The 94,802-nt window shown below is 66.4% G+C and carries 81 protein-coding genes; 32 read left to right on the top strand and 49 right to left on the bottom strand.

Annotated elements, in window-relative coordinates; all coding sequences use genetic code 11:
* Positions 1 to 431 precede the first annotated feature (431 nt).
* Positions 432 to 914 (top strand): REP-associated tyrosine transposase, encoded by a 483-nt coding sequence (locus AC0SZ7_RS28035; protein ID WP_475507426.1) that lies wholly within the window; start codon positions 432 to 434, stop codon positions 912 to 914.
* On the opposite strand, the gene AC0SZ7_RS28040 is transcribed toward AC0SZ7_RS28035, so the two are convergent.
* From AC0SZ7_RS28040 to AC0SZ7_RS28055, 4 genes are all read right to left on the bottom strand, one after another.
* On the bottom strand, positions 892 to 1,164 hold the full coding sequence (locus AC0SZ7_RS28040; protein WP_416424441.1) for a hypothetical protein: 273 nt from the start codon (positions 1,162 to 1,164) through the stop codon (positions 892 to 894). The genes AC0SZ7_RS28035 and AC0SZ7_RS28040 overlap by 23 nt on opposite strands.
* 214 nt (positions 1,165 to 1,378) lie before the next feature.
* Positions 1,379 to 2,257: a DUF1932 domain-containing protein gene (locus AC0SZ7_RS28045; protein WP_475507427.1), complete on the bottom strand. Its 879-nt coding sequence runs from the start codon at positions 2,255 to 2,257 to the stop codon at positions 1,379 to 1,381.
* The gene (locus tag AC0SZ7_RS28050; protein WP_475507428.1) at positions 2,254 to 3,555 is read right to left on the bottom strand and encodes a cation:dicarboxylate symporter family transporter; all 1,302 of its coding nucleotides are present in this window, start codon (positions 3,553 to 3,555) and stop codon (positions 2,254 to 2,256) included. Before AC0SZ7_RS28050 ends, AC0SZ7_RS28045 begins: the two co-directional genes overlap by 4 nt.
* Positions 3,556 to 3,687: 132 nt before the next feature.
* Positions 3,688 to 5,172 carry an NCS1 family nucleobase:cation symporter-1 gene (locus AC0SZ7_RS28055; RefSeq protein WP_475507429.1) on the bottom strand — a complete coding sequence of 495 codons (1,485 nt, stop codon included), beginning with the start codon at positions 5,170 to 5,172 and terminating at the stop codon, positions 3,688 to 3,690.
* Between the two features lie 296 nt (positions 5,173 to 5,468).
* Between AC0SZ7_RS28055 and dkgB the strand changes: the two genes are divergently transcribed.
* The 7 genes from dkgB (at position 5,469) to AC0SZ7_RS28090 (ending at position 13,443) form a co-directional block, all read left to right on the top strand.
* Positions 5,469 to 6,272: a 2,5-didehydrogluconate reductase DkgB gene (gene dkgB / locus AC0SZ7_RS28060; RefSeq protein ID WP_475507430.1), complete on the top strand. Its 804-nt coding sequence runs from the start codon at positions 5,469 to 5,471 to the stop codon at positions 6,270 to 6,272.
* Between the two features lie 117 nt (positions 6,273 to 6,389).
* Positions 6,390 to 7,829, top strand: coding sequence for a MocR-like pyridoxine biosynthesis transcription factor PdxR (gene pdxR, locus AC0SZ7_RS28065; protein WP_475507431.1), 1,440 nt, complete (start codon positions 6,390 to 6,392; stop codon positions 7,827 to 7,829).
* Between the two features lie 80 nt (positions 7,830 to 7,909).
* A complete protein-coding gene (locus AC0SZ7_RS28070; protein WP_475507432.1) occupies positions 7,910 to 8,350 on the top strand; it encodes a carboxymuconolactone decarboxylase family protein in 441 nt (146 codons plus the stop codon).
* A gap of 103 nt (positions 8,351 to 8,453) precedes the next feature.
* Complete coding sequence (locus AC0SZ7_RS28075; protein ID WP_475507433.1) at positions 8,454 to 9,635, top strand: acetyl-CoA C-acyltransferase family protein; 1,182 nt, start codon at positions 8,454 to 8,456, stop codon at positions 9,633 to 9,635.
* A 15-nt stretch (positions 9,636 to 9,650) separates the two neighbouring features.
* On the top strand, positions 9,651 to 10,502 hold the full coding sequence (locus tag AC0SZ7_RS28080) for a 3-hydroxybutyryl-CoA dehydrogenase (protein ID WP_475507434.1): 852 nt from the start codon (positions 9,651 to 9,653) through the stop codon (positions 10,500 to 10,502).
* A 66-nt stretch (positions 10,503 to 10,568) separates the two neighbouring features.
* Positions 10,569 to 11,645 (top strand): GGDEF domain-containing protein, encoded by a 1,077-nt coding sequence (locus AC0SZ7_RS28085; protein ID WP_475507435.1) that lies wholly within the window; start codon positions 10,569 to 10,571, stop codon positions 11,643 to 11,645.
* 241 nt (positions 11,646 to 11,886) lie between these two features.
* Positions 11,887 to 13,443, top strand: a complete 1,557-nt coding sequence (locus AC0SZ7_RS28090; RefSeq protein ID WP_475507436.1) for a sensor domain-containing diguanylate cyclase — start codon at positions 11,887 to 11,889, stop codon at positions 13,441 to 13,443.
* 3 nt (positions 13,444 to 13,446) lie between these two features.
* Here the strand turns inward: AC0SZ7_RS28090 and AC0SZ7_RS28095 are convergent, their stop codons facing one another.
* The 8 genes from AC0SZ7_RS28095 to AC0SZ7_RS28130 all read right to left on the bottom strand — a co-directional run bounded on the left by AC0SZ7_RS28095 (position 13,447) and on the right by AC0SZ7_RS28130 (position 22,892).
* Positions 13,447 to 14,154, bottom strand: coding sequence for a metallophosphoesterase (locus AC0SZ7_RS28095; protein WP_475507437.1), 708 nt, complete (start codon positions 14,152 to 14,154; stop codon positions 13,447 to 13,449).
* Positions 14,155 to 14,236: 82 nt separating this feature from the next.
* A complete protein-coding gene (locus tag AC0SZ7_RS28100; RefSeq protein WP_008370939.1) occupies positions 14,237 to 14,452 on the bottom strand; it encodes a TOBE domain-containing protein in 216 nt (71 codons plus the stop codon).
* 121 nt (positions 14,453 to 14,573) lie between these two features.
* Entirely contained in the window at positions 14,574 to 16,376 is a 1,803-nt protein-coding gene (locus AC0SZ7_RS28105; protein ID WP_475507438.1) for an ABC transporter ATP-binding protein, read from the bottom strand.
* Positions 16,377 to 16,539: 163 nt separating this feature from the next.
* A complete protein-coding gene (locus AC0SZ7_RS28110; RefSeq protein WP_475507439.1) occupies positions 16,540 to 17,712 on the bottom strand; it encodes an acyl-CoA dehydrogenase family protein in 1,173 nt (390 codons plus the stop codon).
* Positions 17,713 to 17,729: 17 nt separating this feature from the next.
* A complete protein-coding gene (locus AC0SZ7_RS28115) occupies positions 17,730 to 19,403 on the bottom strand; it encodes a dipeptide ABC transporter ATP-binding protein (RefSeq protein WP_475507440.1) in 1,674 nt (557 codons plus the stop codon).
* Complete coding sequence (locus AC0SZ7_RS28120) at positions 19,400 to 20,257, bottom strand: ABC transporter permease (protein WP_475507441.1); 858 nt, start codon at positions 20,255 to 20,257, stop codon at positions 19,400 to 19,402. The genes AC0SZ7_RS28115 and AC0SZ7_RS28120 overlap by 4 nt, the downstream gene beginning before the upstream one ends.
* Positions 20,254 to 21,237 carry an ABC transporter permease gene (locus AC0SZ7_RS28125; protein WP_475507442.1) on the bottom strand — a complete coding sequence of 328 codons (984 nt, stop codon included), beginning with the start codon at positions 21,235 to 21,237 and terminating at the stop codon, positions 20,254 to 20,256. The genes AC0SZ7_RS28120 and AC0SZ7_RS28125 overlap by 4 nt, the downstream gene beginning before the upstream one ends.
* Positions 21,234 to 22,892, bottom strand: coding sequence for an ABC transporter substrate-binding protein (locus AC0SZ7_RS28130; RefSeq protein WP_475507443.1), 1,659 nt, complete (start codon positions 22,890 to 22,892; stop codon positions 21,234 to 21,236). Before AC0SZ7_RS28130 ends, AC0SZ7_RS28125 begins: the two co-directional genes overlap by 4 nt.
* Positions 22,893 to 23,265: 373 nt before the next feature.
* Here AC0SZ7_RS28130 and AC0SZ7_RS28135 point away from each other — a divergent pair, with 373 nt between their 5' ends.
* On the top strand, positions 23,266 to 26,508 hold the full coding sequence (locus AC0SZ7_RS28135) for a hypothetical protein (protein WP_475507444.1): 3,243 nt from the start codon (positions 23,266 to 23,268) through the stop codon (positions 26,506 to 26,508).
* A gap of 338 nt (positions 26,509 to 26,846) precedes the next feature.
* Here AC0SZ7_RS28135 and AC0SZ7_RS28140 read toward each other — a convergent pair whose 3' ends face one another.
* From AC0SZ7_RS28140 to AC0SZ7_RS28160, 5 genes are all read right to left on the bottom strand, one after another.
* On the bottom strand, positions 26,847 to 27,626 hold the full coding sequence (locus AC0SZ7_RS28140) for an ABC transporter ATP-binding protein (RefSeq protein ID WP_475507445.1): 780 nt from the start codon (positions 27,624 to 27,626) through the stop codon (positions 26,847 to 26,849).
* Complete coding sequence (locus AC0SZ7_RS28145; protein ID WP_475507446.1) at positions 27,620 to 28,618, bottom strand: ABC transporter permease; 999 nt, start codon at positions 28,616 to 28,618, stop codon at positions 27,620 to 27,622. The genes AC0SZ7_RS28140 and AC0SZ7_RS28145 overlap by 7 nt, the downstream gene beginning before the upstream one ends.
* A complete protein-coding gene (locus tag AC0SZ7_RS28150) occupies positions 28,605 to 29,666 on the bottom strand; it encodes an ABC transporter substrate-binding protein (RefSeq protein ID WP_475507447.1) in 1,062 nt (353 codons plus the stop codon). Before AC0SZ7_RS28150 ends, AC0SZ7_RS28145 begins: the two co-directional genes overlap by 14 nt.
* Positions 29,667 to 29,843: 177 nt before the next feature.
* Positions 29,844 to 32,222 (bottom strand): TonB-dependent receptor plug domain-containing protein, encoded by a 2,379-nt coding sequence (locus AC0SZ7_RS28155; RefSeq protein WP_475507448.1) that lies wholly within the window; start codon positions 32,220 to 32,222, stop codon positions 29,844 to 29,846.
* Between the two features lie 274 nt (positions 32,223 to 32,496).
* Positions 32,497 to 33,711 (bottom strand): alpha/beta hydrolase family protein, encoded by a 1,215-nt coding sequence (locus tag AC0SZ7_RS28160; RefSeq protein WP_475507449.1) that lies wholly within the window; start codon positions 33,709 to 33,711, stop codon positions 32,497 to 32,499.
* Positions 33,712 to 33,912: 201 nt separating this feature from the next.
* Between AC0SZ7_RS28160 and AC0SZ7_RS28165 the strand changes: the two genes are divergently transcribed.
* From AC0SZ7_RS28165 to AC0SZ7_RS28180, 4 genes are read left to right on the top strand one after another with little or no spacing between them, the layout of a single operon-like run.
* The gene (locus AC0SZ7_RS28165; RefSeq protein WP_475507450.1) at positions 33,913 to 34,569 is read left to right on the top strand and encodes an HPP family protein; all 657 of its coding nucleotides are present in this window, start codon (positions 33,913 to 33,915) and stop codon (positions 34,567 to 34,569) included.
* Positions 34,566 to 34,970, top strand: coding sequence for a MarR family winged helix-turn-helix transcriptional regulator (locus AC0SZ7_RS28170; protein ID WP_475507451.1), 405 nt, complete (start codon positions 34,566 to 34,568; stop codon positions 34,968 to 34,970). Before AC0SZ7_RS28165 ends, AC0SZ7_RS28170 begins: the two co-directional genes overlap by 4 nt.
* Positions 34,971 to 34,974: 4 nt before the next feature.
* The gene (locus AC0SZ7_RS28175; protein WP_475507452.1) at positions 34,975 to 36,516 is read left to right on the top strand and encodes a chloride channel protein; all 1,542 of its coding nucleotides are present in this window, start codon (positions 34,975 to 34,977) and stop codon (positions 36,514 to 36,516) included.
* Between the two features lie 34 nt (positions 36,517 to 36,550).
* Positions 36,551 to 36,874 carry a DUF6388 family protein gene (locus AC0SZ7_RS28180; RefSeq protein ID WP_475507453.1) on the top strand — a complete coding sequence of 108 codons (324 nt, stop codon included), beginning with the start codon at positions 36,551 to 36,553 and terminating at the stop codon, positions 36,872 to 36,874.
* Positions 36,875 to 36,960: 86 nt separating this feature from the next.
* Here the strand turns inward: AC0SZ7_RS28180 and AC0SZ7_RS28185 are convergent, their stop codons facing one another.
* On the bottom strand, positions 36,961 to 38,391 hold the full coding sequence (locus AC0SZ7_RS28185) for an NAD-dependent succinate-semialdehyde dehydrogenase (RefSeq protein WP_475507454.1): 1,431 nt from the start codon (positions 38,389 to 38,391) through the stop codon (positions 36,961 to 36,963).
* Positions 38,392 to 38,468: 77 nt separating this feature from the next.
* A complete protein-coding gene (locus AC0SZ7_RS28190; protein WP_475507455.1) occupies positions 38,469 to 39,395 on the bottom strand; it encodes a Gfo/Idh/MocA family protein in 927 nt (308 codons plus the stop codon).
* A 210-nt stretch (positions 39,396 to 39,605) separates the two neighbouring features.
* Between AC0SZ7_RS28190 and AC0SZ7_RS28195 the strand changes: the two genes are divergently transcribed.
* Positions 39,606 to 41,057, top strand: coding sequence for a SulP family inorganic anion transporter (locus AC0SZ7_RS28195; RefSeq protein ID WP_475507456.1), 1,452 nt, complete (start codon positions 39,606 to 39,608; stop codon positions 41,055 to 41,057).
* Between the two features lie 190 nt (positions 41,058 to 41,247).
* Positions 41,248 to 42,312, top strand: coding sequence for an SDR family oxidoreductase (locus tag AC0SZ7_RS28200; RefSeq protein ID WP_475507457.1), 1,065 nt, complete (start codon positions 41,248 to 41,250; stop codon positions 42,310 to 42,312).
* Between the two features lie 76 nt (positions 42,313 to 42,388).
* On the opposite strand, the gene AC0SZ7_RS28205 is transcribed toward AC0SZ7_RS28200, so the two are convergent.
* The gene (locus AC0SZ7_RS28205) at positions 42,389 to 42,931 is read right to left on the bottom strand and encodes a DUF4174 domain-containing protein (RefSeq protein WP_475507458.1); all 543 of its coding nucleotides are present in this window, start codon (positions 42,929 to 42,931) and stop codon (positions 42,389 to 42,391) included.
* Positions 42,932 to 43,253: 322 nt separating this feature from the next.
* Between AC0SZ7_RS28205 and AC0SZ7_RS28210 the strand changes: the two genes are divergently transcribed.
* The 3 genes from AC0SZ7_RS28210 to AC0SZ7_RS28220 all read left to right on the top strand — a co-directional run bounded on the left by AC0SZ7_RS28210 (position 43,254) and on the right by AC0SZ7_RS28220 (position 46,393).
* Positions 43,254 to 44,417 (top strand): alpha/beta hydrolase, encoded by a 1,164-nt coding sequence (locus AC0SZ7_RS28210; RefSeq protein ID WP_475507459.1) that lies wholly within the window; start codon positions 43,254 to 43,256, stop codon positions 44,415 to 44,417.
* Positions 44,418 to 44,514: 97 nt separating this feature from the next.
* Positions 44,515 to 45,768: an MFS transporter gene (locus tag AC0SZ7_RS28215; protein WP_475507460.1), complete on the top strand. Its 1,254-nt coding sequence runs from the start codon at positions 44,515 to 44,517 to the stop codon at positions 45,766 to 45,768.
* Positions 45,769 to 45,940: 172 nt separating this feature from the next.
* Positions 45,941 to 46,393, top strand: coding sequence for a DUF2214 family protein (locus AC0SZ7_RS28220; protein WP_475507461.1), 453 nt, complete (start codon positions 45,941 to 45,943; stop codon positions 46,391 to 46,393).
* Between the two features lie 2 nt (positions 46,394 to 46,395).
* On the opposite strand, the gene aroA is transcribed toward AC0SZ7_RS28220, so the two are convergent.
* Entirely contained in the window at positions 46,396 to 47,655 is a 1,260-nt protein-coding gene (gene aroA, locus AC0SZ7_RS28225) for a 3-phosphoshikimate 1-carboxyvinyltransferase (protein ID WP_475507462.1), read from the bottom strand.
* 156 nt (positions 47,656 to 47,811) lie between these two features.
* Here aroA and AC0SZ7_RS28230 point away from each other — a divergent pair, with 156 nt between their 5' ends.
* Together AC0SZ7_RS28230 and AC0SZ7_RS28235 are read left to right on the top strand one after the other, a co-directional pair.
* Entirely contained in the window at positions 47,812 to 48,795 is a 984-nt protein-coding gene (locus tag AC0SZ7_RS28230; protein ID WP_475507463.1) for an aldo/keto reductase, read from the top strand.
* 124 nt (positions 48,796 to 48,919) lie between these two features.
* A complete protein-coding gene (locus AC0SZ7_RS28235; protein WP_475507464.1) occupies positions 48,920 to 50,077 on the top strand; it encodes a lactonase family protein in 1,158 nt (385 codons plus the stop codon).
* On the opposite strand, the gene AC0SZ7_RS28240 is transcribed toward AC0SZ7_RS28235, so the two are convergent.
* Positions 50,072 to 50,548: a nuclear transport factor 2 family protein gene (locus tag AC0SZ7_RS28240; RefSeq protein WP_475507465.1), complete on the bottom strand. Its 477-nt coding sequence runs from the start codon at positions 50,546 to 50,548 to the stop codon at positions 50,072 to 50,074. The genes AC0SZ7_RS28235 and AC0SZ7_RS28240 overlap by 6 nt on opposite strands.
* Positions 50,549 to 50,785: 237 nt before the next feature.
* On the opposite strand from AC0SZ7_RS28240, the gene AC0SZ7_RS28245 reads away from it, so the two are divergent.
* Together AC0SZ7_RS28245 and AC0SZ7_RS28250 are read left to right on the top strand one after the other, a co-directional pair.
* Positions 50,786 to 51,940 (top strand): cysteine desulfurase family protein, encoded by a 1,155-nt coding sequence (locus AC0SZ7_RS28245; protein WP_475507466.1) that lies wholly within the window; start codon positions 50,786 to 50,788, stop codon positions 51,938 to 51,940.
* 102 nt (positions 51,941 to 52,042) lie between these two features.
* Complete coding sequence (locus AC0SZ7_RS28250) at positions 52,043 to 52,291, top strand: helix-turn-helix domain-containing protein (RefSeq protein WP_475507514.1); 249 nt, start codon at positions 52,043 to 52,045, stop codon at positions 52,289 to 52,291.
* A 124-nt stretch (positions 52,292 to 52,415) separates the two neighbouring features.
* On the opposite strand, the gene AC0SZ7_RS28255 is transcribed toward AC0SZ7_RS28250, so the two are convergent.
* Positions 52,416 to 53,765, bottom strand: coding sequence for an MFS transporter (locus AC0SZ7_RS28255; protein WP_475507467.1), 1,350 nt, complete (start codon positions 53,763 to 53,765; stop codon positions 52,416 to 52,418).
* Positions 53,766 to 54,077: 312 nt separating this feature from the next.
* On the opposite strand from AC0SZ7_RS28255, the gene AC0SZ7_RS28260 reads away from it, so the two are divergent.
* Positions 54,078 to 55,781 carry an amidase gene (locus AC0SZ7_RS28260; protein ID WP_475507468.1) on the top strand — a complete coding sequence of 568 codons (1,704 nt, stop codon included), beginning with the start codon at positions 54,078 to 54,080 and terminating at the stop codon, positions 55,779 to 55,781.
* Between the two features lie 78 nt (positions 55,782 to 55,859).
* Here AC0SZ7_RS28260 and AC0SZ7_RS28265 read toward each other — a convergent pair whose 3' ends face one another.
* The gene (locus AC0SZ7_RS28265) at positions 55,860 to 56,915 is read right to left on the bottom strand and encodes a diguanylate cyclase (RefSeq protein WP_475507469.1); all 1,056 of its coding nucleotides are present in this window, start codon (positions 56,913 to 56,915) and stop codon (positions 55,860 to 55,862) included.
* 101 nt (positions 56,916 to 57,016) lie between these two features.
* Here AC0SZ7_RS28265 and AC0SZ7_RS28270 point away from each other — a divergent pair, with 101 nt between their 5' ends.
* Positions 57,017 to 57,931 carry an NAD(P)-dependent oxidoreductase gene (locus AC0SZ7_RS28270; RefSeq protein ID WP_475507470.1) on the top strand — a complete coding sequence of 305 codons (915 nt, stop codon included), beginning with the start codon at positions 57,017 to 57,019 and terminating at the stop codon, positions 57,929 to 57,931.
* Between the two features lie 518 nt (positions 57,932 to 58,449).
* On the opposite strand, the gene AC0SZ7_RS28275 is transcribed toward AC0SZ7_RS28270, so the two are convergent.
* The 15 genes from AC0SZ7_RS28275 to AC0SZ7_RS28345 form a co-directional block, all read right to left on the bottom strand.
* Positions 58,450 to 59,184, bottom strand: coding sequence for a glutathione S-transferase family protein (locus AC0SZ7_RS28275; protein WP_475507471.1), 735 nt, complete (start codon positions 59,182 to 59,184; stop codon positions 58,450 to 58,452).
* A gap of 9 nt (positions 59,185 to 59,193) precedes the next feature.
* A complete protein-coding gene (locus tag AC0SZ7_RS28280; RefSeq protein WP_475507472.1) occupies positions 59,194 to 59,976 on the bottom strand; it encodes a cyclase family protein in 783 nt (260 codons plus the stop codon).
* Entirely contained in the window at positions 59,966 to 60,955 is a 990-nt protein-coding gene (locus tag AC0SZ7_RS28285) for an NAD-dependent epimerase/dehydratase family protein (protein WP_475507515.1), read from the bottom strand. The genes AC0SZ7_RS28280 and AC0SZ7_RS28285 overlap by 11 nt, the downstream gene beginning before the upstream one ends.
* A 10-nt stretch (positions 60,956 to 60,965) precedes the next feature.
* Entirely contained in the window at positions 60,966 to 61,949 is a 984-nt protein-coding gene (locus tag AC0SZ7_RS28290) for a fumarylacetoacetate hydrolase family protein (protein ID WP_475507473.1), read from the bottom strand.
* A complete protein-coding gene (locus AC0SZ7_RS28295) occupies positions 61,946 to 62,509 on the bottom strand; it encodes a cupin domain-containing protein (protein ID WP_475507474.1) in 564 nt (187 codons plus the stop codon). The genes AC0SZ7_RS28290 and AC0SZ7_RS28295 overlap by 4 nt, the downstream gene beginning before the upstream one ends.
* Positions 62,510 to 62,524: 15 nt before the next feature.
* The gene (locus AC0SZ7_RS28300; protein WP_475507475.1) at positions 62,525 to 63,295 is read right to left on the bottom strand and encodes an SDR family NAD(P)-dependent oxidoreductase; all 771 of its coding nucleotides are present in this window, start codon (positions 63,293 to 63,295) and stop codon (positions 62,525 to 62,527) included.
* The gene (locus tag AC0SZ7_RS28305) at positions 63,292 to 64,476 is read right to left on the bottom strand and encodes an MFS transporter (protein WP_475507476.1); all 1,185 of its coding nucleotides are present in this window, start codon (positions 64,474 to 64,476) and stop codon (positions 63,292 to 63,294) included. The genes AC0SZ7_RS28300 and AC0SZ7_RS28305 overlap by 4 nt, the downstream gene beginning before the upstream one ends.
* Positions 64,466 to 66,931: an efflux RND transporter permease subunit gene (locus AC0SZ7_RS28310; RefSeq protein ID WP_475507477.1), complete on the bottom strand. Its 2,466-nt coding sequence runs from the start codon at positions 66,929 to 66,931 to the stop codon at positions 64,466 to 64,468. The genes AC0SZ7_RS28305 and AC0SZ7_RS28310 overlap by 11 nt, the downstream gene beginning before the upstream one ends.
* A 4-nt stretch (positions 66,932 to 66,935) precedes the next feature.
* Entirely contained in the window at positions 66,936 to 67,979 is a 1,044-nt protein-coding gene (locus tag AC0SZ7_RS28315) for a WD40/YVTN/BNR-like repeat-containing protein (protein ID WP_475507478.1), read from the bottom strand.
* Between the two features lies 1 nt (position 67,980).
* A complete protein-coding gene (locus tag AC0SZ7_RS28320; RefSeq protein ID WP_475507516.1) occupies positions 67,981 to 69,330 on the bottom strand; it encodes a DUF1329 domain-containing protein in 1,350 nt (449 codons plus the stop codon).
* A 24-nt stretch (positions 69,331 to 69,354) separates the two neighbouring features.
* On the bottom strand, positions 69,355 to 71,028 hold the full coding sequence (locus AC0SZ7_RS28325) for a DUF1302 domain-containing protein (protein WP_475507479.1): 1,674 nt from the start codon (positions 71,026 to 71,028) through the stop codon (positions 69,355 to 69,357).
* A gap of 78 nt (positions 71,029 to 71,106) precedes the next feature.
* Complete coding sequence (locus tag AC0SZ7_RS28330; protein ID WP_475507480.1) at positions 71,107 to 72,237, bottom strand: FAD-dependent oxidoreductase; 1,131 nt, start codon at positions 72,235 to 72,237, stop codon at positions 71,107 to 71,109.
* 34 nt (positions 72,238 to 72,271) lie between these two features.
* Positions 72,272 to 73,279: a fumarylacetoacetate hydrolase family protein gene (locus AC0SZ7_RS28335; RefSeq protein ID WP_475507481.1), complete on the bottom strand. Its 1,008-nt coding sequence runs from the start codon at positions 73,277 to 73,279 to the stop codon at positions 72,272 to 72,274.
* Between the two features lie 108 nt (positions 73,280 to 73,387).
* The gene (locus tag AC0SZ7_RS28340) at positions 73,388 to 73,720 is read right to left on the bottom strand and encodes a Rieske (2Fe-2S) protein (RefSeq protein WP_475507482.1); all 333 of its coding nucleotides are present in this window, start codon (positions 73,718 to 73,720) and stop codon (positions 73,388 to 73,390) included.
* Between the two features lie 3 nt (positions 73,721 to 73,723).
* Positions 73,724 to 74,662: a VOC family protein gene (locus AC0SZ7_RS28345; RefSeq protein WP_475507483.1), complete on the bottom strand. Its 939-nt coding sequence runs from the start codon at positions 74,660 to 74,662 to the stop codon at positions 73,724 to 73,726.
* 224 nt (positions 74,663 to 74,886) lie between these two features.
* Here AC0SZ7_RS28345 and AC0SZ7_RS28350 point away from each other — a divergent pair, with 224 nt between their 5' ends.
* From AC0SZ7_RS28350 to AC0SZ7_RS28360, 3 genes are all read left to right on the top strand, one after another.
* A complete protein-coding gene (locus AC0SZ7_RS28350; protein ID WP_473002340.1) occupies positions 74,887 to 75,810 on the top strand; it encodes a LysR substrate-binding domain-containing protein in 924 nt (307 codons plus the stop codon).
* Between the two features lie 160 nt (positions 75,811 to 75,970).
* On the top strand, positions 75,971 to 77,320 hold the full coding sequence (locus AC0SZ7_RS28355; RefSeq protein ID WP_475507484.1) for a metal-dependent hydrolase family protein: 1,350 nt from the start codon (positions 75,971 to 75,973) through the stop codon (positions 77,318 to 77,320).
* Positions 77,317 to 77,760 carry a GlcG/HbpS family heme-binding protein gene (locus AC0SZ7_RS28360; RefSeq protein ID WP_475507485.1) on the top strand — a complete coding sequence of 148 codons (444 nt, stop codon included), beginning with the start codon at positions 77,317 to 77,319 and terminating at the stop codon, positions 77,758 to 77,760. The genes AC0SZ7_RS28355 and AC0SZ7_RS28360 overlap by 4 nt, the downstream gene beginning before the upstream one ends.
* Here AC0SZ7_RS28360 and AC0SZ7_RS28365 read toward each other — a convergent pair.
* Both AC0SZ7_RS28365 and AC0SZ7_RS28370 read right to left on the bottom strand, forming a co-directional pair.
* A complete protein-coding gene (locus AC0SZ7_RS28365) occupies positions 77,751 to 78,677 on the bottom strand; it encodes a LysR family transcriptional regulator (RefSeq protein WP_475507486.1) in 927 nt (308 codons plus the stop codon). The two genes, AC0SZ7_RS28360 and AC0SZ7_RS28365, sit on opposite strands and share 10 nt — an antisense overlap.
* 204 nt (positions 78,678 to 78,881) lie before the next feature.
* Positions 78,882 to 79,253 (bottom strand): BRO-N domain-containing protein, encoded by a 372-nt coding sequence (locus AC0SZ7_RS28370; protein WP_475507487.1) that lies wholly within the window; start codon positions 79,251 to 79,253, stop codon positions 78,882 to 78,884.
* A 548-nt stretch (positions 79,254 to 79,801) separates the two neighbouring features.
* Here AC0SZ7_RS28370 and AC0SZ7_RS28375 point away from each other — a divergent pair.
* Positions 79,802 to 80,851 carry an FUSC family protein gene (locus AC0SZ7_RS28375; protein WP_475507488.1) on the top strand — a complete coding sequence of 350 codons (1,050 nt, stop codon included), beginning with the start codon at positions 79,802 to 79,804 and terminating at the stop codon, positions 80,849 to 80,851.
* Here the strand turns inward: AC0SZ7_RS28375 and AC0SZ7_RS28380 are convergent, their stop codons facing one another.
* A complete protein-coding gene (locus AC0SZ7_RS28380; protein ID WP_475507489.1) occupies positions 80,852 to 82,012 on the bottom strand; it encodes an MFS transporter in 1,161 nt (386 codons plus the stop codon).
* 112 nt (positions 82,013 to 82,124) lie between these two features.
* Here AC0SZ7_RS28380 and AC0SZ7_RS28385 point away from each other — a divergent pair, with 112 nt between their 5' ends.
* The 3 genes from AC0SZ7_RS28385 (at position 82,125) to AC0SZ7_RS28395 (ending at position 85,716) form a co-directional block, all read left to right on the top strand.
* Positions 82,125 to 82,721, top strand: a complete 597-nt coding sequence (locus AC0SZ7_RS28385) for a TetR/AcrR family transcriptional regulator (RefSeq protein WP_475507490.1) — start codon at positions 82,125 to 82,127, stop codon at positions 82,719 to 82,721.
* 502 nt (positions 82,722 to 83,223) lie between these two features.
* A complete protein-coding gene (locus AC0SZ7_RS28390) occupies positions 83,224 to 85,179 on the top strand; it encodes a DNA topoisomerase III (RefSeq protein ID WP_475507491.1) in 1,956 nt (651 codons plus the stop codon).
* A gap of 57 nt (positions 85,180 to 85,236) precedes the next feature.
* Positions 85,237 to 85,716 carry a DUF2938 family protein gene (locus AC0SZ7_RS28395; RefSeq protein ID WP_475507492.1) on the top strand — a complete coding sequence of 160 codons (480 nt, stop codon included), beginning with the start codon at positions 85,237 to 85,239 and terminating at the stop codon, positions 85,714 to 85,716.
* Between the two features lie 209 nt (positions 85,717 to 85,925).
* Here the strand turns inward: AC0SZ7_RS28395 and AC0SZ7_RS28400 are convergent, their stop codons facing one another.
* From AC0SZ7_RS28400 to AC0SZ7_RS28430, 7 genes are all read right to left on the bottom strand, one after another.
* Positions 85,926 to 86,237, bottom strand: coding sequence for an AzlD domain-containing protein (locus AC0SZ7_RS28400; RefSeq protein WP_475507493.1), 312 nt, complete (start codon positions 86,235 to 86,237; stop codon positions 85,926 to 85,928).
* On the bottom strand, positions 86,234 to 86,932 hold the full coding sequence (locus AC0SZ7_RS28405) for an AzlC family ABC transporter permease (protein ID WP_475507494.1): 699 nt from the start codon (positions 86,930 to 86,932) through the stop codon (positions 86,234 to 86,236). The genes AC0SZ7_RS28400 and AC0SZ7_RS28405 overlap by 4 nt, the downstream gene beginning before the upstream one ends.
* 104 nt (positions 86,933 to 87,036) lie before the next feature.
* Positions 87,037 to 88,389, bottom strand: coding sequence for a carbohydrate porin (locus AC0SZ7_RS28410; protein ID WP_475507495.1), 1,353 nt, complete (start codon positions 88,387 to 88,389; stop codon positions 87,037 to 87,039).
* Between the two features lie 512 nt (positions 88,390 to 88,901).
* Entirely contained in the window at positions 88,902 to 90,242 is a 1,341-nt protein-coding gene (locus tag AC0SZ7_RS28415) for an OprD family porin (RefSeq protein ID WP_475507496.1), read from the bottom strand.
* An 83-nt stretch (positions 90,243 to 90,325) separates the two neighbouring features.
* Entirely contained in the window at positions 90,326 to 91,309 is a 984-nt protein-coding gene (locus tag AC0SZ7_RS28420) for an ABC transporter substrate-binding protein (RefSeq protein WP_475507517.1), read from the bottom strand.
* A 74-nt stretch (positions 91,310 to 91,383) separates the two neighbouring features.
* Entirely contained in the window at positions 91,384 to 92,688 is a 1,305-nt protein-coding gene (locus AC0SZ7_RS28425; protein WP_475507497.1) for a Rieske 2Fe-2S domain-containing protein, read from the bottom strand.
* 40 nt (positions 92,689 to 92,728) lie between these two features.
* Positions 92,729 to 93,847: an FAD-dependent monooxygenase gene (locus AC0SZ7_RS28430; protein WP_475507498.1), complete on the bottom strand. Its 1,119-nt coding sequence runs from the start codon at positions 93,845 to 93,847 to the stop codon at positions 92,729 to 92,731.
* A gap of 214 nt (positions 93,848 to 94,061) precedes the next feature.
* Here AC0SZ7_RS28430 and AC0SZ7_RS28435 point away from each other — a divergent pair, with 214 nt between their 5' ends.
* Complete coding sequence (locus AC0SZ7_RS28435) at positions 94,062 to 94,706, top strand: TetR/AcrR family transcriptional regulator (RefSeq protein WP_475507499.1); 645 nt, start codon at positions 94,062 to 94,064, stop codon at positions 94,704 to 94,706.
* Positions 94,707 to 94,802: the final 96 nt, after the last annotated feature.

Raw genomic sequence — 94,802 nt, forward strand, 5'->3', positions numbered from 1 at the left:
GCCAACCGGGGTAGGAGCCGACCTTGGTCGCGATGCATACACCGCAAATGAACCTGCCATGCGACCGGCGTCGCGGCCATCGCGGCCAAGGCCGGCTCCTACCGCCGACCGGGGTAGGAGCCGACCTTGGTCGCGATGCATACACCGCAAATGCCCCTGCCATGCGACCGGCGTCGCGGCCATCGCGGCCAAGGCCGGCTCCTACCGCCGACCGGGGTAGGAGCCGACCTTGGTCGCGATGCATACACCGCGAATGCCCCTGCCATGCGACCGGCGTCGCGGCCATCGCGGCCAAGGCCGGCTCCTACCGCCGACCGTGGTAGGAGCCGGCACCGCGATTCGCACAGCCGGCAATAATCAGAAGCTATTCAGAGCCCCGCAGCGCGCCCGCATGCACTAGGTTTGGGTTTTGCCAAGGAGGCACTCCCCCCATGCACAAATCATCCAACCTGCGGAACGGTCGCTTCTCTGAATTGAATCGCGTGTACCTGTTGACCACGGTCACTCTCGATCGCAAGACGCTTTTCACGCACCGGCACCTTGCACGCCCGGTGATCGATGCAATCAAAACAGCCGAGCGGGAGCAAGCCGCGCGCACCATCTGCTGGGTGCTGATGCCTGACCATCTACATTGGCTGGCAGAGCTGCGCCAAGGCACCCTGGCCGGGCTGATGGGGCGCCTCAAGTCTCGATCAACGCTTGGTATCAATCGCGCTGGCGGCACCTCGGGCCCCGTCTGGCAACGGGGCTATCACGACCACGCCCTGCGCCAGGAAGAGGATCTCATGCGCATGGCACGTTATGTGGTCGCCAATCCGATTCGCGCCGGGATCGTGGCGTGTCCCGCCGGCTACCCGATCTGGGACGCGTGCTGGCGCACCGAAAGCGCGCTTACAACACCTGCTGATCAGTAATCATCGACTGCACGATGAAGTCTTTCTGCGCAGGGGTCAGGGTGTCCCAGATGTGGGTTTTGCCGTACAGGCCCAAGCCACCAATGATGTACAGCACCAAGGCGCAGATGATGGCGATGGAGGTAGCGGTCCAACGACCTTCGTCATGTTCTTCGTGGGCGCCCTGCAGTTCGGCGCGCGGGCTGACGGAGGTACCGCTGAACAGGCGGCGGAACGTTTGCAACAGGAAAAGCAGGACCAGGCGCAGCATGGTTTTTCAGTCTCTCTAAAAGGTACAGGGGGGCGCAGTCCGTGCGCGGCTGTGAATCAAAAAGCGGAAACGAAAAAGCCCGTCGCATGGACGGGCTTTTTTATAAGAAGGAAGGAGGCGTGCTCCTGCGGCTCTGGTGGCCGAATGAAGGGAATTTTACATGTACTGTTTGGTTAATTCCACACCTGTTAGCAAGCAAACGATGGACGGTCAGTCATCGTACAACCAACGCATCCACCAACCGCGTCCAATCAAACGGCACCGTATCGGCATACGTCATGCCCTGCTCCGCCATGCGCTCCACCAACCCGCGCTGGGTAGCGACAATGGCCAAACTCATATTCGGCGCCACGCCCACATCCGCCGCGGTCTTGGCCACTTCCTCCATCTCTTCGGCACGGCGCCGGCCATGTTCGGCCACGCGGCTGATCAGGTAATGCGGGAGCTCGGCGTCCCAGCCCATGCTGGGGAAGCTCTTGTGCAGCGACGCCAGCACCGCGTCCTCGGCGCCATATTGCCGGGCGGTGGACAGGCACTCGGTGGTCAGCGCCTCCAGCCCCTTGATCATCACGCTGCGGCACATCTTGATGGCCGAGGCCACGCCGACCTCCTCGGCGACCACGCGCACGTTGAAGCCCAGGGGTGCCAGCCACCCTGCGACTTCCTCGGCGCGCTCGCCGCCCAGCAGCAACGGCGTCTGCAGGCGCTGGGGCGGTACCGGCGCCATCACGGCGGCGTCAATGTAGCTGCCGCCGGCGGCCGTGATGGCGGCACAGGCGCTGCGCTTGGTGTTGGGCGCCACCGAGTTGATGTCCATGAACACCTGCCCCGGCACCATCAGCCCAGCCACCTGCTCGGCCACGCCCAGGGCGGAGCCGGCAGTGACGGCGCTGATGATCAGCTCGGCGCCGGCAATCGCTTCGGCAACCGTATTAAACAGGGCTACGCCACTGGCCGTGGCTTTGGCGCGCAGGGCCTCGCCCAAGCGGTCGAAAGCGCGCACCGCGAGGCCCTGCGACGCCAGGTCGTGGCCAAGGATACCGCCGGCTTCGCCGAAACCGATCAGGGCAATGCGAAGGCTGTGGTCTGTCATTTTGAGCTCTCTGGCAAAGTGGCAACAGGCGCCGTGGCGGCGCGTTCGGGGGCAGCGAGGTAGGCGTCGAAGCGCTGGCGGTCGAAGAGTTTTTCCCAGCGGCAGATAACGAACACCGCCACGCTGTTACCGATGACGTTGGTGGTGGAGGTGGCGATGGCCAGCACCCGGTCGATGCCGAACAGCAAGCCCACCGCGCCCATGGGCAGCACCCGCACGGTCTGCAGGGTGGCGGCCAGCTTGATCACCGCCCCGCCGGCCGAGCCGGCGCCGCCCTTGGAGGTCAGCAGCATCACCGCCAACAGGCTCAACTGCTGGCCCCAGGACAACGAGGTGTCGGTGGCCTGGGCCAGGAAGCCCAGGCCGCAGGCCATGTACAGGCAGGCGCCGTCGATGTTGAAACTGTAGCCGGCCGGCAGCACGAAGCCCACCACCGCTTCATCGCAACCGGCCTGCTTGAGCTTGTCCACCAGGCGCGGGAACGCCGCTTCGCTGGAGGCGGTGCCCATGGCGATGATCGCCTCTTCCTTGATCACCCGCAGAATCTTCAGCAGCGAGAACCCCGCCAGCGCCGCGACGCTGCCCAGGATCAGGAAGATGAAAATCAGCACGCTCGCGTAGTAGGTAAAGACGTAGCGCAGCAGGTACAGCAGGGTCGAATGCCCGTAGCTGCCCACCGCTGCCGCCATGGCCCCAAACGCACCCAGGGGCGACAGGCGCATGATGTAGCCCAGCAGCTTGAAGATCACCACCTGCCCTTCATTGAGCAGGCGCAGGCCCACCCAGTCGGGCTTCGCGCATTGCGCCAGGGCCACGCCGACCAGCACCGAGACGAACAGCACCGGCAGAATCTCGCCATCAACGAAGGCCGCCCCGAGGGTGCGCGGGATGATCGACAGCATGAAGTGGCTGAGGCTGAAACTGTCGGCGGCCAGGGCTGCGGTCTGCCCTGCCGCCTCGCCGGTCAGGGTGTCGGCCATGTGCAGGTGCAGCCCGTCACCGGGCCGCACCAGCGACACCACCACGAAGCCGGTGAGCATGGCCAGGGTGCTGACCACCTCGAAATACACCAGGGTCTTGATGCCGATACGGCCCAGGCGGCGGAAGTCGCCGATGTGGGCGATGCCGTGGACCACGGTGAAGAAGATGATCGGCCCCAGCAGCATCTTCAACAAAGCGATGAACGCCGTGCCCAGGGGCTTCATCTGCACCGCCACATCCGGTGCCAGCAGCCCCAGGGCGATGGCCAGGGCCATGGCGATAAGCACCTGGACGTATAGCTTGCCAAGCCATTTCATGGGTGTACCTCGTTGTTGTTTTTATGTCTCCCGAGGGTTGCATGGATGGATTTTGCTGGGGAAATGCGTTCGTTTGTGGGGGGCATGCGTTTTGTTTATACAACTTGGCGCCTGCCCGCCTCCGTCGGGAGTTTACGGGGTCGCCACTACCACGGCAGAAGGTTCACGAACTTTGCACAAGCCGTAATACAACAAGCCGCCCAACGCCGAACCGGTGAACCAGCCATAGTCGTAAAACCAGCTGAACGCCGAGCTTCCCAGCGACAGCAGTGTCAACACCGCAGGCACCCCGAACGCCACGAACCCGCGCCAGTGCCACGCCGGATAGACGCCATCCTTGTACAGCCCGGCCAGGTCCAGTTGCTGTTTGCGGATCAGGAAATAGTCCACCACCATGATCCCGGCGATGGGCCCCAGCAGGCTGGAATAGCCCAGAAGCCAGTTCGAAAACACTTTCTCGAGGCTGATATCCGAGACAATCCAGCCAAGTTTCTTCAGCAACTCATGCCCCATCAGCAATAGCCCCACCACGCCGGTCAGCAACACCGCGCGGGTACGGCCAATGAGCTTGGGCGCCAGGTTCTGGAAGTCATTGGTGGGCGAGACGATGTTGGCCGCCGTGTTGGTAGACAACGTGGCAACGACGATCAGCGCCATGGCCACCGCCACCCAGGCTGGACTCTTGATGTGGCCGATGAGGGTGACCGGGTCGGACACCATCTCGCCCACCAGCGACACCGAGGCGGCGGTCATGACCACGCCCAGGGAGGCGAACAGGAACATGGTCAGCGGCAACCCGAGGATCTGGCCGACAACTTGGGCCTTCTGGCTCTTGGCGTAGCGGCTGAAGTCGGGAATATTCAGTGACAGCGTTGCCCAGAAACCGACCATGGCGGTGAGCCCGGCGCAGAAATAGCTGACAACGCTGGCGCCCTCCGGCCGCTTGGGCGGCTGTGCCAATAGCTCGGTGAGGGATATGTTCGGCAAGGCCCACACCAGCAGGCCCACGCCCACCAACACCAATAGCGGCGCCGACAGGGTCTCCAACCACTTGATGGACTCGGCGCCGCGGATGACCACCCACAGGTTGAGGCACCAGAACAGCAGGAAGCCGATCACCTCGCCGGTCCCGCCCAGGGCCTTCCAGCCTTCGAACACCGAGCCCAGGAACAGGTGAATGGCCAGGCCGCCGAACAGCGTCTGGATGCCGAACCAGCCACAGGCCACCAGGGCACGGATCAGGCACGGCACGTTGGAGCCCATGACCCCGAACGAGGCGCGCAGCAACACCGGGAAGGGAATGCCATATTTAGTGCCGGCGAAGGCATTGAGGGTCAGGGGCACCAGCACGATGACGTTGGCCAACAGTATGGCCAGCAGCGCCTCCCCTACCGTCAGGCCGAAATAGGCGGTAAGCACCCCGCCAAGGGTGTAGGTCGGCACACAGATGGACATGCCAACCCACAACGCGGTGATGTGCCATTGGTTCCAGGTACGCTCATGAACCTTGGTGGGTGCGATATCGGCGTTGTACCGGGGGCTGTCCAGCACGTCGGTACCCGCGTGCAGCTCAAACAGGCCGTCACGCTCGGTGACGGTGGATTGGGTGGGGTGCATGGCCGCGTCCTTGAAAGGTTGTTATGACTCAGGGGCTATCAATTACCGTGCCGTGCACAGGCACCCTGTCCCACACCTGCTGCAAGCTCCTGATGCCACTCGCATTATTTTCAGATGCTGGACATGGCACGGTTGCTGTCCGATCGGTCAGGACTCGTATTGGTGCGCCGTCACGGGCGTGCGCACTTATTCGTGACCGCTACGCAAATATCAAATGCCGCAGCCGCTCTGTTTCCCTGCCGGGATGGATTCGATACTGGGCGCCTATCCTCTATCACTGTCACAGGAAACGCCCCATGAGCATCCCCGCCTTCGGCCTCGGCACCTTCCGCCTCAAAGACCAGGTTGTCATCGACGTGGTGCGCACCGCGCTGGAACTGGGCTACCGCACGATCGATACAGCACAGATCTACGGCAACGAGGCTGAAATCGGCCAGGCTATTACCGAGAGCACTGTGCCGCGCGACGAGCTGTTCATCACCACCAAGATCTGGGTCGACAACTTCGCTGCCGAGAAGCTGATTCCCAGCCTGCGCGAGAGCCTGGCCAAGCTGCGCACCGACCATGTCGACCTGACCCTGATCCACTGGCCATCACCCAAAAACGCTGTGGCCGTGAGCGAATTCATGACCGCCCTCGCCGAAGCCAAGGCGCTGGGCCTGACCCGCCAGATCGGCGTGTCGAACTTCACCATCGAGCTGATGCAGCAAGCCATCGCCGTGGTCGGCGCTGGCGAAATCGCCACCAACCAGATCGAGTTGCACCCCTACCTGCAGAACCGCAAGGTGGCCGAGTTCGCCCGCAACCAGGGCATCCAGGTCACCTCGTACATGACCCTGGCCTACGGCAAGGTCATTGATGACCCGGTGATCGCCGCCATCGCCGCGCGCCACCAGGCCACCACCGCCCAGGTCACCCTGGCGTGGGCCATGCAGCTGGGCTACGCGGTGATCCCGTCGTCCACCCGCCGCAACAACCTGGCCAGCAACCTGGCGGCCGTAAACCTGCGCCTGAGCGACGCCGACATGGCCGCAATCGCCGCCCTGGACCGCGGCGAACGCCTCACCAGCCCGGCCAGCGTGGCCCCCCACTGGGACTGACGCCCCCCCCCGTAGCAGCGGCCGAAGGCCGCGTCCTGGAGCAACGCAGGACCGCCGCCGGACGCAGCCTGCGGCAGCTGCTACGATGGCGTTGTCATTCGCTGCCTGCATGCACCCATGGAACTGCACATCACCTTCCCCACCCGCAAGGATCTGGGCGAGCAACTCTACCGCCAACTGTACGACGCCATCGACAGCGGCCGCCTGGCCGCCGGCACCCAGCTGCCGCCCACGCGCCTGCTGGCGACGCAACTGGGCGTGTCACGCAAGACCGTGGCCGATGCCTATTCACGCCTGACTTACGACAACCTGCTCAGCGGCCGCGTGGGCAGCGGCACCTTCGTCAATGCCCGGCCCATCACCCAGCCCGACGTGCAACCGGCCTCGCCGCTGGCGAGCGCCGCCGTGCTGGCGCTGTGGCGCGACATGCCCATGCCGCTCAGCCATGCCGCGGCCCAGGGCCGCGCCCGCTATGAATTCATCGGCGGCGCGTCGCTGAAAACCCACTTCCCTTTCGACCAGTGGCGGCGCTGCACCCTTTACGCCCTGCGCCAGTTCAACCGCTCGCGCGCCTTGCACGGTGACCCTCAAGGGCTGCCCGAGCTGCGCGAAGCCGTGGCGCGGCACATCGGCTTTGCCCGCGGCGTGCGCGCCAGTGTCGACAGCGTGCTGATCACCAACGGCGCGCAGCAGGCGCTGGACCTGATTGCCCGGGTGCTGATCGAGCCCGGTTGCAAGGTGGCCATGGAAGACCCCGGCTACCCCTTCGCCCGCCAGCTGTTCGCCGCCCAGCGCGCCGACGTGGTGGACGTGCCGGTGGACGACCAAGGGCTGCGCGTGGAGCTGATCCCGGAGGGCACCCGGTTGATCTACGTCACCCCCTCGCACCAGTTTCCGCTGGGCATGCCCATGAGCCTGGCCCGCCGCCAGGCGCTGTTGGCCCGCGCCGCGCAGCTGGGGGCGATCATCATCGAGGACGACTACGACAGCGAGTTCCGCTACGAGGGGCCGCCCACCGACTCCCTGCAGAGCCTGGACCCTTACGGCCTGGTGGCCTACATCGGCACTTTCTCCAAGACCCTGCTGCCCGAACTGCGCCTGGGCTACGCGGTGCTGCCGGCGGCCATTCTGCAAGCGGTGAAAGTGGCCAAGCAGTTGACCGACTGGCACACGCCCACCCTCAGCCAATGGGCCTTGGCCAAGTTCATCACCGAGGGCGAACTGCTCAAGCACGTACGCCGCTGCTTCGAGGTGTACAGCGCCCGCCGCGAACGCATTCTGCAGCGCCTGGCCGGTGACCTGGCGCCCTGGCTGGCCGCCGTGCCCGCCACCGCCGGCTACCACCTGACCGCCCTGAGCCAGTCGGACGCCGACCTGGGGGTGCTGATCAACGTGGCGCGCAAGGCCGAGGTGGGCCTGTACCCGATCACGCCGTTCTACAGCCGGCAAACGCCGGTGCCGGGGCTGTTGCTGGGCTTCGGCGCCATCGACCTGCTGGACATCGACCCGGCCCTGGACCGGGTGCGTGACATCTTCCAGCAATTGGCCCCCCGGTAAAGCGCCGCATTGGCTATTCGGTGCAATTGGCCTGAGCGTTAAGGTAGCTCCCACACAACATCTACCCCGGAGACACCGAAATGAACAAGCGCATCGAATGGGCCAAAGTCGCACCCGACGCCTACAAGGCCATGGTTGGCCTGGAGATGGCCCTGGCAAAATCCGGCCTGGAAAACTCGCTGCTGGAGCTGGTGCGCCTGCGCGCTTCGCAGCTCAACGGCTGCGCCTACTGCGTGAACATGCACGCCAACGATGCGCGCAAGGCGGGCGAAACCGAGGCCCGCCTGCAGACCCTGACCGTGTGGGAAGAAACGCCGTTCTTCACCCCGCGTGAGCGTGCGGCATTGGCCTGGGTGGAAAGCCTGACGCTGCTGTCCATCCATCACGCGCCACAACATCAATATGAAGCGTTGCTTGAGCACTTCAGCGAAGCGGAAGTGGCTAACCTGACCCTGGCGATTGCCACGATCAATGCCTGGAACCGTTTCGGCGTGGGCTTCGCCATGGTGCCGCAGGCCTGACTCGCGGTTCGCCCTGGGACCGCTGAGTTCCCGCAAGAGACAAATCCCCCCTGAGCGCTCTAGACTGGGCAAAAAACAATACGCCCAGTCAGGAGCCCTCCCCATGTCCACCCCGGAAATCTTCGTGGTCAGCGCCGCGCGCTCGGCCATCGGCAGTTTTGGCGGTTCGCTCAAGGATGTACCGCCCACCCAACTGGCCACCGACCTGGCCCGCGCCGCCCTTGAGCGGGCCAAACTGGCCCCCGAGCACATCGGCCATGTGGTGTTCGGCACGGTGATCCCCACCGAGCCGCGCGACGCCTACGTGTCGCGGGTGGCGGCGGTCAACGCCGGCATTCCTCAAGAGACACCTGCATTCAACGTCAACCGCCTGTGCGGCTCCGGCCTGCAGGCCATCGTTTCGGCGGCGCAGAGCCTGTTGCTGGGCGACGCCGGCGCGGTGTTGGCCGGCGGTGTCGAGTCGATGAGCCGTGGCCCGTATTTCCTGCAACAGACCCGCTGGGGCGCGCGCATGGGCGATATCCAGGCGCTGGACTACATGCTGGGCGTGCTGCACGACCCGTTCGCCAGCATTCACATGGGCATCACCGCGGAGAACATTGCCGAAAAGTACGGCATAACCCGGCAGATGCAGGATGAACTGGCGCTGGTCAGCCAGCAGCGCGCCGCGCGGGCCATTGCCGAGGGGCGGTTTGCCTCGCAGATCGTGCCTATCGAGATTGCCACGCGCAAAGGCCCGGTGACCTTCGCCGAGGACGAAAACGTGCGCGCCGTGGACGCCGAGCAGTTGGCGAAGATGAAGCCGGCGTTCAAGAAGGACGGCACGGTAACCCCGGGCAACGCCTCCAGCCTCAACGACGGCGCCGCCGCGCTGGTGCTGGCTACCGCCGAGACCGTGCGCGCCCATAACCTTGTGCCGCTGGCGCGGCTGGTGGGTTACGGCCACGCCGGCGTGGAGCCGGCGCTGATGGGCCTGGGGCCGATTCCCGCCACCCGCCAGGTGCTGCTCAAGGCCGGCCTGCGCGTGCAGGACCTGGACGTGATCGAGTCCAACGAAGCCTTCGCCGCCCAGGCCTGCGCCGTGGCCCGCGAGCTGGATTTCGACCCGGCCAAGGTCAACCCCAATGGCTCGGGCATCTCCCTGGGCCACCCGGTGGGCGCCACCGGCGCGATCATCGCCACCAAGGCCATCCACGAATTGCACCGCACCCAGGGCCGCTATGGCCTGGCGACCATGTGCATCGGTGGCGGCCAGGGTATCGCCGTATTGTTCGAACGCGTTTAATTGAAGGAACATGACATGACCGTGCAACACATCGCCGTCATCGGCGCCGGCACCATGGGCAATGGCATCGCGCAGGTGTGCGCGCTGTCCGGCTACAGCGTCACCCTGCTGGACATCAGCGACGCCGCCCTGGAAAAAGGCCTGGCCACCCTGGGCAAGAACCTGCAACGCCAGGTCAGCAAGGAAACCCTGACGCAGGACCAGGCCGACCAGGCCCTGGCGCGCATCACCACCAGCACCGACTACGCGCGCCTGGCTGCTGCCCAGCTGGTGATCGAGGCCGCCACCGAGAACCTCGGGCTCAAGCTGAAGATACTGCAGCAGATTGCCGCGCAGGTCAGTGACCAGTGCATCATCGCCACCAACACCTCGTCGTTGTCGGTGACCCAACTGGCCGCCAGCGTCAACGCCCCTGAGCGCTTCATCGGCCTGCACTTCTTCAACCCGGTGCCGATGATGGCGCTGGTGGAGGTGATTCGCGGCCTGCAGACCAGCGATGCCGCCAACGCCGTGGCCCTGGAACTGAGCGGGCGCCTGGGCAAGACCGCCATCAGCGCCGGCAACCGCCCAGGCTTCGTGGTCAACCGCATTCTGGTGCCGATGATCAACGAGGCCATCCTGGTGCTCAGCGAAGGCCTGGCCAGCGCCGAGGACATCGACACCGGCATGCGCCTGGGCTGCAACCAGCCCATCGGCCCGTTGGCGCTGGCCGACCTGATCGGCCTGGACACCCTGCTGGCGATCATGGATTCGTTCCTGGAGGGCTTTGGCGACAGCAAATACCGCGCCGCCCCCCTGCTGCGCGAAATGGTCGCCGCCGGCTACCTGGGGCGCAAGGCCGGGCGCGGCTTCCACCTGTACACGTAACAGACTGGACAAGCACACGCGCGGCTGCTTTGCTCTAACCGGCAACCTGAAGGACCCAGGCCGCGCATGTTCAAGACCATCGAGACGCAGCTACTCAAGACGCCGATGCCCCCCGAGCGGGTGGACGAGTTCTTCCAGCACGACTTCGAGCGCATGCGGCGCTTCTGCGTGCTGGTACTCGGCGCCAGCCTGTTCATATGGCTGATGTTCGACCTGATCGTCAGCTTCCAGGCCGGCCAGGGCCTTACCTGGCGTTCGCTGGTGTTCATGCTGCCCCTGGCGGCGCTGGTGCTGGCGGTGGCGTACGTGCGCCGGGTGCGCCATTTCGAATGGCTGAACCTGGCCTTCGTGCTAGTGATCGCCACGGCCACGCGCCTGGTGATCAACGGCCTGCCCAACGACCTTGAGGTAGGCTGGCTGGTGGTGGCTGCGGCCACCATCCTGTTCACCGCCACGGTCATGCCGCAGCGGCGCAGGGGCTTCTACGCCACGCTGGCCATCACCTGGGTCGTCCTCAACCCGTTCGCAAGCGACCTTCAGCCGTTCGACCTGAAGGGCAGCCTGGTGGTGTGCTACGCGCTGTTCCTCAGCGCCTTGACCACTTACGCCTACTTTTCGCTGCGGCTGATAAAACTGCACAACTTCTATATGTCGCGCCAATTGCTGGACCAGGCCTACTTCGACACCCTCACCGAAATTCCCAACCGCCGTTCATTCCTGACCCTGGCCGGCAAGCGCCTGCCTGCTGCCGCCCGTGACGGCGACCACTACCTGGCGATGATCGACATAGACAACTTCAAGAAGGTCAACGACACCCATGGCCACGACATCGGCGACGTGGTGCTCAAGCGCATCGCCGCCGACATCAAGGCCTGCATGGGCGAGTTCGTCTACGCGCGGCTGGGCGGCGAGGAGTTCGCCCTGTACATCTGGGGCCTGGGCCGCGACGAAGTGGCCCGCCGCGTGGACGCCCTGTGCGCCACGGTGCGCACAGCGCCAGTACGCTACCCGGTGACCATCAGCATCGGCGTGGCGCACATCGACCCGCGCGACAGCATGACCATGGCGCTGGTCAAGGCCGACCAGGCACTGTATGCCGCCAAGCACAACGGCAAGGACCGCTACACCTTCAACGACCGATAACCCTGTAGCAGCAACTGTCTTGAAACCGCGTTGCCTGCATCGCGACTAAAGTCGGCTCCTACGCTGTCCGTGGTAGGAGCCGGCCTTGGCCGCGATGCAGACGACGCGATCGACGAAGGTACACGCGCCCCCGTAGCAGCGGCCGCAGGCCGCGTCCCGGGCCACCGCCGAACGTCCGCGGACGCGGCTCGGCGACCCGCTGCTACACTGTGAAAACGCACATATCCATACATGGCCGCCGATGCTGGAAAATCTGCAACAGCGCATCATTCTCAAGGCTCGGCCCTCGGCGCAACGCCTCGCAATCGGCTTCATGGCGCTGGTGCTGCTGTCGTTGGTGGGCCTGGACACCTGGCAAAGCTGGACCGCCCGCACCCAGGCGCTGCGGGTGGCGCAGACCCACACCGCCAACCTTGCCCGCTCGCTTGCCCAGCACGCCGAAAGCACCGTGCAGGAAGCCGACACGGTGCTGGCAGACCTTGCCGAACGGGTACAAAGCGACGGCACCGGCCCCGGACAGCTGACGCGCCTGCACCGCCTGATGCAGGCCCGCACCCATGAACTGACGCAGCTGCACGGCCTGTTCATCTACGACAAGGACGGCCGCTGGCTGGTGACCTCCAACGACGTCGACCCGGCCGGCGTCAACAACGCCGACCGCGAATATTTCCAGTTCCACCGCTTCAACCGCGGCAACGCCGTGCACATCGGCCCGGTAATACGCAGCCGCACCAACAACCAGCTGATCATCCCTGTGTCGCGGCGCATCGAAGGGCCGGACGGCGCGTTTGCCGGGGTGGCCCTGGCAACCCTGGACCTGGAGTTCTTCAACCGTTTCTACCAATCCTTCGACCTCGACCGCCAGGGCGTCATCGTGCTGGCCCTGGGCAACGGCACGGTGCTGGCCCGGCGGCCGTTCGACGAGCACGTGATCGGCACCAGCCTGGCCAAGGGCCGGGTGTTCAGCGAACTGCTGCCCAACCAGCCCTCGGGCAGCAGCATGATGCCGTCGCTGATCGACGGCGTGTCACGGCTGTTCAGCTACAAGTCACTGGACAGGTACCCGCTGGTGGTGGAAGCCGCGCAGTCCAAGGACGCCATCTATGCCACCTGGCACGCCAACCTGCTGCGCTCGGCGGCGTTTATCCTGGTGGTGGGCGTGGCGCTGTCGATATTCGGCATCGCGCTGATTCGCCAGCTGCGCTACGGCCTGCGCACCGAGGCGCAACTGCGCAACGCCCACGCCGCGCTGGAGATCCTGGCCATGCAGGACGCCCTCACCGGGCTTGCCAACCGCCGCCAGCTGGATGCCGCCCTGCCCCACGAAATCGGCCGCGCCCGGCGCAACAGCAAGCCGCTGGGGTTGATCATGCTCGACGTCGACCATTTCAAGCGCTTCAACGACCTGTACGGCCACCCCGCCGGCGACCAGTGCCTGCGCGCCGTGGGCCGCGCGGTGCTGGACTGCGTGGGCCGCAGCAGTGACCTGGTGGTGCGCTATGGCGGTGAAGAGCTGCTGGTGGTGTTGCCCGAAAGCGACTGGACCGGCACCTGGCAGGTGGCGCACAAGATTCTCGACAGCGTGCGCGCGCTGATGATTCACCACGCCGGCAACGACGGCGGCCTGGTGACCTTGAGTGCGGGCGTGCACGTGTGGGTGCCGGAAGGCGAAGACACCCAGCCGCACCTGTTGATCCAGGCCGCCGACCAGGCCCTGTACCAGGCCAAGAGCCACGGCCGCAACCGCCTCTACCCACCCCAGCCGCAGCGCCAGGTGCAGCCCGAACCGCTGGTGTAAGCGTCAGCGGGTAACGGCCGCCGGCACGCTCAGCGGCTCCAGGCTGCCCAGTTCCATCAGGGTGAAATAGCCCTCGCTCCAGCCCGCCGTGTCGATGTGCCAGACGTTGCCCAGGCGCCGTGGCCTACGCAGCGGCGTGTGGCCGACAATCACCGCGCGCACGTCACGAATGCCGCTGCCGTCGCCACGCTTGATGCGGGCCCGCGACCACTGGCAGCCTTCGTCGGTGTAGGTATCGCCAGGCCAGCGGTGCTGCAGGAAGTCGCGCAACTGGCGCCAGGTGGGAAACGGGCAGTCGGCGTGCACCAGGCCTACCAGGCCACGGCTGGTCTCCACTTCCAGCGCCACCGGCAGCTGGCTGAAACGCTGGGCGTACAACTGCTGTTTTTCTGCGCTGGCGTCCAGGAACCAGGCGCCGCCGCTGGCGCGGTACATGCGCTCGTCGACGCTGATGTTGGCGTGGTGCTGGATGGCCAGGGCTTCGTGGTTGCCCTGCACGGCAAAGAACCAGGGGCGGTCCAGCCACTCCAGGCACTCTTCGCTTTGCGGGCCGCGGTCCACCAGGTCGCCCACGCTGAACAGGCGGTCGGTGGCCGGGTCGAAGCCCAGGCGGTCAAGGGTGGCTTGCAGGCGGCCGAAGTGGCCATGGATGTCGCCCACGGCAAAATCGCGACCACTGGGGTTGCGTGCGTAATGGGCGAATTTGTTCATGGCCTGCCTCCTTGAGCCTCGCTGCACCACGATATTCGTCCCGTGGCGCCGCGCGGTCAATGAATAGCTTGCCGGGGATGGCTCAGAGCTTGGCGATGGACACTTCGGTGGACTTCACGAACGCGATCACTTCGCTGCCCACTTTCAGCTCCAGCTCATGGATGGAGCGCGTGGTGATCACCGAGGTGACGATGCCGGAAGCCGTCTGCACATCGATTTCCGATACCACCGGGCCTTCGATGATCTCCTTGATCACGCCTTTGAACTGGTTGCGTACGTTGATGGCTTTGATGGTCATGGCACGATTCCCTTGTGTTGGAAGTTGCGGCCCAGTGCCGCGATGGGTTTACTGTGCCCCAGCCCAGTTAAAATCAAAAGGAATTGATTGTGCTTTTGATATTCCCAAAGTGCATATATATTCACGAGGTCAATTCTTCCGCCGCCTGGGCCTGGCGGCTCCACAACCGGTAATAGTGCCCGCGCTTGCGCAGCAGTTCCTCATGGCTGCCATCCTCCACCAACCGCCCATGGTCCATCACCAGGATGCGGTCCAGGTGCGCCACCGTCGACAGCCGGTGGGCCACCACCAGCACGGTCTTGTCGTCCATGATCTCGTCGAGCTTGTCCTGAATGAAGCGCTCGGTGATGGAGTCGAGGCTGGAGGTGGCCTCGTCCATCACCAGGATCGGCGCGTTCTTGAGGATCACCCGGGCGATGGCGATGCGTTGCCGCTGCCCACCGGACAACTTCACCCCACGTTCGCCCACCAGCGACTCGTAGCCGTGCTCCATCTCGCCGATGAAACCCTGGGCACCGGCGCGGTGAATGGCCGCGTCCAGTTCTTCATGGCTGGCATCCAGCCGGCCGTAATGGATATTTTCACGGATGGTGCGGTGGAACAGCCCCGGCTCCTGGGGTATGAGGCCGATCTGCCCGTGCAGCGAGTGCTGGGTAACCTGGCGCACGTCCTGGCCATCGATCAGCACCGCCCCGCCCTGCACGTCGTACAGGCGCAGTAGCAGGCTCAGCAGGGTCGACTTGCCCGAGCCCGACGAGCCCACCAGGCCCACGCGCTGGCCGGGCGGGATGGTCACGTTGAACTCATGGAAAATCGCCTGCCCGGGGCGGTAGCCGAAGGTCACGTTGCGAAACTCGATGTGCCCGCGCTGCACCTCCAGGCGCTCGGCGGCGGCCTGGTCGGTAACCTCGTGGGGGCGGACCAGGGTGCGCACGCCGTTGGCGATGTTGCCGGCCGCCTCGAAGAAGTCCAGCAGGCGCCGGGCCAGGTTGCCCACATCGTTGACAATCAGCAGCGACAGGCTGGTGGCCATGACGAAACCGGCCAGGTCCAGGCGCTGCTCGCGCCACAGGTACAGGGCCAGCAGCACCATGCCCAGTTTCAGCGCCACGCCCAGCCCCGACAGTAGCCAGCGGATCTTCTCCATGTAGATGAACGCCCGGTAGGCGGCCTTCATTTCGCGGTTGAGAAAGCCGTTGAGGTAGTCGTATTCATAGGCGTGGCGGGCGAACAGGCGGATGTTGGTGAGGTTGCTGACCGCGTCCACCACCTTGCCGTTGCTGAGGCTGCGCGCCGAGGAAAACTGCTGCGCCAGCGGCTGGCTGCGGCGTGCCAACCAGTAGCTGATGCCGGTGAACAACAGCGCCCACACCAGCATGAACTGGCCCAGCGCCGGGGCGGCCAGGTACAGCAACACTACCGAGACGCTGAGGGTGACCAGCACCGGAATCAGGTCGAACAGGACGATGGCGATGGTCATGTTCACCCCCATCGACACCTCCGAAACCTTGTGCGCCAGGGCGCCGGCGAACTCGCTGCTGACGAAGCGGTGGGAGTGCTGCTGCAGGTAGGCAAACAGCGTCTGGGTAACGGCGCGGCGCTGGATGGGCACCACGTGGATGTGGCAGCCGTTGCCGATGCGCAGCATCAGCATTTCCAGCACCAGCAGGCCGGCGAACAGCAGCAACGGCGTGTGCAGAACGTCGAAGGCCTGGTGAATATCGGCCAGGTGGCTGATCAGCCCGGTCAGGCGCCCCAGGCCCCAGGGGACCAGGATCGTGCACACGGCTGCGCCAATCTGCAGCAGCAGGATGGCCAGGTACCAAGCCTTGAAACGGCGCAGGAACAGCAGGACGAAGCCCAACGGGGTGCCCGGAAGGTGGTCGACCTTCCATTTTTCGGGCGTTGCAGTGCTCTGGGACATGGGATAGCGCTTCCTTGGCAAATCATCCGCAGGATACGGGGGCGAGCATGACAATCATGAAATGTGCCAGAGTTGGTACAGTGGGAGCTGGCTTGCCAGCGAGCTTTTCAGGGGCCCCAAAAACTCGCTGGCAAGCCAGCTCCCACAGGGGTTGGGCTAGCCCTTAGAACAACCCGGAGGTCGGCGGTGGCGTGCCTTTCAGCGCCCAGGCGCCGACCGCCGCGGCTTTCCAGTCGCGCGGGTTGTGGTTGGCCACGGTGCGGGCGTTGCGCCAGTGCCGGTCGAGGTTGTGCTGGCGGCTAGTGGTGGAGGCGCCGCCCACGTCGAACAGGCGCTCGGCGGCCTTCAGCGCGCTGTCGGCGGTGATGAACTGCGCCTGCGCCACTTCCACCGCGGCCTGCTCCACCAGCGCCGGCGCCTGGCCGGCGGCCCAGGCGCGGTCGATGGTGTCGGCGGCGCGCAGCACCACGGCTTCGGCGGCGTAGGCGCGGGCGGCGATCTCGCCCACGCTCAGTTCTACATAAGGGTCGTCCACCGAGCGCGTGGCGCTGCTGTGCTTGATCGGCCGCGCATGGGCCTGGGCAAAGCGCACCGCGTCGTTGAAGGCATTCCGGGCGATGCCGGCCTGCACAGTGGCGAGGAACAGCTGCAGGAACGGCGTGACGATGGTGCGCGTGCCCTCTTCCACGGTGCGCGTGCGCAACTCGTCCGGGTACACGATCACGTCGTCCAGGCGCGTGGTGCCGCTGGCGGTGAGGCGCTGGCCCATGGCGTCGAAGTCGTCCAGCAGCACCAGGCCCTGGCGGTCACGGGGCAGCACGAAGGAGCGCGGCAGGTCGTCCTCGTCCAGCGCCACCACGCTGATCCAGTCGGCGTACAGCGAGCCGGTGCTGTAGTACTTGCTGCCATTGACCCGGTAGTGGTCGCCCTGGCGCACGATGCGCGCGCTGATGGCGCCGTTGGCGCCGCCCACTTCCCAGCCGGCGTTGCCCAGCACGGCGCCGTCCAGGTAGCGGGCGAACCAGCGCTGGCGCTCGGCTTCGGCATCGTCGGCGGTGCTGGCCAGCAGGCCTTCGATGAAAGCCAGGCCCGGGCGCAGGGCCTGGGCGGTGTTGGAGTCGACGCTGGCCACGGCCAGCAACACTTCGATGGTGTCGCGCACACTGCCACCGGGGCCGCCGGCCGCCTGCGGAATGCGCAAGGTGTAGAGGCCGGCCTCGGCCAATTGGCGCACGGCCTCGTAGGGCAACTGGCGGTCGCGTTCGCGGGCTGCGGCGCCGGCCTCGATGGCCGGCAGCAAGGCGTTGATACGGTCTTTCAGGGCCTGAACGGTCATGGGTACTCCTGGGCGGTTCAAATGGCAATCTTCCATAGCCGCGACTCGTCGAAGAGCCACAGCGGGTTTTCGTCTTCCTGGGGCGGTGCCACCCATGCAACGCCGGCGCCGGCGCCGGGCAGGCGCGGCACCGCGGCCAGCAGGCGGCGGGTGTAGTCGTGGCGCGGCTGGTCGAACACCTGCGCCACCGGGCCGCTTTCCACCACCTGGCCGTGGCGCATCACCAGCACCTGGTCGCTGACCTGGCGAATCACCCCCAGGTCGTGGGAGATGAACAGATAGGCCACGCCCAGCTCGGCCTGCAGGTCGGCCAACAGGTCCAGCACCTGGGCCTGCACCGACACGTCCAGCGCCGACACCGGCTCGTCGCAGACAATCACCTTGGGGTTGCTGGCAATGGCGCGGGCAATGGCCACGCGCTGGCGCTGGCCACCGGACAATTGCAGCGGCCGGCGGCTGGCCAGGGCGCCGGGCAGGCGCACCTGGTCGAGCAATTTGGCCACGCGCGCGCCCTGCTCCGCCTTGGCCACGCCGGCCACGTCGAGGGCGTCGGCGAGGATCTGGCCGACGCTCCAGCGCGGGTCGAAGGAACTGAGCGGGTCCTGGTAGATCACGCTGATGTCGCGGCGGCGCAGGCGGCGCTGGGCCTCGCTGACCGTATCACCAACGGCGTTCCAGGGCTGGCCGGCGAAGGTCACGGTGCCGGCGTCCGGGGTCAGCAGGCCCAGGGCGATGCGTGCGGCGGTGGTCTTGCCCGAGCCCGACTCGCCGACAATGCCCAGGGTCTGGCCGGCGCGCAGCTCGAAACTGACGTCGTTCACCACCTGGCGTACCTGGCGGTCCGGGCCCACGTAGCGCTTGCCCAGGCCGCTGGCGCGCAACAGCACTTCACCCTGGTTCGGCCGCGCCGCGCGCCCATGCTCGCCGGGCACTGCGTCCAACAGCGCCTGGGTGTAGGGGTGGCTGGGCTGGCGCAGCACCTGGTCGGTGGGCCCCTGCTCCACCACTTCGCCGTGGCGCAGCACCAGCACCTCGTCGGCCAGCTGCGCGACCACGGCCAGGTCATGGCTGATGATCAGCAGCGAGTCGCCCCGCGCCTTGATCGCCTGCAGCACTTCCAGAATCTGCGCCTGCACCGTGGCGTCCAGGGCCGTGGTCGGTTCGTCGGCAATCACCAGGTGCGGGTCCAGGGCCAGGGCGCTGGCGATCAGCGCGCGCTGGCGCAGCCCGCCAGACAGTTGGTCGGGGCGCTGCCGCGCACGCAGCGCCGGCTCCGGCACGCCCACCCGTTCCAGCAGCGCTTGCACGCGCTGCGGGCGGCTGGCGGCGGTGCCCCACTGGTGAGTGGTCAGCACTTCGAGAATTTCCTTGCCCACCGGCCGCAACGGGTCCAGGGACACCAGCGCGTCCTGCAGCACGAAGCCGATGGCCTGGCCACGCAGCTGGCGCCATTGCCGTTCGGACAGCTTCAGCAGGTCGTGGTCGCCGTAACGCAGGGTGCGCGCGCTGATCTGCGCGCCGGCGCCGGCCAGGCCGATCAGGCTGCGCGCGGTGACGCTCTTGCCCGAGCCGGACTCACCCACCAGCGCCAGGGTCTTGCCCGGGGCCAGGGTGAAGCTCACGTCACGGACCACGCTGTGGTCGCCAAAGCGAATCGACAGCCCTTCGACAATCAGGGTTTTGCGGCTCATGACAGGCGGCCCTCCAGGCGTTGTTGCAGGTAACGGCCCAGCACCGTGGTGGACAGCGTGGTGAGCACAATGAACAGGCCCGGGACGAAGGTCAGCCACGGCGCGTTGACCACGAAGTCGCGGCCCATGGACAGCATGGTTCCCCACTCCGGTGCCGGTGGCTTGGCGCCCAGGCCCAGGAAGCTCAGCGCCGAGGCCCAGACGATGGCCTGGCCGACGCCCATGGTCATGGTCACCACCAGCGGCCGCAGGGCATTGGGCAGCAGTTGCCGGAGGATGATGCGCGCCGGGCGGTGGCCCAGGGCGCGGGCGGCTTCGATGTAGCCGGCGTTGCGCACGCTCAACACCTGGCCGCGCACCATGCGGGCGTAACCCGGCGCGCCGCCGATGCCGGTGGCGATGATCAGCGGGCCAATGCCGCTGCCGAACACCGCCACGAACAGCAATGCCAGCACCAGCGACGGGAAGGCGAACAGCACTTCCAGCAGCCAGCCGATGGCCCGGTCGGTCCAGCCGCCCAGCAGGCCGCCCAGCAGCCCCAGGCTGATGGCGATGGACATGGCCAACGCGGTGGCCGCCACGCCGATGAACAGCGACTGGCGCGCGCCGTGGACGACACGGGCATAGATATCGCGGCCCGACTGGTCGGTGCCGAACCAGTGTGCCCAGCTGGGCGGGTGGAAGGCGTCGCGCGGCACGATGGCCAGCGGGTCAGTGTGGCTGAACAGGTCTGGCACCAGCGCTGCGGCCAGCAGCCAGGCAATGAACAGGCCCGCCAGCAGCGTGCCCCAGCGGACGCTCAGGCGCTGGCGCGGCAATGCCAGCACCGGTGCTTCAAGGACTAATTGGCTCATGGGCGTTGCTCCGCCAGGCGTGGGTCGATCCATTCGTACAGCAGGTCGATGAGAATGTTGGCCAGCACATAGCCGGCGGCTACCACCAGGCTGATGCCGATGGTCAGGGGCAGGTCCTGGGCCTGCACCGCCTGGTACAGCTGGCGGCCGAGGCCCTTGCGGGAAAAGATCACTTCCACCACCACCGCGCCGCTGATCAGCGCGCCGATGGCCCAGCCCGACAGCGACACCCCCGGCAGCACGGCGTGGCGCAGCGCATGCTTGAAGCGCACCGCCAGGTCGCTGAGGCCACGGGTGCGGGCGGTGAGCACGAAAGGCTGCTCCAGGGTGTGTTCCAGCGATTCGCGCGTGACCTGGCCGATGAACCCGGCCAGCGGAAACGCCAACGCGAAAGCCGGCAGCACCAGCGTGGCGAAGCCATCACTGCCCGCTGGCGGGAACCACTTCAGGCCGAAAGCGAACACCGCCAGCAGCACAATGCCCAGCCAGAACTGCGGCAGCGCCGCCGCCAGGGTCTCGGCCAGCGAGCCCAGCCGGCTCAGCCACGAGCGGCGCCCGGCCGTCACCAGGGTCCAGGCCAGCACCAGCAGCCACGCCAGCACCAGGGCCAGCACCAGCAGTTCCAGGGTTGGCCCGCTCTGCTCGGCCAGCACCTGGGTCACCGGCTGGTGCTGGGAGTAGGACACGCCCAGGTCACCGTGCAGCAGCTTCCACAGGTACACGCCGTATTGCACCGCCAGCGGCTTGTCGAGGCCGAACTCACGGGTGGCCTCGGCGATGGTTTCCGCCGTGGGGTTGCCACTGGGCCCGCCGAGAATGGCCAGCACCGGGTCACCAGGCATCAGCCGCAGGGCGAAGAACGTCAGGGTGGCCACGGCCCACAGCACCAGCACCGCGCCGCCCAGGCGCCAGGCGGCGCGCTGGCCCAGGTGAACCAGGCGCTGGCGCCGGGGGTTGTCGAGCGTCACGATGGCATTCATGGTTTCACTCCTTTGTTCTGGCCTTTGTCCACCCAGGCGTCATACAGGTAGGTCACCGCCAGGGACGGCTCGATGCGCACCCCCTGGGTGGTCTTGTAGATGCCCAGGCGCGTGCTTTGCGGGTAGGTGGTCAGTTCCAGGTAGGCCTTGCTGGCCTGGGCCTGGGCCTGGTAGTACAAGGCCTGGCGCTGGGCCGGGTCCTGGGTGGCCAGGGCACTTTCGACCAGCTGGTCGAAATGGGGGTCGTTGTAGCCGGCGGTGTTCTGGTGGTACCCGCCTACCCCGGCCGGCGCCAGGAACTGCGAGCTGAAGATGATGCGCAGCACGTCGGCGGTGTTGGTGTTCCAGTAGCCCAGGCGCACGTCGTAGTCCCACTTGGACTGGCGGTCGGTGGCCTGGGTGTCGCTCATCTGGTCGATGATCAGCTCGAAACCGGCAGCACGGGTGGTGGCCTGCACCTGCTCCCACAGGGTCTGCTCGGAGGGCGCGGTGCGGTTGCCCATCACCACGTGCACCTGCAGGCGCTTGCCGTCCCTGGTGCGGTAGCCGTCGGCGTCGCGCTGGGTGTAGCCGGCGGCGTCCAGCAACTGCGCGGCGCGCGCCGGGTCGTAGTCCTGGGCGTGCTCGAAGTCGGCGCTGTAGAAGCGCGTGGCCACGCTCAGCGGCCCGCCGGCGCGGGGGAACTCGCCGAAGTACACGCTTTTCAGCGCGCCGTCGATGTCGGCGCTGCGCACGAAGGCTTCACGCACGCGCACGTCGTTGAACGGCGCGCGGGTAATGTTCAACGTGCCGTTGGTGGGGTTGCCGGGGCGCTGGGCAATCAGGATGTTCAGGTCAGGGTTGTGCCGCGCAGCCTCGTGGGACTCGGGCGGCAGCGCCTCGATGACGTCCACCTCGCCGGCCTGCAGCGAGGCGAAGCGCACCGACGGCTCCTGAATGAATTTCCACACAATGCGGTCCAGGTACGCCGGGCCGTTGTGCCTGGCCGTAGGCGGCGCCCAGTGGTAGTCGGGGTTGCGCACCAGCTCCACCTGGCTCTGGCGGTCCCAGCGCACCACCTTGAACGGCCCCGAGCCTACCGGCGACTCGCAGTTCTCGTCACGCGAGCGCAGCAGCGCGGTGGGCGACTCGATGCCCAGGAAGCCTTGCGCCAACACCTCCAGGAACGCCGCATACGGCGTGGCCAGGTGCACCACTGCCGTGTACGGGTCGACCACGTCGGTGCTGCGGTACTGGCGAATATAGCCACCGGCGGTGCTGGACTGGGTCTTGGGGTTGGCCATGTGGTCGAGGTTGGCCTTCACCGCCGCAGCCGTGAACGGCGTGCCATCGGTGAAGTGCACGTCCTTGCGCAGGTGGAAGGTGTAGGTGGTGCCGTCGGCCGACACCTCCCAGCTTTCCGCCAGCCAGGGGCCGATCTTGCCGTTCTCGTCCATGGACACCAGCGAATCCAGGTACTGCTGGCCGATAAACACCTGCGGCATGTCGCCCGCCACGTGGGGGTCCAGGCAGGTGGGCTCGCGGTCGGTGGCGTACACCAGCGTGCCGCCATTGACCGGCGTGCTGCTGCGCTGCGCCACCTGGGCGCTGCGGTCGCAGGCAGCCAGTGCCACACAGAGTGTGGCCAGGGTGAAAGTCTTGAAGGTTGAATGCACGGACGTCCCTCGGCGAATGATCCTTGAGGGGTGATTGCACAACCCGTGCCGGGTGTGGGAGGCCCGGTTTAAAGGGGTTGGCGTGGGATGGGAAGTCGCGAATGAGGCAAAGTGAACAAGGGGTGTTGCTGGGGCAACAGCTGAGGATCGCGCGCCGCCCCCCCGTAGCAGCGGCGGGGGCGGCCATCCGCCGCAGGCCGCGTCCCGGGCGCCCCGCTTCCAGGTGCACCGCAGCGGGGCCGGACGCAGCCTTCGGCAGCTGCTACGGGGTTTCCAGCCCCACCTGTCAGATCTGACAGGTGCGCCCGCAAACACCCCGGTGCTACGTTGCGCTGAACCGCCGGCACCCCGCCGGCGCCCCGAGGAACCCGCCATGACTTCAATCGTCCGGCTACTGCGGCAGCTGCATGCCCGGCTGGCCCTGCACCCCCCGCACACGGGTAATCCTGCCCTGGAAGCGCCTAACTTGCCCGCGCGCCGCAGCGGCTTGAACTATCAGGACATGGCCAACGACCAGCAGCCCATCGCCGTGCAGTTCCCCAATTACGTGGACAGCGCAGTGGGCGATGGCATGACCTTGTATTGGGACAACGTCGAGGTGGCTTCCGACGTCTTCAACCCCGATCACCAGGCCTTGGGCGTGGTGACCTTCCTGTTGCTGCCGCGCGACATTCCCCTGGGCAGAGCCTGGCTGGACACCAATGCCGAATACCCGCTGCACTACCATGTGCTGCGCACCAGCGGCAATGACGTGTTCTCCGCCGAGACCTCGGTGCTGGTCAAGACCACGGTGCCCGGCGGCCTAGACCCCAACCCAACCACCCCCGAGAATGAAAACCTGGCGCTGCCCCAGGGCATTCCCGAGAACCTCGACATCAACGCCCCGTGGCAGACGGTAGAGGTCGTCATTCCCCTGTGGCTGAACGCCTACCGGGGCGATGTGCTGACGCTGTACTGGGCCGGCGAGCGCATCGTCCACGTGCTGACAGCTGAGCAGGAAACCGCCCCCAGCATCACCATCAGCGTGCCCCGCGCCTTGATCGTCGCCCACCTGGGCCAGGGCATCATCGTCACCTATGACGTGCGCGACGTGGTCAACAACTGGTCGCGCTTCAGCTTCCCCGTGCGGGTCAACGTGGAAGACGGCTCGTTGCTGCTGTATCCACCCGACATCAACGAGGCGCCGAACGGCATCCTGAACCTGGATAGCCTGGGCACGCACGACGTGACCGTTTATATCCCGGCTAACCGCGATACGATCGACAATGGCATGACTGTGGAACTGGTCTGGACCGGCACCACAGCCCAGGGCGCAACGCTCCAGCACAAGCAGACCCACACGCTGGCAGGCACCGATGCAAACCAGGGCTTCACCCTGGTGGTGCCCAACCGCGAAGCGGCGCCCTTGTCAGGTGGGCGCGTGCGGGTGGTGTACCAGACGCAAGTCAACGGCCAGCCGCGGCGCTCAAGCGCCGCCGAAGCCGTGGTGGTGGGCACCGCCCTGAGCCTGGGCTTGCCCGACGTGCAGCACGTCAGCGGCACCACCCTGCAACTGGCATTAGTGGGCAGCGGTCCGGTCCAGGTCACCGTGCCGGTCTACGACGTGATGGCCGTGGGCGACGGCATCGACCTGGTCTGGCGCGGCACCACCAGCAGCGGCACGGCGGTGGAATACACCGCCCACGTCAACGTCGACAGCGTCCAGAACGGCCAGCCGGTGCTGTTCGCCGTGCCCAATGAAAACGCCGTGGTGTTGGCGGGCAGCAACGACCTGCGGGTGTCCTACCGGGTGACAACGGTGGACCAGGTGCCGCACGACTCGCCAGTGCTTACCCTGAGCGTGACGGTCGTGGGCGGCACCTTGATCGCGCCCTGGCTCAAGGACTTCCCCAACGCCGTCATCGACCTCAGCCTGGTGGGCGCCAGCACCCAGGTCATGGTGGGCGGCTACACCGGCAAGGCGGTGGGCGATCTGATCACCGTCTACTGGCTGGGCGATACCTACTCCACCTCACCGTACTACCCGGTACACGCCGGCAACCTCAACCAAGACATCGCTTTCACCATCGCCAGAACGCCCCATATCGAAGGCAACAGCCGGGTTGAACTGAGCTACCACGTGGCGCGGGCCGGCGGCGGCAGCGCCGGCTCCCTGACCCTGCCGGTCACTATCCAGGCCGGCGGCAGCCAGCCATTGCCACTGCCAGTGGTGGTGGAAGCCAACCCTTACAACGTGCTGGACCCGGCGAACGCCCGCAACGGCGCCACCATTCGCATCACCGACCCCAACTTCCTGCTCGGCGACGCAATTGCCGCTTTCTGGGTAGGCAGCGCCGGGCTGGGCACGCCCGAGTTGGCCTGGGTGCCTTATGTCAGCGGTTTCACCCTGGACGTGCCGGTACCGGCCAGCGCCGTGGCCGCCAACCTGGGGCGTGCGGTGGACGTGCTGTATTCACGCATTCGCGGCGGCGTTGCCAGCCCGACGTCGGACAGCCTGACCCTGCAAGTACGCGACTTCGCGGCGGGTACCTTGCCCCAGCCGAAGATCCTCACCGTGACGGGCAGCAACCTGGACCTCAACACCTTGCTGGGCGACGCCACCGTGCATATCGAACCGTGGCCGTTGATTGCCCAGGGGCAGGCGCTGTGGCTGCGCTTGCACAGCACCGATGACCAGAATGAGCCGTGGAGCACAGAGTTGATCATCGCCGGAACGGTGACGGCAGCTGAAGTGACAGCCGGTGTTAGCCGGGTAATACCGCGGGCGGTGTTGTTGAAGTTGCAGAATGGTGCGGCGGTTAACCTGGAATTTAAAGTTGGTTTCGGTGGCGGCCTGGATGAAGGCGCTGCTACGGTATTTCCTCTTGGGAGTTATGTGATGATTAATGTCGTGTTGAATTTGGTTGCGCCGGTTGTTGAACATCAGGCCAACGGCTACCTTGATCCTGACTTGGTACCTTCCACTGGTGAACCAGTAAAGGTTGACTATACCGGCAAGGCCGATGGCCAGCAAGTCAGCGTGCTGGTCCAGGCGGCGGGTTTGCCACCATATAAAACTCCCCCACAGACGGTGGCGGGACAAGGGGTTTTGAATTTTATACTACCCAAATCGGTGTTGGATGCTTATCTCGGCAAGCCTACTTCTATTGAATATACCGTGACGTTGGTGGCTGGGGCGCTGGAGCAGACCTCAGAGGCAACACTGTTTAAGTATGGGGAGGAAGGGCCGCCGGAGGGGACTATTGAGTATGCTGATTTTGGTGGAACTGATCTGGGCGGTTGGATTAAATCGCAGGATACTAACATTACTTACCATCCATGGACAACTCCTTCACATATAGAGCTAACAGGAACCAGCAGGCTAAATCTAACAAAAAACTTTACTTTGGGCGTCGGTCGCTACCGGCTAGAGCTAAGAATAGACGCGCTCTTGGTGTTGATAACGGTTGGGGGCGTTAGATTTAATGGAGGTAACAATCCCGGTTTCAACGTGCATTTTGCAGAATTCGACCTTTTCCCGACCCCTACTCAGGATGTAACAATAACAATTGGGTCAGATAACACTGGTGCTAGTCCGGCGAAATTTGACTATGTCTCGTTGACGCAAATAAGATGATGTGATTATCAGAGTGTTAGTGCACTTATTAGATAGGGTAGCCTGACTACAGCCATCTCTAAGGGTGGGCCCCTACTTGCCACAACCCTGCCAGGCTCCCCGGCAGGATTGTGGCATTTGCTTGACACACTCCTTCACACCCCATTCCTTGCCACTTCCTAGGTGCGCTCGGAGATCAGGTTTGACTACCTGCACTAAGAAATCCGCAGCACCATACCGCTTGTTTCAGACCTCAACGCCTGAGATAAGTGTTATGGCAGCTGCGTGTGGGAGGCCCCTGGTGGCGGGTGTACGCATAACCCCCGTAGCAGCTGCCGCAGGCTGCGTCCAGGCGCGCCTCACGCGTCGCCCAGCCCCAGAGACTGCAAAATCTGCGTACGCAGGTTCACCAGGTACGGATCATCCCGCCGCCGCGGATAACCGCGCTCCACGACAATCTCGGCCTTCACCCGCGCCGGCCGCTCGCTGAAGACGATGATGCGGTTGGCCAGCAGCAGCGCTTCTTCCACGTCATGGGTCACCAGCAGCGCGGTGTAGCCCTGGCGCTGCCACAGTTCGATCAGCTCCTTCTGCATGGCGATGCGCGTCAGCGAATCGAGCTTGCCCAGCGGCTCGTCGAGAATCAGCAGGCGCGGTTCGTTGACCAGCGCCCGCGCCAGCGCCACCCGCTGCGCCATGCCGCCGGACAGTTGCCGTGGCCAGGCGCGGGCAAACTCGGTCAGGTGCACCTTGGCCAGGGCGGCGTCCACCCTGCCCCGCTGGCTTTTGAGCACGCCCTGGGCTTCCAGCCCCACGGCGACGTTGTCCCACACCCGCCGCCACGGGTACAGGGTGGGGTCCTGGAACACCACCACGCGGCTCGGGTCGGGGGCGCTGATGGGCTGGCCGTCGCCGTTGAGGGTGCCACGGTCGGCGGGCTCAAGGCCGGCCACCAGGCGCAGCAAGGTGGATTTGCCGCAGCCAGACGGCCCCAGCAAGGCCACGAATTCGCCGGGGGCTACATCGAGGCTGACGTTTTCCAGCACCGGCAACGGTTCGCCATCCAGGTGGAAGGCGTGGCTGAGGCCTTCGATGTGCAATGCAAGGCCCGCGCTATGGGGTTTGTGCAGGGCTACCATTTGACCGCTCCTTTCTGCCACGCCAACAAGTGGTCACGCACATGGAACAGCGCCGAGATCAGCCCGGAACAGGCCAGCGCCATCACCAGCAACGCCGCGTACATATTGGCGTACGCCGCCCAGCCCTGGGCCCATTGCAGGTACCAGCCGATGCCGGACTTGACCCCCATCATCTCCGCCACCACCAGGGTCGAGAACGACGCGCCCAGGCCCATGAACAGGCCCACGAACACATGGGGCAAGGCCGCGGGAATGGCGACCCTGAAAATCAGGAAACCGGGTTTTGCGCCCAGAGTGCGGGCCACGTCGTAGTAGGCCTTGTCGACACTAGCCACCCCCGACCAGGTCAGCACCGTGACCGGGAACCAGGTGGCCAGGGCAATCAGGAACACGCTGGCGCTCCAACTGCTGGGGAACAGGAAGAAGCACAGCGGCAGCAGCGCCGTGGACGGCACCGGGCCGAGGATGCGCAGCACCGGGTGCAGCCAGTAGCCGATGGCCCGGGACCAGCCGATGGACACCCCGGCAATGAAGCCGAACACCGCCCCCAACGCCACGCCGCTGCCCAGCAGCAGCGCGGAATGCCAGAGGCTGTCGAACAGCCGTGGCCAGTCGCTGAGGTAGACGTTGAGCAAGGCTTGCGGCGGCGCGAAGAACGGCACCGGCAGCAGCGCCAGTTTCGCCGTCGCAAGCTCCCACACGCTCAGCAGCAGCGCCAGCGCAATCAGCCAGGGCGCCAGGTGGCGCAAGCGTCGGGCCAGGGGCAACGAACGCGGCGCCAGCACCGCCAGCGCGCCAACGATTACCGCCAAGGCCAGCTCAACGTTGGCCAGCCCCTCGGTCAACGGCCAGTGGCGGGTGGCGTCCGGGTAGAAGCGCGTCAACAGCGCCGCCAGCAGCCAGGCGGCCACCGCCACGGCCGGGCGCCAGCCCACGCGGGCACGTGGAGTGTTGGCGCGGGTGGCGGCATGGGTCAGTTCAACTGAAGACATTGGCCGTGATCTCCTTGGCAAAGTCGACGGCGTTGGTGCTGGCATCAAACACCTCCACGGTCTTAAGGTCGTCCACATAGGTGACGATCTCGGTGGCCAGCGCCGCGCCCACGGCGTGGTGGCCGTGGGTGTGGGAATGGAGGATGGCCTGCACTTCGGCTTCGCTGGTGTTGACGGCAAATTTCTGGAAGCCCTTGGCCACGGCTTCCGGGTGCTGCACCGCGTAGTCGTGGGCTTCGAGGATGGATTGGGTCAAGGCGGCGGCCACGCGCTTGTTGTCGCGCACCAGCTTGCCGGTCACGCCCACCACGCAGCACGACAGGTTGGCGTATTCGTCCACCAGGTTGGTGGACAGCTCGCGCGCCTGCCCATCCTTGAGCAGCCGGTACATGAACGGGTCGGCGCCGCTGATGGCCTGCACCTCGCCCTTGGCCAGGGCGGTGCTGAGCAGGTCGGCGGGGTACAGCTTCCATTCCACATCGCGCACCGGGTCGACGCCGTGCTTTTTCAGCAGGATGGAGAAGAAGTTGCGGTCTGGCGCGGCCATGTCGGTCACGCCGATGGCCTTGCCCTTGAGGTCGGTGAGGCTGTTGATGGGGCCGTTGGTAGCGCTCAGCAGGCGCAGGCAACCGCCGTGGGTGCCGGCGGTGAGCTTGACGTCGAAGCCCTGCTCCAGCGCTTTCAGCCAGCGCAGGGCCATGCCGATGCCGGCGTCGGCCTTGCCGGTGGCGATGGCTTCGAGCAGCACTTCGGTGGAGTTGCCGAAGTTGACGAACTCCACGTCCAGGTTGTGTTTGTTGAAAAAACCTTCGCCGTGGGCGATGACCACCGGCGCCAGGCACACGGCATTGAGGTTGATGGCCAGCTTGAGCTTGTAGGGCGCGTCCAGCTTGATGAAGTCGCCAGTACCGGGCGGCTCGGCGCCCATCTGCATGGGGTCGTGGTCTTCAGCCCAGGCGCTGCGCGGCAAGGACAGCAGCAGTGGGCTGGCCAGGGCGGCGGCGCCCAGGCCGAGCAGGTGGCGGCGCGACAAGGTGTTGAATGGCATGGGAGGTTCCCTGGGCAAGCGTGGGGGTGTTCGGGTCCGCGCGCACGGTCGCCGAGGGATTTTTTAGAACCTTAACACTAGGCTTTTAATAATTTAAATTCATTTAATGCATAAGTTAATATGCAAAATTGTAGGGCGAGGACGCCGCCTTCGGCAGCTGCTACGGGCCGCTTCCGCTTACCAGCTGTAGCCCACCTTCGCGTAGTAGAACGCGCCGCTGTAGCCATACGGCGAGAAGGTGCTATAGGCCAGGTTGCCGCCGCTGGAGGAATAGGCGTTGAGCTTGGCCGGGTACTGGTCGGTGACGTTGTCGCCGCCCAGGGTGAACAACCAGTTCCTGTAGCGGTAGTCCACGGCCAGGTCCAGCACCCAGGCGGCCTGGAAGTGCTGGTCGTTGACGGCGTCGGCCTGGTAGCTGGTGTACTCGCCGTAGCGCACCAGGGTGCTGTGCAGCGCCCAGTTGCCGTAGTTGAAATCGTTGCCCAGGGTCAGCTTGTGCTCAGGCGTGGTGTCGCCCAGCAGGCCGTCCTTCTCGCGGCGGTCCACGCGTTGCAGGTTCACGCCCAGGGCGTCGAGCACCGCCGGGTTGGCCTTCACGTCGGTGACCTTGGTGTGGTTGTAGTTGTAGCCCAGGGTGCTGTTCCAGCGCACGCCGTTGTCGAACTGGTAGCGGTAGTTGGCCACAAGGTCGATGCCGTCGGTGCTGGTGTCGACGGCGTTGGTGAAGTAGCGGGCGCTGGTGTAGTTGATGTCGCCCACGCCGTTGGCCTGCAGATAGGCAATGGCGGCGTTGTTGAGCACCAGGTTGGAGGACAGGGTGATGCGGTCGTCGATGTCGATGCGGTACACGTCGGCAGTCAGGGTCAGGTTGTCGGTGGGTTGCAGCACCAGGCCCAGGCTGTAGTTGCGCGACTTTTCCGGCTTCAGGTCTTCGGCGCCGAGCAAGCGCGCTACCTGGCTGTTGGCCGGGAACGTGCCCGCCTCCTGCACGGTATTGCCGATCAGCTGCGACGAGGTGTAGGTGAAGTTCTGCTGCGCCAGGGACGGCGCGCGCAAGCCGGTGGAGATGCTGCCGCGCAGCGCCACCTGTGGGGTGAAGGCATAGCGCGCCGACAGCGAGCCGGTGGTGTTGGCGCCAAAGTCGCTGTAGTCCTCGCGGCGCACCGCGGCAGAACCGCTGAGCTTGTCGGTGAAGTCGGTTTCCAGGTCCAGGTACTCGGCCACGTCGTGACGGCTGTAGCTGCCGGCGTCGGCGGCGCGGAAACCACCCAGGCCCGAGCTGCCGCTGCCGAAATAGGAGTCGGGGTCGCCGGCCTTGATCTGGTAGTCCTGGCGCAGGTACTCGGTGCCCACCGACAGCGACACCGGGTTGGCCAGCCAGCCCAGGCGGAACTCGCGGGACAGGTCCAGGCTCAGCTGCTTCTGGTCGTTTTCCAAGGTGCCGTTGTAGAAGTGCGTGGGCGTGGCCAGGCCCAGGGAAGTATTGATGGTGCGGGTGTTGATCTCGTAGGTGTTCTGGCCGTAGTTGGCCGACAGGTCGTAATGCCAGTCGCCCAGCCACTGGCCGCGCACGCCCACCACCAGCGAGCGGTCCTCAAGCGTGCCTTCTATCAGCGGCAGGTAGCCGTTGGGGTACAGCGCCGCGATGTTGTTGGAGGCATTGCTGGCCCGGTAGAACGCCGCGGTCTCGCCGCTGCGGTGGCTGTAGCCGCCGAAGCTGTAGAGCTGGGCGTTGTCGTTGAGGTCGAATTCGCTGTTGAAGAAGACCTTGCCGTCCTTGGTGGCCGGCTCGCCCTGGCGGAACACGTGCTGGCCGTAGGTGGTGGAGCCGATGCTGGCGGTGCGGTAGTCGTCGCCAGCGCGGTCGGTGTAGTCGTTGTTGGCGCCCTCGCCGGAGATGTTGAAGAAACCGCGGTCGCCCAGGGCGAAGCCGGCGTTGCCGTCCAGCTCGCGCTGTATGCCGTCGCCCTTCTTGTAGCCGCCATACTTGGCCGACAGCGAGCCGCCGTGGTTGGCGTCCTTGAGGATGATGTTGATCACCCCGGCGATGGCGTCCGAACCATAGCGCGCGGAAGCGCCGTCGCGCAGCACCTCGATATGGTCGATGGCCGACAGCGGGATGGCGTTGAGGTCGGCCGGCGACGAACCGCGGCCCACTGCCCCGCCCAGGTTGACGAAGGCGCCGGTGTGGCGGCGCTTGCCGTTCACCAGCACCAGCACCTGGTCGGGCGACAGCCCGCGCATCTGCGCCGGCCGCGCCAGTTCGGCACCGTCCACCAGGCTTGGGCGCGGGAAGTTGATGGACGGAATCAGCCGCGCCAGCACCGTGCCCAGCTCGTCCGAGCCGCTGTTGCGCAGGCTTTCCCCAGAGATCACATCAATGGGTGACAGCGACTGGCTGGCGGTGCGCTCCTGGGCGCGGGTGCCGGTGACGATCACCGTGTCCAGCTTGGCGCCGTCTTCGTTGCTGGTGTCGGCGTAGGCGCTGCAGCCTACGGTGAAGAGGCCGGCCGACAGCAACGCTGCCGCCAGCGGGTGACGTTGAAAACCTTGCATGTACCGCTCTCCTTGAATCCCCCACTCAAGGCATCAGTGCCTTGAGCTTGAACGAGCGATCCGTGTGGTGAACGGTGGCGGTCATCCTTGTGTCGTGTTTGTAGAGTCCGGTAGCCCGATGCCATATATCCTATTGCCATTTAAATAAATATTTAAAGACCGAATAGATATATGCAAGGTTCTAAGCCCTGTAGCAGCGGCCGTTAGGCCGCGTCATGAGCGCTGTGGTAAGCCTGATGCACCGCGCATGCAAGACGCCGCCTGGCGGCAGCTGCTACGGGGCTATGGCCGCAGCGGGCCAGTGGTGGAACTCCATGCCCACGGCGCTGCGCGGCGGGAACCCGGGCCACTTGCCGTCGACGACGTTCAGGTAGGCGCTGCGGTCCATGCCCTTGAGCTGCTGGTCGAGGTAGGCGGTGACGAAATGCTGGTTGATGTTGTTCAGCCGCGTGCTGTCCCAGGCCGGCTCGCTGTAGGCGCTGAAGTCCTCAGGGTTGGCGCTGGCAGCCGGCGGTGGCGGGTTAGGCGCGACGTTGTGGCGGGCGTTCTGGTACACCAGCAGGTAGCGGTCGGCGTTTACCGCGCTCTCGGCCAGGCGGCGCACGCCGTCGCCGTAGCCGGCGATATCATCCTGGTCACCCGCCACGAACAGGGTCGGCACGCGCAGGCCCTGCATGTCGAACAGGCCCTGGCGGCCACCCCAGGGCGCAAAGGTTACCAGCGCCTTGATGCGCGGATCGTGCAGGCCGCCCTGCAAGGGCTTCAATGCGCCGCCCGGCACGAAGTTGACGGCGGCGTCGGTCAGCCTGGCGCCGCCCACCAGTAACGCGCCGTAGCCGCCCATGGAATAGCCGACCAGCGCGGTGTGGTCCACGTCCACCCTGCCCGCCAGGTAATGGCCGCTGCCAGGCTTGGCCCAGGCCGCCACCTGGTCCAGCACGAACAGGTCGTCCAAAGGCCGGTTGCGCAAGGTGCTGGCGAACCCGGCCTTGTCGGCGCGGGTGGAGTCGGTGTGGTCGATGGCCACCACCACGTAGCCACGGGACGCCAGGTGCTCGGTGAGGTAGCTCATTTGCAGGCGCGAGCCGGGGTAGCCGTGGGACACGATCACCAGCGGGTAGCGGCCCTGGCTGCTGACCTGCGCATCACGTAGCGCGCGGCCGGCGAACTGGAACGGTGTGTTGGGGCGCTTGGGGTCATTGGCGCCGGCGCCCAGCACGTCGGTGTAGACCGTGCCCGGTTGTTGGCCTTGGGTGAGCGTGGCCGGGTACCAGATTTCCACGCGCAGGGGCCGGTCGTAGCGCTGGTTGGGGTTACTGGCGAGGACGTTCAGCTGGTCGTGATGCACCAGGTTTTCGCTGCGCACGCCGACGTTGAATTCGCCGGCGGCCGCCAGGTCGGGGGCGTCCGGGCGGGCGTCGCCATAGGTGGCGAAAGCGCTGGCAGGCAGCACCAGGGCGCAGAGACAGAGCAGTTGCTGGAGACTCATTGGAGCGACTCATGAAAGATGGTAGCGCTAACATCACAGATTGATCTTCCACCGTCCAATGACCAAATGTCATAGCGATATAAGCCAAAAAGGCCTCGTGGCCAAATACATCACGTCGTGATATAAATGCCCACGTTTTTGGCCAAGGTACCCGTCCCCGTGAATCTCCCGTCCCTTTTGCAACGCTGGCGTCCCGCGCCGTTGCACTTAAGCCCCCGTGAAGTGTTGCGTGCCGCCTTCGGTGCCCTGCTGGGCATCGGCCTGACCGCAGCGCTGTGCACCTGGGCCCTGGGCCTGAGCGCCGACGTACCGCTGTTGATCGCGCCCATGGGCGCCTCGGCGGTGCTGCTGTTCGCCGCCCCCGCCAGCCCGCTGGCACAGCCCTGGTCACTGCTGGGCGGCAACCTGGTGGCGTCGCTGGTGGGCGTGACCTGCGCGGCGTGGATCGGCAACGAAATCGTCGCCGCCGCGGTGGCGGTGGGCGTGGCCATCGGCCTGATGCTGGCGCTGCGCTGCCTGCACCCGCCATCAGGCGCGGTGGCGCTGACGGCGGTGCTGGGCGGGCCGAGCATTCATGCCGCCGGCTACCAGTTCGTGCTCGACCCGGTGTTGCTCAACTCGGCGGTGCTGCTGGGCGTGGCGCTGGTGTTCCACAGTTTCAGCCGCCACCGCTACCCCCACGGCCACGTACCGGCGCCAGCCACCGCGCGCGCCGTGTCGCCGGCCAGCCAGCAATTGCATCAGGCACTGCAAGCCGTGCTGGACGAACGCGATGAGTTCATCGACGTCGACGCCGACGACCTGGAAGCCATCGTCACCGCCACCCTCGCCCGCCTGCATTCGGAGCCACGCCCATGAGCGATGCCCTGGCCAAGACTGATTTCGAAGCCCTGTCGGAGTTCCGCTACCAGTTGCGGCGCTTCCTGCGCTTTTCCGAGGAAGCCGTGCAGGCCCACGGGGTCACGCCGCAACAGTACCTGCTGATGCTGCACACCATGGGCTTCGACGGCCGTGATTGGGCCACCGTCGGCGAGCTGGCCGAGCGCCTGCAAATGGTGCCCCACGGCGCGGTGGCCCTGGTCAAGCGCTGCGTGGCCCAGGCGCTGGTGCAGCGCCAGCGCAACGACGAGGACCGCCGCGAGGTGCGCGTCAGCCTCACCGTCAAGGGCAGCGAAGTGCTGGCGAAACTGGCCTTCCTGCACCGTGAAGAACTTAAAAGCGCCAGCAAGCGTTTCCGCGTGCCGTTCGAGCAGGAGTAAGGCCATGCAGCACAAACGTGATTTTTCCGTGGACCGCCGGCTGTTCCGCCAAGTGCTGCTGGCCGCCGTGATCGGCGCCTTGGCAGTAGGCGCGGCGGCGGGGCTGCTGGGGCTGATCCACCTGTGCACCAACCTGTTTTTCTTCCAGCGTTTTTCCTTCGCCAACACTTCCCCGGCGCAGCACCAACTGGGCTTGTGGGTGATCGGCCTGCCGGTGCTGGGCGGCCTGATCGTCGGCCTGATGGCCCGCTACGGCTCCAGCAAGATCCGTGGCCACGGCATTCCTGAAGCCATCGAGGCGATTCTGTTCGGCCAGAGCCGCCTGTCCCTGCGGGTGGCGCTGCTCAAGCCGCTGTCGTCGGCCATTGTGATCGGCAGCGGTGGCCCGTTTGGCGCCGAGGGCCCGATCATCATGACCGGCGGCTCGCTGGGTTCGCTGATCGCCCAGCGCTTTCACCTCAGCGCTGCCGAGCGCAAGACGCTACTGGTGGCCGGCGCCACGGCGGGCATGACCGCAGTCTTCGGCACGCCGGTGGCGGCGGTGTTGCTGGCGGTGGAACTGCTGCTGTTCGAACTGCGCCCGCGCAGCCTGGTGCCGGTGGCCATCGCCTGTGCCGTGGCCGGGTTCCTGCGCCCGACGCTGATCGCCAGCGAGCCGCTGTTTGCCGTGCAGACCGCGCCGGTCGGCCCCGAGGCGCTGTTCGGCTGCCTGGTGGCAGGCATCGCCAGTGGCCTGCTGTGCACGTTGCTGTCGTGGTCGCTGTACCGGGTGGAAGACCTGTTCGGCAAGCTGCCGCTGCACTGGATGTGGTGGCCGGCACTGGGCGGCCTGGCCATCGGCATTGGCGGCTACTTCGAGCCGCGCGCGCTGGGCATCGGTTTCGATGTGATCGGCGACCTGCTGCACAACCACCTGCTGCTCAGCGCTGCCCTGGCGTTGCTGCTGGTGAAGGCGGTGATCTGGGTGATCGCCCTGGGCTCCGGCACCTCGGGCGGCGTCCTGGCACCATTGCTGATGCTCGGCGCAGGCCTTGGCGCGGCGCTGGGCCATGTGCTGCCCGGCGACCACGGCGCGCTGTGGCCGCTGGTGTGCATGGCCGCCACGTTGGCCGGGGTGCTGGGCGCGCCGCTGACTGCGGTGGTGTTCGCCCTGGGCCTGAGCCACGACCTCAATGCGCTGCTGCCGTTGCTGCTGACCGTGACCGTGGCGTACACGGTGACCATCCTGGTTGCCAAGCGCTCGATCATGACCGAGAAGATCGCCCGGCGCGGCCTGCACATCTACCGCGAGTATTCGGTGGACCCGCTGGAGCGCCACGACGTCAGTGAAGTGATGAGCCCCGCCAAAGGGCCACTGGCGGCCGGCCAGGCATTCGCCCTGCCGCGCGAAACCTGCCGCGCCGTGGCCGGCCGGATGGTGGCGCTGGGCCTGGAAAGCTTGCCGGTGGTGCGCGATGGGCAAAGCCGCGAAGTGATTGGCGTCGTCACCTGCAGCGACCTGCTCAAGGGCACGCTGGCGGTGCACCAGGAAGAAACCCTGGCGTAGACTAGGGGCACCGCCACTGCCCAGCAGGTACATGATGATCGACCCCGAACAGCGTCACCCCGCCGCCCTTGAGCGTTTTCTCGCTGCCCGCGACGACCTCCGCCAGCAGCTGGACCACCTCAACCCGCTGGAAGCCCAGGCCGCCGGCATGACGGCCGCGCAATACCGCGCCGAGCGCCTGCACGAGGCGTTCGAGCAGGAAGCCGAGGCCCAGGGTTTGTTCGCCTGGGAGCTGACCTTGCAATTGACGGCGGCCACGCCGGAAGAATTCCAGGCGCAGCGCCTGGAGGTGCACAAGGAAGTGGCCGAGATGGCCGGCATGAGCTGGGACGAGTACCGCGAGCTGTACGGCCTGTAAACCCCGTAGCAGCTGCCGAAGGCTGCGTCCGAGGCCTTACGCGAGGCCCGGGACGCAGCCTGCGGCAGCTGCTACGGGGGTGGGGGTCAACCCAGGTGGGTGACCAGCTTGGTCACCAGGTACGCCTCGATCGCCTCGGTGCCGCCTTCCGAACCGTGCCCGGAATCCTTTATGCCGCCGAACGGAATCTCCGGCAGGCCGATGCCCAGGTGGTTGATCGACAGCATGCCCGCTTCCACCCCGTCACTCAGGGCCTGGGCAGTTTTCGAGGTGCTGGTGAAGGCATAGGCCGCCAAGCCGAACGGCAGGCGGTTGGCTTCGGCAATGGCCTCCTCCACCGTGTCGAACGGCACGATCAGCGCCACCGGGCCGAACGGCTCCTCGTTCATCAGGCGCATGTCGGTGTTCAGGCCGCTGATCACCGTGGGCGCGAAGAAGTAGCCCGGGCCATCGATGGCCTTGCCACCCAGGTGCACGGTAGCACCCTGGCTGCGCGCGTCATCCACCAGTGCCTGCAAGGCCGGGGCGCGACGGTCGTTGGCCAGCGGGCCCATCAGGGTGCCCTCTTCCAGGCCGTTGCCGACCTTGATCTTGCCGGCCAGCTCGACGAAGCGGGTCAGGAAGGTCTCGAACACCTCACGCTGCACCAGGAAACGCGTCGGCGACACACACACCTGCCCGGCGTTGCGGAACTTGGACGCCACCAGCAGTTGCACGGCCTTTTCCACGTCGGCGTCGGCGAAGACAATGGCCGGCGCGTGGCCGCCCAGTTCCATGGTGGCCGGTTTCATGTGCAGGCCGGCCATGGCCGCCAGCTGCTTGCCCACCGGGGTGGAGCCGGTGAAGGTGACCTTGCGGATCACCGGGTGCGGAATCAGGTAGCCGGAAATATCCGCCGGCACGCCATACACCAGGCCAATCACCCCGGCCGGCACGCCGGCGTCGGCGAAGGCGCGGATCAGCTCGGCGGGCGATGCCGGGGTTTCTTCCGGGGCCTTGACGATGATCGAGCAGCCGGCGGCCAGGGCCGACGACAGCTTGCGCACCACCTGGTTGATGGGGAAGTTCCACGGCGTGAAGGCGGCCACTGGGCCCACCGGCTCGCTGATCACCCGCTGCTCGATGCCTTGGGCGCGCGAGGGCACGATGCGGCCGTAGCTGCGGCGGCCTTCTTCGGCCAGCCAGTCGATGATATCGGCGGCGGCCAGGGTTTCGGCGCGGGCCTCGGCCACGGGCTTGCCCTGTTCCAGGGTCATCAGCGTGGCGATGTGATCGGCGCGTTCGCGCAGCAGCTCGCCGGCCTTGCGCATGATTTTGTAGCGGTCGAAGGCGCTGACCTTGCGCCAGGTCTCGAAACCACGCTGGGCGGCGGCCAGGGCCTGGTCCAGGTCGGCGATGTCGGCATGGGCCACGCTGCCGATGGTGTCACCGGTGGCGGGGTTGACCACGGGGATGCTGCGCCCGTCCGCCGCGTTCTGCCATTGACCGTTGATGTAAAGCTGCACTTGCGGGTACATACGGGACTCCCTCGATGTGAACGGATGGTTCTACCCTAACAGGTATGAATGCTGTGGCAACCCGAACGCCTGGGCGTTCAATCGTGAAACTCGGCAACCAGCGTGCGGCTGCCGGCCATGAAGGCGTCGGCCACCAGGCGCAGCGGTTGCAGGTCGGCGTCGCTGGCCTGGCGCTGGATCAACTGGGCGAAATGCGCGTACAGCGACGGGTATTCGGCTTCTGGCGGCAGCGCCTGGGGCTGGTCATCGATGAACAGCGCGGCGCCGCCCTGCTCCATGCGCAGCACGCCTGCGTCGGTCTCGACGACGATGCGCCAGATGTCCGGCTCAGGATGGTCCCAGTCAAAATCGGCGGTCACCGGCAGGCCACGGGCGTCGGCCATTTGCAACCGCGCGGCAATCGGCGCCTGGTGGTTGGCTGGCACGTCCAGCTGCGCGGCGGTGACGAACAGCGGCTCGGACAGCAGCGCAGTAACCATGGACAGGGCATTGATGCCCGGGTCGAACACGCCCTGGCCGCCGGCCTGCCAGATCCACGCCTGGCCGGGATGCCATTTGCGCACGTCTTCTTTCCAGGTAATGGCCACGCTGCGCAGCACCCGGCCCTCCAGCCACTGGCGCGCCGGCTGCACCGCCGGGGCAAAACGCGAATGCCAGGCGAACAGGCAGCTGACGCCCTGGGCACGGGCCAGCTCGACCAGCGCCATGGCCTCGCCTAGGCTGGCGCACGGCGGTTTTTCCACCAGCACGTGCTTGCCGGCCAGCAACGCCTGGCGCACCTGGGCGTAGCGGCCCTGGGGCGGCGTGCAGAAGGCCACGGCGGCCACGGCCGGGCCGTCGGCCAGCAGCGCGTCGAGGCTGCTGAAATTGGCGACGCCGGGGCACGGCTGGCCCAGCGTGGCCACCGCCTGCAGGCGGTAGGCCGGGTTGCCGAGGATCGCCGGCACGTGCTGGTCCTGGGCGATCTTGCCGTAGCCGACGAGGCCCAGCGAAAGGTGCTCCATGGTGCGACTCCTGTTGCAATCGTGATTGTTGTTATGGATAGGCAGCAAGGTGGACGGCTGAGTCTAAACCATCCAGGCGGAGGTACGACAACTGCCGACGGTCAAAATAAGTGGTCGGTACGGTCCATTTCTCTTTAAAATGGCCGCCATTCTCTTTCATGCACATGCCCGCCCTTCAGGCGAGGCTTTGCTGTTCACGCAAGGAAACCCATGTCCCTGTCTTCCATTCGCGGCAATGTCCTGGCCGGGCTGACGTCATCGTTCGCCCTGGTGCCGGAGTGCATCGCCTTCGCCCTGGTGGCGCAACTCAACCCGTTGATGGGGCTGTATGGCGCCTTCATCATCTGCACCCTGACCGCGCTGTTCGGCGGCCGCCCGGCGATGATCTCCGGCGCCGCCGGCTCCATGGCCGTGGTCATCGTGGCGTTGGTGGTGCAGCACGGCGTGCAGTACCTGCTGGCCACCGTGGTGCTGGGCGGGTTGATCATGGTGCTGTTCGGCCTGCTGCGCCTGGGCAAGCTGATCCGCATGGTGCCGCACCCGGTGATGCTGGGCTTCGTCAACGGCCTGGCGATCATCATCGCGCTGTCGCAACTGGAGCACTTCAAGGTCGGCAGCAGCTGGCTGGAAGGTACGCCGCTGGCGATCATGCTGGGGCTGGTGGCGCTGACCATGGCCATCGTCTACCTGCTGCCACGCCTGACCCGCGCGGTGCCGCCGGCGCTGGTGGCAATCGTCGGCGTCAGCGTGCTGGTATATGCGCTGGGGCTGCCCACCCGCACCCTCAGTGACATGGCGCACATCGCCGGCGGCCTGCCCAGCCTGCACTGGCCCAGCGTGCCGCTGAACCTTGAGACCCTGAAAATCATCGCGCCCTATGCGGTGCTGATGGCCATGGTCGGCCTGCTGGAAACCCTGCTGACCTTCAACCTCACCGACGAGCTGACCGAGACCAAGGGCCAGCCCAACCGCGAGTGCGTGGCGCTGGGCGTGGCCAACGTGGCGTCCGGGCTGTTCGGCGGCATGGGCGGTTGCGCCATGATCGGCCAGACCGTGATCAACCTCAGCTCCGGCGGCCGTGGGCGGCTGTCGGGGGTGGTGAGCGGCATCATGGTGCTGCTGTTCATCCTGTTCCTGTCGCCGCTGATCGAGCGCATTCCGCTGGCAGCCCTGGCCGGTGTGATGTTCGTGGTGGCCCAGCAGACCTTCGCCTGGGGCTCGCTGCGGGTGCTGGGCAAGGTGCCGCGCCAGGACGCGGTGGTGATCGTGGCGGTGACCGTGATCACCGTGTTTACCGACCTTGCCACTGCCGTGCTGTGCGGCATTCTCATTGCCGCGCTGGCGTTCGCCTGGCAGCACGCCCGGGACATCCGCGCCGACGCCGACACCAGCCAGCCCGGGCGCAAGCGCTACACCCCGCACGGCACGTTGTTCTTCGCCTCGACCACGCACTTCCAGGCGCTGTTCGACCCGCGCAACGACCCGGATGACGTCGTTGTCGACTGCCGCCATCTGCACCTCGCCGACCACTCGGCGATTGCTGCGCTGGAAGCGCTGGCGGCGCGGTATGAGAAGGCTGGCAAGGGGTTTGTGCTGGAGCAGTTGTCGGCGCGTAACCAGCAGTTGTTGCAGCGCGCGGGGGCTGCAGTCGCGGTGAGTTGAAGGCCCGGACGCGACGTTGTTGTGGGAGCTGGCTTGCCAGCGAGCTGTTGAGGCCCTAAAAACTCGCTGGCAAGCCAGCTCCCACAGAGACAGTTGCTGCTACAGGGCTGCGTCCCAGGGCCGCACGGGTTGGATCGCACGCCATCTGCCGTTAAGGTGTAACAACATTTGTTGTTGCACAGAGGCAGACATGACAGAAATTGCATTGGTAGTGGGTGCCAGTGGCATCGTCGGCCGCGCGGTGACCCGCGTGCTGGCCGAGAACACCAACTGGAAGGTGGCGGGCCTGTCGCGCCACCCGGACCTGGCGCCGGGCATCATCCCCATTGCCGCCGACCTGCAAGACCCCGCCGCCCTGGCCAGTGCCCTCGCCGGCCTGTCGCCCACCCACCTGTTCATCACCACCTGGTCGCGCCAGGCCAGCGAAGCGGAGAACATCCGCGTCAACGCCGGCATGGTGCGCAACCTGCTCGACGCCTTGCGCAGCGCCCGCAGCCTGCGCCATGTGGCGCTGGTCACCGGCCTCAAGCATTACCTGGGCCCGTTCGAGGCCTACGGCCAGGGCAGCCTGCCGCAGACGCCGTTCCGCGAAAGCCAGGAGCGCCTGGACGTGGAAAACTTCTACTACGCCCAGGAAGACGAGGTGTTCGCCGCCGCCAAGCGCGACCATTTCACCTGGAGCGTGCACCGCCCGCACACCATCACCGGCGTAGCCGTGGGCAACGCCATGAACATGGCCACCACCCTCGCCGTCTACGCCAGCGTGTGCAAGGCCAGCGGCCGGCCGTTCGTGTTCCCCGGCTCGCGGGTGCAATGGGACAGCCTCACCGACATGACCGACGCGCGCATCCTCGCCCGCCAGCTGCTGTGGGCCGCCACCACGCCAGCAGCCGCCAACGAGGCGTTCAACGTCACCAATGGCGACGTGTTCCGCTGGAGCTGGATGTGGGGGCGCATTGCCGAATGGTTCGGCCTGGACGCCGCGCCGTTTCCCGAACAGCCCATGCCGCTGGCCGAGCAGATGGCCAATGACCAGGCCACCTGGAGCGCCCTGGCGGCGGAACATGGCTTGCAGGAAAGCGATATCCAGCGGCTGATCTCGCCGTGGCATACCGATGCCGACCTGGGGCGGCCGGTGGAAGTGGTGACGGACATGTCGAAGAGCCGCCGCCTGGGTTTTGTCGATTTCCAGGCCAGTGACCAGGCGTTCTTCGATGTGTTCGCGCAGTTGCGGGCGGAGCGCTTGATTCCCTGAACGAGTTGTGGGAGCTGGCTTGCCAGCGAGCCTTTGATTGTCAAAAACTCGCTGGCAAGTCAGCTCCCACATGCCATCAATCGTCCAGCGACTGCGGCTCCGCTGCCTTCGCCGGCTTGCCCGCCTTGGTGCCCTTGGCGGCCTTGCCCGGCTCTGCCGCTGGCGCAGCCGGGGCTGGCGCTGCCGCCTCCTTCTCGGCCATGGGCATGGCGTCCACGGTGTCGAACACTTCCTTGAGCTCTACCGGGCCGCTCTTCTCAAGTTTCTTGGTGCCGTCCTTGCCCACCAGGATGGTCTTGGGCAGCTCGCCGGCGCCCAGGCTCAGGCCGCGGATCAGCGCCATGGTGGCCTGCGGGTCGAGGTTCTTGCCGTCGCGCTGGCCGATCATGTTGACCACGGTGTACAGCACCAGGCTGCGCTGGGCGAACGCCTGCTTGTTGGCCGAGTCTTTCAGCGCGTCCTGGAAATGCACCAGGGTGGGGTCCACCGAGCTGCGCGCGATGATGATCAAGGGCCGGGTCTTGCCTTGCTCCTGTGCCAACGGCGAATCGCTGTCGGCGGCCAGCACGGGGCCGGCAAGCGCTACAAGGGCAGCAAGGGCCAGAGACCGAATGAGCATGTACACCTCCATTTCATATTGACGCCCTAATGACTACAGGACTGGGCGAAAGGTCCGGCTTATGGCGTTGAATTTGTAAGTTTTTTCAACAGGCTCGGCTGTAGCTTAGGCGAGCCTACCCGGCGCGCAAGCCGAACCGCCCCACAACGCGGCCCACGTAGCAGCTGCCGCAGGCTGCGTCCGGCTGCCCCCCGCCCCAATGTATCCACCACCCCGCGTATATGTAGCAAAAATTTACCCAGCTTTTACCCGCCCCGCCCCCTATCTGGCCTGCGGGTTCTGCATAATCGCCGCTTTCGTTTCCTGTTCAAGCAGAGTCGTTATGTCAATGCTGCCTTTTACCCTTTCCCGTTTCCTCCGCCCCCTGGCCGCCGCCGTTGCGCTCGCCGCGCTGGGCGCCTGCTCCAGCCCGCCGCCAGCCGATGACGACGGCATGGTGTCGCTGCAGGAATACCTGAAGACCGCCTACAACCCCGGCCAATCCAACAAGCTCGACGGCTGGGCCACGCGCTGGGCCTGGGGCACGCACCAGGTCGACCTGTCGCTGCTGGTGCCTGCCGGCCAGAAGAACGTGCCGCTGGTGGTCTACCTGCCCGGCCTTGGCGAAGACGACAGCGCCGGCCAACTGTGGCGCCAAAGCTGGGCCAACGCCGGCTACGCAGTGCTGACCGTGCAGCCGACCCGTTACGACTCATCGGTCTATAAAACCCCGGACGCCCAGGCCGGCGCCTTCCGCGGCATCGCCGCCAACAGTTACGCCGACCCGGCCCTGCAGGCACGGGTCGCCGAGGTGGTGACCGTGCTCGCCGAAGTGCGCCGCCGCGGCCTGGCCGGTGAAGCCGGCTTCAGCGCCGTGGACGTGCAGCGCACGGTGGTCGCCGGTTACGACCTCGGCGCCCAGACCGCCGCCGCCCTGGCCGGCGAGCGCGACGCAGGCCAGCCGCGCCTGAGCCAATGGCGGCCGCTGGGTGCCATCGTCCTCAGCCCCTACGTGGCCGCTGGTGCCGACCCGGCACGCTTCGGGCAAATCGACACGCCGGTGCTCAGCGTCACCGGCCCGCTGGACGAAGACCCCTTCAGCTGGGTGGCCAGCGCCCAGCAGCGCTTTGCCTTCTTCGACGGCCTGGGTACCCAGGGCGGCTACCAGTTGCGCCTGCAGGACGCCAGCCACAAGGACCTGTCCGGCACCGTGCCGCACGCAGGCGGTGGCAGCAAACCGGGCGACGGCAAGGGTGAGCGCCGCCATGGCGGCGGCCCCGAGGGGGGTGGCCCCGGAGGGCCTGGCGGCGAAGGCCGTGGCAGCGCCAAGCAGGTGGACCTGGGCGTGGACCGGCGCCAGGCCGCCAGCGTGGCGGCCATCACTACCGCCTGGCTCGACGCCACGGTCAAGCACACGCCCACCGCCCAGCAATGGCTCGACCAGCAGGCCGGCCAATGGCTGGGCCCGGTGGGCCGCCTGGAACACAAGGCCGGCAGCGCGCACTGAACCACGCCGCTTGACAGCCTGACGCCGGGCCACTGAAGATCGAAGATAGGAAGCTAACGGCTTTCTGTCTTCGCTCCAGTCTTCGGGAACCGGTTTTGTGAAAGGCACCTTCCGCTCGCTCCGCATCTACAACTACCGCGTCTGGGCCAGCGGCGCGTTGATCTCCAACATCGGCACCTGGATGCAACGCACCGCGCAGGACTGGCTGGTGCTGGTGCAACTGACCCACGAAAGCGCCACCGCCGTGGGCATCGTCATGGCCCTGCAGTTCGGCCCCTACCTGCTGCTGATGCCCTTCACGGGCCTTGCCGCCGACCATTTCGACCGCCGCAGACTGGTGATGACCACCCAGGCGCTGTCCGGCGCCCTGGCGTTGGCGCTGGGGGTGCTGACTCTGACCGGGGTGGTGCAACTGTGGCACGTGTACGTGTTCGCTTTCCTGTTCGGCTGCGTCAGCGCCTTCGACTCCACCGCCCGCCAGACTTTCGTCGCCGAGCTTGTGGGCGACAAGGAACTGTCCAACGCCGTGGCGCTCAATTCCACCTCGTTCAACGCCGCGCGCATGATCGGCCCGGCGGTGGCCGGGGTGCTGATCGCCGCCATCGGCAGCGGCTGGGTGTTCCTGCTCAACGCCGCCTCGTTCGGCGCCGTGCTGGTGTCACTGCGCTGGCTACGGGTGGCCGACCTGCGCCCGCTGGAACGCACCAGGAGCAGCCGCGCCGGCCTGGCCGAAGGCTTCGCCTACGTGTGGCGGCGGCCCGACCTGCTGGCGATTTTGTGGATGTACTTCCTGATCGGCACCTTCGGCCTGAACTTCCCGATCTTCATTTCCACCATGTCGGTCACGGTGTTCCACCAGGGCGCCAGCGAATACGGCGTGCTCACCTCATGCATGGCCGTGGGTTCGGTGCTGGGCGCGCTGCTCTCGGCCAGCCGCGCCACGCCGCGCATGGGCGCGCTGCTGGCCGGCGCCCTGCTGTTCGGCCTGGGCACGGGGCTGGCGGCGCTGATGCCCGGCTACTGGTGGTTCGGCCTGACCCTGACCGCGGTGGGGGTTTCCGCGCAAACCTTCACCACCACCGCCAACAGCGCCGTGCAGCTGTCCACCGAGCCCGCCATGCGCGGCCGGGTGATGGCCATTTTGCTGGCCATCGCCGTGGGCGGCACGCCGCTGGGCGCCCCGGTGGTGGGCTGGGTGGCGGACGTCTGCGGCCCGCGCTGGGCGCTGGGCATCGGCGCGATCTCGGGCCTGCTGGCGGCTGCGGTGGCCATGCGTTACCTGATCAAACACAAAGGCCTGCGCGTGCGTTGGGAAAATGGCCGGCTTCGGCATAGGCTGGAAATGCCCTGAGCGTCGGGGGCTACGCGGTGCGCCCGGACGCAGCCTGCGGCAGCTGCTACGGGTAGGTGGTGGATTTTCTGTAGCAGCGGCCGCCAGGCCGCGTCATGGGCTACGCGGTGCGCCCGGACGCCGCCTGCGGCAGCTGCTACGGTGAAGGTGTCTTCGTTGCCGAGCTGCCGTCATGAGCCAAGCCATCGCTGCCTACCTGCATTACCTGTCGATATTCGCGCTGTTCGCGCTGCTGTCGCTGGAGCACGTGCTGCTCAAGCCCGAGCCGACGCTGGCCCAGGCGCGTAGCCTGATACGCGTGGACATGCTGTTCGGGATTGTCGCAGGGCTGGTGCTGCTGACGGGGCTGGCGCGCATGCTGTGGTTCGCCAAGGGGCCCACGTACTACCTGCACAACGGCTTCTTTCACGCCAAGGTGGCGCTGTTCGTGCTGATCGGCCTGTTGTCGATCCTGCCCACCATGCGCTTCCTGGGTTGGCGCGCGGCGGTCAAGGCCGGCAGGGCGCCGGCCATGAGCGCGGCCAGTGTGCGGCAGATGACGATGGTCATCCGCCTGGAACTGGCGTTGCTGGTGCTGGTGCCGTTGCTGGCCACGCTGATGGCGCGTGGCTTCGGCACCTTCTGAACTCAGCCGTGGGTGTAGGTCACGCCCAGCGAGGCCAGGGCGTCCCAGTAGCGCGGGTAGGTCTTGCCCACGCACAGCGGGTCTTGAATGCGGATACCGCCCACCTTCAAGCCGGCCAGGGCAAAGCACATGGCAATGCGGTGGTCGGAATGGGTGTCGATCAGCGCATTGCAGGTGGTACCGGCCAGGGCTGGGTCGGCGTGCACCAGCAAGTCGTCGCCCTCCACCGTCGACAGGCCCGGGCGAATGGCGTTCAGGCCATCGTCCAGCGCCGCCACGCGGTCGCATTCCTTGACGCGCAGGTTGGCCAGTTCCACGAAGCGCACCGGCGTCGCGTTGAACGCGGCCAGCACGGCCAGGGTGGGAATGGCGTCCTGCATCTGCGAGCCGTTGATCACCGCGGGCATGTGCGGGAACTGGGCGATGTAGTCCTGGGCCTTGGCATCGGGCTGGGTGAACGCATCGTCGGCCACGCCCAGGTCGATACGCCCGCCGGTGAGGGCCTGGGCCGCCCACAGGTAAGTGGCGGCCGAAGCATCCGGTTCGATGAAATAGTCACCGGCCACGTAGCCGGTGGGCTGCACGCGCCAGGTGACGTCGTCCAGTTGCTCCACCTGGGCACCGAAGGCGCGCATGCAGGCGAGTGTCAGGTCCACGTAGCCGCGGGCGCCGATGTCCTTGCCGGTCAGCGCCACGTCGATGGGCGCGGTGCCACAGGCCGCCACCATCAGCAGTGCCGAGACGTACTGGCTGGACAAGCCGCCATCAATTTCAAAACGCTGGGCCTGCAGGCGGCCGGTGCCCTTGACCTGCACCGGCGGGCAGCCGGTGGCGCTGTGCACGTCGACGCCGCCGGCGCGCAACGAGGCCAGCAGCGGGCCGATGGGGCGCTTCTGCATGTAGTGGTCGCCGTCCAGGGTGACGTCGCCGTTGACGGTGGCCACGGCGGCGGTCAGGAAGCGCACGGCAGTGCCGGCGTTGCCCAGGAACAGCGGCTCGGCCGGTACCTGCAGCTGGCCGCTGCTGGTGACCACGAAGGTGGTGTCGTCCGGTTCGTCGATGACCACGCCCATCTGCCGCAGGGCATTGGACATGTGCCGTGTATCGTCGCTCTTCAGCGCGCCATCCAGGCGGCTGGTGCCCTTGGCCAGGGCGGCCAGCAGCAGCGCACGGTTGGTGATCGATTTCGACCCGGGTGGCGAAACCTGTCCGTTCAGGGCAAAGCCAGGCGGGATCACCGTGATTGTTTGTTGCGCAGCCATTTGTTCAACACTCCCCACTCGAAAACCTTGCCGACGGTACAACCCCAGCAATAAAGATTCCCATCATGCCATTTATGCGCGGGCAGTTGCACCCCGGCGCGCCCCGGGACTAGGCTGAATGCGCAAAATGGACCATTTCGACCACAGGAGCGCTGCATGAAGACCGTCAACCTAGGCAGCACGGGCCTCAAGGTTTCCCCCCTGGCCCTGGGCTGCATGACCTACGGGGTGCCCAACCGCGGCAAACACCCCTGGACTCTGGACGAACAAAGCAGCCGCCCGCTGATCAAGCAGGCGCTGGAACTGGGCATCAACTTCTTCGACACGGCCAACAGCTACTCCGACGGCACCAGCGAGGAGATCGTCGGCCGGGCGCTGCGCGACTACGCCCAGCGTGACGAGATCGTCATCGCCACCAAGGTGTACTTCCCCATGCGCGCGGCGCCCAACGTCGGCGGCCTGTCACGCAAAGCCATCTTCACCGAGATCGACAACAGCCTGCGCCGCCTGGGCACCGACTACGTCGACCTGTACCAGATACACCGCTGGGACTACGCCACGCCCATCGAGGAAACCCTGGAAGCGCTGCACGACGTGGTCAAGGCCGGCAAGGCCCTGCACATTGGCGCCTCGTCCATGCACGCCTGGCAGTTTGCCAAGGCCCTGGCCACCTCGGAGCGCCATGGCTGGACGAAGTTTGTGTCGATGCAGGACCACCTGAACCTGATCAACCGCGAGGAAGAGCGCGAAATGCTGCCGCTGTGCCGCGACGCCGGCATTGCCGTGCTGCCCTGGAGCCCCCTGGCCCGTGGCCGCCTGACCCGTGACTGGAACCAGGGCACCGCGCGCACCGAGACCGACGACTACGGCAAAAGCCTGTACCAGCCCCACACTGAAGCCTGCGACCGGCAGATTGTCGAGGCCGTGGCACGGGTGGCCGCTGCCCGTGGCGTGCCGCGCGCGCAGGTGGCGCTGGCGTGGGTGATGCAGGCGCCAGGCGTGACCGCGCCACTGGTGGGCGCCTCGAAGCCCGAGCATTTGAATGATGCGGTAGCGGCGTTGGCGCTGAAGCTTGAGCCTGAGGAAATCGAGCAACTGCAGGCGCCGTATATTCCCCATGCGGTGGTCGGGTTTACCTGAAACTCGCGGCCGCTGCTGGAAACCTGTAGCAGCGGCCGCAGGCCGCGTCCAGGGAAAATGAATATTGACACGCGTCGTATGACGTCTGATAACCTCAAGGCACAATAACAAGGAGTCGTGCCCAATGCCCTCCCCGTTCCCACGCCTGGCCCGCCGGGCCATTCCCTTCCTGTTCGCCACTCTGTCCTGTCAGGTAACCATGGCCTCTACCTTCGTCTACGTCTCCAACGCCGCCGATGGCACTGTCTCCACCTACCAGCTGGACACCGCCAACGGCAAGCTCACGCCCGGCCCGGTAGCCAAGGCCGGGGCCAACGTCATGCCCATGGCCGTGAGCCCCGACCGCAGCCGCCTGTACGCCGCCGTGCGCTCCAAACCGTACCGGTTGCAAACCTTCAGCATCGCCCCTGGCGACGGCCACCTGACCCAGGTCAGCGAAAGCCCCGCCCCGGACAGCTACGCCTACATCTCCCTCGACCAGACCGGCCACTACCTGTTCGGCGCCTCCTACGACAACGACATCATGACCGTCACCCGCGTCGACCAGGCCAAGGTCGCCGACGCCCCGTTGCACACCCTCAGCACTGCGCAGAACGCCCACTCGGTGCGCATCGACAAGGCCAACCGCACGCTGCTGGTGGCCAACCTGGGCGGCGAGCGCGTGCTGCAGTACCACTTCGACAGCGCCACCGGTGCGGTCACGCCCTTCACCCCCGCCCACCTGGCCGCGCCCGAAGGCCTGGGGCCGCGCCACCTGGTGTTCGCGCCAGACAACCGTTTCGTCTATGTGCTGGATGAGCTGCATGACAAGGTCATCAGCTACGCGCTGGACGCCACCAGCGGCCAGTTGACCCAGGTGGCGGTCAGCAGCAGCCTGCCGGCCGACTACGGCCTGAAACCCGGCGCCCCGCGTGGCCCGTCGCGCGTCACCACGCCGGCCATGCAAGCCCACGCCGACAACAGCGAGGACATCTGGGCCGCCGACATCCACATCACTCCGGACGGCAACTACCTGTACACCAGCGAGCGCACCAGCAGCGTGCTGTCGGCGTTCAAGGTGGACAAGGCCCACGGCACGCTGAGCTTGATCGGCACCTTCGCCACCGAGAAACAACCGCGTGGCTTCGCCATTACCGCCGACAGCCGCCACCTGATCTGCACCGGCGAAAAATCCACCCAGCTGTCGGTGTTCGACATCGACCCGGCCACCGGCGGCCTCAGCCTCAACGGCCGCTACCCCAGCGGCAACGGCGCCAACTGGGTGGAAATCGTCAGTTTATAAGCCCAGCTCGCTCAGGCCCGGATGCTCGTCCGGGCGGCGGCCCTGGGGCCAGTGGAACTTGCGTTCGCTGGCCTCGATGGGCAGGTCGTTGATGCAGGCGAAACGCAGGGCCATCAGGCCGTTCTCATCGAACTGCCAATTCTCGTTGCCGTAGGAACGGAACCAGTTGCCCGAGTCGTCGTGCCATTCATAGGCGAAGCGCACGGCAATGTGGTTGTCGGTGAACGCCCACAGCTCCTTGATCAGCCGGTACTCCAACTCTTTCTGCCACTTGCGGGTCAGGAACGCCTGCACCTGCTCGCGGCCGTTGACGAACTCGGCGCGGTTGCGCCACTGGGTGTCAGCGGTGTACGCCAGGCTGACCTTGAGCGGGTCGCGGCTGTTCCAGCCGTCTTCGGCCAGGCGTACTTTCAGCGCAGCGGTCTCGCGGGTGAACGGCGGCAAGGGTGGACGTGGGGCGTCGACAGGCATGGCAGGTACCTCGCGTTAGGGGGGTAGATACTGTGGGAGCTGGCTTGCCAGCGACCTTTTAAAACGTCAACAACTCGCTGGCAAGCCAGCTCCCACACGATTATTCCAAATCCAGAGATTAACTGCGAAAAATATTCTACGGCAAAGGGATATTGGTGCGCATAAATCAATAATTTTCCCCGCCCTAGCGCGTAAGCTTTCTCCATCACTGACCCGCAGGAAGAAAGGGACGCCCCAATGCCCAGCACCCCATTGTATTTCGATTACGCCGCTACCACCCCCGTCGACGACCGCGTGATCGCCGCCATGGTCGAGTGCCTGGGCCAGGCCGGCAACTTCGGCAACCCGGCGTCCAGCTCCCACGCCTTCGGCCAGCGCGCCAAGCTGGCGGTGGAATCGGCGCGGCGCCAGGTGGGCGAACTGATCGGCGCCCCGGCCGACAGCCTGGTGTGGACCAGCGGCGCCACCGAATCCAACAACCTGGCGCTGAAAGGCGTGGCCGCCGCAGCCAGCGCCGAGCGCCGGCACATCATCACCAGCGTGTTGGAACACAAGGCCATCCTCGACACGGCCAATGAACTGGAACAACAGGGCTTCGCGATCACCCGCCTGCAACCGGATGCCCACGGCCTGATCCAGCCAGAGGCCGTGCGCGCAGCCCTGCGCGCCGACACCCTGCTGGTGTCGTTGATGCTGGTGAACAACGAACTGGGCACCCTCACCGACGTCGCCGCCATCGGCCAGATCGTCCGTGACCACGGCGCGCTGATGCACGTGGACGCCGCCCAGGGCACCGGCAAAGTGGCCATTGACCTCGGCCAGTGGCCGGTGGACCTGCTGTCCATCTCGGCGCACAAGAGCTACGGCCCCAAGGGCATCGGCGCCCTGTACGTGGGCGAACGCGCCCGCCCTGCCCTGCGCGCGCAAATTCACGGTGGCGGCCACGAACAGGGCTTGCGCTCGGGCACCCTGGCCACCCACCAGATCGTCGGCATGGGCAGCGCCTATGCGTTGGCCAGCGCCCACCTGGAAGAAGAACACCAGCGCATCCAGGCCCTGTCGGCGCGCCTGCGCGACGGCCTGCTGCAACTGCCGGGCGTCAGCCTGAACGGCTGTCCACGCCAGCGCATTCCGCACACCCTGAACCTGTGCATCGACGTGCCCGGTTTCAACAGCGCCCTCCTGGCCAACGACCTGGCACTGTCCTCCACCTCCGCCTGCAACTCCGCCAGCGCCGGCCCTTCGCACGTGCTGGTGGCCCTGGGCCTGAGCAACGAACAGGCCCTGCGCAGCGTGCGCCTGAGCCTGGGCCGCTACACCAGCGCAGCCGACGTGGAGCGCGCCATCGAGGTAATTGGCCAGGCCGTGAGCGCTCCGCCGCCGTTGTGGTGACTGCGGGGGTGACGTTCTGATTTTTTCTTTTAGAAGCGCAGTACGGCTCGCTCACACTTGGAGCATTATTTTCACGCTCTCTGCGAAAGGCTCTTGAATATGCTGCGCAATATCGGCCAAACACTCAAACAACTGCGCAAAGCGAGTGGCCTCACTCAGGAAGCGCTTGGCCGAAAATACGGCATGAGCCGTTCGACAATTTCTGGTCTTGAAAACAACACGCTCAGTGAAATTGGTTTGCGCAAAGTTGGAGCATTGCTTGCAGGCTTCGGCTATGAATTGCTCGCAACACCAAAACGAGGTCGTCGCCCTACGCTGGATGACCTTAAGAGCTGCGGGTTTCATGATTGAACAATGGTCTGGGTCGCACCTGCAAGCCGAGCAAAAGCATTGCGTTACTCCCCCAATTGCATCAAATACAATGCATATTTGCGTAACGCTGCAAAACGCATTGCATTTGATGCAAGTTAACTCATCAAAGCTTCAACAACCGCTCCGCCGCCACAGGCTTCAACCGTGGCGTCAGCACATGAATCACCACGATCGCCACCAGGTACGCGCTGCCCGCCACGATGAAGATCGGCTGGTAGGACTTGAACACGTCAAGGATGTAGCCATTGTAGGTGGTCATCAGCATGCCGCCCATGGCGCCGGCGGTGCCGCCGATGCCGATGACCGAGGCCACGGCCTGTTTCGGGAACAGGTCGGATGGCAGGGTCATCAGGTTAGCCGACCACGCTTGGTGCGCGGCCGCCGCCAGGCCGATGATGGCCACCACCAGCCACAGGTTGGAGACAAACTGCGCGGTGACGATGGGAATGACCGCCAGGGCGCAGATCAGCATGGTGGTCTTGCGCGCGGCGTTGGCGCCGCGGCCGTTCTTCAGCTGCCGCGACGAGCCCCAGCCACCCAGCACCGAGCCCACGTCAGCCAGCAGGTACACCGCGATCAGCGGCGGGCCGAAGGACTTCAGGTCCAGGCCGTAGGTCTTGCCCAGGAAGTCCGGCAGCCAGAACAGGTACAGCCACCAGATGGGGTCGGTCAGAAACTTGCCGGCGGCGTAGGCCCAGGTCTCGCGGAAGGTCAGCAGCTTGAACCAGGAGAACTTGGCGGGTGTGGCGTCCACCGGCAGCGAAGGGTCGGTGTCGGATTGAATGTATTCAAGCTCCGAGGCGCTGACGCGCTTGTGCTCTTGCGGGCTGCGGTACATCAGCAGCCAGGCGATCAGCCACAGGGCGGTGACGATGCCGATGGAGATGAACGCCGCGCGCCAGCCCCAGGCGAGTGTGATGGCCGGCACCAGCAATGGCGTGACGATGGGGCCGAAGGCGGTGCCGGCGTTGAAGATGCCGGTGGCCTGGGCCCGCTCCTTCTGCGGGAACCATTCCGACACGGCCTTGAGGCTGGCGGGGAAGCTGCCTGACTCACCGAAGCCCAGGGCAAAGCGCGCCATGGCGAACTGCGTCACGCCATTCACCAGGCCGTGGCAGACACTGGCGATGGTCCACAGGGTGAAGGCAAGGGCGTAGCCGATGCGCACGCCAACCTTGTCGATCACCCGGCCAAACGTCAGGAAGCCGATGGCGTAGGCGCACTGGAACCAGAACACGATAGAGGCGTAGTCGCTCTCCGACCATTTCAGCTCGGCGGCCAGGGTGGGCTTGAGGATGCCGATCATTTGCCGGTCGATGTAGTTGATGCCGATGGCCACGAACAACAAGGCGCAGATGGTCCAGCGGTAACGGCTGGTGAGGGTACGGGGGACGGCGGCGGCTTGCGGGGGAACGGCGCGGCCCCGGGGGGCGGGCCCGATATCGATAGTCATGCTGCGGCTTCCTTTTTGTTTTTATTGAACCCATTCGACAGCGACACGATGGATTTGTAGGACATCGTATGACGTGATTTGGGAGGTGTCAAATACCCTCCCGAAGGTGCCGTGCGAGCGAAATTCGCTGTGAAGAATGTTTTTCGGACTGTTCAATATAATGCTCACAGGGTAAATTCATCGCGGTCCCCTGAGGCGACGCAACGAGAACCCTATGAACACCTCCACGACGAGAAGTGATACCCCTGGCGCGCCAGGTTACAGTCACCCCATTTCCCTCTCTATTTACCTTCAGCCATTGGCGGTAGCAGCATGATCGAGGTCATCGAAGTTTCCATTGCCCAGCTGCGTGCTGCGCTTGAATCTGGCCAGACCACTGCCGTGGAACTGGTGCAGGCCTACCTGGCGCGCATCGACGCCTACGACGGCCCTGCCACGGCCACGGCGCTCAACGCGGTGGTGGCGCGCAACCCCGAGGCGTTGGAAGAGGCCCGTGCCTCCGATGCCCGTCGCGCCCGTGGGGAAACCCTCGGCCCGCTGGACGGCATTCCCTACACCGCCAAGGACAGTTACCTGGTAAAGGGCCTGACCGCCGCCTCCGGCAGCCCGGCCTTCGCCAAACTGGTGGCCCAGCGCGACGCCTTCACCATCGAGCGCCTGCGCGCCGGTGGCGCCATCTGCCTGGGCAAGACCAACATGCCGCCCATGGCCAACGGCGGCATGCAGCGCGGCGTTTATGGCCGCGCCGAAAGCCCCTACAACGCAGCGTTTCTCACCGCGCCGTTCGCCTCGGGTTCGTCCAATGGCGCCGGCACCGCCACGGCGGCCAGCTACTCGGCGTTCGGCCTGGCCGAAGAAACCTGGTCCAGCGGCCGTGGCCCTGCCTCCAACAACGGCCTGTGCGCCTACACGCCGTCGCGCGGGGTAATCTCGGTGCGCGGCAACTGGCCGCTGACGCCGACCATGGACGTGGTGGTGCCCTACGCGCGCACCATGGCCGACCTGCTGGAAGTGCTGGACGTGGTGGTGGCCGAAGACCCGGACACCCGCGGTGACCTGTGGCGCCTGCAGCCCTGGGTGCCGATCCCCAGCGTGGCCTCGGTGCGCCCGGCGTCCTACCTGGAACTGGCCGCCAGCAGCACCGCGCTGGCCGGCAAGCGCCTGGGCGTGCCGCGCATGTACATCAATGCCGACGACGAAGCCGGCACCTCCGAGGCCCCGGGCATCGGCGGCCCGACCGGCCAGCGCATCAACACCCGCGACAGCGTCATCGAGCTGTGGCAGCAGGCGCGCAAGGCCCTGGAAGCGGCCGGTGCCGAGGTGGTCGAGGTGGACTTCCCGCTGGTGTCCAACTGCGAGGGCGACCGCCCTGGCGCACCGACCGTGTTCAACCGCGGGCTGGTGTCCAAGGAGTTCATGCACCATGAACTGTGGGACCTAAGCGCCTGGGCGTTTGACGACTTCCTGCAGGCCAACGGCGACCCGCAGCTCAACCGCCTGGTGGACGTCGACGGCCCGCAGATCTTCCCCCACGACCCGGGCACCCTGCCCAACCGCGAGGGTGACCTGGCCGCCGGCATGGACGAATACGTGCGCATGGCCGAGCGCGGCATCACCCCGTGGGACCAGATCAGCACCCTGCCCGACGGCCTGCGCGGCCTGGAGCAGACGCGCCGGCTGGACCTGGAAGACTGGATGGACCGCCTCAAGCTTGACGCCGTGCTGTTCCCCACCGTCGCCGACGTGGGCCCGGCAGACGCCGACGTCAACCCGGCTTCGGCGGACATCGCCTGGAGCAACGGCGTGTGGGTGGCCAACGGCAACCTTGCCATTCGCCACCTTGGCGTGCCGACCGTCACCGTGCCCATGGGCGTGATGGCCGACATCGGCATGCCGGCGGGCCTGACCTTCGCCGGCCGCGCCTATGACGATTCGAGCCTGCTGCAACTGGCGGCGGCGTTCGAGGCCACCGGCAACCTGCGGCAGATCCCGCCGCGTACCCCGCCGTTGCGTTGACCCACCTGTGGGAGCTGGCTTGCCAGCGAGTTGTTCAGGCTTGAAAAGCTCGCCGGCAAGCCGGCTCCCACACCAACGTCAAGACGCCAACATCACCCGGTCCCGCCCCGCCTGCTTGCCCTGGTACAACAGCTGGTCCGCCCGGTTCAGCGCATCGCGAAACGCCTCGTCCGGGGCAATCACCGTCACTGCCAGCGTCGCCGTCACCACCAGCGCCCTGCCCTCTATCAAGCCCGCCTGCGCCCGTATGTGCGCCAGCACCCGGTCCGCCACTTGCCGGGCTTCAGCCAGCGCGGTGTTCGGCATCAGCACCAGGAACTCCTCGCCACCCCAGCGCGCGGCAATGTCGGTGGTGCGCACGCAGCCGGCAATGCTGTCGGCCACCCGCTGCAGCACCAGGTCGCCCAGGTCATGGCCGTGCTGGTCGTTGAACAGTTTGAAATGGTCGACGTCCAGCAGCACGATCGCGGTCGGCTGTTCCTGGCGCGCGGCGCCCATCTGCCGCAGGCGCTGCAGCACCCGGCGGCGCGTGTACAGGCTGGTGAGGCTGTCGCGGTGGGCGGTGTGGAACAGGTGCAGCTGCATCGACAGGGTGAAGCGCACCGACAAGGCCGTGGCGTACATCAGCAGCGCCGTGGCAGTCAGGGCGTTGATGACGCCAAACAGGTCAATCAGCTCATCGCTGATACCGGCTGCCACATGGATCAGGTGGCGCACCGCGTAGCCGCCCACCGCCACCAGCGCAATGGCCAGGCTAAGGCCCAGGCGCCGCCAGGGCGCCGTCTGGAAGCAGAAGGCGATGATGGGTATGGGGCAGAACAGGTAGAAATGGAAATTGCTGTCCCAGCCCAGCAGGCAGGTGGCGATGACGGCGTGGGCAATGATTTCAACGCTGAACAACAGACCCGCCAGGTGGAAGTGATGGTGGCGAATGGCGAACAGGCAGCCCACGTACATCAGCACGCTCACCGCGTTGGCGGCCCACAGCGCCGGGATATTCAGAAACACGAACAGCGCGAACAGCACGATGTGGATGCCAAAGGCGATCCAGACGATGGCGATGATATGTCGCCAGAATTGTACGGTTGCATCCTGCAATACCTGGGCGCGGTCATCCGCAGAAAGGCTGATCATCAAGGGGGCTCGCAGGGGGTGGGAAATCGGTCTTGTTATGAGACTGATGTCGGCTGCGCCAAGCCACGCTTGATGCTGCCGGTCGGCAAAATCAATTCAGCATGGCATGCTTGATATTTTTGACAGGGAGCACCGCCATGAAAATCGCATTTCTGGGGCTGGGCACCATGGGCCTGCCCATGGCCGCGAATCTGCTGAAGGCCGGCTATTGGGTGCGCGGTTGGAACCGTTCGCCGGAGCCGGTGGCCAAGCTAGTCGCCCTGGGTGCCCAAGCCGCCAGCACACCGCGCGAAGCCGCCGAAGGCGCCGACGTACTGATCTCCATGCTGGCCGACGACGCCGCCACCCAGGCCACGCTGCTGGACGGCCAGGCCCTGGAGGCACTCAAGCCCGGCGCCATTCACATCAACATGGCGACCATCTCGGTGGCGCTGGCCAACCAGCTGCTGGCGTTGCACCAGGCGCGCGGCGTCGGCTACCTGGCGGCGCCGGTGCTGGGGCGGGTGAACGTCGCGGAGGCCGGGCAACTGCAGATCCTGGCCGCAGGCGATGCGCAGGCACTGGCCAGCGTGCAGCCGTTGTTCGACGTACTGGGGCAGAAGACCTGGCACTTCGGCGACCGGCCCGAGCAGGCCAACGCGGTCAAGCTGTCGGTGAACTTCATGATCGCCAGCGCCATCGGCACCATGGGCGAAGCCGTGGCGCTGGCCCAGGGCTATGGCGTGGACAAGGGCAGCGTGCTCGAGCTGGTCACCTCTACCCTGTTCAACGCGCCGGTGTACAAGGGCTACGGCAGCGCCATCGCCGAAGAGCGCTTCGAGCCGGCAGGCTTCAAGCTGGCGCTGGGGCTCAAGGACGTGCGCCTGGCCATGGAAGCGGCGGAAAAGGTCAACGTGCCGTTGCCGCTGGCCAGCACCCTGCGTGACACCCACATCGAAGGTCTTGCCCACGGCGAAGGCCACCTGGACTGGGCGGCGCTGTCGCGCACCAGCGCGCGCCGCGCCGGGCAGGTGTAGGCCACAGGCCGCATCGACGCCGGACGCCGCCTTCGGCAGCTGCTACGCGATTCCAGTAGCAGCGGCCGCAGGCCGCGTCCATAGGCGCTGCGGGGCGTCAGCCAGACCGCATCGGGGCCGGACGCAGCCTTCGGCAGCTGCTACGCGGTTCCTGTAGCAGCGGCCGCAGGCCGCGTCCATAGGCGCTGCGGGGCGTCAGCCAGACCGCATCGGGGCCGGACGCCGCCTTCGGCAGCTGCTACGCGGTTCCTGTAGCAGCGGCCGCAGGCCGCGTCCATAGGCGCTGCGGGGCGCGAGCCAGACCGCATCGGGGCCGGACGCCGCCTTCGGCAGCTGCTACGCGGTTCCTGTAGCAGCGGCCGCAGGCCGCGTCCACAGGCGCTGCGGGACGCGAGCCAGACCGCATCGGGGCCGGACGCCGCCTTCGGCAGCTGCTACGCGGTTCTTGTAGCAGCGGCCGCAGGCCGCGTCCATAGGCGCTGCGGGACGCCAGCCAGACCGCGCCGGGGCCGGACGCGTCAGTTGGCGCCCACGCCCAGGCGGGTGCCGGGGCCGTAGGCGGCGGCGAACGCCGGGCGGTCCTGCAGGCGGGCGTACCACTGGGCGACGTTGGGGCGCTGGTCCCACAGGCTGGCCAGGCCCAGGTCTTCCAGGCGCACGATGCTTGGCATCATGGCAATGTCGGCCAGGGTCAGCTGTTCATGGGCGATCCATGGCTTGCCGGCCAGCGCCTGCTCCATACGGTCCAGGGACTGCACGATACGCTCCATGGCGGCGTCCAGCTTCTCCTGGGCAAAACCGTCCGGCCCCACTTCCAGGGCGAAATGCTTGCGCAGCGGCAGGCGGTTGGCGAAGCCCTGGCGCTGTTCGGTGCTCATGTTGCGCAAGCCACCGCCGAAGAACTGCTGGAACGAAGGGTAGCGAATGGCCGGGGTCATCACCTCGTCCAGGTATTGCACCCAGGCGCGCATGTGCGCCCGTTGCAGCGGGTTGGCGGGAACCAGCTGCGGCGTGGGGAACACCTCGTCGAGGTATTCGTTGATCACGCTGGAGTCCACCACCACCTGGCCGTCGTGGGTCAGCGCCGGCAGCAGGCCGTTGGGGTTGATGGCCAGGTATTCGGGGGTCAGGTGCTGGCCCTGGTCCAGGCGCAGGCGCTGGTCGGTGTAGGCCAGGCCTTTTTCGGCCAGCACAAAGCGTACGCGCTGGCTGCAGGTGGATACGCCGGCGTTGAACAGTACAAGTTCAGTCATGGGAAATACTCAGGCAGTGATAATGGCCACGGCGCGGACGAAACCGGCCGAAGCGTGTTTGATCTTGTAGGGGAAGCACGACACCTCGAAGCCGGTGGCCGGCAGTTGCTCAAGGTTCGCCAGTTTTTCCATCTGCCCGTAGCCGATGTCGCGGCCCGCCTTGTGCCCTTCCCAGATCAACGCCGCATCGCCGGTGGCGGCGAAGCGTTCGCGGGTGTACTTGAACGGCGCGTCCCAGCTCCAGGCATCGGTGCCCACCACACGCACGCCGCGGTCCAGCAGGTACAGGGTGGCCTCGCGGCCCATGCCCACGCCGGCGTCCAGGTAGCCGGGCTGGCCGAACAGGCTGCCGGCGCGGGTGTTCACCAGCACGATGTCCAGCGGTTGCAGCACGTGGCCGATGCGCGCCAGCTCAGCCTCGACCTCGGCGGCAGTGATCACGTGGCCATCGGCGAAGCCGCGAAAGTCCAGCTTCACCCCCGGCTGCAGGCACCATTCCAGCGGCAGCTCGTCGATGCCCCAGGCTGGCTTGCCGCCGTCGGTGGTCGAGGCGTAGTGCCAGGGCGCGTCCATGTGGGTGCCGCTGTGGGTGGTGATGACCAGGCGCTCGGCGGCCCAGGCCTCCTGGCCGGGCATGTCCTCAAGCGTCAGCCCGGGGAACATCGCGGCCATTTCCGGCCAGCCCTGCTGGTGGTCGGTGTACTCGATGCGCGGCAGCAACGGCGGCGGGTCGGTGTAGGGGTTGTTTTCGAGGGTCACCGACAAGTCGATCAGACGGCGTTCAGGCTTCATGGCAAGGGCTTCCTTGTGCAGGGCGGCGCGCCGCAACGGTCAATTCCAGGGCATTGCGCACCAGGGCGGCGGCGCTGCCGTCATGGCGCAGGCCCAGCGCCCGCGCCTGTGGGGTTTTCAGCGGTGGCTGGCGGCCGAACTGGGCTTCCAGCTGGGCGTCCGGGCGGAAGCTGACCAACGCGCGGCTGGCTTCGCCGAAGCGTTCGGCCAGGGCATCCAGCACCTGGCCGATGGAAAGGTGCAACACCGGCAGCTGCCACACCCGGGGCGCATCGCTGGCCAAGGGCAGCTCGGCGGCGCGCAGCAGGTTGTTGACGCAGCAACGCGCCGACATCCACCACGCCGTGGCCGCCGCCGACACCGGGCATTCGTAGGGCTCGCCGGCCGCCACACACCGCATCAACTCGCTCATGAACGCCGAGCGCAGGCCATGGTGGCTGTGCGGCCGGGCGACGATGCCCGGCAGGCGCAGCGCACGGCCGTCCACTTCGCCGCGGCGGGCCAGGTCGCTGAGGGCAATTTCCACCATGCGCTTGTGTGCACCGTAGGACAGCTGCGGCTGCGCGGGCGCCTGCTCGTCCAGCCGCGCCGGCAGGCCTGCGCCGTACACCGCCACGCTGCTGGCGAACACCAGCACCGGCGGCCGCGCGCGGTTGCGCAGCTGCTGCAGCAATTCCAGGCTGGCTTGCAGGTTCACCTCGTAGCCCAGCTCGTACTGGCGCTCGGCGGCGCCCCCGGCGATGCTCACCAGGTGGAACACCACGTCGATGCCATCGGCCAGCACCCGCCGCACCAGCGCCGGGTCAGTGACGCTGCCGGGGTGCAAACGCAAGCGCGGATCCGCAGCGATGCCCTCCAGGTTCATGTCCAGCAACAGCAAGGTGCCGATAGCCTGCCCGCGCAGGCTACCCGCCGCCAGCAGGCGCTTGACCAGCAGTTGCCCGAGGAAGCCATTGGCGCCGGTGACCAGCACGCGCAGGCCGTTGCCGTCACTCATGGGCCGCTACCACGCGCTGGTCGATGGCGCCGAACACCGATTGGCCGTCCAGCCCGATGACCTCCATGCGCACCCGCTCGCCAAAGCGCAGGAAGCCGGTGCGGGCGCTGCCGTGCTCGATCATCTCGATGGCCCGGCGCTCGGCGATGCAGGCCGAACCGACCGATCGGTCTTTATTCGATACGGTGCCCGAACCTACCAGGGTGCCCGCCCCCAGCCGGCGGGTCAGCGCGGCATGGGCGACCAACTGGCCGAAGCTGAAATTCATCTCGCCGCCGTGGGGGTGGCCGAACCACTCGCCGTCGCGCTGCACGTGCAACGGCAGCTGCACCCGCCCCTCGGCCCAGGCGTCGCCCAGTTCATCAGGGGTGACCGCCACCGGGGCGAAGCTGGAGGATGGCTTGGCCTGCAGAAAACCAAAACCGGTGAGCATCTCCCGTGGTGCCAGCGCGCGCAGGCTGACGTCGTTGACCTGCAGCACCAGCTTGATGTGACCGGCCGCCGCCTCGGCCGGGCAACCCAGTGGCACGTCGTCCACCAGCACCACGAACTCGCCTTCGAAGTCGATGCCCTGGGCTTCGCTGGGCAGCTTGAGGTCGTCACGGCCACCGTGAAAATCATCCCCAGCACCTTGATACATCAACGGGATACGCTCGACACCTTCGATGGGGTCGAGGTTGAAAGCTTTCTGCATCAGCGTGCCGTGGTTGAGAAATGCCGAGGCGTCGCACCATTGGTAAGCCCGTGGTAACGGCGCCATCGCCTGGCTTGGGTCGAACGGCTGCGCACCGGGCGCACGGCCCTCTTCCAACAGCCAGGCCAGCGCCTGCAACTGCGGCGCGCAACTGGCCCAGGCATCCACCGCCTGTTGCAGGGTGACGGCGATGGCACTGGCGCACACATAGCGGCTCAGGTCGCGGGACACCACCACCAGCCGGCCGTCACGGCTGCCATCTTTCAGGGTTGCCAGCTTCATGGTGCTATTCCTTCTGCGAATTGCCCGTCCAGCAGAATGAACACCATGCGCGCCATGTGCTCGGTACGGTTGCTCCAGGCGTGGTTGGTGCCGCGCTGCACCACCACGTCACCGCGGGTCAGGTGCACGTCCTGGTCATCGAGCACCAGCCACACCTCGCCTTCGGTGACAATGCCGTAGTCGACGGTTTCGGTGCGGTGCATCAGCCGGTGGCGGCTGTCGCCGTTGCCGGTACCGGCGTGGGCCTGGCCGATCTCGGCGAAGGCCTGGGCGGCGGCTTCGGCGGTCACCGCGTTCTGCACGCTGTCGGGCGGGATATCCACCACGCGGATCAGGCTGCCCAGGGCGCTGGGGCTCAGTTGCAGGGGTTTAAGGGTGGCGTCGTCGCCGTTGTCGATCAGCGCAGGCGCAGCGCCGGTGTTCCAGATTTCATGGAACACCGTGCCGGGCACCGCCTGCAGCGCAAACACGCTGGGGGTGGGGCCGCTGATGGCCACGGTGGCCTTGCCGCTGGCGTCGTGGCCGGTGACTACGCGCTTGAAAGCAGGAAGCGTCTGCATCGGGGAATTCCTTGTTCAGTTGCCGTCGCCGATGGTGGTGCCACCGTCGACAATCAGGTTCTGGCCGGTGATGAAAGCGCCGCCGGGGGCGGCCAGCAGCAGCGCCACGGCGGCTATTTCCTCGGGCCTGCCTACGCGCCGCAGGGGTGTCAGCGCCAGGCGCTTGTCCATCACTGCCGGCTGGTCGGTGAGCGGTCGGGCGAATTCGGTCTGCACCACCCCGGGGCTGATGGCGTTGACCCGCACGTTGCTCGGCCCCCACTCCACCGCCAGGTTGCGCGCCAACTGCGCCAGCGCCGCCTTCGACAGGCCATAAAGGCCCAGGCCACGGTTGCCGCGCACGCCGGCGATGCTGGCCATCAGCACCACGCTGCCGCCGCCGCGGGCCACCAGCGCCGGGATCAGCGCCGAGGTGAGCCACACGGCGCTCTGCAGGTTCACCGTCAGGGTGGCCTGCCACTGGGCGTCGCTGGCACTGGCCAGCGGCCCCATGTGCGGGGCGATGCCGGCGTTGCACACCAGGATGTCCAACTGGCCGAAATGCTCCAGTACACCTTCGGCCAACGCTTGTACGTGAGCCTGTTGGCCCATGTCGGCAGCCAGGGGCCAAGCGTCGATGCCCTCCTCGGCCAGTTGCGCCGCCACCTGGCGGCAGTCCTCGGGGTTTTCACTGCTGATGGCCAGCCGCGCGCCCGCCTGCCCATAGGCACGGGCAATGGCCAGGCCGATGCCACGCGTGGCGCCGGTAATCAGGGCCACCTGGCCGCTGAGATCGAATAGTTTCACGCATGCTCTCCTTGCAAACGCGCGCCACTGAACCGCGGCACCGCCAGGCAGCCCAGCGCCACCACCCCTTGCAGCAGGCCCACCAGCAGCACCGCATGGGGCACCGCCGCCAGGTTGCCGCCACTGATGGCCAGCACCAGCAAGGGGCTGACGAACTCGCCGGCAAAAATGGCCGCAGTGAACAGCCCGGTAGCCCGCCCACGCTGGCTGAAGCCCACCTGGGCCATGATCCAGGTGATCACGGTGGGCAGCATCAGGCCGATGCCCAGGCCGTTGATGACCACCGCCACCACCACTTGCAGGTGACTGTTGGCGCTGCCCATCAACACGCCGCCGCAGCCGGCCAGCAGGAAGGCCAACAGCAACAGCCGCGCCGGGGCAATGCGACCGATCAGTCGGAAACTCAAGGCGCCGGCCACCACGCCCAGCTGGTTGCCGCCCATGGCCAGGCCGATCTGCTGCGGGGCGTCGATGCCCAGCAGGTTGAGGATGAAGCCGGCCTGCACCGGCACGATGAACAGGCTGGCGCCGGCTAGCAGCGCCAGCAGGTACAGCGGGCCGAGGGCGCGCCACGGCAGGCCGGCGGCATGGCGCTGGGCCTGCACCGGGGCCACGGGCTCCCATAGCAGCCGGGCCATTAGCGGCAGGAACACCAGCCCCACTGCGTACAGGGCAAACGGCGCGCGCCAGTTGTCCTGCCCCAGTTGCCCGCCCAGGCCCATGAACAGCGCCGCCGACAGCGAAGTGGCGACCATCTGCAGGGCAAACAGCCGCTCGCGCCGGGCGCCGCTGTAGTAGTCGCCCATCAGCGTGGTGCAGCCGGTCATGATTGCCGCCTCGGCCAGGCCGATGCCGGCGCGGCTGGCGACGATGGCCGGCAGCGACTGTAGCCACAGCGGCAGCGTGCCGCACAGCGTGTACAAGGCCATGGCCCACAGCAGCAGCGGCTTGCGCCCCACCCGGTCGGCGATGATGCCGGCGAACGGCGCCAACAGTGCCACCACCAGCGCCGGCAACGTCAGGGCAATAGGCACCAGCACCGCAACCCCCGGGGTGTCGACGAAATGCGCCTGCATGCGCGGCAGCACGGGCGCCAGCAGCACTGCGCCCAGCACGGGCAGGCAACTGCCCAGCAGCAGCAACAACGACTGTGGCAAACGCGGTTGGCGATCAGCGTTCATGCACCACCTCCAGGCTCAACGGGCGGGGTTTCTCGGCGTTTTCCGGCACTGGCCGGGCCACGGCCTGTGCCTGCGGCTGGCGCTTGTGCGGAAGAAGGAAGTAGGCCAGCGCCGGCAGCAGAATCAGCGCCCCCACCATGTTCCAGACGAACATGAACGCCAGCAGCACGCCCATGTCGGCCTGGAACTTGATGGGCGAGAACATCCAGGTGCCCACGCCTATGGCCAGGGTCACGCCGGTGAGCATCACCACTTTGCCGGTGAACTGCAGGGCCTGATAATAGGCCTGGGACAGGCTGGCGCCGGCGCGCATCTGCGCCAGCACGATGCTCATCACGTACAGCGCGTAGTCGACGCCAATGCCCACGCCCAGGGCGATCACCGGCAAGGTGGCGACCTTGACGCCGATACCCAGCCACACCATCAGCGCCTCGCACAGGATCGAGGTGAGCATCAGCGGCAGCACCGCGCACAGCACCGCGCGCCAGGAACGGAAGGTGATCAGGCACAACAGCACCACGGCGCCGTACACCCACCAGAGCATTTCATGACTGGCCTGCTTGACGACGATGTTGGTGGCCGCCTCGATACCGGCGCTGCCGGCCGCCAGCAGGAACTGCGCCTGGTCGCTGTCGTTGGCCTTGGCGAAGGCCTGCACGCTGGCCACCACGCGGCCCAGGGTGTCGGCCTTGTGATCGGTGAGGTAGGCGTAAACGGTCAGCAGGCTGCAGTCTTCGTTGTACAGCCCGCGCGGCGCACCGGCGGTGACCATGTTCAGCGTGGCCTGGTTGGGCAGCAGCTCGTACCAGCGCGGGTTGCCTTCCGACAGGCCCACCAGCACGCGGCGGTTGAGCAAGGCCAGCGAGTTGGTGGAGTCCACGCCTGGCAGGCCGCGCAGCTGCCAGTCGAGGTTGTCCACGCGCTGCAGGGTGTCGTAGCTGGAGCAGCCCCCCGGCGGCGTCTTGACCATCACCGCGAACACGTCGCTGCTGGCGCCGTAGTGCGCGGTCAGGTAGGCGTTGTCCTGGTTGTAGCGCGAGTCGGCGCGCAGCTCCGGCGCGCCGGCGTCCAGGTCGCCGACCTTCAGGTGCAGGCTGACCAGGTAGCCGCCCACTGCCAGCAACGCGGCCACCAGCACGCAGGCGCTGGCCCAGCGGCGCTGGGTGAACAGGTCGAGAAAACGCCAGGCCGGGTGGCGCACCGCCCCCGCGGCATCGGCGGCTTCACCACGCAGGCTGCGCGTGGCCGCCGTGCCGCTGACGCCCACATAGGAGAGCAGCACCGGCAGCAGAATCAGGTTGGTGAAGATCAGCACCGCCACGCCCAGGCTGGCGATCAGCGCCAGGTCCTGGATGACCTGGATCTTGATGATCATCAGCACCGCAAAGCCCACGGCGTCGCACAGCAGCGCCGTCAGCCCGGCCATGAACAGCCGGCGGAAGGTGAAGCGCGCCGCCACCAGGCGGTGCATGCCGCGGCCGATGTCCTGCATGATGCCGTTCATTTTCTGCGCGCCATGGCTCATGCCAATGGCGAACACCAGGAAGGGTACCAGCACTGAATACGGGTCCAGCTCGAAGCCCAGCAGCGGCAGCAGCCCCAGCTGCCACACCACCGCCACCAGCGAACAGCTCATCACCAGCGCGGTGCTGCGCAGGCAGCGGGTGTAGCCGTACAGCACCACGGCGGTAATGGCGATGGCGGCGGCGAAGAACAGCAGGATCTGGCGCAGGCCGTCGATCAGGTCGCCCACCACCTTGGCAAAACCGGTGATGCGGATCTCGATGCCCTGCCCCTGGTACTTGGCGCGCAGGGCCTCCAGGCGCTGGGCCAGGGCGCTGTAGTCCAGGGCCTTGCCGTCGGCGGTGGTGGCCAGCAGCGGCACGTAGAGGATGCTCGACTGCTGGTCGAACGCCACCAGCTGGCCGATCTCGTTGCTGCGTTCCACGTTGCGCTTCAGTGCCTCCAGGCTGGCGGCGCTGCCGTCGTAGTTGTCGGGGATCACCGGGCCGCCTTCCAGGCCTTCCTCGGTGACGCCCACCCAGCGCGTGGCCGGGGTCCACAGCGACTTCATGTAGGCGCGATCAACGCCGGGCAACAGGTATACCTCGTCGTTGAGCTGCTGCAGGGTGTGCAGGTATTCCTTGTCGTACACACTGCCACGGCGGTTGATCACCGCAATGCGCACGGCGTTGCCCAGCCCGGAAAGCTCCTGGCGGTGGGCCAGGTAGTTGGCGATGAAGGGCTGGTCGCTGGGGATCATCTTCTCGAAGCTGGCGTTCGGGGTCAGGCGCGTGGCCTGCCAGCCCAGCACGATGGTGGCCAGCAGGCACAACAGCAGCACGATGCGCCGGTGGTTGAACAACGCACGTTCCAGCAGTGAGCCGGAACGGCTGTCGAAATCGGCCAGGCGCCCGCTGTGCGGCGCCGCCTGGGAAGAGCTGGGGGCATGCATGGGCTTACTCCGCTAAAGACTGGGTGGGCGCCGAACTCAGGCGCAGCGGGCCGGCGAAGCCAACGCCCACCAGGCCGCCATCGCTGGCCTCGGCCACTGCCGCCAAGGGCGCGCCGGCCGCCAGTGGCAAGGGCGCAAGGCCGCTGCCGTCGAGCTGGCCCTGTAGCACTGCGCCGGCCTGGTTGACCAGCAGCAAGCGCCGGTCGCTGACCCAGGCGGCGTTGATGGACACCGGCAGCGGGTTGCTGATTTCGTTGAAGCTGTCGCCCTTGAGGCTGAACAGGTGGCCGCGCAGGCCGCCCAGCAGCACCTCGCCACCGGGCAGCAGCGCCAGGCTGAAGAAGCTGCCGTCATAGGGGCTGGGCAGCGCCGCGAAGTGCTGGCCGCCGTCGCCCGAATGCAGTACCAGGCCCTGCTCGCCGGCCAGCCACAGCTCGCCGCCGCGCTGCGCCACCGCGTACAGGTGCAGGCCTTGCGGGTTGGGCAGGCGCCCGGCCCAGCTGCTCCAGGTGGCACCGCCGTCATCAGTGGCCAAGGCCAGGCCGTAGGCGCCGACCACCAGGCCATGGCGCGCGTCGCTGAAGCTCAGGGCCAGCAGTGGCTTGTCGGCACCATCGGCCACCAGCCGTTGCGCGGCGGCCAGGCGCTGGGGATTGCCGTCCTGCTGCGCCGCAGCCAACTCCAGCGCCGCGGCCTTGCGGCCATCCAGCTGCAGTTGCCAATGCTCGCCGCCGTCACGGCTGTGCAGCACCACGCCGCCGTGGCCCACGGCCCAGCCCTGCTGGCCGTCGACAAACTGCACGGCGGTCAGGCTGGTGCTCACCGGCACCTGGGCCTGGCGCCAGCTGGCGCCGTTGTTGTCCGACAGCAGCACGGTGCCGCGTTCGCCCACCGCCACCAGCCGCGCACCGGCCCGACCGATACCCAGCAGCACCGCGTGCAGCGCCTGGGCCGACTGCACCGCCGGCTGGGCCAGCACGTCGGCGGCGTGGGCGCCCTGCCCGGCCAGCGCCAGGCACATTGCGCTGATCAACAAGGTGCGCTTCATCTCAGCGCACACCTTCGCCGGCCAGGGCATCGGGGGTGAACACCGAGTCCTTGTAGGCCTGCACCACGCGGTACTGCTCGTTCTTGCCGGCGAAGATGTCACCGGTGAACCAGGCCCCGGACAGCAGGTCGTAGAAGCCGTTGGTCAGGGTCACCACACCGGGCATGTCGGGCAGCACCACCGGGGTTGTCCACAGCGCCTTGGCCAGCTGGTTCTGCGCGTCGTAGCGCTCGCCGAGCACGGCGGCCCAGGTGTCCTCGTCCAGGTAGTAAGTGCTGCGCGGCATCACGTGGCGCTTGCCAGGCTTGAGCGTGGCTTCCACCACCCACACGCGGTGCAGTTCCCAACGAATGTCGGCAGGGTTGAGGTGGTGCTCGCCCAACAGGTCGGTGGGGTTGGCGGCGGTGAACACCTTGTTCGAGTTATAGGGGATGTACAGCTCCTTCTTGCCCACCAGTTTCCAGTCGAAACCGTCGATGCGGCCGTTGAACACGTACAGCTCGTCGAAGCTCATCACCCCGGCGGTGGCCGGTGTCGGCGTGTCGCAGCAGGCGTTGGGCAGGCGGCGCACCCGGCGTTGGCCTGGCAGGTAGGTCCAGACGCCGGCATTGTTGGCGTTGATGTTCTCGCGGCCGGTGATGGCCTCGCCGGCGCGCAGCGGTGGGCCGTCGTTGGTCATGCGGATGGTCCAGAACACCCCGTCCTTCTGGCCGCCATCGGGCAGGTACCAAGGCATCTGCAGGTCGGCTCTGGAGTCGTTGGTGAGTACATGCTTGCCGTCGGCGGTGGTCAGGTACTGAGTGAAATCGGCGTGCCAGGACGCCCCGCGCCAGCGCAGCAGGTGGTTCCAGATGGCCTCGGCGCCGTTCTTCGGAATCGGGAACGGAATACCGCCCTGGGCGTTCTGCGGCATGGGGCCGGCGGCGCCGTCCACCAGCGTGCCGTTGATGGCGTTCTTGTAGGTGGCGTCGTACACCGCTTGCGGCGCGGCGGCGGTGCGGTGCGTGGGGTACACGTCGAGGTGGTAGCTGCCGGGGTATTTCTTCAACATCGCCAGGGTGCCGGCCGAGAGCTTGTCGGCGTACTGGGCGGCGTTCTGCGCGGTGATGGTGAACAGTGGCTTTTCCGTGGCGAAGGGGTCGCCGCGCTTGCCACCGTCTTTGTAGGCCGGGTCGGCCTGGGTCAGGCCGCCGTTCCAGGCCGGGATGCTGTTGTCGGCGTTGCCGGCGCGGGTGGCGCCCAGGGGCGTGAGGGTGGTCTTCAGGGTGTCGGCTTCGCTGGCGGGAACGGCGGCCATCACGCCCTGGGCCAGCAGCAACGACGACGCCAGGGCAGTAAGCAGCAAGGTCATGGGTTTCATCGACTGATCCTCGGTTCAGAAAGTACGGCTGACGCTGAAGGCCACGAAATCCCGGTCCTTTAGCGACTGTTCGAAGGTGTAGTTGTTGTTTTCATCGAGAAAGGTGTTGGCCGGCCCGTAGTAGTGGGTGTAGGTCAGGCCCAGGTTCCAGGTGTTGAGGTAGTTGCCCTTGATACCGATGTTCATGTCACCGCCGCGGTTGCTGCCAAACTGCGTGCCCAGCGCCTCGGAGGCGCCATGGGTGTAGCTGATGCCCACGGGAATGCTCACGTCCATGCCTGGGAAGAACTGCCGGTACATGGGCTCGTACACGGTGCGCACACTCCAGGCGTCGCGGGTGGCGTTGGGGTCCACGGCGTCGGGGTTGCGGGTGACGCTGAGGGTGCGGTTCCACGCCAGCTCGCCGATAAAGCTCGACTCCAGCGCCACGAACGTCGGCCCGAAGCTGGCCAGCCACGACAGGTTGGCGTGCAGGGTGTGGCCGGTGGCGTACAGGGCGTCGTCGGCGTCGTTGGAAATGCTTTCACCGGCCAGCAGCGTGCGCTGGTTGGTGGAGGCCAGCGGCTGGTGCCAGCGGGTGGACAGCTCGCCCGCGATGTTGAACTGGTCGACGGTGGTGGAGAAGCTTGCGCCCAACGCCTCGATGCCTTCGGGGTATACCCAGTAGTACTCGCCGGCCTGGCCGGTGACCGGGTTGAGGTTGGCGAAGTCCGGGCGCACCAGCAGCTGCGGGCTCTTGTCATGGAAGCGGATGGCGTACACGCCATAGTCCACGGTTTCGGTGCGCCACTTGATCTGCACACCGCCCTGCCCGGAGTCCTGGGCGTTCTTGTTGCCGCCGCTGTAGAACGCCAGCGGCTGGCCGCCGGGTATCACTGCGTCGCCTGCGAACAGGCGCTCGTTGCCGCTGCCGATGCTGTCGAAGCTGGAGAAGTAGCTACCGGCCGCTGGCAAGCGGTTGGCCTCCCACTCGAACTGGTAGTAAGCGCCCACCGACACGTCCGGGGTCAGCTGGAACTGCCCGGACACCTGCCGCACCGGCCGAATCAGTTCCTTGAACTGGGTGTTGGGCACCGACAGGCCCTTGACCACGTCGATGGGGGCCATGCCGCCGGCGATGCCGTTCATGCCGTAGAACAGGCTTTCGCCCCACTGCATGGCGTACTGGCCGATACGCCCGGACACCGGCATGTCGCCCCAGTCGGCCTTGCCGTAGATGAAGGCGTCGAGAATCTCGCCCTCGCGGCCGTGCAGCTTACGGGTCTGGTCGGTGAAGTGGTCGTAGTCCACCGAGGTGCTGTTGTTGGTGCCCGGCGAGTTGTTGTCGTTGCTCTTGTTGTAGACATCGTCGTACCAGGCCGCGCCGCTCACCCGGGCGCCGACGTTCTTGTAGCTGATGTCGAACTCGGACAGCAGGTCCAGGCGGTCGGAGATCATGCCGCCGCTGAAGTTGCGGTCGCCGTCGTCACTGTTCACCGCGGCGGCGCCGGTGGTGAGCTTGTCGCTGCGGCCCTCGGTGCGCCAGGCGGCGCTGTACTTCAGGGTGTTGTCCCAGCGGGTGCTGATGTCGGGGTTGCCGCTGTCGAACTGAAAGGCCTGGGCGTTGCCCGCCAGCAGGCCGAACATCATCAGGCTCAAGGCGAACGGCGGGTGCGCGCGGTGCGGCACGGTTAAGTGCAGACGTACCATGGGAAAACCTCATCTGTTGTTCTTGTTATCAGGTTCGCCGCGCCCAGCGTGGGGCGCGGTCGTGTCACAAGGCGGCGGTCAGATCTCTTCGGCGGTCAACGCCAGCATCTTGCGCACCAGCCCCACGCGGTCAAAGCCGTGGTCGTGCTCGATTTCCTTGTCGCCGGCCAGGATCGAGCTTTCGCTGATGAACTTGCAGCGCTCATAACGGCGCTGCATGAATTGCTGCAGCAAGGCGTCGACACCTTGCCCGCCCTGTGCACCCAGCAGCTCGCCCAGCACCACGGCGTCCTCGATGGCCATGCCGGCGCCCTGCCCCAGGTGCGGCGTGGTGGCGTGGGCAGCGTCGCCGATCAGCAGCACGCGGCCGCGGTACCAAGGCTCGCTGACGAACACCACTTCCATGGGCTTGTAGACCACCTGGCTGCTGTCGGTGATTTGCTCGCGCAGCTCACCGATCAGGCCGGTAAAGGCGCCCAGGCGCTTGCGCATCTCGGTGGCCAGGGTGGCGCTGTCCATCCACGGGTTGCCCGGTTCGTAGCTGGTGAGGTACAGGTACATCAGGTCGTCGGCCAGCGGGCACAGGCCGGCGTTACCGTCCGGGCCCAGGTAGTTGGCCAGGTGGTCGATGGCCGGGTCGCGCTTGAAGTTGTGGCGCCATACCGACTGGCCGGTGTGGCGCGGCGTGTAGGTGTCGCCGAACAGCAGGGTGCGCACCTTGGAGAACAGGCCGTCGGCGCCCACCACCAGGTCATAGCGGCCCTGGCTTGCATCGGTGAACGTCACGTCGACCCCTTCGGCGTCCTGCACCAGCGCCTCGACGCTGGTGCCCAGGCGAATGCGCGTGCCCAGCTCCACTGCGGTGGTGCTCAGCACCTGGTGCAGCGCCAGGCGCGAAATACCGACGTTGGCCGGGTACTGCGGGCCGGCCAGGCGCTGCCCGGGAATGCGCGCCAAGGTGTGGCCGCAGGCGTTGTAAAGGGCCACGTCCTCGAACGGGAACGCCGCGCCCAGGTAGCCGTCGAGCACGCCCAGCCGAGCCATCTCGCGCACCACGTTGCACTGCTGGATGATGCCCACGCCGTACACCGTCCACTGCGCCTTCAGTTCCACCAGGTCGACGTCGATGCCCTTGCGGCGCAGGGCGATGGCCGCGCACAGGCCGCCGATGCCACCGCCCACTATCAGGACTTTGCTCACTGCTGTCATGGTTATGCTCCGTCTTGTTCTTGTTGGCGTGCTGTCAGCGTTCGTCGACGCAGGGGTTGCGCTGGGTGCCCAGCTTGGCGATGGTGCCTTCCATCAGGTCACCGGCTTGCAGGAAGCGGTTGTAGTGGGTGCCATTGCCCGAGGGCGAGCCGCTGCAGATCAGGTCGCCGGGCAGCAGTTGCACGCTCTGGGAAATGAATTCGATGATGCGCGCCACGTCGAAAATCATGTCGGCGGTGCTTTCGTCCTGCATTACCTGGCCGTTCAGGCGCAGGGTCAGTTGCAGCTCCTGGGGGTTGCCGACGTAGGCGGCAGGTACCAGGTACGGGCCCATGGGCAGGAAGGTCGGCGCGTTCTTGCTGCTCAGCCAGTCCATGCCCATTTGCGGGATGTCGGGGCGGAACACCTTGGTGCGCTCGGTGAGGTCGTTGACCACCACGTAGCCGGCCACGTGGTCCAGGGCATTTTCGCGGCTGACGCGGCGTGCCGGCTTGCCGATGACCACACCCAGTTCCAGCTCCCAGTCAGGCTTCTTGCTGCCAGCCGGAATGATGATCGGGTCGAACGGCCCGGTAACGCTGGAGGCCACCTTGTTGAACACGAACGGCTTGCCGTCGCGGGCGCGCTTGTTCATCAGTTCCACGGCGTAGGCGCGGCGCTGGGTGTTGTCCATGCCGTCGGTTTCGAACTGCGGGTCGTCGACGATCAGGTCCACCACGTGCTTGTGGTAGTTGGCACCCGAGCAGAAGATCTGCCGCGGCAGGTCCACCGGTGCGTGGTACTGCACCTGGTCAAGCGTGAGGAACTGCAGGCCCTGCGGGTCGGCGGCCAATTGCCGGGCCAGGCGGTCGAGTTGGGCGAAGTTGTGCTCCCAGTGTTCCAGCAGGCCCAGCACGCTGTGGGCGCCGCGCAGTTCGGCCAGGTGCGCCAGGGCAGCCACGGCAATCACTCGGTCGGCGACCACAAGGCCTGCGAAGCGCGGGCTGCCGGCAGCGGAAAAGGTGCCCAGGGCAAACGGTGTTTCGATCGATGGATGAGTCATTATTGTCTCCAAGGTCGTGCAATGAGCTTCGGGGCTGGCCAGGGATTTGACTAATCGCATGTTCGGATGCGATGTATCGCCGATCGCGATACCTGGCCGCCCACGTTTTCAAAATTGTTCAAGCATCAGCCAACCGTCTTCGATGCGGTGCGCCAGGGCCTCCAGATGCAAGCCCCGGCACGGCCCATGCAGGCATTCGCCGCTGTGCGGAGCGAACTGCGCGCCATGCGCATAGCAGATGATTCGCTGGCCATCGGCGGACAGGTAGCGGTCCTTGCGGTACTCCAGCGGCACGTCCAGGTGCGGGCAGCTGTTGCGGTACACCCGCACCACGCCTGCGTGGCGCAGGGCAAATACGGTGTCGCTGCCCGCCCCGTGCGGGTCGAAGCCGCGGGCCTGGCCTTCCAGCAACTGGCCGGCCGGGCACAGGGCAATGGCCATGGCTCAGCCCTGCTTGGCTGGCGGGCCGCCCGGCGCCCATTTCTCGCGGCCGGCAAACAGGAACAGCTGCGAGTTGTCGGCGGACATTGGCGCCTGGCGCGCGGCCCATTCGTCGTCGTGCTTGTCCATGTCGGCGTCGTACTCGATGTGGCAGCCCAGCGGGCTGTTGAAGTACCAGAACCAGTTGGAGCCCAGCAGGTGGCGGCCCGGGCCCCAGAAGCTGGTCCAGCCCTTGGCGGCGAAGCGGGTGCCGGCCAGCAGCACTTCGGTGCCGCTGCCCAGGTGGAAGGTGAAGTGCTCGCAGCCCTTCATGTGCGGCGGGGTCTGGATCATGAACAAACTGTGGTGGTCGTCGGAACCTGCCGGGCGCATGAACGGCCCCACGCCGACGAAACGGTCAGTGGTGCGGAAGCCCAGCCGGTGGTAGAACGCCTCGGCCTTGGCGGAATCGGGCACGAAATACACCACGTGGGACAGGCTGCGCGGCGCGGCGGGCATGTCGGGGCTGATGCCGATCTGGTTCAGCGGCCGCTGCGGCGCGCTGCCAGGGGCGTTGGTGAGGTCGGCGCTGGCGTTGTAGGGGCGCCGCACGCTGAGCTGGAAGGCGATGGCAAAGCCCATGTCGTCGACGCTGTGCAGGGTGCCATCGGCGTCCTTGTGCACCGCGCGGTCGCGGCCCAGTTCGTCTTCGATGGCATCCAGGTCGGCGGCGCTGGCCACCCCGTACACGGTTTCGCGCAGCGACGGCGCCGGGCCGATGGCCGCCGGCAGCGTCGGGTCGTCAAAGCGGCGGATCACCACCGCCGTGCCGTCCAACGCTTCAAAGCGCCCGCCCTGCTCGCTGACGCCTACCGGCACCAGGCCGTAGTCGGTGAGGCAAGCGGTGCAGGCGGGCACGTCGTCGACGCCAAAAACCACGGCATCAAGGCCAAGGATATTCATGCAGACCACTCCATTGAAATTATGATTGGGCCGCGCTCGGCGGCCGGTGGCATGCCCGGCAGCCCGGGATGCGGCACAGAGTGGCGCCGGCCTTGGCAGCTTACTAATCGTGTGTGGGGATGGCATGTATCGGCGTTCGCGATACCTGTGGCCAGGCTTGACGCGCTGATGGTTTGCCGCGAAGGTATCGAGAAAACAACTACAAGAAACCGTGAGCACAAGCCATGCGCTTCAACCACCTGGACTTGAACCTGTTGGTCGCCCTCGACATCCTGCTCGAGGAGCAAAACATCACCCGCGCCGCCGAGCGCCTGCACATGACCCAGTCCGCCACCAGCGGCGTGCTGGGGCGCCTGCGCAGCTATTTCGAAGACGAACTTTTGGTGCAGGTGGGGCGCAAGATGCAACCCACGCCCTATGCCCTGGAACTGATGGAGCCAGTACGTGACGTGCTGCTGAAAATTCGCTCGTCCATCACCAGCAAGCCGGCCTTCGACCCGTCCACCAGCAAACGCCACTTCCGCCTGGTGACCTCCGACTACCTGATCAGCGTGCTGCTGGCCCAGGTGATCGAGAAAATCAGCCAGGAAGCGCCGTTCATCACCTTCGAAATGCTCGGCCCGGGTGACAACTCCAGCGAACTGCTGGTGCGCGGCGAGGTGGACCTGATGATCGTGCCCGAGCGCTACGTGCTCGAAGACCACCCTTCCCAGCTGCTGTTCGAGGAAGAACACGTGTGCGCCGTGTGGAACGGCAACACCCAGGTCGGCGACAGCCTGACCCTGGAGCAGTACATCAACCTGGGCCATGTGTCGGTGGGCTTCGGCCGCACCCGGCACATGAGCATCGAGGAGTGGTTCATGAACCAGTACGGCGTCAGCCGCCGCCTGGAAGTCATCACCAACGACTTCAACACCCTGCCCCAGCTGATCATCGGCACCCAGCGCGTGGCCACCATGCACGGCCGCCTGGCGCGGTTGTACGCCAAACACCTGCCGCTGCGCATCTTGCCCACGCCGGTGAAAATCCCGCTGATGCGCGAGTTCATGCTGTGGCACCGCACCATGGACGGCGACCCGATGCACCGCTGGTTGCGGGAGCAGATTGGCGGGATTATCCAGGGGTTGGAGCAGCCGCTGGCGGCGTGACGCACGCCCCGTAGCAGCGGCCGCCAGGCCGCGTCCGAAAACCCCACGGCAACCCAGGTATTGAACCGCTCAATACCTGGCCATCAACCCAATCTGTTTCCCCACGCCCCCCAGGCTCGCTAGCCTCGCCCCATACTCATAACAACAGCGAGCCGCCCCGATGAGCGCCCTTCACCTGCACTGCAAGACCCTGTTCGACAGCACCAGCCTGGCCCCCCGCACCCAGCAGACGCTGATCGCCAAAGACGGCGTGCTGACCTACGTCGGCCCCACCAGCCAGGCGCCCGCCCCGCAGCCAGGCGATACCCTGGTGGACGCCGGCACGCATTTCGTGATGCCGGGGCTGGTGGACGTGCACACCCACCTTGCGTTCGGCAACGCGCAAAGCGAGGAAGACATCGACCTGTGGACCAGCGACGAATTCCGCGCCCTGCGCGGCATGTTCTTCGCCCAGCACGTGCTGGCCGCCGGCGTCACCAGCATGGTCTGCCCCGGTGACAGCGGCCAGTTGAGCATCTCGGTGCGCAACGCCATCAACGCCGGGTTGTTCGAAGGCCCGCGCGTGGCCGCCAGCAGCCGGGTCATCACCAACCGCCAAAGCCTCAACGACTGGTTCCCCAGCCGCGTCGGCGCGCCGGAGTTCTTCACCGCGCGCCTGGTCACCAGCCGCAGCGAAGCCATCGCCGAAATCCGCACCCAGGCCAAGGACGGCGTCGACCTGATCAAGATCGCCATGGACGGCACCCACCGCCGCCCCGACGGCTCGATCATCGCCGCCTTCACCGCCGATGAAACCAAAGAGATGGTCGACGAGGCCCACCGCCTGGGCTGCAAGGTGGCTACCCACGCCTATGGCCGCGAAGCCGTGCTGTATGCCGCCAAGGCCGGGGTGGACCTGGTGTTCCACGCTTTCTACATGGACGACGACTGCATCGAGGCGCTGCTGCAATCAGGCAGCATCCTGGCGCCGACCATGACCTTCCCGCAGAACACCGTGGACTTCTGCCAGCCCCACGACCCGGCCATCACCACCGGCTACGCCGGCTACTGCGCGCGCACCCTGGAGATGGGCTCGGCGGTGCTCAAGCGCGCCAAGGCGGCGGGCATTCCGTTCGCCTGCGGCAGCGATTCGGGCTTTGCCGTCACGCCATACGGCGAGTGGCATGCACGCGAACTGGAACTGCTGGTCACGCGCCTGGGCTTCACCCCTGCCGAGGCGCTGTTCGCCGCCACCAACGTGGGTTCGCGCTGCATGCCCAAGGGCAACACCCTGGGCACGCTTGAGGTGGGCAAGCAGGCTGACTTCCTGGTGCTGGACGGCTCGCCGCTGGACGACATCCGCCTGCTGCAGGACCGCAGCCGCTTCAAGGCCGTGTACAAGGGTGGCCAGCCGGTGAACCTGTCGCGCAGCCCCTACAACCCCAAGCAGGTCTCGGACTTCAACTCGCTGAAGTGGACCGACCTGTACACCCGTGACCGCGTCGCCCAACTGGGGAAATGGACCGTATGAACTACCTCGACCTGCACACCGCCACCCTGATTGCCAGCCAGGCCATTGCCAGCGGCCGCGAACTGGGCTTGCGCCCCCTCGCCGCTGCCGTGCTGGACGCCGCCGGCCACCCGCTGGCCGTGCTGCGCCACGAACAGGCCAGCTTCCTGCGCCCACAAATCGCCACCGGCAAGGCCCGCGGCTGCCTGGGCATGGGCTTGGGCGGGCGCGAACTGGCGCGCCGCGCCCAGGCCATGCCGGCGTTCTTCGACGCCATCAACAGCCTCACCGGCGGCGAGGTGGTTCCGGTGGCCGGCGGCGTGCTGATACGCAACGCCCACGGCGTGCTGCTGGGTGCCATCGGCATCAGCGGCGACACCTCCGACAACGATGAACGCTGCGCCCTGGCCGCCATCGACAGCGCGGGCCTGTTGGCCGACACCGGCGACGCTCAGGCCTGACCCAGCGCCGCGGCCTGCGCCACCAGCAGGCCGCGGAACCAAGCCAGGGCCGGGTCGTCCTGCTGATAAGGGTGCCACTGCAGCACCTGCAACGCCTGGGGGAACGCCAGCGGCGCTGGCACCACTTTCACGCCATGGGCGCTGGCAAACGGCTCGGCCTGGCGCCGAAACAGCGTGGCCACGCGCTGGCTGCCGGCCACGAACGCGGGTACCAGCGCAAAGCTTTCCACGGTGATGCCCACTTTGCGCTCGATGCCCTGCTCGGCCAGGAACGCCGCGTCCATGCCCAGAGTGCGGCCGTCGGCGAACTCGCGCACCACGTGCTCCGCCTGGCGGTAGGCGGTAAGGCTCAAACCCTGGGCATGCACCGACTGGGCGCAGACAATGCAGCACCACTGGTCCACCAGCAGCGGCGCATGGGGGTAGTCACTGTTGAGCCGGCGCTGGGGCACAATCACGCAGTCGCTGCGGCGGTAGTCCAGCGCCTCGCTGACCACGTCACCGCCGCGCGGCAGCGGCAGGTCGCGCAGGGCCAGGCGCACCTGCGGCGCCACCTGCGCCAGCACTCGGCTGACCGCCGGCATCAGCACCGCCGCCACGTAATCCGAGGCCACCACCGTGAAACGCCGCTGGCAGCTGCCGGGGTCGAACGCGGCAGGCGCTTCGATCACCTCGCGGGTCAGCGCCAGCGCCTCGCGCACCTTGGGCAACAGCGCCCGCGCCCGCGCCGTGGGTTCCAGCCGCCGCCCCACGGCCACCAGCAGCGGGTCGTTGAAGTGTTCGCGCAGCCGGCCCAGGGCCGAACTGGTGGCCGACTGCCCCAGGCTCAGCCGCTCGGCGGCGCGGGTGACGTTGCATTCGCTGAGCAGCGCTTCGAGGGCCACCAGCAGGTTGAGGTCGAGACGTTGGTAGCGCATGGGGCATCCCGGGTTTTAGGCCAGCGGATACCTTAGCGAAGGGGTGTGCTAGCGAACCAATCGAGATGGGCGGAGGCCAGGTATTGCCAAAATCGATACCCCTTTTCGCGTGGGAGCGGGCTCTGCCCGCGAAAAGAACGACGTGATAAGCCAGACACTCTGCGGTGTATTCTTCGCGGGCAGAGCCCGCTCCCACAGTCGGGGTCAGGTCCACACCCGCCACCACGGGGCTTTCTGCGGCCGGCTAAGGGGCAGCACATCGGGCATGTCACGCAACCGAACCCACGGCTCATCCTGCCAATACAACACCTTCACCTGCCCACCTTGCGTGCACATGGCCGTCACCGCCGGCACCGCGCCCGGCGCGCTGCAGCGCAGCGTGGGCACCACCTCCAGCGTGAGCCACTGGCGCAGCGCACAGTTCTCCGGCATCTGGCTGTGCATGATCAAGGTCACCGCGCCGGTCTCGCTCACCAGCAGGCGCTTGCTCCACGCGCCTTCCACCTGCACCCATGACTCGCGGTGCTGGTCTGCGTCCAGGCGGCGGATGCGCCGTTCCACGAAATGCACGCCCATCAGCCGGCCCAGGTCGTGCAGGCACAGCTAGGGTTGGTCTTCGATCATCAGCGCGCGCAGCGGGAGTTGGTGGCGGAAAAAGGTGGTGGCGACGAGTGCATCCATGGCGAAGGCTTCTTGCGGGTGAAGGGCTGCCACGGTTGTTGAGTTTTGGGGTGGCAGCTACGTGCAGGTTGACGAACCGGGCGGAACCGGCAGACCCGAAGGTCTCCCACACGCAGCTGCCATAACACTTATCTCAGGCGAAGGGGCCTGAAACGAGCGGTATGGTGCTGCAGTGTTCCGCGCAGGTCGTCAAACCTGATCCCCGAGGCTTCGGAGACGGTGCGCAGGGTAAGGGTGCACCTGGGAAGTGGCAATCAAAGGAGTGTTAAGGGTTGTGTCGACCCCGGCGTAGCAGCTGCCGAAGACTGCGTCAGCGGTGTAACAGGTGGAACGCGGGGCCCCGGACGCGGCCTCCGGCCGCTGCTACGGGGTTTGCGGTGGACCCAATCGTGCGCCAAGGGTGCATAATGGGCGCCCCGACCCACCGCCCTACACGGACCCCCATGAAGGCACTGCGCCCCAGCCGCTTACCGTTCCTGCGCCCCCTGCTCGACCCGCACCGCCGCTACCTGTACGCCCGCTACATCCACGCCGGCCGCGTGGCGGTGGGCTTGCTGGCGTCCATCTTGCTGACCACAGGGCTCAGCCTGCCCCATGGCGAATGGGCCTCGGTGACGCTGCTGATCGTGATCGGCGGGCTGCAGCACCAGGGCAATATTGGCCGCAAGTCGCTGGAGCGCGCCTACGGCACGCTGATCGGCGCAGCCATCGGCCTGGCGCTGGTGCTGCAGCAAAGCTACCTGCACGAGCAGTGGCTGACGTACGTGGCGATGTCCACGGTGTGCGGGTTCTTCGCCTACCACGCCATCGGCAAGGGCGGCTATATCGCGCTGTTGTCGGCGATTACCGTGTTCATTGTCGCCGGGCATGGCGACAATCCCATCAGCGATGGCCTGTGGCGGCTGGTGGATATTCTGATCGGCATCGTGCTGGCGCTGGCGTTTTCCTTCGCCATCCCGCTGTACGCGGTGTACTCGTGGCGTTTCAGCCTGGCCAAGGGCCTGCGCGGCTGCGCCAAGGCCTACGGGCGCATTCTCAACGGCCATTCGGTGACCGACGACGAGCACGTGAAGCTGGCCGCGCAACTCAACAGCATCATGGTACAGCTGCGCTCGCTGATGCCGTCGGTGTCCAAGGAGGTGCGCATTCCGCTCACCGAGCTTGAGGTAATACAAGGCCAATTCCGCCTGTGCCTCAGCACCCTGGAGCTGCTGTCCAACCTGCGCCCCAAGGACCACAGCGACTGGCACGCCTGGCTGCACCCCGAGCACCGGCAAATCAACCGTCAGCTGATTGCCATGGCCCGCGCCCTGGAAACCGGCGCCACCGACCGCCTCACCCGCAAGGCCGAGCGCGGCGCCGAGATCGAGCACGCCGTGGTGCCGGCCAGCCAGGACGCCCAGGGCTTCCGCCTGCTGACCCTGCAACTGGCCACCAACCTTGAAGCCATGCGCCAGCGCCTGGACAAGACGTCCAAGCGCTGGAACCTGTAGTCAGGCCTGCTGCGCCACTTGGGCGGGCGCGCGGAAGTGGTTGTAACCCACCAGCAACAGCCCCGCCAGCGCCAGCACGCCACCCGCCGGGGCTACCCATTGGTAGCCCAGGCCCAGGGCCAACACGCCGCCACCCAAGGCAGCCCCCAGGCCATTGCCGAGGTTGAACGCGCCAATGTTGACCGACGACGCCAGCCCTGGCGCGTCGTGGGCGGACTGCATCACCCGCGCCTGCACCAGCGGCACCAGCCCGAAGGCCGACGCGCCCCATACCACCATCACCAGCACCGCACTCACCTGCCCTTGCAGCAGCGCGGGCATGCCCAGCATCAGTGCCGCCATCACCAGCAGAACGCCGATCAGCGTGCCTTCCAGCGAACGGTGAGCGAGCTTGCCGGCGATATAATTGCCCGCGGTGAAACCGATCCCAATCATGACCAGCAACAGGGTCACGAAGGTCGGTGTGGCGTGGATCAGGTCCTGCATCACCGCGGCGATGTAGGTGTACAGGGTGAACATCGCGCCGGCACCCAGCACCGTGGTCAGCAAGGCCCGCAGCACGTCGCCGCGCACCAGTACCTGCAGCTCGCGGCGCACGTCAGGCTTCTGGCCGCTCTCACCGCGTGGCAGCCACAGCGCCAGGCCCAGCATGGACAGCGCGCCCAGCCCTGCGGTAGCGGCGAACGCCATGCGCCAGCCGATGTTCTGCCCCAGCCAGGTGGCCGCCGGTACCCCGCCGATGTTGGCGATGGTCAGGCCGAGGAACATGGTGGCCACGGCGCTGGCGCGCTTCTCGGCCGGCACCAGGCTGGCCGCCACCACCGAACCGATGCCGAAGAACGCCCCGTGCGCCAGGCTTGTGACCACCCGCGACAGCACCAGCAGGTCGTAGCCCGGCGCCACCGCCGAGAGCAGGTTGCCGACGGTGAAAATCGCCATCAGCAGCAACAGCGCGGCCTTGCGCCGGTACGGTGCCAGCAGCAGGGTCATCAGCGGTGCCCCCACCATCACGCCAATGGCGTAGGCGCTGATCAGCAACCCGGCGGTGGGAATGGACACGTGCACGCCATCGGCGATCACCGGCAGCAGGCCCATGGGCGCAAACTCTGTGGTGCCGATGGCGAAGGCCGCCAGGGCCAGGGCGAACAGGATCAACTTCATGGGTGGACCTCCAGGTCACAGGGGCGAAAACATACTCGCCAGTAGCATTTGATCAAAAAGGCTACTCTTGAGTAACATTACTCACAAGTAAAATTTCCCTGCCGGAACCGCCATGTCCACCCCTACCCTCACCAAGGGCGAACAGACCCACGCCCGCCTGCGCAGTGCCGCCGCCGCCGAGTTCGCCCGGCGTGGCTTTCACGAAACCAAGGTCAGCGACATCGTCAAGGCCAGCGGCCTGACCCAGCCCACCTTCTATAGTTATTTCGACAGCAAGGAAGCCGCCTACGAAGAACTGGTCGGCGAGTTCCGCCGCCGCCTGGAAGCGCTGATCAGCACCATGCTGATCAAGACCGCCCTGCACCCCGCCGAGCTGCTGGACAGCGTGGCCACCAGTTTCCTGCGCTTCTTCGACTTCCTGGCCCAGGACCCCGACCTGACCCAGATCGGCTTCTTCCAGCCGCCCGGCTGCACCCTCACCAAGGCCGGCATGGCCAGCTGGATCGGCAGCAACATCGCCAAGGAACAGCAGATAGGCCTGTTCCGCACCGATATTCCGGCGGACATGATCGGCAAGTGTTTTGTCGGCATGGTCGACCAGATGGCGCGCGAGACGGTGGACGCCGATACGCGCCGCGCCAATGCGCGGTATTGCGCGGGGTTGTTGTGCGAGGGGTTGTGGGTGAAGGGGTTGTGGGTGAAGGGGTGACGCCTATCCTTCAGGCCATGGCACGGTGCAACAAATGTAGCACCGGCCGCAGGCCGGGTCGCGCCGCGCGGGCGGCGCTCGATCCCACGAGCGCCAAACCTCTCCAGACATGCGCTCGCGAGCCCCGACGCTATCTCGCGCCGAACCCATCGAATTCACCCCACAATCCCCGTAGCCGCTGCCGCAAGGCTGCGCTGGCCCGGGTGTGCGCAGAAGATCCTCGGTGTGGATGCGAGGTGCACAGCCGGGGATGGTGGGGTGGCTTGCCGGTGGATGTCGGGAGTCTTTCGGCGCGTCCGAAATCGAGCGCCGCCCGCGCGGCGCGACCCGGCCTATGGGCCGGTGCTACATTTGTTGCACCGTGCCATGGCCTGACGGATTCGCGTCGCCTGCTCAGCGGCACGGCAACAAGATGCTGTATATCCATACAGATTTTGCTTGCCTGACGCGCAGGGTTTCCCCATCCTATGCAACTCGACCGCCACTGAAGACAGCCACGGCCATGCGCCTCTACCTCTGCGAAAAACCCTCCCAGGCCAAGGATATCGCCAAGGTGCTCGGCGCCAACCGGCGCGGGGACGGTTGCTGGGTGGGGACCGACGTGACGGTGACCTGGTGCATCGGCCACCTGCTGGAAACCGCGCCGCCCGACGCCTACGACGAGCGCTACAAGCGCTGGGTGCTGGCCGACCTGCCCATCGTGCCGGAAAAGTGGAAGATGCTGGTCAAGCCCAAGACCGCCAGCCAGTTCAAGGCGGTCAAGCGCCTGCTGGGCGAGGCACGCGAGCTGGTCATTGCCACCGACGCCGACCGCGAGGGCGAGATGATCGCCCGCGAGCTGCTGGAGCACTGCCGCTACCGGGGCCCGGTGCAGCGCCTGTGGCTGTCGGCGCTGGACGACGCCTCCATCCGCAAGGCCCTGGCAGCGTTGAAGCCGGGCGCCGAAACCTTCAGCCTGTACCACTCGGCCCTGGGCCGTTCGCGTGCCGACTGGCTGATTGGCATGAACATGAGCCGCCTGTTCACCTTGCTCGGCCGCCAGTCCGGCTACCAGGGCGTGCTGCCCGTGGGCCGGGTGCAAACCCCCACCCTGCGGCTGGTGGTGGACCGTGACCGCAGCATTGCCGCGTTCGTGCCGGCGCCGTTCTGGGCCATCGACGTGCAGCTCGACCCGCGCGGCCTGCCCTTCACCGCCCAGTGGTGCCCACCAGAAGACGCCTGCGACGACCAGGGCCGCTGCCTGCAGCAACCCCTGGCACAGGCCGCCGCCACGGCGCTGCGCAGCGGTGCCCCGGCGCGGCTGGTCAAACTGCGTACCGAACGCATGCGCGAAGTGGCGCCCCTGCCCTTCGACCTGGGCACGCTGCAGGAGGTGTGTTCGAAAAAGCTGGGCCTGGGTGCCCAGGAAACCCTGGACATCGCCCAGGCGCTGTATGAACAGTACAAGGTCATCACCTACCCACGCAGCGACTGCGGCTACCTGCCCAACAGCCAGCACGGCGAGGCGCCGGGCATCATCGCCGCCCTGGGCCGCGCGGACCCGGCGCTGGCCGAACTCATGAAGCACATCGACCCCAGCCGCCGCTCGCGGGCCTGGAACGACGCCAAGGTCAGCGCCCACCACGGCATCATCCCCACCGCCGCCGGCACCGACCTCGGCCGCCTGGCCGGCAAGCAGCGCGCGGTGTACACGCTGATTCGCGCGCGCTACCTGGCGCAGTTCCTGCCCAACCACGAGTTCGACCGCACCCAGGCCGACTTCGACTGCGCCGGCCAGCGCCTGCGCGCGGTGGGCAAGCGCATCGTCGAGCCGGGCTGGCGCCGCGCCCTGCCCGAAGCGCTTGCGCCCAGCAAGGGCCGCGAGGCACCGGCGCCCCAGGCCCTGCCGGCGCTGCGCGAAGGCGCCGACTACGAAGTGGGCGACGTGACACTGAAAGACCTGTGGACCCAGCCGCCCAAGCCGTTCACCGAAGGCGACCTGATCAAGGCCATGAAGAACGTCGCCAAGCTGGTGGAAGACCCGCGCCTGAAGCAGAAGCTCAAGGACACCACCGGCATAGGCACCGAAGCCACCCGCGCCGGCATCATCCAGGGCCTGATCGACCGCGGCTACCTGAACAAGAACGGCAAGGCGCTGAACGCCACGCCCGCTGCCTTCAGCCTGATCGACGCCGTGCCCCGGGCCATCGCCGACCCGGGCACCACGGCCATCTGGGAGCAGGCACTGGACATGGTGCAAAGCGGCGAGATGAGCCTGGAGGAGTTCGTGGCCAAGCAGTCGGCCTGGATGAGCCGCCAGGTTGAGCGCTGCGCCGGGTTGAGCCTGACCATCAGCGGCCCGGCCAGCCCACCCGGGCGCGGTGCGCCGTGGAAGAAAAAACGCAAGGGCGCGCCGCGTAAACCGGCCGCCAAGGGCGCTGCACCGCGTACGCGCAAACCCAAGGCCGCAGCCACCTGAAACGACGTAAAACTGCTATTGTCGGGGGCCTTCGACTCTTGGAAAGGATACCCCCTGATGCTCGCTTTTCTAGCGCTGTCGGTAGTCATCGGCGCCGGCGCCACCGCCCTGCTGGACCTGTGGAACCTGCTGTTGAACAAAACCCTGGGGCTGCCGATTCCTGCGTGGCACTTTGTTGGCCGCTGGTTCGCCGGCTTGCCGCGCGGCCACTTCGTGCACCGGCAAGGCATCGCGAAATCAACGCCGGTGCCCAATGAGCTGGCCATCGGCTGGGCCATGCACTACGTCACCGGCATGGTCTTCGCCGCCGCCCTGTTACTGATCTGGGGCGTGCAGTGGGCGGCGCAACCTACGTTCGCCCCGGCGCTGGTCGTCGGCCTGGTCACCGTGGGCGCCGGCTGGTTCATCCTGCAACCGGGCATGGGCGTGGGCATCGCCTGCTCCGGCGCGCCGAAACCGGCGCTGGCGCGTTTGCTGAACGTGGTGGGCCATGTAGTGTTCGCCATCGGTCTGTATGGCACGGCGCTGTTGGTGTAATCCTTGTAACGTTTGCAGGCCCGTCGCGGACGCCGCCTGGCGGCAGTTGCTACATCCTGTGGGAGCGACCCGTGGCCGCGAAGGCCTCACCGCGCAGGGCCTGAAATACTGCGGCGTCTGCTTCGCGGGCACGGCCCGCTCCTACAGGTGCCCAACAGACAGTTACTGCTACGTCGGCTCCTTGCGCGACATCGACCGGGGTTTAGCGCTTAAAGCCACCAGCGCAGGGCAAAGAAAAACGCCATGCTGACGATCATGCTCAGCAAGGTGTTGCGGGTGAACAGCACCAGCGCCACCGCTACCACCGAGCTGATCAGGTACGGGTTGTCCAGCTGCAGGTTCAGCTGTTTGTCCGGCATGAATACAATGGGCCCGCAAATGGCGGTGAGCATGCCCGGCACCGCAAAGCCCAGGAACTGCCGGGCGTTGCTGCTCAGGCGCACCGGCAGGCGCGGCTCCAGGAACACGTAGCGGTTGAGAAACACCAACACACCCATGCCGATGATGACGACCCAGATCATGAACGGCTCCCCCACAGTTTGTTGCAGACAAAGCCGGCGCTCATGCCCGCCAGCCCCGACAGCACCAGCGCCGAGCCCCAATGCCAGTAGCTGAACAGCACCGAGCAGAACAGCGAGACGGCCACGCACACCAGCGTCGGCACGTTGCGCACCACTGGCGTGATCAGCGCAATGAAGGTGGCGGCAATGGAAAAGTCCAGGCCCAGATGCTCGATGCCCGGAATGCTGCTGCCCAGCACGATGCCAGCCAGGGTGAACAGGTTCCACGCCACGTAGAACGTCAGGCCCACGCCCAGGGCGTACCAGCGGCTGAAGGTCTGCTGGTCGTAGCGGCTGGTCAGGGCGAACAGCTCGTCAGTGAGCAGGAAACCCAGGCCTGCGCGCCAGCGCCCCGGCAGGCCGGCGATCATCGGGCGCATGCTCATGCCGTATAGCAGGTGCTGGGAAGTCAGCAGCAAGGTGGTCAGCAGGATCGACACCACCCCGGCGCCGCCCTTGAGCATGCCGATGGCCACCAATTGCGCGGCGCCAGCGAAGACGATGCTCGACAGGCCCTGGCCTTGCCAGGGAGTGAGGTTGGCCTCGATGGCCATGGAACCGGCCAGCAGCCCCCAGGGCGCGGTGGCCAGGGACAGCGGCATGATGGCAGCGGCGCCGCGCAGGAACGCCTGGCGCGGCAAAAGGGTATTGGGCATGTTCTTATTGAAAGTGGCAGGAAACGGACAGCGACTGTGCCAGAGGGCGGCGGGGTTGTCTTGAACGATATTGCGCACTTGCACTTGAACATGCCACCACCGGCTCAGAACGTGGACTGCACCTGCAACCCGGCAACCACGGCGTTCTGCACTTCACGCACACCGCCCGGGTGCACGATGTACTGCAGGTTGGGCCGCACGTTCAGCCAAGGGGTCACCTGCACGCCGTAGTTCAGTTCCACGTCGTATTCGGTGTGCTGCTCGGGCACGTAGTCGGCGTCTTCATAGGCCAGCCCGCTGGCCTGGTTGGCGGCCTTGGCGTTTTTCAGGTACTGGTTGCTGGCGTGCAGCCGGGCCACGCCCAGGCCCAGGGTGTCGGTGGGCCGCGCGGCAAACGGGCCTTTGTACACCAGCGCAAGTTTCTGGTAGCTGTCCACCGCCGTGGTCGCCGCGTCAAAGGCGCTGATGTTGCCATACAGCACCAGCCCACGGGCGGCGTCGCCATCGGCGGTGGTCAGTTGCTGCTTGCCGGTAAGCCACCAGCCATGCTGGCTGTCGTCCCGGCGGTAGTCGTTGCCGGTCAGCGCCGCAGGTTGGTCGTTGGCGTCCTTGTACAGGTCGTCGGCCTTGGCGGTGCTGTAGTAGTAACCTACGTGGTATTCGCCCGGCAGTTGCCCCAGGGTGGGCGTCCACACCACTTCCACCGGGATCATCGCGCCGGTGGTGCCGGCGCCGTTGAGTTTGAAGCCGTTGCCGTTGTCGCCGTAGGAGTCGTTGACGTCGAACACGCCCACTTGGGCGTAGACCTGGTCGTTCAGCCTGTATTTGACCCGCGCCGCCCAGGTGCTGACCGGGCCCTGGGTGATGCTGTCGACGTAGTTGCCCGGCTGCGAACCGCAGAATGCCAGGTTCTCGAACAGGCAATCTTCCACGGCGAAGTCGTCGCCGAAGGCGAAGCGGCCCGCCTTGATGTTCAGGGCGTTGTCGAGGAAGCCCTTGCTGAACCACAGTTCGGCCAGGCGGGTGGTGCTGCCGTTGCCGGAAATTTCCTGGGCCGCCGACAGGCTGCCGGCGCGCGGGTCGCTGATGCGGTCGTCGTTGATGCTGCTGCCGTTGGTATTGGACAGCTGCACCATGAACTGCGCGTCTTGCCAGCCCAGCAGTTTCTGCAGGTCGATGGCCGCGCCCAGGGTGAACTGGTCGGCGTAACGGGTGGCATGGCTCTTGTTATAGCCGCCATGCAGGTTGCTGGCTGCCTCGCCCAGGTAGGCCATCTGAATGTCGACGCCCTTGTTGAGCAGGTCGGTGCGGGTGCCGCCCCAGTCGCCGGTCATCCATTGCGAATCGGCGCCGAAGGCAGCGTCGGCGTGGGCGCCCAGGCTCCAGGTACAGGCGGCGGCCAAGGTGAACAGCAGAGTTGAAGGGCGGGCAAGCAGGTGCGTTTTAAATCGAGGCATGCTGAAAATCCGTTCAAGATGACGTGTCGTTGGTGCACGTTGCAAATGCGAATCTAACTCACCCATACACTTCAAGTACGGAAACTAAACTAACTTTCATCGAGTAATAAGGCATTGAATTGCAACAACTAACAGACATCAAAAAGATGTAAACGAGCCGTGAATAAACCAATAAAAAAATGAAAGATGCGTGGTGACCGCGGACGCGGCCTGCGGCCGCTGCTACGGGTGTGGCGTGTGCAATTGCTGTAGCCGTCCCGGCGTGCACTGAACATTCTCAGCGTGGAGAAGGGCCAGCGCAGCCTGCGGCAGCGGCTACGAATCCGCGTAGCAGCTGCCGCCAGGCTGCGTCCGGCCTCTACGCGGTGCGCCCGCCAATGCGCGGCGGCTGCGGACGCGGCCTACGGCGGATGGCCGCCCCGCCGCTGCTACGAGGCCCCGTGTACCTCGTCGAACGCGATGCAGGCGACGCGGTTTCAGGACAGTTGCTGCTACGAGGCCGCGCCCGGGGGTCAGAACACCGAGATGGGGTAATCCAGCACCAGCCGGAACTCGTTGGCGTCGCCGTCCGGGTCGCCCGCCGTGGCGCTGTGCCAGGCTTGGCGCACACGGATGGACAGGTCCCGCGCCGGCCCGGACTGAATCACGTACCTGGCCTCGATGTTGGTTTCATGGTGGCGCTCGTCGGCACCGTACATGCCGTAGTAGGCACTGGACGGCGACAGGTGCGTGCCGTCAATGTCGTAGCCGTACACATAGCGGGTCATGAAGGTCAGCCCCGGCACGCCATAGGCCGCCATGTTCAGGTCGTATTGCACTTTCCAGGACTTTTCCCCCGGGCCGTTGAAGTCGGAATATTGCACCGAGTTGGCGATGAAACAGGAGTCGCCAGGCTTGTTGTCGTCGCCCGTGCCCACGTAGTCGAACGGCGTGTCGCCGTTGATTTTCTGGAAACTCAGGGTCAGGGTGTGGGCCGCCAGGAAGGTGTAGCCGGCCGACAGCGAGAAAGTGTTGTTGTCGATAGTGCCAGCCCGCGCCGCGCCCTGGTCGGTGGTGCGGTAGTAATTGAAGTCCACCACGAGTGATTGTGAGTCGGACAACGCCTGGGTGTAGTTGAGGTTGGCGTAGTACTGGTCCCAAATGTCCTGCAACCTGGCGCCGTACAGGCCCAGGCTCCACGGCGTGTCGGCCAGCGCATAACGGCCGCCGGCGAAGTCCATGGCGTCGGAGGGCCGGTTGGCGTAGGCGGCCCAGAGGCTGCCGTTGCGGTTGGTCTGGTCCTGGCTGGTGGCCGAGTAGAAGTGCCCAGCCTCGAGGTCCAGGTTGGTGATTTCGCTGCTCATCAGCTGGATGCCACTGGCGGTGACGGGCGTCAGGCGGCTGCCGCCCACGGCGAACACCGGGCTGGTGCTGGGCTGCATGTCGCCGATTTTCAGCAGGGTTTTCGACACCCGCACCTTCAGCGCCGCGCCGGCCTTGCCGTAGCTGTCATCAGGGTGGCCGTCGGCGCCTTCAGTCAGGTTGCCCGAGGTGTACCCCGGCACCGCGTATTTATCCGGCGCCCATAGCTTCAGGCCCAGGTAGCCGAAGGCGTCCACCCCTACCCCCACCGTGCCCTGGGTGAACCCCGAGGTGAACACCCCTTGCAGTCCCTGGGTCCAGTCGCGGGCATCGGGGGCGCCGTTCTGGTTGTCACGGTTCCAGTAGTAGTTGCGCAGCAGCAGGTTCAGCGACGCATCCTCGACAAAACCCTTGGCCTGCGCCTGGTCGCTGACAAACGCTGCGCCCATCACCGCGGGGGTGTTTACCAGGCCCATGCCCACGGCCACCATCGTCCACTTGAATAAAGCCATCGCCCACACCTCTGCCTGGCCTGCGGCGCGCCGCAGGCCCAATGATTGAATTGATACGGTTTGAATGGAGAACGCGGTGACGCTCAGGGCTGTTGCGTTGGCAGCGCCCCGATGAAGCGGTTGGTGAAGTAGTCATCGGTGGGCAGCGTTGCCTTGACGATGCCTTCGCTGCTGAAGAAATCCACCGCCTGGGCCACCCGCGCCGGCTCGATCTCCCCCAGCTGCTGCTGCTGGCCGTAGACGTACTGGGTGTACAGCGCCAGGATCTGCTCCACCTTGTGCTCCTTGCCCTGGTACGCCGGCACCGCAGCCGCGAAGGTTTTCGCCGCCTGGGCCGGGTCCTGGAGAATGTCGCGCAGGCCCATCAGGGTGGCGGTGACCATCTTCTGCACCAGCTCGGGGTGCTGGGCGATGGCGGCATCGGAGGCCAGGATCGACTGGGCCATGCCGTCGAACATCTGCGCCTGGGGAATCAGCTGCAGCGTGCGCCCGGCCTCCTCGGCGTTCACCACCCAGTCCGGCGAGCCGGCCATGGCATCGGCCTTGCCTTCGGCCAGCAACTGCCACACGCCGGCCGGCCCTGCCGCCTGGATGTTGACCTCGTCTTTGTTGATGCCGGCCTTGCGCAACGACGCCAGCAAGGCGTAGTACAGCGAGTCGGAATAGGACATGACCGTGACCGTCTTGCCGCGCAGTTGCTCGATGCCGCCGATGTGCTGCGCGGCATCGGTGGCCAGCAATGTGTAGCCGTGGGTGCCCAGCACCGCGACGTTGCGCACCGGCACGCCGTTGGCGCGCACCACAATGGGCACGTCACCGCTGGCGGCGCCAAACAGGGCATTGCCGGCGCCCACCTGCTTGGCCACGTCGACGCCGCCCTTGGCGGTCACCCAATTGACCCGCAGGCCAAGCTGGGCATAGTAGCCCTTCTGTTGGGCGATGATCCACGGCGCGAAACCGGGCAGGTTCGGCGGCGCGGGCATCAGGAAGGTGACGTCCTGCACCTCGGCCTGGGCCATGGGCAAGAGCACAGGGGATATCAGCAACGCAGACAGACACCAACGCATCAGACGCTTCATGAAGTACACCTTTGGTTGAGGAAGTTGGAGGGTTCCCGGGGCGGCCCGGGAACCTGCAGGCATTAGCGGCGGCTGCCATGCACGACGAAGAATTCCGCGCCCTGCATGGGCTGCCCCACCGCCGCTTCATAGGCGGCGCGCACGTGCGGCGGCTGGCCGGCCTGGCCGAAGAAGTCCTTGAGGTACGGCCCCAGCAACGGGTGCGCGGCCAGCTGCTCGCGCGGCAGGCCCTTGATCAGTTCGTCGCGGCAGGCCGAGGGCAGGAACACGTTGCGGTTCTGCGCAGGGTCGAGGATCAGGCCCTTGGGCACGTGCGCAGGGTCTTCGCGCAGCGCGTCCAGTTCCTCGAAGAACCGCCGGCGCATCATCACGATGCCGCGGTCGCTCTGGCCCAGGTGTTCGCGGGTGCGGTCGGTGATCTCGCCCTGCCCCACCCACACCACGAAGTCCTGGTTGGCCACATGGCTGGTGATCCAGCGGCCGGTGACCGGGTCCTTGATGGGCCCGTACCAGGTGGGGATTTTTTCCTGGACGTAGGGTTCCTGTTCGCTGGGCACGCGGCTGAACACCCACAGGATGCTGAGGGTGCGGTAGTCATCGATGGGCACGCGCCATTCGAAGTGGTGGCCCAGGTAGAAGCCATTGGGCCACAGGGTCACGCGGCCGACGTTCCACATCACGTCGTCCTGGGCCTCGCCCTCGCGCAGGCGGCGGTAGACGAAACCGTGTTCGAATTCGTCGAACGCCAATTGCAGGTGGGTGGGCACGTAGTCGACGTCATCGCTCTGCTGGCGCAACGTCCAGTTGTTGTGGGTCCATTCGAAGTGCACCGGGTCGATGGAGTTTTCCTGGCACTGGAACCAGTTGCACGGGATCTCGGCGCAGACAACCTGGGCAAAGCCGTTCTTGTAGTTGAACAGCTCCCAATCGGGCAGCTGCGGCGCCGGTGCCGGGCCCAGGTAGGCCCACAACAGGCCGGCCTTGGCCACCACCGGGTAGGCCTTGATTCTGGTCTTGTTGCGCATGCGCCCGCTGGGGTCGCAGGTGTCCTCGTAGGGCTGGTGCAGGCAGCCGCCGCCCTGGTCGAATTGCCAGCCATGGTAACTGCAGCGCAGGCCCGTCTGCTCCACGTAGCCGTAGGACATATCGGCGTTGCGGTGCGGGCAGCGGCGGTCCATCAGGCCGTAGGTGCCGCTCAGGTCCTTGTACAGCACCAGGTCTTCGCCCATCAGGGTGAGGGTCTTGATGGCCTTGTCGTCGAACTCGCTTTCGCCGGCGATGGGTTGCCAGTAGCGGCGCAGGTAATCGCCCATGGGGGTGCCCGGGCCGACCTGGGTCAGGGTCTTGTTCTTTTCTTCACTGAGCATGGGAATGCCTCATCAGGGGGTGCAGGTGGATGGCCGTGGTTCAACCCAGCGCAACGTTCCAGGCGTCGTAGCCGTAGACCCAGTCGGCGTTGCCGCCGGCCTTGAGCCACTGGTTGCCGCGCGAGCCGATCTGGATCTGGCTGGCGCGTTGCAGCCGCGCCTGCTGGTAGGTGTGCAGCGCGCTGGCAAGGTCTGTGTCCGGCAGGCTCAAGGCGCGGGCCAGCACCACCGCATCCTCGATGGCCTGGCCGGCGCCCTGGGCCATGAACGGCATCATCGGGTGGCAGGCGTCGCCCAGCAGCGCCAGGCGGCCCTGGGTCCAGTGCGGTAGCGGGTCGCGCTCGTACAGGGCGGTCTTGAGCACTTCGTCGCAGGCCGTGAGCAAGGCCACGGCATCGGGGTGGAAACCTTCGTAGGCGCTTTGCAGTTCGCTGACACTGCCGCGGGTGGTCCAGCTTTCCAGGTGCCAGGTGGCCTGGGCGGTGGTGGCGAAAATGAAGATGTCGCGGCCACGGTTCAGCGGGAAGGTGACGATCTGGCTTTCGGGGTTGGGGCCCCACCATTTGGTGAAGGCCTGCAGGTCCGGCACGTGGGCCAGCTTGTGCGCGGGCACCACGGCGCGGTAAGCCACCACGCCGGTGAAGCGCGGCTGCTCGGCGCCGAACATCGCCGTGCGCACCGCCGAATGAATGCCGTCGGCGCCAATCACCAGGTCGACCTGGGCCTGGGTGCCGTCGACAAAGGTCAGGGTCACGCCGGCGGCATCCTGCGCGATGGTTTCGCAGCGCTTGGCGAACTGTACGTGCTCAAGCGGAAAGGCACCGGCCAGGGCGGCCAGCAGGTCGGCGCGGTGGATGGTCAGTTGCGGTGCGCCGTACTGCTGCTCGGCGCTGTCGCCCATGGCCAGGCGCGAGGTTTCCTCGCCGCTGTCCCACAGGCGGCTGATACGGTGGCTGGGGCGCGCGGCCGGCTCACGCACGGCGGCGCCCACGCCCAGGCCGTCGAGAGCGCGCACGGCGTTGGGGGTCAGGTTGATGTCGGCGCCCACGCGCATGAAGGCCTGGGCCTGTTCGTAGACGCTGACGTGGTGGCCGGCGCGCTGCAGGGCTATGGCGGCGCACAGGCCGCCGATGCCGGCACCGATGATGGCAATTTTCATGGGTACTGCTCCTTTCTGGTTGACGGGAGCAGCAATGCAGAATGAATGCCATTAATTCCTTTTTTAAGGAATTAATGTAAATACGTTATTTTTCAATCGATTAACCGGTTCCACGGGCGAAACATCCACCGGTGAAACACGGCATGCACCACGATGCTGCGCGTTGTCACTGCGCTACCCAAAAAGGTGTTCCCACGGGGTATGATTGCCGCCCATGGACACTTCACCTGAAAAGAAACGACGCGGGCGCCCTGCCCACACCGCCGCCATCGGCCGGGAAGGCCTGATCGAAGCCACCCTTGGCCTGTTGCGCACTATCGCCCCCACCGACCTGACACTGCTGGACATTGCCCGGCAGGTGAATGTCGACCCGGCGCTGATCCGCTACTACTTCGGTGGCAAGGACGGCCTGCTGCGCGCCGCCACCCTGCACCTGATGGACGTGACGCAGCTGGGCGCCCAGGCGTTGGCCGAAGGCCAGGGCATCGAGACCATGCTGTACGGGCGCATTCGGCTGATCATCGACATCGGCCGGCAGAACCCGCACTTCGTGCAGATGGTGCTGCGCGAGATCTACCAGGGCGACGACCCCGAGCCCGGCGCGGTGCTGGACCTGATTGCCCAGCGCGGTGTGGCGCTGAGCGCGGCGATCCTTGAGGCCCGCCCGCCTGCACCGGGCTTGCCGGTGATTGACGCGCGCATGCTGCACGTCGCCCTGGTGGGCGCGTGCACCTTCTTCGCCACGGCCCAGCCGTTGTTCGGGGTGCTGTTTACCGGCAGCAGCGATGAAGCGTTGGCCGAGCAGTATTCGCGGTTTCTGACGGGGTTGTTGTTGCGCGGTATCGGCGCGGCCCCGTAGCAGCGGTGTCTTTGTGGGAGCGGGGGGGGGGGGGGGGGGGGGGGGGGGGGAAAAAAACAAGGGACACCACCCCCCCCCCCACACCAAAAAAAAAAG

This window comes from Pseudomonas sp. JC1203 (genome assembly GCF_056175065.1).

Excerpts from the sequence above, each read along its gene's own strand:
- AC0SZ7_RS28195 (WP_475507456.1), top strand. The coding sequence starts at position 39,606 with ATGTCCCTGTCTTCCATTCGCGGCAATGTCCTGGCCGGGCTGACGTCA.
- AC0SZ7_RS28260 (WP_475507468.1), top strand. The coding sequence starts at position 54,078 with ATGATCGAGGTCATCGAAGTTTCCATTGCCCAGCTGCGTGCTGCGCTT.
- AC0SZ7_RS28035 (WP_475507426.1), top strand. The coding sequence starts at position 432 with ATGCACAAATCATCCAACCTGCGGAACGGTCGCTTCTCTGAATTGAAT.
- AC0SZ7_RS28270 (WP_475507470.1), top strand. The coding sequence starts at position 57,017 with ATGGCATGCTTGATATTTTTGACAGGGAGCACCGCCATGAAAATCGCA.
- AC0SZ7_RS28125 (WP_475507442.1), bottom strand. The coding sequence starts at position 21,237 with ATGAATGCCATCGTGACGCTCGACAACCCCCGGCGCCAGCGCCTGGTT.
- AC0SZ7_RS28410 (WP_475507495.1), bottom strand. The coding sequence starts at position 88,389 with ATGCCTCGATTTAAAACGCACCTGCTTGCCCGCCCTTCAACTCTGCTG.
- AC0SZ7_RS28355 (WP_475507484.1), top strand. The coding sequence starts at position 75,971 with ATGAGCGCCCTTCACCTGCACTGCAAGACCCTGTTCGACAGCACCAGC.
- AC0SZ7_RS28360 (WP_475507485.1), top strand. The coding sequence starts at position 77,317 with ATGAACTACCTCGACCTGCACACCGCCACCCTGATTGCCAGCCAGGCC.
- AC0SZ7_RS28325 (WP_475507479.1), bottom strand. The coding sequence starts at position 71,028 with ATGGTACGTCTGCACTTAACCGTGCCGCACCGCGCGCACCCGCCGTTC.
- AC0SZ7_RS28160 (WP_475507449.1), bottom strand. The coding sequence starts at position 33,711 with ATGAGTCTCCAGCAACTGCTCTGTCTCTGCGCCCTGGTGCTGCCTGCC.
- AC0SZ7_RS28305 (WP_475507476.1), bottom strand. The coding sequence starts at position 64,476 with ATGAACGCTGATCGCCAACCGCGTTTGCCACAGTCGTTGTTGCTGCTG.
- AC0SZ7_RS28425 (WP_475507497.1), bottom strand. The coding sequence starts at position 92,688 with ATGCTCAGTGAAGAAAAGAACAAGACCCTGACCCAGGTCGGCCCGGGC.
- AC0SZ7_RS28140 (WP_475507445.1), bottom strand. The coding sequence starts at position 27,626 with ATGGTAGCCCTGCACAAACCCCATAGCGCGGGCCTTGCATTGCACATC.
- pdxR (WP_475507431.1), top strand. The coding sequence starts at position 6,390 with ATGGAACTGCACATCACCTTCCCCACCCGCAAGGATCTGGGCGAGCAA.
- AC0SZ7_RS28420 (WP_475507517.1), bottom strand. The coding sequence starts at position 91,309 with ATGCGTTGGTGTCTGTCTGCGTTGCTGATATCCCCTGTGCTCTTGCCC.
- AC0SZ7_RS28095 (WP_475507437.1), bottom strand. The coding sequence starts at position 14,154 with ATGAACAAATTCGCCCATTACGCACGCAACCCCAGTGGTCGCGATTTT.
- AC0SZ7_RS28045 (WP_475507427.1), bottom strand. The coding sequence starts at position 2,257 with ATGACAGACCACAGCCTTCGCATTGCCCTGATCGGTTTCGGCGAAGCC.
- AC0SZ7_RS28075 (WP_475507433.1), top strand. The coding sequence starts at position 8,454 with ATGTCCACCCCGGAAATCTTCGTGGTCAGCGCCGCGCGCTCGGCCATC.
- AC0SZ7_RS28395 (WP_475507492.1), top strand. The coding sequence starts at position 85,237 with ATGCTCGCTTTTCTAGCGCTGTCGGTAGTCATCGGCGCCGGCGCCACC.
- AC0SZ7_RS28245 (WP_475507466.1), top strand. The coding sequence starts at position 50,786 with ATGCCCAGCACCCCATTGTATTTCGATTACGCCGCTACCACCCCCGTC.
- AC0SZ7_RS28280 (WP_475507472.1), bottom strand. The coding sequence starts at position 59,976 with ATGAAGCCTGAACGCCGTCTGATCGACTTGTCGGTGACCCTCGAAAAC.
- AC0SZ7_RS28315 (WP_475507478.1), bottom strand. The coding sequence starts at position 67,979 with ATGAAGCGCACCTTGTTGATCAGCGCAATGTGCCTGGCGCTGGCCGGG.
- AC0SZ7_RS28080 (WP_475507434.1), top strand. The coding sequence starts at position 9,651 with ATGACCGTGCAACACATCGCCGTCATCGGCGCCGGCACCATGGGCAAT.
- AC0SZ7_RS28310 (WP_475507477.1), bottom strand. The coding sequence starts at position 66,931 with ATGCATGCCCCCAGCTCTTCCCAGGCGGCGCCGCACAGCGGGCGCCTG.
- AC0SZ7_RS28100 (WP_008370939.1), bottom strand. The coding sequence starts at position 14,452 with ATGACCATCAAAGCCATCAACGTACGCAACCAGTTCAAAGGCGTGATC.
- AC0SZ7_RS28115 (WP_475507440.1), bottom strand. The coding sequence starts at position 19,403 with ATGAGCCGCAAAACCCTGATTGTCGAAGGGCTGTCGATTCGCTTTGGC.
- AC0SZ7_RS28385 (WP_475507490.1), top strand. The coding sequence starts at position 82,125 with ATGTCCACCCCTACCCTCACCAAGGGCGAACAGACCCACGCCCGCCTG.
- AC0SZ7_RS28185 (WP_475507454.1), bottom strand. The coding sequence starts at position 38,391 with ATGTACCCGCAAGTGCAGCTTTACATCAACGGTCAATGGCAGAACGCG.
- AC0SZ7_RS28365 (WP_475507486.1), bottom strand. The coding sequence starts at position 78,677 with ATGCGCTACCAACGTCTCGACCTCAACCTGCTGGTGGCCCTCGAAGCG.
- AC0SZ7_RS28240 (WP_475507465.1), bottom strand. The coding sequence starts at position 50,548 with ATGCCTGTCGACGCCCCACGTCCACCCTTGCCGCCGTTCACCCGCGAG.
- AC0SZ7_RS28345 (WP_475507483.1), bottom strand. The coding sequence starts at position 74,662 with ATGAATATCCTTGGCCTTGATGCCGTGGTTTTTGGCGTCGACGACGTG.
- AC0SZ7_RS28220 (WP_475507461.1), top strand. The coding sequence starts at position 45,941 with ATGAGCCAAGCCATCGCTGCCTACCTGCATTACCTGTCGATATTCGCG.
- AC0SZ7_RS28180 (WP_475507453.1), top strand. The coding sequence starts at position 36,551 with ATGATCGACCCCGAACAGCGTCACCCCGCCGCCCTTGAGCGTTTTCTC.
- AC0SZ7_RS28340 (WP_475507482.1), bottom strand. The coding sequence starts at position 73,720 with ATGGCCATTGCCCTGTGCCCGGCCGGCCAGTTGCTGGAAGGCCAGGCC.
- AC0SZ7_RS28275 (WP_475507471.1), bottom strand. The coding sequence starts at position 59,184 with ATGACTGAACTTGTACTGTTCAACGCCGGCGTATCCACCTGCAGCCAG.
- AC0SZ7_RS28380 (WP_475507489.1), bottom strand. The coding sequence starts at position 82,012 with ATGAAGTTGATCCTGTTCGCCCTGGCCCTGGCGGCCTTCGCCATCGGC.
- AC0SZ7_RS28055 (WP_475507429.1), bottom strand. The coding sequence starts at position 5,172 with ATGCACCCCACCCAATCCACCGTCACCGAGCGTGACGGCCTGTTTGAG.
- AC0SZ7_RS28040 (WP_416424441.1), bottom strand. The coding sequence starts at position 1,164 with ATGCTGCGCCTGGTCCTGCTTTTCCTGTTGCAAACGTTCCGCCGCCTG.
- AC0SZ7_RS28320 (WP_475507516.1), bottom strand. The coding sequence starts at position 69,330 with ATGACCTTGCTGCTTACTGCCCTGGCGTCGTCGTTGCTGCTGGCCCAG.
- aroA (WP_475507462.1), bottom strand. The coding sequence starts at position 47,655 with ATGGCTGCGCAACAAACAATCACGGTGATCCCGCCTGGCTTTGCCCTG.
- AC0SZ7_RS28375 (WP_475507488.1), top strand. The coding sequence starts at position 79,802 with ATGAAGGCACTGCGCCCCAGCCGCTTACCGTTCCTGCGCCCCCTGCTC.
- AC0SZ7_RS28330 (WP_475507480.1), bottom strand. The coding sequence starts at position 72,237 with ATGACAGCAGTGAGCAAAGTCCTGATAGTGGGCGGTGGCATCGGCGGC.
- AC0SZ7_RS28255 (WP_475507467.1), bottom strand. The coding sequence starts at position 53,765 with ATGACTATCGATATCGGGCCCGCCCCCCGGGGCCGCGCCGTTCCCCCG.
- AC0SZ7_RS28335 (WP_475507481.1), bottom strand. The coding sequence starts at position 73,279 with ATGACTCATCCATCGATCGAAACACCGTTTGCCCTGGGCACCTTTTCC.
- dkgB (WP_475507430.1), top strand. The coding sequence starts at position 5,469 with ATGAGCATCCCCGCCTTCGGCCTCGGCACCTTCCGCCTCAAAGACCAG.
- AC0SZ7_RS28190 (WP_475507455.1), bottom strand. The coding sequence starts at position 39,395 with ATGGAGCACCTTTCGCTGGGCCTCGTCGGCTACGGCAAGATCGCCCAG.
- AC0SZ7_RS28405 (WP_475507494.1), bottom strand. The coding sequence starts at position 86,932 with ATGCCCAATACCCTTTTGCCGCGCCAGGCGTTCCTGCGCGGCGCCGCT.
- AC0SZ7_RS28135 (WP_475507444.1), top strand. The coding sequence starts at position 23,266 with ATGACTTCAATCGTCCGGCTACTGCGGCAGCTGCATGCCCGGCTGGCC.
- AC0SZ7_RS28170 (WP_475507451.1), top strand. The coding sequence starts at position 34,566 with ATGAGCGATGCCCTGGCCAAGACTGATTTCGAAGCCCTGTCGGAGTTC.
- AC0SZ7_RS28175 (WP_475507452.1), top strand. The coding sequence starts at position 34,975 with ATGCAGCACAAACGTGATTTTTCCGTGGACCGCCGGCTGTTCCGCCAA.
- AC0SZ7_RS28235 (WP_475507464.1), top strand. The coding sequence starts at position 48,920 with ATGCCCTCCCCGTTCCCACGCCTGGCCCGCCGGGCCATTCCCTTCCTG.
- AC0SZ7_RS28435 (WP_475507499.1), top strand. The coding sequence starts at position 94,062 with ATGGACACTTCACCTGAAAAGAAACGACGCGGGCGCCCTGCCCACACC.
- AC0SZ7_RS28105 (WP_475507438.1), bottom strand. The coding sequence starts at position 16,376 with ATGTCCCAGAGCACTGCAACGCCCGAAAAATGGAAGGTCGACCACCTT.
- AC0SZ7_RS28150 (WP_475507447.1), bottom strand. The coding sequence starts at position 29,666 with ATGCCATTCAACACCTTGTCGCGCCGCCACCTGCTCGGCCTGGGCGCC.
- AC0SZ7_RS28350 (WP_473002340.1), top strand. The coding sequence starts at position 74,887 with ATGCGCTTCAACCACCTGGACTTGAACCTGTTGGTCGCCCTCGACATC.
- AC0SZ7_RS28210 (WP_475507459.1), top strand. The coding sequence starts at position 43,254 with ATGTCAATGCTGCCTTTTACCCTTTCCCGTTTCCTCCGCCCCCTGGCC.
- AC0SZ7_RS28200 (WP_475507457.1), top strand. The coding sequence starts at position 41,248 with ATGACAGAAATTGCATTGGTAGTGGGTGCCAGTGGCATCGTCGGCCGC.
- AC0SZ7_RS28370 (WP_475507487.1), bottom strand. The coding sequence starts at position 79,253 with ATGGGCGTGCATTTCGTGGAACGGCGCATCCGCCGCCTGGACGCAGAC.
- AC0SZ7_RS28230 (WP_475507463.1), top strand. The coding sequence starts at position 47,812 with ATGAAGACCGTCAACCTAGGCAGCACGGGCCTCAAGGTTTCCCCCCTG.
- AC0SZ7_RS28430 (WP_475507498.1), bottom strand. The coding sequence starts at position 93,847 with ATGAAAATTGCCATCATCGGTGCCGGCATCGGCGGCCTGTGCGCCGCC.
- AC0SZ7_RS28290 (WP_475507473.1), bottom strand. The coding sequence starts at position 61,949 with ATGAAGCTGGCAACCCTGAAAGATGGCAGCCGTGACGGCCGGCTGGTG.
- AC0SZ7_RS28390 (WP_475507491.1), top strand. The coding sequence starts at position 83,224 with ATGCGCCTCTACCTCTGCGAAAAACCCTCCCAGGCCAAGGATATCGCC.
- AC0SZ7_RS28205 (WP_475507458.1), bottom strand. The coding sequence starts at position 42,931 with ATGCTCATTCGGTCTCTGGCCCTTGCTGCCCTTGTAGCGCTTGCCGGC.
- AC0SZ7_RS28295 (WP_475507474.1), bottom strand. The coding sequence starts at position 62,509 with ATGCAGACGCTTCCTGCTTTCAAGCGCGTAGTCACCGGCCACGACGCC.
- AC0SZ7_RS28265 (WP_475507469.1), bottom strand. The coding sequence starts at position 56,915 with ATGATCAGCCTTTCTGCGGATGACCGCGCCCAGGTATTGCAGGATGCA.
- AC0SZ7_RS28085 (WP_475507435.1), top strand. The coding sequence starts at position 10,569 with ATGTTCAAGACCATCGAGACGCAGCTACTCAAGACGCCGATGCCCCCC.
- AC0SZ7_RS28415 (WP_475507496.1), bottom strand. The coding sequence starts at position 90,242 with ATGGCTTTATTCAAGTGGACGATGGTGGCCGTGGGCATGGGCCTGGTA.
- AC0SZ7_RS28155 (WP_475507448.1), bottom strand. The coding sequence starts at position 32,222 with ATGCAAGGTTTTCAACGTCACCCGCTGGCGGCAGCGTTGCTGTCGGCC.
- AC0SZ7_RS28145 (WP_475507446.1), bottom strand. The coding sequence starts at position 28,618 with ATGTCTTCAGTTGAACTGACCCATGCCGCCACCCGCGCCAACACTCCA.
- AC0SZ7_RS28110 (WP_475507439.1), bottom strand. The coding sequence starts at position 17,712 with ATGACCGTTCAGGCCCTGAAAGACCGTATCAACGCCTTGCTGCCGGCC.
- AC0SZ7_RS28070 (WP_475507432.1), top strand. The coding sequence starts at position 7,910 with ATGAACAAGCGCATCGAATGGGCCAAAGTCGCACCCGACGCCTACAAG.
- AC0SZ7_RS28400 (WP_475507493.1), bottom strand. The coding sequence starts at position 86,237 with ATGATCTGGGTCGTCATCATCGGCATGGGTGTGTTGGTGTTTCTCAAC.
- AC0SZ7_RS28090 (WP_475507436.1), top strand. The coding sequence starts at position 11,887 with ATGCTGGAAAATCTGCAACAGCGCATCATTCTCAAGGCTCGGCCCTCG.
- AC0SZ7_RS28050 (WP_475507428.1), bottom strand. The coding sequence starts at position 3,555 with ATGAAATGGCTTGGCAAGCTATACGTCCAGGTGCTTATCGCCATGGCC.
- AC0SZ7_RS28120 (WP_475507441.1), bottom strand. The coding sequence starts at position 20,257 with ATGAGCCAATTAGTCCTTGAAGCACCGGTGCTGGCATTGCCGCGCCAG.